The sequence below is a fragment of the Nonomuraea cavernae genome (assembly GCF_040655715.1).
GTDB lineage: Bacteria > Actinomycetota > Actinomycetes > Streptosporangiales > Streptosporangiaceae > Nonomuraea > Nonomuraea cavernae_A.
Genome location: NZ_JBFAKL010000014.1, coordinates 113,539 through 204,659 on the forward strand (window position 1 = coordinate 113,539; position 91,121 = coordinate 204,659).

At 70.3% G+C, this 91,121-nt stretch carries 79 protein-coding genes and 1 pseudogene (1 of these 80 running past the window's edge); 29 read left to right on the forward strand and 51 right to left on the reverse strand.

Going from position 1 to position 91,121, the window contains the following annotated elements; genetic code table 11:
* The 9 genes from AB0I38_RS21585 to AB0I38_RS21625 form a co-directional block, all read right to left on the reverse strand.
* Positions 1 to 72 carry the beginning of a DUF4276 family protein gene (locus AB0I38_RS21585; RefSeq protein WP_358470614.1) on the reverse strand. Its footprint begins 528 nt before the window's first position, so 72 of the gene's 600 nt are visible here — the first part of the coding sequence; it begins with the start codon at positions 70 to 72; the stop codon falls past the left edge of the window.
* Entirely contained in the window at positions 69 to 1,127 is a 1,059-nt protein-coding gene (locus AB0I38_RS21590; protein WP_358470617.1) for an AAA family ATPase, read from the reverse strand. The genes AB0I38_RS21585 and AB0I38_RS21590 overlap by 4 nt, the downstream gene beginning before the upstream one ends.
* Before the next feature lie 19 nt (positions 1,128 to 1,146).
* Positions 1,147 to 2,637: an Asp-tRNA(Asn)/Glu-tRNA(Gln) amidotransferase subunit GatA gene (gatA, locus tag AB0I38_RS21595; protein ID WP_358470620.1), complete on the reverse strand. Its 1,491-nt coding sequence runs from the start codon at positions 2,635 to 2,637 to the stop codon at positions 1,147 to 1,149.
* Positions 2,634 to 2,933: an Asp-tRNA(Asn)/Glu-tRNA(Gln) amidotransferase subunit GatC gene (gene gatC / locus AB0I38_RS21600; protein ID WP_358470623.1), complete on the reverse strand. Its 300-nt coding sequence runs from the start codon at positions 2,931 to 2,933 to the stop codon at positions 2,634 to 2,636. The genes gatA and gatC overlap by 4 nt, the downstream gene beginning before the upstream one ends.
* A 142-nt stretch (positions 2,934 to 3,075) precedes the next feature.
* Positions 3,076 to 4,512, reverse strand: a complete 1,437-nt coding sequence (locus AB0I38_RS21605) for an ATP-binding protein (RefSeq protein WP_358470626.1) — start codon at positions 4,510 to 4,512, stop codon at positions 3,076 to 3,078.
* A gap of 56 nt (positions 4,513 to 4,568) precedes the next feature.
* Positions 4,569 to 6,638 carry a putative bifunctional diguanylate cyclase/phosphodiesterase gene (locus AB0I38_RS21610; protein ID WP_358470629.1) on the reverse strand — a complete coding sequence of 690 codons (2,070 nt, stop codon included), beginning with the start codon at positions 6,636 to 6,638 and terminating at the stop codon, positions 4,569 to 4,571.
* Positions 6,639 to 6,895: 257 nt separating this feature from the next.
* Positions 6,896 to 9,079, reverse strand: a complete 2,184-nt coding sequence (gene ligA / locus AB0I38_RS21615) for an NAD-dependent DNA ligase LigA (protein WP_358470632.1) — start codon at positions 9,077 to 9,079, stop codon at positions 6,896 to 6,898.
* Positions 9,080 to 9,175: 96 nt separating this feature from the next.
* Positions 9,176 to 9,643, reverse strand: a complete 468-nt coding sequence (locus AB0I38_RS21620) for a hypothetical protein (protein ID WP_358470636.1) — start codon at positions 9,641 to 9,643, stop codon at positions 9,176 to 9,178.
* Positions 9,644 to 9,657: 14 nt separating this feature from the next.
* A complete protein-coding gene (locus AB0I38_RS21625) occupies positions 9,658 to 10,665 on the reverse strand; it encodes a methionine synthase (protein WP_358470639.1) in 1,008 nt (335 codons plus the stop codon).
* 23 nt (positions 10,666 to 10,688) lie between these two features.
* Between AB0I38_RS21625 and AB0I38_RS21630 the strand changes: the two genes are divergently transcribed.
* Positions 10,689 to 11,321: an MBL fold metallo-hydrolase gene (locus AB0I38_RS21630; RefSeq protein ID WP_358470642.1), complete on the forward strand. Its 633-nt coding sequence runs from the start codon at positions 10,689 to 10,691 to the stop codon at positions 11,319 to 11,321.
* Positions 11,322 to 11,448: 127 nt separating this feature from the next.
* On the opposite strand, the gene mnmA is transcribed toward AB0I38_RS21630, so the two are convergent.
* Positions 11,449 to 12,507 carry a tRNA 2-thiouridine(34) synthase MnmA gene (gene mnmA, locus AB0I38_RS21635; protein WP_358470645.1) on the reverse strand — a complete coding sequence of 353 codons (1,059 nt, stop codon included), beginning with the start codon at positions 12,505 to 12,507 and terminating at the stop codon, positions 11,449 to 11,451.
* Between the two features lie 92 nt (positions 12,508 to 12,599).
* Here mnmA and AB0I38_RS21640 point away from each other — a divergent pair, with 92 nt between their 5' ends.
* Positions 12,600 to 13,652 carry a DUF695 domain-containing protein gene (locus AB0I38_RS21640; RefSeq protein WP_358470649.1) on the forward strand — a complete coding sequence of 351 codons (1,053 nt, stop codon included), beginning with the start codon at positions 12,600 to 12,602 and terminating at the stop codon, positions 13,650 to 13,652.
* Here AB0I38_RS21640 and AB0I38_RS21645 read toward each other — a convergent pair.
* Positions 13,645 to 14,808: a cysteine desulfurase family protein gene (locus AB0I38_RS21645; protein ID WP_358470651.1), complete on the reverse strand. Its 1,164-nt coding sequence runs from the start codon at positions 14,806 to 14,808 to the stop codon at positions 13,645 to 13,647. The two genes, AB0I38_RS21640 and AB0I38_RS21645, sit on opposite strands and share 8 nt — an antisense overlap.
* Before the next feature lie 54 nt (positions 14,809 to 14,862).
* On the opposite strand from AB0I38_RS21645, the gene AB0I38_RS21650 reads away from it, so the two are divergent.
* Both AB0I38_RS21650 and AB0I38_RS21655 read left to right on the forward strand, forming a co-directional pair.
* Complete coding sequence (locus AB0I38_RS21650; protein WP_358470654.1) at positions 14,863 to 15,381, forward strand: TetR/AcrR family transcriptional regulator; 519 nt, start codon at positions 14,863 to 14,865, stop codon at positions 15,379 to 15,381.
* 346 nt (positions 15,382 to 15,727) lie between these two features.
* Positions 15,728 to 16,921: an MFS transporter gene (locus tag AB0I38_RS21655; RefSeq protein ID WP_358470657.1), complete on the forward strand. Its 1,194-nt coding sequence runs from the start codon at positions 15,728 to 15,730 to the stop codon at positions 16,919 to 16,921.
* Positions 16,922 to 17,045: 124 nt separating this feature from the next.
* Here the strand turns inward: AB0I38_RS21655 and AB0I38_RS21660 are convergent, their stop codons facing one another.
* The 11 genes from AB0I38_RS21660 to AB0I38_RS21710 form a co-directional block, all read right to left on the reverse strand.
* The gene (locus AB0I38_RS21660; RefSeq protein WP_358470660.1) at positions 17,046 to 17,999 is read right to left on the reverse strand and encodes an electron transfer flavoprotein subunit alpha/FixB family protein; all 954 of its coding nucleotides are present in this window, start codon (positions 17,997 to 17,999) and stop codon (positions 17,046 to 17,048) included.
* Positions 18,000 to 18,018: 19 nt separating this feature from the next.
* Positions 18,019 to 18,798, reverse strand: a complete 780-nt coding sequence (locus tag AB0I38_RS21665; RefSeq protein ID WP_358470663.1) for an electron transfer flavoprotein subunit beta/FixA family protein — start codon at positions 18,796 to 18,798, stop codon at positions 18,019 to 18,021.
* Between the two features lie 257 nt (positions 18,799 to 19,055).
* A complete protein-coding gene (locus tag AB0I38_RS21670) occupies positions 19,056 to 20,279 on the reverse strand; it encodes a serine/threonine-protein kinase (RefSeq protein WP_358470666.1) in 1,224 nt (407 codons plus the stop codon).
* 36 nt (positions 20,280 to 20,315) lie between these two features.
* Positions 20,316 to 22,097: a serine/threonine-protein kinase gene (locus tag AB0I38_RS21675; RefSeq protein WP_358470669.1), complete on the reverse strand. Its 1,782-nt coding sequence runs from the start codon at positions 22,095 to 22,097 to the stop codon at positions 20,316 to 20,318.
* 16 nt (positions 22,098 to 22,113) lie between these two features.
* On the reverse strand, positions 22,114 to 24,300 hold the full coding sequence (locus tag AB0I38_RS21680; protein ID WP_358470672.1) for a serine/threonine-protein kinase: 2,187 nt from the start codon (positions 24,298 to 24,300) through the stop codon (positions 22,114 to 22,116).
* 140 nt (positions 24,301 to 24,440) lie between these two features.
* Positions 24,441 to 24,956: a YbaK/EbsC family protein gene (locus AB0I38_RS21685; RefSeq protein ID WP_358470675.1), complete on the reverse strand. Its 516-nt coding sequence runs from the start codon at positions 24,954 to 24,956 to the stop codon at positions 24,441 to 24,443.
* Between the two features lie 61 nt (positions 24,957 to 25,017).
* Positions 25,018 to 26,568: a flavin monoamine oxidase family protein gene (locus tag AB0I38_RS21690; protein WP_358470854.1), complete on the reverse strand. Its 1,551-nt coding sequence runs from the start codon at positions 26,566 to 26,568 to the stop codon at positions 25,018 to 25,020.
* A gap of 21 nt (positions 26,569 to 26,589) precedes the next feature.
* Entirely contained in the window at positions 26,590 to 27,462 is an 873-nt protein-coding gene (locus AB0I38_RS21695; RefSeq protein WP_358470678.1) for a M55 family metallopeptidase, read from the reverse strand.
* 16 nt (positions 27,463 to 27,478) lie between these two features.
* Positions 27,479 to 28,684 (reverse strand): DUF6395 domain-containing protein, encoded by a 1,206-nt coding sequence (locus AB0I38_RS21700; protein ID WP_358470681.1) that lies wholly within the window; start codon positions 28,682 to 28,684, stop codon positions 27,479 to 27,481.
* The gene (locus AB0I38_RS21705) at positions 28,675 to 29,058 is read right to left on the reverse strand and encodes a hypothetical protein (protein WP_358470684.1); all 384 of its coding nucleotides are present in this window, start codon (positions 29,056 to 29,058) and stop codon (positions 28,675 to 28,677) included. The genes AB0I38_RS21700 and AB0I38_RS21705 overlap by 10 nt, the downstream gene beginning before the upstream one ends.
* Positions 29,059 to 29,182: 124 nt before the next feature.
* Positions 29,183 to 29,956: an enoyl-CoA hydratase/isomerase family protein gene (locus tag AB0I38_RS21710; RefSeq protein ID WP_358470687.1), complete on the reverse strand. Its 774-nt coding sequence runs from the start codon at positions 29,954 to 29,956 to the stop codon at positions 29,183 to 29,185.
* 211 nt (positions 29,957 to 30,167) lie between these two features.
* Between AB0I38_RS21710 and AB0I38_RS21715 the strand changes: the two genes are divergently transcribed.
* The gene (locus AB0I38_RS21715; protein WP_358470690.1) at positions 30,168 to 32,093 is read left to right on the forward strand and encodes an N-acetylmuramoyl-L-alanine amidase; all 1,926 of its coding nucleotides are present in this window, start codon (positions 30,168 to 30,170) and stop codon (positions 32,091 to 32,093) included.
* On the opposite strand, the gene AB0I38_RS21720 is transcribed toward AB0I38_RS21715, so the two are convergent.
* On the reverse strand, positions 32,056 to 32,952 hold the full coding sequence (locus tag AB0I38_RS21720) for a MurR/RpiR family transcriptional regulator (RefSeq protein ID WP_358470693.1): 897 nt from the start codon (positions 32,950 to 32,952) through the stop codon (positions 32,056 to 32,058). The genes AB0I38_RS21715 and AB0I38_RS21720 overlap by 38 nt on opposite strands.
* A 61-nt stretch (positions 32,953 to 33,013) precedes the next feature.
* On the reverse strand, positions 33,014 to 35,596 hold the full coding sequence (gene glgP / locus AB0I38_RS21725; RefSeq protein ID WP_358470696.1) for an alpha-glucan family phosphorylase: 2,583 nt from the start codon (positions 35,594 to 35,596) through the stop codon (positions 33,014 to 33,016).
* 238 nt (positions 35,597 to 35,834) lie between these two features.
* Between glgP and AB0I38_RS21730 the strand changes: the two genes are divergently transcribed.
* The 6 genes from AB0I38_RS21730 (at position 35,835) to AB0I38_RS21755 (ending at position 47,661) form a co-directional block, all read left to right on the forward strand.
* Complete coding sequence (locus AB0I38_RS21730; protein WP_358470699.1) at positions 35,835 to 37,958, forward strand: alpha-1,4-glucan--maltose-1-phosphate maltosyltransferase; 2,124 nt, start codon at positions 35,835 to 35,837, stop codon at positions 37,956 to 37,958.
* Between the two features lie 71 nt (positions 37,959 to 38,029).
* Positions 38,030 to 39,730 (forward strand): maltose alpha-D-glucosyltransferase, encoded by a 1,701-nt coding sequence (gene treS / locus AB0I38_RS21735; protein WP_358470702.1) that lies wholly within the window; start codon positions 38,030 to 38,032, stop codon positions 39,728 to 39,730.
* A gap of 3 nt (positions 39,731 to 39,733) precedes the next feature.
* Positions 39,734 to 41,065 (forward strand): maltokinase N-terminal cap-like domain-containing protein, encoded by a 1,332-nt coding sequence (locus AB0I38_RS21740; RefSeq protein WP_358470705.1) that lies wholly within the window; start codon positions 39,734 to 39,736, stop codon positions 41,063 to 41,065.
* Positions 41,066 to 41,227: 162 nt separating this feature from the next.
* On the forward strand, positions 41,228 to 43,399 hold the full coding sequence (gene glgB / locus AB0I38_RS21745) for a 1,4-alpha-glucan branching protein GlgB (RefSeq protein ID WP_358470708.1): 2,172 nt from the start codon (positions 41,228 to 41,230) through the stop codon (positions 43,397 to 43,399).
* 85 nt (positions 43,400 to 43,484) lie between these two features.
* Positions 43,485 to 45,410, forward strand: coding sequence for a S8 family peptidase (locus tag AB0I38_RS21750; protein WP_358470711.1), 1,926 nt, complete (start codon positions 43,485 to 43,487; stop codon positions 45,408 to 45,410).
* Between the two features lie 304 nt (positions 45,411 to 45,714).
* On the forward strand, positions 45,715 to 47,661 hold the full coding sequence (locus AB0I38_RS21755; RefSeq protein ID WP_358470714.1) for a S8 family peptidase: 1,947 nt from the start codon (positions 45,715 to 45,717) through the stop codon (positions 47,659 to 47,661).
* A gap of 61 nt (positions 47,662 to 47,722) precedes the next feature.
* Here AB0I38_RS21755 and AB0I38_RS21760 read toward each other — a convergent pair whose 3' ends face one another.
* A complete protein-coding gene (locus AB0I38_RS21760; protein WP_358470717.1) occupies positions 47,723 to 49,171 on the reverse strand; it encodes an AAA family ATPase in 1,449 nt (482 codons plus the stop codon).
* Positions 49,172 to 49,255: 84 nt separating this feature from the next.
* Here AB0I38_RS21760 and sppA point away from each other — a divergent pair, with 84 nt between their 5' ends.
* A complete protein-coding gene (sppA, locus tag AB0I38_RS21765; RefSeq protein WP_358470720.1) occupies positions 49,256 to 50,953 on the forward strand; it encodes a signal peptide peptidase SppA in 1,698 nt (565 codons plus the stop codon).
* 5 nt (positions 50,954 to 50,958) lie between these two features.
* Here sppA and AB0I38_RS21770 read toward each other — a convergent pair whose 3' ends face one another.
* The 7 genes from AB0I38_RS21770 to AB0I38_RS21800 all read right to left on the reverse strand — a co-directional run bounded on the left by AB0I38_RS21770 (position 50,959) and on the right by AB0I38_RS21800 (position 55,608).
* Positions 50,959 to 51,378, reverse strand: coding sequence for a type II toxin-antitoxin system VapC family toxin (locus AB0I38_RS21770; protein WP_358470723.1), 420 nt, complete (start codon positions 51,376 to 51,378; stop codon positions 50,959 to 50,961).
* Positions 51,375 to 51,674 carry a type II toxin-antitoxin system Phd/YefM family antitoxin gene (locus AB0I38_RS21775; RefSeq protein ID WP_358470726.1) on the reverse strand — a complete coding sequence of 100 codons (300 nt, stop codon included), beginning with the start codon at positions 51,672 to 51,674 and terminating at the stop codon, positions 51,375 to 51,377. Before AB0I38_RS21775 ends, AB0I38_RS21770 begins: the two co-directional genes overlap by 4 nt.
* A gap of 79 nt (positions 51,675 to 51,753) precedes the next feature.
* Positions 51,754 to 52,236: a flavin reductase family protein gene (locus AB0I38_RS21780; protein ID WP_358470729.1), complete on the reverse strand. Its 483-nt coding sequence runs from the start codon at positions 52,234 to 52,236 to the stop codon at positions 51,754 to 51,756.
* A 40-nt stretch (positions 52,237 to 52,276) separates the two neighbouring features.
* Positions 52,277 to 53,203, reverse strand: a complete 927-nt coding sequence (locus tag AB0I38_RS21785; RefSeq protein WP_358470732.1) for an ABC transporter substrate-binding protein — start codon at positions 53,201 to 53,203, stop codon at positions 52,277 to 52,279.
* Positions 53,203 to 53,889: an ABC transporter permease gene (locus AB0I38_RS21790; protein ID WP_358470735.1), complete on the reverse strand. Its 687-nt coding sequence runs from the start codon at positions 53,887 to 53,889 to the stop codon at positions 53,203 to 53,205. The genes AB0I38_RS21785 and AB0I38_RS21790 overlap by 1 nt, the downstream gene beginning before the upstream one ends.
* Positions 53,886 to 54,560, reverse strand: coding sequence for an ABC transporter permease (locus AB0I38_RS21795; RefSeq protein ID WP_358470738.1), 675 nt, complete (start codon positions 54,558 to 54,560; stop codon positions 53,886 to 53,888). Before AB0I38_RS21795 ends, AB0I38_RS21790 begins: the two co-directional genes overlap by 4 nt.
* A complete protein-coding gene (locus AB0I38_RS21800) occupies positions 54,553 to 55,608 on the reverse strand; it encodes an ABC transporter ATP-binding protein (protein ID WP_358470741.1) in 1,056 nt (351 codons plus the stop codon). The genes AB0I38_RS21795 and AB0I38_RS21800 overlap by 8 nt, the downstream gene beginning before the upstream one ends.
* Before the next feature lie 264 nt (positions 55,609 to 55,872).
* Between AB0I38_RS21800 and AB0I38_RS21805 the strand changes: the two genes are divergently transcribed.
* Positions 55,873 to 57,546, forward strand: a complete 1,674-nt coding sequence (locus tag AB0I38_RS21805) for a hypothetical protein (protein ID WP_358470744.1) — start codon at positions 55,873 to 55,875, stop codon at positions 57,544 to 57,546.
* 56 nt (positions 57,547 to 57,602) lie between these two features.
* On the opposite strand, the gene AB0I38_RS21810 is transcribed toward AB0I38_RS21805, so the two are convergent.
* On the reverse strand, positions 57,603 to 58,757 hold the full coding sequence (locus tag AB0I38_RS21810) for an acyl-CoA dehydrogenase family protein (RefSeq protein ID WP_358470747.1): 1,155 nt from the start codon (positions 58,755 to 58,757) through the stop codon (positions 57,603 to 57,605).
* Positions 58,757 to 59,722 (reverse strand): acyl-CoA dehydrogenase family protein, encoded by a 966-nt coding sequence (locus AB0I38_RS21815; RefSeq protein WP_358470750.1) that lies wholly within the window; start codon positions 59,720 to 59,722, stop codon positions 58,757 to 58,759. The genes AB0I38_RS21810 and AB0I38_RS21815 overlap by 1 nt, the downstream gene beginning before the upstream one ends.
* Positions 59,723 to 60,047: 325 nt before the next feature.
* On the opposite strand from AB0I38_RS21815, the gene AB0I38_RS21820 reads away from it, so the two are divergent.
* Positions 60,048 to 60,644, forward strand: a complete 597-nt coding sequence (locus AB0I38_RS21820; RefSeq protein WP_358470857.1) for a TetR family transcriptional regulator — start codon at positions 60,048 to 60,050, stop codon at positions 60,642 to 60,644.
* Positions 60,645 to 60,747: 103 nt separating this feature from the next.
* Here the strand turns inward: AB0I38_RS21820 and AB0I38_RS21825 are convergent, their stop codons facing one another.
* Positions 60,748 to 61,383 carry an SDR family NAD(P)-dependent oxidoreductase gene (locus tag AB0I38_RS21825; RefSeq protein ID WP_358470753.1) on the reverse strand — a complete coding sequence of 212 codons (636 nt, stop codon included), beginning with the start codon at positions 61,381 to 61,383 and terminating at the stop codon, positions 60,748 to 60,750.
* 78 nt (positions 61,384 to 61,461) lie between these two features.
* On the opposite strand from AB0I38_RS21825, the gene AB0I38_RS21830 reads away from it, so the two are divergent.
* The 10 genes from AB0I38_RS21830 (at position 61,462) to AB0I38_RS21875 (ending at position 71,717) form a co-directional block, all read left to right on the forward strand.
* Positions 61,462 to 61,827, forward strand: a complete 366-nt coding sequence (locus AB0I38_RS21830; RefSeq protein WP_358470756.1) for a MerR family transcriptional regulator — start codon at positions 61,462 to 61,464, stop codon at positions 61,825 to 61,827.
* 330 nt (positions 61,828 to 62,157) lie between these two features.
* Positions 62,158 to 63,096 (forward strand): NADP-dependent oxidoreductase, encoded by a 939-nt coding sequence (locus AB0I38_RS21835; RefSeq protein WP_358470860.1) that lies wholly within the window; start codon positions 62,158 to 62,160, stop codon positions 63,094 to 63,096.
* A gap of 119 nt (positions 63,097 to 63,215) precedes the next feature.
* Entirely contained in the window at positions 63,216 to 64,217 is a 1,002-nt protein-coding gene (locus tag AB0I38_RS21840) for a sigma-70 family RNA polymerase sigma factor (RefSeq protein ID WP_358470759.1), read from the forward strand.
* A 43-nt stretch (positions 64,218 to 64,260) separates the two neighbouring features.
* Positions 64,261 to 65,379 carry a steroid 3-ketoacyl-CoA thiolase gene (locus AB0I38_RS21845; RefSeq protein WP_358470762.1) on the forward strand — a complete coding sequence of 373 codons (1,119 nt, stop codon included), beginning with the start codon at positions 64,261 to 64,263 and terminating at the stop codon, positions 65,377 to 65,379.
* Positions 65,380 to 65,455: 76 nt separating this feature from the next.
* On the forward strand, positions 65,456 to 66,484 hold the full coding sequence (locus AB0I38_RS21850) for an MBL fold metallo-hydrolase (protein ID WP_358470765.1): 1,029 nt from the start codon (positions 65,456 to 65,458) through the stop codon (positions 66,482 to 66,484).
* A 25-nt stretch (positions 66,485 to 66,509) separates the two neighbouring features.
* Complete coding sequence (locus tag AB0I38_RS21855; RefSeq protein WP_358470767.1) at positions 66,510 to 67,184, forward strand: FadR/GntR family transcriptional regulator; 675 nt, start codon at positions 66,510 to 66,512, stop codon at positions 67,182 to 67,184.
* A 27-nt stretch (positions 67,185 to 67,211) separates the two neighbouring features.
* Positions 67,212 to 68,183: a DNA polymerase ligase N-terminal domain-containing protein gene (locus tag AB0I38_RS21860; protein WP_358470770.1), complete on the forward strand. Its 972-nt coding sequence runs from the start codon at positions 67,212 to 67,214 to the stop codon at positions 68,181 to 68,183.
* Between the two features lie 165 nt (positions 68,184 to 68,348).
* Positions 68,349 to 68,780: a Fur family transcriptional regulator gene (locus AB0I38_RS21865; protein WP_358470773.1), complete on the forward strand. Its 432-nt coding sequence runs from the start codon at positions 68,349 to 68,351 to the stop codon at positions 68,778 to 68,780.
* A gap of 31 nt (positions 68,781 to 68,811) precedes the next feature.
* Positions 68,812 to 71,043 (forward strand): catalase/peroxidase HPI, encoded by a 2,232-nt coding sequence (gene katG, locus AB0I38_RS21870; RefSeq protein ID WP_358470776.1) that lies wholly within the window; start codon positions 68,812 to 68,814, stop codon positions 71,041 to 71,043.
* A gap of 221 nt (positions 71,044 to 71,264) precedes the next feature.
* The gene (locus tag AB0I38_RS21875; protein WP_358470779.1) at positions 71,265 to 71,717 is read left to right on the forward strand and encodes a GNAT family N-acetyltransferase; all 453 of its coding nucleotides are present in this window, start codon (positions 71,265 to 71,267) and stop codon (positions 71,715 to 71,717) included.
* A gap of 224 nt (positions 71,718 to 71,941) precedes the next feature.
* Here the strand turns inward: AB0I38_RS21875 and AB0I38_RS21880 are convergent, their stop codons facing one another.
* The 8 genes from AB0I38_RS21880 to AB0I38_RS21915 all read right to left on the reverse strand — a co-directional run bounded on the left by AB0I38_RS21880 (position 71,942) and on the right by AB0I38_RS21915 (position 79,595).
* Positions 71,942 to 72,868 carry an aldo/keto reductase gene (locus tag AB0I38_RS21880; protein ID WP_358470782.1) on the reverse strand — a complete coding sequence of 309 codons (927 nt, stop codon included), beginning with the start codon at positions 72,866 to 72,868 and terminating at the stop codon, positions 71,942 to 71,944.
* Positions 72,865 to 73,170 (reverse strand): L-rhamnose mutarotase, encoded by a 306-nt coding sequence (locus AB0I38_RS21885; RefSeq protein WP_358470785.1) that lies wholly within the window; start codon positions 73,168 to 73,170, stop codon positions 72,865 to 72,867. Before AB0I38_RS21885 ends, AB0I38_RS21880 begins: the two co-directional genes overlap by 4 nt.
* Entirely contained in the window at positions 73,170 to 74,159 is a 990-nt protein-coding gene (locus AB0I38_RS21890; protein ID WP_358470788.1) for an ABC transporter permease, read from the reverse strand. The genes AB0I38_RS21885 and AB0I38_RS21890 overlap by 1 nt, the downstream gene beginning before the upstream one ends.
* The gene (locus tag AB0I38_RS21895) at positions 74,156 to 75,583 is read right to left on the reverse strand and encodes a sugar ABC transporter ATP-binding protein (RefSeq protein ID WP_358470791.1); all 1,428 of its coding nucleotides are present in this window, start codon (positions 75,581 to 75,583) and stop codon (positions 74,156 to 74,158) included. The genes AB0I38_RS21890 and AB0I38_RS21895 overlap by 4 nt, the downstream gene beginning before the upstream one ends.
* 50 nt (positions 75,584 to 75,633) lie before the next feature.
* Complete coding sequence (locus tag AB0I38_RS21900) at positions 75,634 to 76,659, reverse strand: sugar ABC transporter substrate-binding protein (protein WP_358470794.1); 1,026 nt, start codon at positions 76,657 to 76,659, stop codon at positions 75,634 to 75,636.
* Between the two features lie 67 nt (positions 76,660 to 76,726).
* Positions 76,727 to 77,461, reverse strand: a complete 735-nt coding sequence (locus tag AB0I38_RS21905) for an SDR family NAD(P)-dependent oxidoreductase (protein ID WP_358470797.1) — start codon at positions 77,459 to 77,461, stop codon at positions 76,727 to 76,729.
* Entirely contained in the window at positions 77,458 to 78,753 is a 1,296-nt protein-coding gene (locus AB0I38_RS21910; RefSeq protein WP_358470800.1) for an L-fuconate dehydratase, read from the reverse strand. The genes AB0I38_RS21905 and AB0I38_RS21910 overlap by 4 nt, the downstream gene beginning before the upstream one ends.
* Entirely contained in the window at positions 78,750 to 79,595 is an 846-nt protein-coding gene (locus tag AB0I38_RS21915) for a fumarylacetoacetate hydrolase family protein (RefSeq protein WP_358470803.1), read from the reverse strand. The genes AB0I38_RS21910 and AB0I38_RS21915 overlap by 4 nt, the downstream gene beginning before the upstream one ends.
* Before the next feature lie 415 nt (positions 79,596 to 80,010).
* Between AB0I38_RS21915 and AB0I38_RS21920 the strand changes: the two genes are divergently transcribed.
* Positions 80,011 to 80,463 carry a hypothetical protein gene (locus tag AB0I38_RS21920; protein WP_358470806.1) on the forward strand — a complete coding sequence of 151 codons (453 nt, stop codon included), beginning with the start codon at positions 80,011 to 80,013 and terminating at the stop codon, positions 80,461 to 80,463.
* 4 nt (positions 80,464 to 80,467) lie between these two features.
* Here the strand turns inward: AB0I38_RS21920 and AB0I38_RS21925 are convergent, their stop codons facing one another.
* A complete protein-coding gene (locus tag AB0I38_RS21925) occupies positions 80,468 to 81,343 on the reverse strand; it encodes a response regulator (RefSeq protein ID WP_358470809.1) in 876 nt (291 codons plus the stop codon).
* Positions 81,340 to 81,527, reverse strand: a pseudogene (locus AB0I38_RS40415) (hypothetical protein); the annotation flags it as partial. The pseudogene AB0I38_RS40415 and the gene AB0I38_RS21925, both read right to left, overlap by 4 nt.
* A gap of 179 nt (positions 81,528 to 81,706) precedes the next feature.
* Between AB0I38_RS40415 and AB0I38_RS21930 the strand changes: the two are divergent.
* The 3 genes from AB0I38_RS21930 (at position 81,707) to AB0I38_RS21940 (ending at position 84,263) form a co-directional block, all read left to right on the forward strand.
* A complete protein-coding gene (locus AB0I38_RS21930; protein ID WP_358470812.1) occupies positions 81,707 to 82,189 on the forward strand; it encodes a hypothetical protein in 483 nt (160 codons plus the stop codon).
* Between the two features lie 165 nt (positions 82,190 to 82,354).
* Positions 82,355 to 83,275 (forward strand): serine protein kinase RIO, encoded by a 921-nt coding sequence (locus AB0I38_RS21935; protein ID WP_358470815.1) that lies wholly within the window; start codon positions 82,355 to 82,357, stop codon positions 83,273 to 83,275.
* A gap of 262 nt (positions 83,276 to 83,537) precedes the next feature.
* Positions 83,538 to 84,263 (forward strand): alpha/beta hydrolase, encoded by a 726-nt coding sequence (locus tag AB0I38_RS21940; protein WP_358470818.1) that lies wholly within the window; start codon positions 83,538 to 83,540, stop codon positions 84,261 to 84,263.
* Positions 84,264 to 84,647: 384 nt separating this feature from the next.
* Here the strand turns inward: AB0I38_RS21940 and AB0I38_RS21945 are convergent, their stop codons facing one another.
* Positions 84,648 to 85,835 (reverse strand): sensor histidine kinase, encoded by a 1,188-nt coding sequence (locus AB0I38_RS21945; protein ID WP_358470821.1) that lies wholly within the window; start codon positions 85,833 to 85,835, stop codon positions 84,648 to 84,650.
* Positions 85,836 to 86,039: 204 nt separating this feature from the next.
* On the opposite strand from AB0I38_RS21945, the gene AB0I38_RS21950 reads away from it, so the two are divergent.
* A complete protein-coding gene (locus AB0I38_RS21950; protein WP_358470824.1) occupies positions 86,040 to 87,224 on the forward strand; it encodes a cytochrome P450 in 1,185 nt (394 codons plus the stop codon).
* A 246-nt stretch (positions 87,225 to 87,470) separates the two neighbouring features.
* Here the strand turns inward: AB0I38_RS21950 and AB0I38_RS21955 are convergent, their stop codons facing one another.
* The 5 genes from AB0I38_RS21955 to AB0I38_RS21975 form a co-directional block, all read right to left on the reverse strand.
* Entirely contained in the window at positions 87,471 to 87,923 is a 453-nt protein-coding gene (locus AB0I38_RS21955) for a hypothetical protein (protein WP_358470827.1), read from the reverse strand.
* Positions 87,924 to 88,294: 371 nt separating this feature from the next.
* The gene (locus AB0I38_RS21960) at positions 88,295 to 89,407 is read right to left on the reverse strand and encodes a winged helix DNA-binding domain-containing protein (RefSeq protein ID WP_358470830.1); all 1,113 of its coding nucleotides are present in this window, start codon (positions 89,405 to 89,407) and stop codon (positions 88,295 to 88,297) included.
* 284 nt (positions 89,408 to 89,691) lie between these two features.
* Positions 89,692 to 90,021: a hypothetical protein gene (locus tag AB0I38_RS21965; RefSeq protein WP_358470833.1), complete on the reverse strand. Its 330-nt coding sequence runs from the start codon at positions 90,019 to 90,021 to the stop codon at positions 89,692 to 89,694.
* Positions 90,018 to 90,254, reverse strand: a complete 237-nt coding sequence (locus AB0I38_RS21970; protein WP_358470836.1) for a hypothetical protein — start codon at positions 90,252 to 90,254, stop codon at positions 90,018 to 90,020. The genes AB0I38_RS21965 and AB0I38_RS21970 overlap by 4 nt, the downstream gene beginning before the upstream one ends.
* Before the next feature lie 347 nt (positions 90,255 to 90,601).
* Positions 90,602 to 91,033, reverse strand: a complete 432-nt coding sequence (locus AB0I38_RS21975; RefSeq protein WP_358470839.1) for a hypothetical protein — start codon at positions 91,031 to 91,033, stop codon at positions 90,602 to 90,604.
* Positions 91,034 to 91,121 lie beyond the last annotated feature (88 nt).

The window sequence follows — 91,121 nt, forward strand, 5'->3', positions numbered from 1 at the left end:
GATGACCCTGCCGAGAAAGACCTCGTCGGTAGCGCCCTCGGCGACGAGCCCCGGAACGAGAGGACGACTCATGGCGTGGACCCGACCGTGTTGAGGTAGGTCCGGACCTGCCTCGGAGACACGAACGTGCCCGGCTCGCCCTCTGACCGCACCGGTTTGGCCACCGTTACACGTGAGCGCGGGCCGTCGCCACCGGTGCGCCATGCCGAGTCCAGGAAGACGAGCGCGTCCTGATTCGTCCGATAGAGAGTGGAGACGGCCACCGGGGAGTGCGTGGTCAGAATGACCTGTCGCCAGGCCGACTCCGTCCTCCCGACCCGTTGGGCGATCCGCTGGAGCAACTCTCCCAGTCTGCTCGGGTGCAGTCCGTTCTCGACCTCCTCCACCATGAGCAATCCAGACGAAGCCCGGTCATAGAGCGCCGCCAGGAGCGCCAGCACCCGCAGTGTTCCATCGGAGGCCAGGCGGCCAGGCACCGGCTCGTGGTCGATCAGGAGATCGAAGGACCACTCCTCCTGATGCTCGTCCAGCACCGGGCGGACGCCTGTGACGTCTGGCACCAGGGCGGACAGATCGACCATGAGATCGTCCAGCTCACCGGTCTCCGCCATACGTCCGAGCACAGCGGCCAGGTTGCCCGCGTTCTCCGCGAGTGGCCTGCGGTCGAACGTCGTGACCGGTCTCCGCATGGCGGCAGGCTCGGGTACGTGGAAGTGCCAGGACGCGGCCTCCCGCGACCACGAGTTGCGCACAGCCGGATGGGGCCCCGTATCCAAGAACCACTCAGCGGGATCTCGAACGGCCCTGATTGTGGCGCTGATCGTCTCGGGAAACGCCGACGGCCCCGTCTCCGCCTTCACACCGATCACGAACTCGGAAACCGGGCGTTGTCCCGAGGGCCGGTGGAACAGCTCTTGCGGTTTGCCCCGGCGCGCTTCGAGAAGCGGGTCCAGGGAAGGAGACAGCCCCAGCCCCTCCCCCAGGATCGCCGCACGAGCGAACGCCAGCGCGTCCAGCAGGTTGGACTTGCCACTTGAGTTGGGGCCGACCAGAGCAAGGAACGGCGGCACGTTCAGCTTGAAGTCCAGGAAGGACTTGAAGCCGTCGATCTCGATATGAGTGAGCACGCCGCCGTTCCTTCCTCGCCTAGAGCGCCGGGGCCTTGGACAGCAGGCCACCGCCCCAGCGGCTCTCCAGGGCCTTCTCGACGGCGGCACCGACCCGGTAGCAGCGGTCGTCGCCCAGGACCGGGGCCATGATCTGCAAGCCGACCGGCAGGCCGTCCTCGTCGGCCAGGCCGCAGGGCACCGAGATGGCGGCGTTGCCCGCCAGGTTGGACGGGATCGTGCAGAGGTCGGCGAGGTACATCGCGATCGGGTCGTCGGCCCGCTCGCCGATCGGGAACGCCGTGGTCGGCGTCGTCGGCGACACCAGCGCGTCGACCTGGTGGAAGGCGGCCTCGAACTCACGCGAGATGACCGTGCGCACCTTCTGGGCCTGGCCGTAGTAGGCGTCGTAGTAGCCGCTGGACAGGGCGTAGGTGCCGAGCATGATGCGCCGCTTGACCTCGGGGCCGAAACCGGCCGCCCTGGTCAGCGCCATGACCTCCTCGGCGCTGCGGGTGCCGTCGTCGCCGACGCGCAGGCCGTAGCGCATGGCGTCGAAGCGCGCCAGGTTGGAGGAGCACTCCGACGGCGCGATCAGGTAGTAGGCGGGCAGCGCGGTCACGAACGACGGGCAGGACACCTCGACGACCTTGGCGCCCAGCGACTCGAGCAGCTGCACGACCTCGTGGAAGCGGGCCAGCACGCCCGGCTGGTAGCCCTCGCCGGCGAACTCCTTGACCACGCCGATCCGCATGCCCGCGACGTCGGCCGTGCGGGCGGCCTCCACCACCGAGGGCACCGGCGCGTCGATCGAGGTGGAGTCGAGCGGGTCGTGCCCCGAGAAGGCCTCCTGCAGCAGCGCCGCGTCGAGCACGTTGCGGGCGAACGGCCCGGGCGTGTCGAGCGAGCTGGCGAAGGCGATCAGGCCGTAGCGGGACGAGCCGCCGTAGGTGGGCTTCATGCCCACGATGCCGGTGACCGCGGCGGGCTGCCGGATCGAGCCGCCCGTGTCGGTGCCGGTGGACAGCGGCGCCTCGTACGCGGCGACGGCGGCGCTCGAACCGCCCGAGGAACCGCCGGGCACCCGGGTCAGGTCCCACGGGTTGCGGGTCACGCCGTAGGCGGAGTTTTCGGTGGACGAGCCCATCGCGAACTCGTCGAGGTTGGTCTTGCCGAGGATGACCAGCCCGGCCTCGCGCAGGCGGCCCGTGACGGTCGCGTCGTAGGGCGGGCGCCAGCCTTCGAGGATCTTGGACGCGGCCGTGGTCGGCATGTCGCGGGTGGCGAAGATGTCCTTGTGCGCGATCGGCACGCCGGCCAGTGGCCCGAGCCGCTCGCCCGCCTTGAGCCGGTCGTCGACGACCCTGGCCTGGGCGAGAGTGGTCTCGCGATCGACGTGCAGGAACGCGTTGATCTTGGGCTCGGCCTCGGCCATGCGGTCGAGATGGGCCTCGGCGACCTCGACGGCCGACACCTCGCGGCCGGCGATCAGCGCGCCAAGCTCGGCGGCGGTCTGGTGAATCAAGCTCATGCCTCCTCCCCCAGGATGCGCGGCACCCGGAAGCGGTCGTCCTCGACGGCCGGAGCGCCGGACAGCGCCTGCTCGGGCGTCAGGGACGCTCGCACCTCGTCGGCGCGGAAGACATTGGTCAGCGGAAGCGCGTGCGACGAAGGCGGCACGTCTTCGGCGGCGACCTCGGCCACCTTCGCGACCGACTCGATGATGGCACCGAGTTGCGTGGCGTAGTGGTCAAGCTCGTCGTCGGTGAGCGCCAGCCTGGACAACCGGGCCAGGTGTGCGACCTCGTCGCGGGTTATGGCGGACATGAGTCGTTGAACCCGTTTTCGTGGATGGAGTTGGGACACTGTCATCCTAGGGGGCTCGCCGGAGCGCCTCCGAACCCTTTAACCACCTGGAAACACACGTCGTGCCCACCGGTGGCGATCGTCCGGCCCGCCCGGGCCGCGGTCACCCGTAGAGTTCGTCGAGCCCGATGCCCCGCACGTCCTTCTCCGCCCGCAACGCGTCGTCGAAGCCCGCCCCGCTGTAACACGCCAGCACCGTGTCACGCACGTCGTACCCCTTGGCGGCGAGCAGGTCTCTGGCCCGCCTGAGCCGCGCGCTGTGACCCTGGCCCATGACCTTGCCCCACTTCGCCTCGCCCAGCGAGACGATGCGCCGGGGCTCGCCGGGCATGGCTGGCGCGAACACCACGACGTCCACCTCGATCTGTTCGCGACGAGCGGGATCGGTGATCACGCCCGCCCCCACGTCGCCGGGAAGTTCGCCGAAGACGTCCTCGGCCTGGGCGAACCGGCGGCACAGCTCCTCGAAATGCGGGCCCAGCACCTGGTCCCTGAACCGGCCGCGGGCGTCCTTCCAGACCGCGGCGGCCCTGCCGCTCTCCAGCAGCCCCCAGCGTGGACGCATCACCACCTGGTGAAAAGTGATCAATGGTTCGCACACGTGGTAAACCGAGCGTGAGGACCGGAAGATGTCGGGCTCCCGGCGCAACAGGCCGCTGTCCTCCAGCACGTTGAGGTGATGACCGATGTCGGCGGCCTTGCGTCCGATGTAGCCGGCTATCCCGCCCCGTGTGCCGTTACCGGTCGCGACGGCGGCCAGCACGGAGTGGTAGAGGGCGGAATCGCGCACCTCCGCCTCTTCTTCCAGCAGATAGCGGGCCTCGCGAAACAGGGGCGTGCCGGGGTCGAGGACCGTCCGCCGCACCCAGTCGTCGAAGTCGTCCGGCCCCTGTGGCGTGTCGTCGCCGACGAAACGGCGATACGCGGGAGTGCCACCCACCACGGCATGCGTCTGCACCGCGAGGCGTGGCTCGGTTATCCGCCAGTAGCCGGCCGCCAGGCGATAGTCGAACGGGCGCACCACGAGCTCCATCGACGCCCGGCCGCGCAGGGGCGCGCTACCCGCCAGGAGTCCGCCCATCACGGACATCGCCGACCCGCACAGCAGGAGGGAGACGGGGGCATCTGTCGCGATCGCCCGGTCGATCTCGCGCTGGATGATCGAAGGAAGGGCCGGCGACACCTTGGTCAAGTAGGGGAACTCGTCGATCACCACCAGCTCGTGCCGCTCGGCGCTGGTGGCGAAGAGCTGCCGCACCGCCTCGTCCCAGCTGCCGAATCGAAAGGGCGCCGGAGCGCCGGCATGCTCGGTGAGCGCGTCGGCGAACAGGCTCAGCGACTCGGTTTCCGTGGCCTCCGTGGCCCCGAAGTAGAACCCTCCGGTCTCCCTCGCGAGGGCTTCGATCAGGAACGTCTTGCCCTGCCTGCGTCGCCCGCTCACGACGCCCAACTGCGGGCGCCGCCCCACCCCGTCGGCGAACCTGGACAGGTGACGCCACTCGAAGTCTCGGGCGAAGACGCGCTCCGGCTTCGCGATCACGTGTGCCGCCAAAGTTGTAGGAGTGTACTTCGACGAAGTGTACTCCTACCTCTTCGCTAGGCCGTCTGGGTGACCTCGGGGCGGTAGCCCAGCTCGATCTCCGGCGTCTCGAAGTGCTCGCGCAGCCACGCGGTGGCCTCGGCGGGCGGCATCGGCCGGCCGAACAGCCAGCCCTGGCCCAGGTCGCAGCCCATTTCGGCGAGCCGGATGGCGGCCTCGTCGGACTCGACGCCCTCGGCGACCGAGCGCAGGCCGAGCGAGCGGACCAGGTCGACGATGGAGCGGACGATCCGGTCGTCGTCCTCGGATTCGGCGATGCGGCGGACGAACGACGAGTCGATCTTCACCTCGGAGACGGCCAGCCGCTGAAGCCTGATCAGCGAGGAGTAGCCGGTGCCGAAGTCGTCGAGGGCGAGAGGCACGCCGAGCACGGCCAGCGCCTTGATCGTCTCGTGGGTGTAGGCCTGGTCACCCATCAGGATGCGCTCGGTGACCTCCAGCTGGATGGCCGCCGGCGGCAGCCTGAACTTGGCCAGGCCCACCTCCAGTTGCTCCGGCAGCTTCGAGTCGAGCAGGTCGCGGGCCGAGATGTTGACCGAGATCTGCACCCGCAGCCCCATGTGCCACCAGCGGGCGGCCTGCTCCAGCGCCATCTCGATCACGTAGGCGGTGATCTGGCGCATCAGGTAGGACTGCTCGGCCAGCGGAATGAACTCCGACGGCGCGATCGGGCCCCGGACCGGGTGGCACCAGCGCAACAGCCCCTCCACCCCGCTGACCGCACCGCCGGCCAGGCCCACCTTGGGCTGGTAGTGCAGCTGGAGGTCGCCGTTGTCGACGGCGCGGCGCAGGTCACCGAGGAGGTTGAGCCGCTCGGGCGAGTTGCGGTCCTTGTCCTGCTGGTAGAGCTCCACCCCGGTGCGGCTCTCCTTGGCGAGGTACATGGCCACGTCGGCGCGTTGCAGCAGCAGCTCGAAGTCGGGGGCATGATCGGGGTAGAGCGCGATGCCGACCGAGCCGTCGAGGTCGAAGGTCATGCCCTCCAGGCGCACCGGCTCGGTCAGCGCCGCGCGCAGCCTCGCCGCCACCTCGCGGGCCGCGTGGGCGTCTCTGATCGAGGGCAGGAGCACGGCGAACTCGTCGCCGCCCAGCCGGGCCACGACGTCGCCCGGCCGTACGGAATGGGTGAGCCGGTGGGCCACCATCTGCAGCAGCCGGTCGCCGACCGGGTGGCCCATCGTGTCGTTGACCTCCTTGAACCGGTCGAGGTCGAGCAGGAACAGCCCGACACGCTCGTCATGGCGGGCCTCGGCCAGCGCCTCCTCGGTGCTCACGATGAGCATCTTGCGGTTGGGCAGGCCGGTCAGCTCGTCGTGCAGCGCCTGATGGTCACGGCGCATGGACAGCGTCGCCGTGAAGTAGACGGCGGCCAGCGGCGCCACGAACAGCGGCACCAGCTCCGGCGAGTCGCTCATCACCACCACGACCAGCGGCGCCAGGCCGAGCAGCGCGGCGTAGACGAGGCTCTGCGGCCCGGCGGTGGACCTGAGCACCCGGGTGATCGAGCGGCGTTCGTGCAGCGCGACGGCCCCGCTCACCAGCGACGCGCGAACGGCGAAGTAGGCGACACCGGCCAGCACGATCGCCGGCAGGTCGGCCCCCGTGGGCACCCAGGGCAGGACGGGGCTGGGCGCGATGCCGAACAGCCCCAGCACGACCGCGGCGGCGGTCAGCGCGAGCGTCGACTGGGCGACGTTGAACATCACCCGGTGCCACGACTTGCGGGTGAGGACGCCGTTCATCACGACGGCCACCGCCTGCATCAGCACCGCCACCGGCAGGCCGAAGTGAAGGAGCACCGCGAAGGTGAACAACGCCGAGGGATAGGTGCCGCCCACCGGCGCCGCGGAGGACACCATGACGGGCCTGAGCTCGCCCAGAGCGACAAGGACGGCGAGCACCCAGAACAGGGGGGCGCGCGCGAGCTCCACCAGGCTGGCCGGATCCAGTCTCAGCATGGCCACGACCAGAGCGGTGAAGCCGATCATCGTGATGCCCGCGAGGAACGCCCACAGGGGCGTGCCGACGCGGGGTCCTGTGTCGCGGGTGTCGGTTGGGTCAGTCATCGGTAACAGAACCCCCATTGGGTCACTAGGGGAGGGTACGACCTTCAGCCCACTTCGCGAAACCAAGCGCGTACGTTCCGTCACTTCTCCTTTCGGACATATGCCCAGAAACAACCCTCTGTAGACAGCATATCGACGCTCTGTACGTGCACGGGTGATTTTCGTCGCATTCGCTGCGAAGCGCCCCAAGACCCCGCACAGCACGGACGACCCGGTCGAACGGGACGACGGCAACGACTGGCGGACCGGGACCGGACTCAGGCTTCGGACGGGGCGGCCGCTTGCGAGGCGGCCTCCGGCCCCTCGTTGAGGAGCACCTCGAACCCGGCCTCGTCGAGAATCGGCACTCCCAGGGTCACGGCCTTGTCGTACTTGGAGCCGGCGTTCTCCCCCGCCACCACGAACGAGGTCTTCTTCGAGACCGAGGAGGCGACCTTGCCACCCCGGCGGGTCAGCGCCTCGGCCGCCTGGTCCCGGGTGTAGCCGGACAGCGTGCCCGTCACCACGAACGTGAGGCCCTCAAGGGTCTGTGGCCCCTTGGCCGGCGCGGGCTCGTCCTCCATCCGCACGCCGGCCGCGCGCCAGCGGGTGATGATCTCGCGGTGCCAGTCGACCGCGAACCACTCACGGATCGTGGCGGCCACCCGGGGCCCGATGCCCTCGACTGCGGCCAGCTCCTCCTCGGAGGCGTTCATGATCGTGTCGATCGAGCGCATGGCGTCGGCCAGGGCTCGGGCCGTCGGCGGGCCGATGTGCCGGATGGACAGGGCGACCAGGACGCGCCAGAGCGGCACCTGCTTGGCCTCCTGTAGCTCCTGCATGAGGCCGAGCGCGTTCTGCGAGGGCTGGCCGTTGAGGTTGGAGAAGAAGGAGACGACCTTCTGCTCGCCCGTCTTCGGGTCGATCTTGGGCAGGCCGGTGTCCATGTCGCGGACCACCGACCTGATCGGGGTGAGCTGGTCGAGGGTCAGGTCGAACAGGTCGGCCTCGGTGCGCACGACGGGCTCCTGCGGCGGGAGCGGCTGGGTGAGCGCGGTGGCCGCGACGTAGCCGAGGCCGGCGATGTCGAGGGCGTAGCGCCCGGCCGCGAAGTAGAGGCGCTCGCGGATCTGCGCCGGGCAGCCGCGGGCGTTGGGGCAGCGCAGGTCGGCGTCGCCCTCCTTCTCGTAGGCCAGCTCCGTGCCGCACTCGGGACAGTGGGTCGGCATGACGAACTCGCGCTCGGAGCCGTCGCGCAGCGGCGTGACAGGCCCGACGATCTCCGGAATGACGTCGCCCGCCTTGCGCAGCACGACCGTGTCGCCGATCAGCACGCCCTTCTTGACCACGACGGCGGCGTTGTGCAGGGTGGCCCGCTCGACCGTCGAGCCGGCGACGGACACGGCCTCCAGCACCGCGTACGGCGTGACCCGGCCGGTGCGGCCGACGCCAACCTGGATGTCGAGCAGCTTGGTGTTGACCTCTTCGGGCGGATATTTGTAGGCGATCGCCCAGCGCGGAGCGCGCGAGGTGGAGCCCAGCTCCCGCTGCGTGCGGAAGTCATCGACCTTGACCACCACGCCGTCGATCTCGTAGGGCGGCTCGTGGCGGTGCACCCGGTAGTGCTCGATGAAGTCCTTGACCTCGGTGAGGTCGCCGACCACCCGGTAGAGGTCGCTGACCGGCAGGCCGAACTCACGCAGCCGCTCGTAGACCTCCGACTGCGCGCGTGGCTCGGTCGCGCCCTCCCAGACGCCGACGCCGTGCACGATCATGCGCAGCGGGCGCTGAGCGGTGACGCGCGGGTCCTTCTGCCGCAAGGTGCCGGCGGCGGAGTTGCGCGGATTGGCGAAGGGGGCCTTGCCCTGCTCGACCAGCTGCTCGTTGAGCTTCCTGAAGCCCTCGACCGGGATGTAGACCTCGCCACGCACCTCGACCAGGCTCGGGATGTCGTCACCGCGCAACCGGTGGGGCACGCCCTCTATGGTGCGGACGTTGGGCGTCACGTCGTCACCCGTGCGGCCGTCACCCCTGGTCGCGGCGCGCTCCAGCCGGCCGTCGCGATAGACGATCGCGATCGCCAGGCCGTCGATCTTGAGCTCGACCAGGTAGGGGCCGGGGTCGCCCTCGGCGAGCCGCTCGGCCCGGGCCTGCCAGCCGGCCATGTCGGCCTCGTTGAACGCGTTGTCGAGGCTCTCCATCCGGGCCAGGTGGTCGACCTTGGCGAACTCGCCCGCGACCGGCGCCCCCACCTTCTGCGTCGGCGAGTCGGGCGTCTGCAGCGACGGATGCGCCTCCTCCAGCGCCAGCAACTCCTGGAACCAGGCGTCGAACTGAGCGTCGCTGACCGTCGGCTGGTCGAGCACGTAGTAGCGCCAGCGAGCGTCCTCGACCAGCTCGCTCAGCTCGGCATGCCGCTTCAGCGCGGTCACCGGGACGCCCTCGACGCTTGGCTCGCTCACCCGGGGTCTCCTTCCTTCACACACCCTGAGAGAACGCTATCGCCGAGCACCGACAAGAACACCCCTGGTGGCGGCGTACGGAAGGAGGAGTTTCGCTCAGCCGCCCTGGGACCAGACGCCCTCCCAGGACGAGCAGGCGCCGGTGATCCTCTCGGAGGTGCCGCGGCACACCATGCCCTCGATCATGAGCACGTATCCCACCCCGACGGAGAAACCGGCCGGCTTGCTCCCGGAGCAGTTGCTGTAGGTCTTGGCCCCCTTGCCCCCGTCCTCCTTGACCCAGCGCAGCTTCAGCCACGAGCAGCCCGTCCGCCCCGGGAGGTCGTACAGCTTGCCGTTGACGACGAACCCCGGCCGGTCCTGGACGACCTTGCCCTTCGCCAGACCGGCCCGGTCGGCCGAGTAGATCGAGCCCCAGCTCCAGATCACCGGGTTGGCCGCGGCCCCAGCCGGAGCGGCGGCGGGGGCCGAGGTGGCGGCCGTGGCGGGAGCGGCGATCGACATGGACGCGACGAGCAAGGCGACGAGCAGGGTGACGACCGCCCCTGAAGTGCGAAGATTCATAGGAGGGAGGTTACTCATCCGGCCTGCGGCTCACGTGCGACTCGCCCTTCGACAGGGTCGTCCCTGAGCACCCGGGCGGCCTTCCGGCAGGCGGCCAGGGCGGCCCTGGCATAGCGGGGTGAGGCTCCGGCCAGCCCGCACGCCGGGGTGAGCACGACCTGCTCGGTGAGGCGTTCGGGCGCGAAGCCGAGCCGCCGCCACAGCTCCAGCGCCGGCTTGGCGACGACGCCCACGTCCGGCAGGCGGGTGTCGGTGCCCGGCACCACGCCCAGGAACAGCAGCAGCCCCGCCTCCAGGGCCTCCCCCACGGCGTCCTCGTCCCTGCGCCGCAGCAGCGAGGCGTCGACCGAGACACCACGCACCCCGGCCGTACGGAGCAGTTCGTAGGGCACCGCCGGCGCGCAGCAGTGCACGATCGGGTCGGGGAACAGGCGCAGTGACTCCGCCACCCGCCATCCTTCGACGGCGGCCAGCCGGCCGAAGCCCGACGCGGTCGGCACTGTACCGGCCAGCACGCCCGGCAGGCCGGGCTCGTCGAGCTGCAGCACGATCTCGGTGACGCCGGGCAGCCGCCTGCGCACCTCCTCGACGTGCTCGCGCACCCCCTGCTCCAGCGAGGCGATCAGATCGCGGACGGCTCCCTGGTCGGAGAGCATCTTGTCGCCGTGGCGCAGCTCGACGCCGGCCGCCAGCGTCCACGGGCCGCACACCTGCAGTTTGAGCGGCCCCGTGTAGGCGTGTCCGGTCTCCTCCAGCCCGTCGAGGTCGCGCCGGAGGTGGTCGGCGGCCCGCTGGTGATCGCGCCCGGGCCGGTCGGCCAGCCGCCAGCCGGACGGCTGCACCTCCGCGTACAGATCCACGAGCAGCGCCGCCGTCCTGCCCACCAGGTCGGCGCCGACGCCCCTCCCGGGCAGCTCCGGAAGGTACGGCAGGCCGGGCAACTCGCCGAACACCAGCCGCGCCGCCTCAAGATGATCCTGTCCCGGGTGCGAACCGACCCCGGTGGCCTCCCACGTCAACATGGGTCAAGCGTAGGCTCTCGTAGATGAAGCTCACGAAGTACGGCCACGCGTGCGTGCGGCTGGAGAAGGATGACAAGGTCCTGGTGCTCGACCCCGGGGCGTTCAGCGAGGGCCCCGTGCTCGACGGCGCCGACGCGGTGCTCATCACCCACGAGCACTTCGACCACGTTGACGTCGACCGCCTGAGGGCGGCCCCGGCCGGCCTGGAGGTGTGGACCTGCGAGGCGGTCGCCGCCCAGCTGGCCGGTCTTCCGGCCAAGATCCAGGTGGTGGAGCACGGCGACGAGTTCGAGGCGGCCGGGTTCGCGGTCAGGGTCTACGGCGAGTGGCACGCCAAGAACCACCCCGACATGTCCATCGTGCAGAACATCGGGTTCATGTTCGACGACGAGGTCTTCTATCCCGGCGACGCGCTCACGGTGCCCGACCGGAGGGTGCCGACGCTCCTCGTGCCCACCAACGCGCCGTGGCTGAAGCTGCTGGAGATGGTCGACTATCTCCGTACGATCCGCCCGGGCAGGGCCTTCTCCACCCATGACGGGCTGCTGAACGACATCGGGCTGTCGCTGGTCGACAGCTGGCTGAAGCTCGAGTCCGACCACCAGCGCGCCGACATGCGCAGGCTGGCCGTCGGCGACTCGATCACCCTGACCTGACGCCGGTCAGGCGGCGCGGGCGACGGCGGCGGAGCGGTCAGACCGCGTCGACGACGGTGGCGAGCGGTCAGACCGCGTGGGCCACGGTGGCGAGCGGTCAGACCGCGTGGGCCACGGTGGCGAGCGGTCAGGCCGCGTGGGCGATCGTGGCGGAGCCGATGACGGTCGAGCCCGAGTAGAGCACCGCCGCCTGACCCGCGGCCACCCCGCTGGCGGGCCGGTCGAGCTCGACGCGCAGCTCCCCGCCCGCCTCCTCCAACCGGCAGCCGTAGACCTCGCCGTGCGCGCGCAGCTGCACGGTGAGGTCGTCGAAGACGGACGGCCCGTTCCACACCGGACGCAGGCAGGTGATGGAGGTGACCTCCAGCGCCGAGCGAGGCCCGACGGTGACCGTGTTGGACACCGGCTCGATCGACAGCACGTAGCGCGGCCGGCCGTCGGCGGCGGGCCGGTCGATGCGCAGGCCCTTGCGCTGGCCGACGGTGAACCCGTGGGCGCCCTGGTGGCTGCCGACGACCTCGCCGGACTCGTCGAGGATCCGTCCCTCGGCCGAGCCGAGCCGTCCGGCCAGGAAGCCGCGCGTGTCGCCGTCGGCGATGAAGCAGATGTCGTGGCTGTCGGGCTTGTCGGCCACGGTCAGGCCACGGCGGGCGGCCTCCTCGCGCACCTCGGCCTTGGTCGAGTCGCCCAGCGGGAAGATCGCGTGGCTGAGCTGCTCGCGGGTGAGCACGCCCAGCACGTAGGACTGGTCCTTGCCTGGGTCGACGCTCCTGGACAGGACGCCGTCGACCAGCCTGGCGTGGTGACCGGTCGCCACGGCGTCGAACCCGAGCGCCAGGGCGCGGTCGAGCACCGCCGCGAACTTGATCTTCTCGTTGCACCGCAGGCACGGGTTGGGCGTGCGGCCGGCGGCGTATTCGGCGACGAAGTCCTCGATCACGTCGCGCTGGAAGCGCTCGGCCATGTCCCAGATGTAGAAGGGGATGCCGATCACGTCGGCGGCGCGCCGCGCGTCTCGCGAGTCTTCGACGGTGCAGCAGCCCCGGGCCCCCGTGCGGTGGGATTGGGGGTTGGCCGACAGGGCCAGATGCACACCGGTGACGTCGTGGCCGGCCTCGGCGATGCGGGCAGCGGCCACGGCTGAGTCGACGCCGCCCGACATGGCGGCAAGCACACGCAGTCCCATGACCATTCCAGAGTACTGTCCCGTTCGGGTGCGCTTCGCGCGGCGGCCCACCGGGGCGCGTGGGGGCTCCGAATCTGGAAGGATTCCTGGTTATGCGACTGTTCGGGCGCAAGGCAGAAAACACACCGGCCGGTGAGCCGGACAACGGCATCGCGGGATTCTGGACCTGGTGGCAGGAGACCAGGCCGCGGCTCGACTCGATGGTGGCCGCCGGCGACACCGACGGGTTGTCGGAGTGGCTCGCCCCGGCGGTGAGCGCGGTCCATCCGGATCTCGTCTGGGAGGTGGCTCCCGGCAGGAACGCGGCGCACGCGCTGGTGGTGACCGCCGCCGGCGACGCCGAGTTGCGCTCGCTGGCCCACCGCTGGGCCAGGGCGGCGCCGCCGGCCGACCTGCTGTGGGAGTTCCATCCGTCGCGTCAGGTCAACCCGAGGGCGCTGGAGCTCACGCTCGACGTGGGGGGCCACTCGTTCGGGCTGGACGGGCTCGTGCTGGGCCTGCGGGTGCCGAGGAGCACACCGCGGGTCGACGTGGCCGCCTACCATCCGATCTTCGGCGAGCTCGGCGCGGACGACCGGATGGAGGCCACGCTGCTCGCGCTCGACTGGCTGCTCGGCGAGGACGACGTGGCCCGCTGGGTCGGGGAGATCACCCCGGCCACGTTCGAGCCGATCGACTCCGTCGCCGCGACGCATCTGCCTGCCGTGGTCGCCGACCTGGCCTCGGGCTACGGCGAGGAGCAGTGGGCGTTGCTGGAGGGTCAGACGGCCGGCGGCGCGCCGCTCATCGCCACCGCCCGCTATCCGCTGCGGCCGGTCGACTACCCGTTGTTCGACCAGCACATCGCGATCACGCTGCCCTACTCCCACCGCGACGAGAACGGCCTGCCCGTCGGCGACTCGCTGACCGCGCTCCGCGACTTCGAGGAACGGCTCGCCACCCGGCTGCTCAAGCTGCGCGACGACGCCGTGCTGGCCGCCCACCTGAGCGCCGAGGGCCATCGGATCATCCACGTGTACGCCGACCCGACCGGAGACGCCGCCGTGCACGCCAAGGAATTGGTCGTGAGCTGGGAGGAGGGCGAGCCGCGGGTGGACGTGGTGGCCGACCCCGCCTGGACCGCGGTGGTGCCGTTCGTCAGCTGAGCCCGGCCCGGCGGGCCCGCTCGACGGCCGCCGGCAGCACCTCGATGAGGCGGTCGACGTCGTCGCGGGTCGAGGTGTGGCCGAGCGTGAACCTGAGCGAGCCCCTGGCCGCGGCCGGCTCGGCGCCCATGGCCAGCAGCACGTGTGACGGCTGCGCCACCCCGGCCGAGCAGGCGGAGCCGGTCGAGCACTCCACGCCCTTGGCGTCGAGCAGCATGAGCAGCGCGTCGCCCTCGCAGCCGGGGAAGGAGAAGTGCGCGTTGCCGGGCAGTCGGCCGACCGGGTCGCCGTTGAGCACCACACCGGGCACGGCCTGGCGTACGCGGTCGATGAGCTCGTCGCGCAGGGCCATCAGGCGGCGGCCCTGCTCCTCCTGCTCCTTGACCGCGACGCGCACCGCGGCGGCGAGCCCGGCGATGGCGGGCGCGTCGAGCGTGCCGGAGCGCACGTCGCGCTCCTGACCGCCGCCGTGCTGCACGGAGACCGGGGTCAGGCCCCTGGCCAGCAGCAGCGCCCCCACCCCCATCGGGCCGCCGATCTTGTGGCCGGTCACGGTGAGCGCGTCGGCGCCCGAATCGGCGAACGACACCGGGAGCTGGCCGATCGCCTGCACCGCGTCGGAGTGGAACGGCACGCCGTACTCGTGGGCGACCGCCGCCAGGGCGTGCACCGGCTGGACGGTGCCGACCTCGTTGTTGGCCCACATGACGCTGACCATGGCGACGTCGTCAGGGCCGGCCGCGATGGCCGCGCGCAGCGTGTCGGGATGCACTCGGCCGAGCTCGTCGACCTCAAGCAGCTCGACGCGGGCGCCCTGGCCGTCGGCCAGCCAGTGGGCGGGGTCGAGCGTGGCGTGATGCTCGACGGAGCTGATCAGCACTCGCGTGCGCGGAGCGCGCGCCCAGTAGAGACCCTTGATAGCGAGGTTGTCGGCCTCGGTGCCGCCCGAGGTGAACACCACCTCGCTGGGCCGGGCGCCGAGCGCGTCGGCGATGGTCTCGCGGGCCTCTTCGACGACTCTGCGCACCTGCCGTCCAGCCGCGTGCAGCGAGGACGCGTTGCCGACCCGGCCGAGTTGCTCCGTCATGGCCTCGATCGCCTCGGGAAGCATGGGCGTGGTCGCCGCGTGATCAAGATAGGCCGACGGTCTGCTCACCTGGTCAGGGTATCTCGTTTGCGACTGTACCGTCCGGACGGTACAGTCGAGCGCATGAGAAGGGACGAGTTGCTGGACGCCGCCGAGGAGATCCTCTGCGACCAGGGCTCGGCCGCGCTCACCCTGGCGGCGGTGGCCGACCGGGCCGGCGTGAGCAAGGGCGGCCTTCTCTACCACTTCAACAGCAAAGAAGCCCTGATCAAGGCCATGGCCGAGCGGCTCATCGACGACTTCGACCAGCTCATGGCCGAGCAGCCCGACGACACCTACACCGAGCGCTATCTCGGCGCCACCCTGGCCGCCGTGCGCTCCGGCCGGCTCCGAAGATGGGCCGTCGTCACCGGCGCGTCGGGCAACATCTACCTGCTCGCCCCGCTGCGCGAGGCGATGGCCCGCTGGCATCGCGAGGGCCTCGACGAGGAGCCCGACCGGCTGGCGTCACAGATCGTCCGGCTGGCCTGTGAGGGGCTCTGGGACGTCTCCAGCCACGACCCCGGCCTCAGCACCGAGGACGATCTCGTGGCCCTGGAGGCACGGCTCAGAAACCTCCTCAAACCCGAGGCCATGCCCTAGCGGCAGCCGTTCAAGTGACCAACATCACTCGGGCACACCGAGGCGTCCCGCCAGGCGAACGCCACCGGCGTCCCATCTGAGTCGCCGACGCGCCCGGGCGGGCGAACACGCGGCCGGGCGGCCGAGGCACTCCCGCGAGCCCGCCCACCGGACCCACCGTGACGCCCGGAAGCCGCGTTCCCGAAAGCGCACCCGCCCCACCTCCCACCGGACGCCACCGGACACCACCGGACACCACCGGACACGCACCGGCCCGCTGCTGCGCGCGGGCTGGGCGGCGAGCCGGCTTGCCGCGCCCCTGGGCGCGTGATCTCTGAAGATTCTCTGACTGTGAAAGGTACGACTGATGGCGCGCGATCTGCGAATTGCCCGTTACGGGGCGATTCTTACCTTCGTGATGGCCGGCCTGATGGTGGGCACGATGACGGTGCGCATCCCGGCGTTGAGCGACAAGCTGGGCCTGTCCGAGTCGTCTCTCGGGATCATCCTGCTGGCGTGGGGCCTCGGCGCGCTGGTGACCATGCAGGCCATGCGGCGGATCATGGCCCGCGCGGGCAGCAAGGCCGTCCTGCGGGTCGGCGGCCCGCTCACGGCGCTGGGCCTGGTGGGCGTGGCGTTCGCGCCGAACCTTCCGCTGCTGCTGGTCGCCGCGGCGTTCTTCGGCATGGCCTTCGGCGTGGTGGACATCGCGATGAACGCCCAGGGCTCCACCGTCGAGCGGGCCTATGGGCGCCCGCTGATGAACGGCATGCACGCGGGCTGGTGCGTCGGCGCCATCGCCGCCGGCGCGCTGGGCAGCGTGTCGATCGCCCTGGGCCTGTCGTTCACCGCGAACGTGGCGCTGGTCGGGCTGGTCTCCCTGCCCGCGATGGTCCTCATCGGCCGCGCGTACCTGCCTGAGGCCCCGGCGCCGCGGGCGGCGACGGCCGCTCGCCGGCGCATGCCGCCGATCGTGTACCTGCTCGGCGCGCTCATGTTCTTCGCCTTCATGGTCGAGGGCACCGTCGCCGACTGGAACGGCCTGTTCATGCGCGACGAACTGGGCGCGCCGGAGGCGCTGGCGGCGCTCGGCTACCCGGTCTTCGAGGCCGGCATGCTCGTCGCCCGGGTCACCGGTGACCGGCTGCGGTCGAGGTTCGGGGTGCGCGGGATGCTGACCGTCTCCGGGCTGGCCACGACCGGGTTCTTCCTGGTCGTGCTGGCCGCCCCCACGCCGCTGGTGGCGGTGTTCGCGATGTTCTTCGTCGGTCTGGGCGTGGCGACGATCTCGCCGATGACGCTGTCGCTGGCGGGCACCGTCACCGACAACCCCGGCCCGGCGATCGCCCAGGCGGGCGCGATGGGCTACGCGGGCCTGCTGCTCGGCCCGGTGGTGATCGGCTTCCTGTCGGACGTCACCTCGCTGCGCACGGCGCTCGGCATCGCGGTCCTCCTGGGCCTGCTGATCACGGTGGCGGCTCGCTTCCTGCCGCGTACGGAGCCCAGGACGATCGTCGTTCTGCCGCCACGGGACCGCGAGCCCGCCAAGATCGCCGCCTGACGGCGGCGGACCCCCGAGGAATGCCCGGGGGACGACTGGGAACGCCTGGGAACGCCTGGAAAACCCCTGGGGAACGCGAACGGCGCCGCACCGAAGAGGGTGCGACGCCGTTCGCGGGATGGGACTACTTGCGCTTGTCGACCTCTTCGGTGAGCTGCGGCACGACCTGGTGCAGGTCGCCCACGACGCCGTAGTCGGCGAGCTCGAAGATCGGCGCCTCGGGGTCCTTGTTGATCGCGACGATGGTCTTCGCGGTCTGCATGCCGGCCCGGTGCTGGATGGCGCCCGAGATGCCCGCGGCGATGTAGAGCTGCGGCGACACCGTCTTGCCCGTCTGGCCCACCTGGAACTGGTGGGGGTACCAGCCGGCGTCGGTGGCGGCCCGGGAGGCGCCCACGGCCGCGCCGAGCGCGTCGGCCAGGCCCTCGATGACCGAGAAGTTCTCGGCCGAGCCGACGCCGCGCCCGCCGGAGACCACGATGGCGGCCTCGGTCAGCTCGGGGCGCGCGCCCTTCTCCTGCTTGACGCGCTCGACGATCTTCGCCGCCTTCGCGCCGTCGCTCAGCGAGACGGACACCTCCTCCTCGGTGCCCGCGCCCGCGGCGGCCTCGGGGGCCGTGGAGTTGGGGCGGACGGCGACGATGGGTGTGCCCTTGCGCACCTTGGACTGGACGTTGACGCCGCCGCCGAAGATCGACTGGTCGGCGACGAAGCCCTCGCCGAGACCCACGGCGTCGGTGATGACACCGGAGTCGGTCTTGACCGCGAGGCGACCGGCGATCTCCTTGCCCTCGGCCGTGGCCGCCACGAGCACCGCGGCGGGCGACTTGGCCGCCACGAGCTGGGCCAGCAGCTCGGCCTTGGGCGCGACCACGTAGCCGACGATCTCCTCGGAGCCGGCCACGTAGATCTTCTCGGCGCCGTATTCGGCCAGCCTGGCCTTGGCGTCACCGGTGATGCCGGGACCGGCCCAGACCGCGGCCGGCGTGCCGAGCGAGCGCGCCAGGGTCAGCAGTTCGAGAGTGACTTTCTTGACCTCGCCGTCGACATGCTCAACGAGAACGAGAATTTCCGACATATCAGCAAAACCCCCGTTCTCAGATGAACTTCTTGGCGGCGAGGAAGTCGGCGGCCTTGGCGCCACCGTCGCCCTCGTCCTTGACGATCGTGCCGGCCGCGCGCGGCGGGGCCGCGGCGAAGTCGACGACCTCGGACCAGGCGGCGCCGAGGCCCACCTGGTCGGCCGCGATCTCGGCGTCGGCGATGGCCAGCGTCTCGACCGGCTTCTTCTTGGCCGCCATGATGCCCTTGAAGGACGGGTAGCGCGGCTCGTTGATCTTCTCCACCACGGAGACGATCGCGGGCAGCGTGGCCTCGACCTTGTCGAACCCGTAGTCGGTCAGCCGCTGGACGCTGATCGAGGAGCCGTCGACGTCGACCTTGTTGACCAGCGTGAGCTGCGGGGTGCCGAGCCGCTCGGCCAGCATCGCCGGCAGCACGCCGGTGCGGGCGTCGGTGGACTCCGAACCGAGGATGACCAGGTCGAACCCGATCTTCTTCAGCACCTGGGCCATCGCGTAGGAGGTGGACAGCGCGTCGGAGCCGTGCAGGGCCTCGTCGCTGAGGTGCACCGCCTTGTCGGCGCCCATGGCCAGGGCCTTGCGGATGGTCTCGGTGGCTCGGCCCGGCCCCATGGACAGGACGGTCACCTCACCGCCGTGGGCCTCCTTGAGCTTCAGGGCCTCCTCGACCGCGTACTCGTCAAGCTCGTTGACCACGCCGTCTACGGCGTCGCGGTCGAGCGTCTTGTCATCGGACCGCAGCTTACGCTCGGTCGCCGTATCGGGGACCTGCTTCACGCAGACGACGATGTTCATGGCCGGTGGCCGACCTCCCGTGTTCGCGTGCGCCACCACGTTCGGTGGACGCCGGATGCATGCTGTCCAGAGTGCCAGGTGCCCCGTGAGGTCAGTGACAGCGGGTGGCGTCAAGGCTCAACGGGCCTCCCACGGACATATTACTCACGAGTAGCTTAGGCGCGAACACGCAGCTGCGGGCCGCGCCAGAGCAGCACCGCTTACACCATACCGAGCTTTATTCCGCAGCCCGTCCACGCCCCCCTCGCTGCGTGTGATCAGGCCGACAACAGGAACACCACGCTCACCACCAGCGCGGTGCCGGCGAACAGTGCCAGCGTGAACGTGCTGAGGACCGCGCTGAGCCCCAGGCAGATCCCGACCGACCCGGCGATGCCCGCGAGGTCGACGACCATCCTGGAGGTGCGGTGCGGGCGGCGGGAGAACAGCGCCACCCCCGCGTCGCCCACCACCACCAGCGCGTAGGCCGCGAGCAGGAAGAGCGCCACCTCGGGCAGCGGCTGCCAGGCGGCCGCGGCCAGCAGGGACACGAACAGCCCCGAGCCGATCACCCAGCGCCTGCGCACCTTCTCGCGGTGACGCGCCCTCGACTCCTCGACCGAGCGGCGATGCTGGTCACCCGGCCGCCACTCGCGGGTCGACAGGTGGTGCACGTCCTCGTGCCGGCGCCGCGAAGGCCTGGCGACCGGAGGTAAGGCGCGGCCGGCGTGCGGCGCTCGCACGACGCCCAGCCGGGCGCAGATCTGCGCGGCCGTCGGCCGCGCGGCCGGATCGGTGGCCAGGCACTCGCGCAACAGCGGCGCCAGCCACTCCGGCGCGCCCTCCAGGTCGGGCTCGTGGTGAACGACCCGGTAGGCGACCGCCGACACCGGCCCCAGCCCGTACGGCTGACGCCCCGTCGCCGCGTAGGCCAGCGTGGCGCCGAACGAGAACACGTCGGCCTCGGCGCCAGCCGCCCTGCCCTCCAGCACCTCGGGCGCCAGGTAGCCGGGGGTGCCGACCACCGCCCCCGAGGCGGTGACGGAGAGCGAGTCGAGCGCGCTGGCGATGCCGAAGTCGATGACCACGGGCTCGCCCTCGGTCATCATCACGTTGGCCGGCTTGAGGTCGCGGTGCACGACGCCCGCCTCGTGCACGGCGAGCAGCGCGTCGGCCAGCCCGGCGGCCAGCAGTCGCAGGTCGGCCACGGGCACCGGGACCGCGCTGAGCGGCCGGCCCTGGATGTAGCGGGTGACCAGGAAGGGGCTGGTCCCGTCGAGTGAGGCGTCGAGCACCTCGGCCACGTGCGGCCCCTCGACCCGGCGCATGGTCTCCACCTCGCGGCCCAGCCGGGCCAGCGCGCCGGCGTCGGCCGCCACATGCGGGTGCAGCACCTTGACCGCGACCGTGCGCCCCTCGGGGTCGAGCGCCAGGTGCACCTCGCCGAAACCGCCCGCGCCCAGCCGGGAGAGCAACTGGTAGGGGCCGAGACGCTCGCTCATACCCCTTAGTTTCCCCTCAGGAGCTCGCTCGGACACTCAGGACCAGGGTGACAGGAAACCCAGCCCCACCCGCTGCAGCAGGTCGTCGATCAGGCCGGTGATCAACCCGATCGTGCTGTCCTGGGCGGTTCGGGCCAGCTCCTTGATCGCGGACTCGGGAGCCCGCCAGGGCACCCACGACGTCTCCTGGCCCATCGCGAACATCACCGCGAGCAGCGCGATGGTGCCCACGCTCAGCAATGCGACCGTGGCGGCGCCGGGACTGCGCAGGACGCCCGTCAGCGTGCGGGTGACCGCCTTACGCGGCGCCCCGCCACCCGGCAGGACGAACAGCCCCGCGGTGAAGGCGCCCGCGGCCCAGGCGGCGGCGTCGTTGACGCTCATGCCCCCGCCCCAGCGCAGCACGCCCCACACGCAGACGCCGAACAGGATCGACAGCGGCACGTGCACCAGCATCACCAGCGACGCCTTGACCAGCGCCCATGGAGTGCCGACCAGCGCGAGGAGCGGGTCGGCGGCGCTGCTGCCGCGCACCTTGCGCCGCTCGACCAGGTCGCCGAAGAGGTATTCGCCCACGCGCAGCACCAGCGCCAGCGCGACGGCCACCGCGCCGACCGCGACCGGCAGCATGACCGTCAGCGCGACCAGCGCGACCAGCAGCAGCGCGCCGATGAGCTGGCTGCCCGCCGGATAGCGCCGGCGCTCGGCCGGCGGTGAGTAGGGACGTGGCTGGGCGTCCGGCTGGTGCCGCCGCTGTGCCGCAGGCGCGGGCGCGGGCGGCGGGCGGTAACCGGGCTGCGGCGCCGGGTAGCCCGCGACCCGCTGGTCGGGGCGTGGCGCGGGGGGCCGGGCCGGCATCGGCGCCGGGACGTAGGGCGGCGGCCGCTCCTCTCGGGGCCTCGGCCGGTCGTACTCGACGGGCGGCAGCAGGTCGGAGAACGTCTCCATGGCGCGGGTCCGGGACGGCAGCTTCTTGGTGCCGTCGGGCGGGGTCTCGTGGAACGAGGTGACCGACGGGTCGAGCGCCCTGGCCATCCGCAGCAGCTCCTGGGCGCTGGGCCGGGCCGCCGGCTCGACGTCGAGCGCGCGGGAGAGCCACCCGCGCAGCCAGGCCGGCGCCTTGTCGAGCTGGGCGCGGCCTTCCATGATGTTGAAGCAGACCGCCTCGAACGTGCCGGTGCCGAACGGCGGCGCGCCCGTCGCGGCGAAGAACACCGTCGAGGCCAGCGCGTGCACGTCGGCCGCCTGGGTGATCTCCGAGTCGCGGATGATCTCGGGCGCCAGATAGCCCGGCGTGCCGACGAACATCCCCGTCTGGGTCAGCCGGGTGGCGTTGACCAGGTGGGCGATGCCGAAGTCGATGACCAGCGGCTCACCGTCGACCAGCATGACGTTGGACGGCTTGAAGTCGCGGTGGATCACCTCAGCGGCGTGGATCGCGACCAGCGCCTGGCACAGCCCCTGGGTCAGTCTGATGACCTCGCGCGCCTGCAGCGTGCCGTCGGTCAGCACGGTCTCCTCGAGCGTGCGGCCGGGGGCGAAGCGGGTCACGACGTAGGGCTGGCCGCCGACGAGCTCGGCGTCGAGCACCTCGGCCACGTGCGGGCTGCGCACCCGGCGCATGGTCTCGACCTCGCGCGTCAGCCGGTCGCGGGCCTTGAGGTCGGCGGCGACGTGTGGGTGCAGCACCTTGACGGCGACCTCGCGGCCCTCGGAGTCGAGGCCGAGGTGGACGACTCCCATGCCGCCCTCGCCGATCTTGCGGACCAGGCGATAGGGGCCGAGCCGCTCTGGCGCCTGGGTGTTGCCGGTGCTCATCGCCACCTTCCCCGCGTCATCCCCCGGTGTCCCCCTTCAGTCCGTTGAGTTGCTGCACCACAGGCCCGACGTCCAGCGGAGTCCATACGGCCCTCCTCGCGTTGTCCCCGAACGTGCCGTAGGCGAAGAGCAGCGAGAGGGCGGCCACCGCCGCCAGAACTCCCGCGAGCACCATCGCACCTGTTCTCGAGGGTACGAGTGATGACAGCGATCTGCGCATCTGCCTGCCCGGCCCCTCGACTCCCGGGCCCGCGCAGACGGTCCACAGCGCCACCGCCGCCCCCCAGGCCAGAGCATTGTACGGGTCGGCGCCGAGGACCACGGTGAGCAGCAGCGTCACCGGCAGGCCGAGGATGAGCGCGTAGAGGACCAGGGCGAGCGTGATGCCGACCGACTTGGCCAGGGCCCGCGGGTAGGCGAACACCCGCACCACGTCGAGGGCCGCGGCGCCGGTCGGGCGGCGCGCGTTGAGGTCGGTCTGGGCCAGGTCGGCCGCGCGCAGCAGCACCACGACGGGGATCGCCAGCACGGCCACCAGGATCGGCGCCATGACGGCGGCCACGATCAGGATGATCAGCAGCATCGCGCCCGCCACCCCGTAGGCCCTGGAACGCTGCAGGGTCTGCCCCGGGCGCACGCCCGGAATGAACGGCTCGCGCTTGGTCCGCGGGTCGGGTGGATACTGCGGCTGCGCCGGGATGTAGGGAGGCGGCGGCTGCTGGACCGGACGCTGCGCGGGCTGCGGCGACACCGGATTGCCCCGGCCGTATTCGGGCAGGTCGGGCCGGACGCGCCGGGTGGGCACGTCGAGCGACTCTGGCGGGTCAGGTCGCACGCGCCAGGTGGGCACGTCGAGCGACTCTGGCGAGTCGGGCCGCACGCGCCGGGTGGGCACATCGGGCGACTCAGACGTGTCAGGGCGCACCCGACGGGTGGGCACGTCGGCCTCCGGCGAGAGCGGCTGCTGCCCGTGGTCGTTGACCTGCGACGGGACCTGCCACGGCTGTGACGGGCCGCTCTCGCGCTGCACCTGGCGCAGCTCCTCGGGCGTGACCCGGCGGGTCGGCCACGGGTCGCCGCCGCTCTGCTCGTGCAGCAGCGAGATGTACGGCTGGTCCGGCGGCCCCTGGCCCTGGCCGGGACCCGGCTGGGCGGGACCAGGCTGGGCGGGACCAGGCTGGGCCGGGCGCTGCTGGTCGGAGACAGGCGGACCCTGGTTGAGCAGGCTCTGCGGCGGAGTCAGGCTGGGCGGCGGCGTGAAGCGGCCGTCGTGGCCGTCGACGAGCCGCCTCGGCGTCATGGGCGGCGTCGAGATGTCGTAGGCCGGCTTGTCCGCGAGCGGCTGCGGCGCCCCCGGCTCGGGCCGGTCGGGGCGCGGCACGGTGGAGATCTCGTCGGGCACATCGCCCCGCTGCAGGGGGAGCATCCGGGCGGTCTGCTCGGCCAGCTCCGCCGCCTTGGGGCGCTTGGCCGGGTTGCGCTGGAAGGCGGCCTTGAGCAGCGGCTGCAGGGCCGCGGGAGCCGCGCTGACGTCGGCCTTGCCCGCGGTGATGTTGTAGAAGATCATCTCCAGCGTGCCCTTGCCGAAGGGCGGCTGGCCGGTGCCGGCGTAGAGCAGGGTGCCCGCCCAGGCGTGGACGTCGACCTCGGGCCCCGCCTCCTGCCCCTCGATGATCTCGGGGGCGAGGTAGCCGGGGGTGCCGATGAACATGCCGGTCTGGGTCAGCCGGGTCGCGTCGACCGCCTGGGCGATGCCGAAGTCGATGAGAACGGGATCGCCGTCGAGGATGAGCACGTTGCCGGGCTTGAGGTCGCGGTGGATGACGCCGACGGAGTGGACGGCGGCCAGCGCCGTCGCCACGCCATACGCGATCTTGACCAGCGCCGGGAGGTCGAGCGGGCCGTCGTCCTTGATGATCTCGTCGAGCGGACGGCCGGGGACGTAACGCGTGACGATGTACGGGCGATGACCCGTCACGTCGGCGTCGAGCACTTCGGCGATGTATTTGCTGCGGACCCGGCGCATGGTCTCGACCTCGCGCGAGAGCCGCCGCCTGGCGACCTCGTCACCGGCGACCTCCGCGCGCAGGACCTTGACCGCCACCTGCCGGCCCGCAGGGTCGACGGCCAGGTGGACGACACCCATGCCGCCTTCGCCGAGCCGCCTGAGCAGCCGGTAAGGGCCGAGTCGGTCATCGTTCATGGCATGAAGCACCATATCGGCTTAATCCCCGCCCACGAGATGAACCATGAGGCCACATTCCCACTCGTACAACGTCCAGATCGGGGCCATCGGTTTCCCCATCCACGGTCTCAAATTGGCCACGACTCGAGCTCTCGCGCTCAGGTCGCCAGGGTCAGCACCTCCGCGCCCTTCAGCCGTGCCAGCGCGGCACCGGAGACGGCGAGCTTGGATCGCCGCAGGCCGCTGCCGATGACCACCCTGGCGTGCTCGGCGACGTTGGTGTCGACGAGGATCGGCCAGTCGCCGGGCAGGCCGATCGGGGTGATGCCGCCGTATTCCATGCCGGTGAGCTCCACGGCCCGCTCCATCGGGGCGAAGCTCGTCTTGCGCGCGTCGAGATGCCGGCGCACCACGCCGTTGACGTCGACCCGCATCGTCGCCAGCACCATGCAGGCGGCGTAGCGCGTCTCGCCGCCCCGCCTGGCGGCGACGACCACGCAGTTGGCCGACTCGTCGAGACCGACGCCGTAGCGCTCGCAGAACGCCGCCGTGTCGGCCAGCTCGGGGGCGATCTCGGCCACCTCCACGGTGTCGTCGAGCAGGCCGATGGCCTGTGCCACCGGCTCGGCCAGCAGGTCGGCCCGCTCGGTCGCGGGCCCCCAGTGCAACGTCATCCCATCTCCTCGCTCGCTCTCCCAGGACCCTATGCCGGTCACGGGAGTGGCGGGCATGACGTCACGAGGAGTGCATCACCCGTTCGTGCAGCTGGGTGACGGCACTGCGAGCCGACTCCATGGATCCCGCCTGCCAGGCGATCAGGTGGGTGAGCCAGTCGCCCGCGAAGTAGACCCTTCCGCTGGGACGTTGCAGAAGAGTGAAGGACGAATCAATGACCGGCCAGCGCACCCAGCCGCCCTGGATGTGCTCCTGGCGATCCCAGGCGATCGAGACGCTCGACAGCAGGCCGGTGCGGTACTTCTCGCCGTGGATCTTCTTGCCCTGGGTGAGGGCGCGGCCCCTGCGGTCCTCCGGGGTGAGCGCGCCGTACAGCTCGGCCTGCTCGGCGATGTTGTAGTAGCCGACCAGCAGGCCGCGCTCGGCGTGGTAGTCGTGGGACGGGTACCAGATGTGCGTGATGTCGAGGTCGGTCTCGGTGATGCCGCCGTAGATCCGGTCTTCGAGCTCCCACCAGCGGGTGCCGTACTCCAGGCCCATCTTGCCGGTGGCGGTCGGCACGGGCGTGTTGAGCGCGGCGGTGATCTGGGGGCCCAGGTTGTGCGGGATCCGGGCGAGCAGGTGGGGCGGGAGGGCGGCGACGCAGTAGTCGGCCTTGATCCGGCCGCCGTCCCAGGTGACCTCGACGCCGTCGTCCAGCGTGGTGATGCCGGTGACGCGGGCGCCGGTCCTGATCCGGTCCTGGCCCACGGCCTCGGCCAGCTTGGTGACGATCGCGTCCATGCCGCCGACCGGCTGGAACATCGGCGTGGCCTGCTCGTGGCCGAAGTCGTTGGTGATCGCGCGGCCGGTGCCTGCGGCGAGGACCTCGCGCAGGGAGCCGGGCAGGGCAATGGGGATGCCGGTGTCGAGTCCCGGATATTTCACGAAACCGCGCCGGGGCGAGCCGTCGTAGTCGAGCTTGGCGCCCAGGTCGCCGAACCTGCGCAGGAAGTCGAGGAGCCGTTCCCGGTCGTCCTTGGTCAGCTTCCGGTCGAGTGCGCCGGTATCTGTCGCTTTAGCGAGCAGTTCGGCGACATATCCGTACATGTCGGCTCGGGCGGTACGGGCCCGCACGGTCCGCCCGTTCGTGTGCACGTACGCCTGCGCGTTGTTGTTGACGAAGGTCTCGATCGGGATGCCCAGTTCCCGGCAGTAGTCCATGGCGAGCATCCACGGCGCGAGCCGGGCCGGACCGGCGTTGAAGTACACGCCCTCCCCGAACGTGACCTCCTGAGCCGGGCCGTTCAGCTCCGTCAGCCGGTCGCCGCCGCGCAGCGTCAGGTTGCGGCCCCCGGCCTTGGGCCTCGCCTCCAGCAGCGTGCAGTCGTAGCCGGCCTTGCCCAGCTCGTAGGCCGCGGTCAGCCCGGCCACCCCGGCGCCGAGGATCACCACCGTGGACGCCGCCCTGCCGCGCAGCGAGAAGTCACCCGCCCTGGGCGGGTCGAACGTCTTGTCCTGCTCGGCCGGCGCCAGGCCGAGGGCGCCCATGGCGGCGTACATCGCGCCCGCGCCGCCGACCGCCCCGATCCCGACGAGCAGCCCTCGCCGGGTCAGCACAGCCCCTTCCATCACCGCACCTCCTGTGGCCTGTCAGCCGTAGGGACCACTGCCACAGGCGACCTGGCCGCCGATCGTGGCGAAGATCCCCAACAGCGCCATGATCTGGGTGAAGTCGTCGGTGGTGAACTCGATGTGCCGGGCTCCGGCCGTCTTCACGCCGGGGACGAGCGCCACGGCGGCCGCGATGGCGGTCGAGTTCCACTCCACCCCCAGCGTGTACGGCGGAGCCAACCGATAGGGCGTGAAGTCGGTCAACCGGTTGAGCGCCCTGACCATGCCCTCACGGATTCGGCCCTGGGCGACGCTCGGCGGCAGCAGCTCGGCCGAGAACTTGTCGATCCCCTTCTTGACCGCCACGGTCTCGACGTCGCCGAGCAGCTCGCGCGCCTCCTCGCCGACGGCCTCGTCCCCGGTCACCAGCACGACCGGCACCCCGTGGAACCCGGCGCAGGCCGCGACCAGCCGGGTCTCACCGCACACCTCGCCGTTCAGGTAGACGTTCTGGATCTCCTTGCCCATCCAGGTGTGGTTGAGCACGCCATGCGGCACGCCCGCGCGGGCGTGGTAGCCCACGAAACCCGCCGCCTGGAACGACCCGTCGACTCCCTGGGCCATCCGCTGGGCCTTGCCCGGGCCGCGGATCAGGGTGGCGCGCGGGTCGAGCAGGTCGATCCGCAGGTTCTTGGTCGAGCCGTGCGCGTCGTTGACCAGCACCGTGCCCGCCCCGGCGGCGAACGCGCCTTCGACGGCGGCGTTGGCGTCGGCGGTCATGAGCTCGCAGCCCCGGTCGTAGCCGCGCTTGCCGGCGTGCATCTCCTCGGGGTCGGTGAGCCCGGTAACGCCCTCCATGTCGACCGACAGGTAGACCTTCATCGTCCCCGCTCCCATCGCCGCCGCTCCCATCGCCCACGCTCCCCGGTCACGAGCCCCACGTCTCCACCCGGCGCCGCTCGTCGTCCGTCATGAACCCGACCTTCGCCGCCATGAACGCCGCCGCCTGGTCGCGCCACGCGGCCGGAATCTCGTCGATCGCGGGCGGGTAGCAGTGGTCGAGCCAGCCGGTGGACTCCTCGCTGACGTCGAAGTACTCGAGCGTCTTGGCGAACAGAGTGTGTTCGATGCCGGGCACCCGCGCCAGGCCGTACTCGATCATCTCCTGGCCGCCGTAGGGCGGCGGCTTGAACCACTTGCGGGCCGGCGCGCGGTCGGCGGTGATGGGCGTGTCGAGCGGGCGCCGCTCGACGGCGGCCTGGATCAGCTCCTTGTACAGGCACTTGCCACACTCGCGGCACGGGCCGTCGGTGCCGCGCAGGCACCACCGGACGTGCTCCTTGAGGTCGGAGCCGAGCGCCAGCCGCATGGTGACGGCCTCGCTCACGCCGCCGACCGGCAGCACGATGTGCATCCCGGCGGACGCGAACAGCCGCCCCCACCTCCCGTGCGGCGCCCACAGGTCGTTGTCGGGCGTGTAGCGGTGCAGGTAGCGGCCGCCGCCGAGCCAGCGCGAGCCCATCTCGTAGCCGAACCCGAGCCCGCCCAGGTCGAGCCGGTCGGCCAGGAGCAGCGCGCCGGCCGCCACGGCGTGGTGCTCGGGGTAGCCGGGCCGGGGCTCGGCCAGGGTGTATTCCAGGTCGGACTCGACGATCGTGAGCTCCCGGCCGGTCCGCCGGGCCAGCTTGGCCAGCACGTCGGAGCGGTAGTGCGGCCACCGGTTGGGCACCCGGCGGTGCGGCACGCGCCGGAAGTGCACGAACGGGGCCTCGGGATAGACGCTCGCGGCGGCCACCGAGTCGGCCCCGCCGCTGTAGGAGATGGCCAGCCTGGCTCCGTCGGGCCGGGGCTCGGCGCCCACGGGCCCGGCCTCGACCCCCCAGCCGTCGTGCAGCGCGGCGGCCACCTCGGCCGAGATGGCCCGGTCGAAGGTGATCCGCCTGCGAGTCCAGGGGGCCACGACGGTCCACGCGGCGACGGCGAACAGGTCGGGGTGCGCGTCGGCCGGCGCGCCGGAGATGACGCACGAGTTGGTCGCCAGCTTGACGGGGTGCCCGTCGGAGGCGTGGCCGGTGATCTCGTCCTCGGCGCCGAGGCGGAATGTCAGCTCGCCGCCCGTCCACGTCACACGCACGGCCGCTCCCGCGACAGGGGGGCGCCCTGCTCGGCCGGGCCGGCGGGCGCGAGGCGGGACCGGAGGTCGTCGATGGCCTGCCAGACGAGGACCTCGTTCTGCAGGACGCCGTCCAGGGCCTTGGCGGTCTCCTGGGCGAGGCGGTGCGTGTCGTCGATCCTGGCCTTGCCGGGTGACGGGCCGGCGGGGCGCGCCTTGGCGTTGCGCAGGCGTTCGACCTCGGCCTGCAGGGTCACCACCTCGCGGCGGAGGGTCTTCACCTCCCAGAGCGCGTCCCTGATGTCCTGACGGTGATCCGCTATGGAGATGTAGCGGGAGTCGAACCACGTGCGCACGGCCTTACGCAGCCGCGCGGGGACCAGGACGCGCATCATGAGACGCCACCATAGTGGCAAACTCCCCCTTGTAATGACGGAGTCCCCGAACGGCAACCAAGCGCTATAAATCCAGTCAGCTCATGCTTTTATGTCCTCATCCAAACCGGGTGTCGACGAGCCGTCAGCGGCCGGTGAACGTGGGCTTGGACTTCTCCGCGAAGGCGGTCATGCCGATCTTGGCGTCGTCGGTGGCGAAGAGGCCGGAGAAGTGGAGGCGCTCGATCTCCAGGCCGGTGTCGAGATCGGCCTCCAGCCCCCGGTCCACCGCCTGCTTGGCCGCGCGCAGGGCCATCGCGGGCCCGCCCGCGAAGGTGGCCGCCCATTCCAGGGCGGCCTTGTGCACCTCGGCGTCGGGCACCACCCGGTCGACCAGGCCGATGGCGAGCGCCTCGGCCGCCGTGACGTGGCGGCCGCTGAAGATGAGGTCCTTGGCCCGGGCCGGGCCGATCAGGCGGGGCAGCCGCTGGGTGCCGCCCGCGCCGGGGATGATGCCGAGCTGGATCTCCGGTTGGCCGAGCTTGGCCGACTCGCCGGCCAGCCGGAAGTCGGCGCACAGGGCGAGCTCGCAGCCGCCGCCCAGCGCGTAGCCGGTGATGGCGGCGATGACCGGCTTGCCGATGCGGGCCACGGCGGTGAAGCAGTCCTGGAGGGTGCGGGAGTGGAGTGACATGTCGGCGTAGGACATGCCGGCCATCTCCTTGATGTCGGCCCCCGCCGAGAAGACGCGCTCGCCGCCGTAGACGACCACCGCGCGCACGCCGGGATCGGCGTCGACCTCGCGGGCCGCCTCTCCGATCTCCCGCTGGACCTGAGCGTTGAGAGCGTTCATCTTCGGACGATCGAGCCTGATGGTGGCGATCTGGTCAACTGTCTCTACGCGTACGAACTCACCCATGGTCGGAACATTACAAGAGCACCTCGACACGACGCGGGCGGCGTACCAGGTCCATCAGACCGGCCCGCGCCGGTCGCCGGTCACGAGCGACGGCAGGTGTCCACCAGGGGGCGTCAACTGCTGAAAAAAACCTTCGTAAAGGTCTCGTCGAGGAAGGAAAATGTTGAGACGCTGACTGCTGTCACGCCCCCCAGCAGTCAAGGAGCGGTACATGCGCAGAGCGTTGACGATCGCGGTTGTCGCCTGCCTCCCCTTAGTCAGCCTCACCGCCGCGACCTCCTCGGCGCGAGCCGCCGAGCCCGGCGACCGGCAGCAGGCGTTCGCGGCCGCGGCCGCGGAGTTCAAGGTGCCGGAGAGCGTGCTGCTCGGCGTCTCCTACCTGGAGTCACGCTGGGACGCGCACGCCGGGCAGCCGAGCAACAACGCCGGCTTCGGCCCCATGCACCTGACCGACGCGGCGGCCTACACCGGGTCCAACCACCACGATCCCGACGAGGAGGATCCGCGCGGCGACGACAGCCGCCCGGCGGCCGGGCCCGCCGCGACTCCCGCCCCGGCGGAGCTCCCCTCCTCGCTGCGGACCATGGAGAAGGCCGCCGAACTCACCGGCGAGACACGCGAGACGCTGCGCTCGGACGCCGCCGCCAACATCAGGGGCGGCGCGGCGCTGCTCGCCGACCACCAGAAGGCGCTCGGCGCGCCGCTGAGCGACGATCCCGGCGAGTGGTACGGCGCCGTCGCCAAGTACTCCGGCGCCGAGGAGGCCGAGGCGGCCAAGGCGTTCGCTGACGAGGTCTACGCCACGATCGAGGCCGGCGAGGAGCGGGTCACCGACGACGGGCAGCGGGTCAGGCTGGCCCCCGTCCCCCGCCTCGGCAGGGTCGAGAAGTGGCTGGAGAAGCTGGGCCTGCGCCACGCCCGCCGGGACGGCGTGGAGTGCCCCCCGACGATCTCCTGTGAGTGGATCCCGGCGGGCTACGCGGAGCTGCCGGGCGGCGGCTACGGCAACCACGACCTGGCCGACCGGCCGAAGTCCCAGAAGATCGACTACATCGTCATCCACGACATGGAGGGCTACTTCGGCCCGTCGATCGGCCTGGTGGAGAACCCCGCCTACCGGGCCAGCTGGCACTACTCGCTGCGCTCCACCGACGGGCACATCGCCCAGCACATCAAGACCAGGCACGTGGGCTGGCAGGCCGGCAACTGGTACGTCAACGCCAAGTCCGTCGGCCTGGAGCACGAGGGATTCCTGGCCGAGGGCCACACCTGGTACACCGAGGCGATGTACCGCACGTCGGCCAAGCTCGTGCGCTACCTGGCGCTGCGCCACGGCGTGCCGCTCGACCGGGCGCACATCATCGGCCACGACAACGTGCCCGGCACCATCCCCAGCACGGTCCGCGGCATGCACGAGGACCCGGGCCCGTTCTGGGACTGGGCGCACTACATGAAGCTGCTCGGCGCGCCCCTTCACCCGTTCGGCGGCCCGAACTCCGGCAGCGTCATGATCAGACCCGACTTCGCGACCAACAAGCCGTACTTCTACGGCTGCGACCGCAAGAACCCGGAGGCCGCCTGCCCGCCGCTCCCCGCGCACACCGTGTGGCTGCGCACCGAGCCGCGCGCGGACGCGCCGCTGGTCAAGGACATCGGCAAGCACCCCACCGGCGAGTCCCTCTACAGCGTGTACGACCACAGCGCGCGGGCCAGCACCGGCCAGCGCTTCGCGGTGGCCGGCCGCCAGGGCGACTGGACGGCGATCTGGTATCTCGGCCAGAAGGCGTGGTTCCACAACCCGGCCGCCGCGCCGACCGCCGTCCCGTCGATGGGGCTCGTGGTGACGCCCAGGCCCGGCCTGGAGACGGTCCCTGTGTACGGCAGGGCCTACCCGGAGCAGGAGGCCTACCCCGAGGGCATCCCCTACCAGGCGATCACCCCGCTGCAGTACACGTTCGCGGCGGGCGAGAAGTACACGCTGTCCGGACCCGCGGCGGCGGAGTACTACCGGGCCGTCACCTTCGACCCGGCCGGCCACACCGTGGTCCGGGGCAAGACGAGGTATCTGCAGATCCAGTTCGGGCACCGGATCATGTTCGTCAAGGCTGACGACGTGCGGGTGATGTTCGCCGGGTGAACTCCTTGACGGCGCGCCTGGTGCTCTGCAGCGCCTCCTGGGAGGAGTCGAACGTGCGCTGGGCGACGCCGACGAACACGCAGTCGACCACGAGGAGCTGGCTGATGCGGCTGGCCAGGGCGCCGGGACGGAACTCCGTCTCGCGCCCGGCCGAGATCAGCACGTGCTCGGCCAGCTCCGCGATGGACGAGCGGGGGTTGTTGGTGATCGCGACCGTGGTCGCGCCGGCCTCCCCCGCCCTCGTCAGCGGCTCGATCACGTCGGGCGTCTCACCCGACGTGCTGATGCCGATCGCCACGTCGCCGGGCTTGAGCAGCACGGCGCTGGTCAGCGCCAGGTGGGCGTCCTGGAAGGCGTGGCTGGACAGCCCGATGCGCAGCAGCTTCTGGGCCACGTCCTCGGCGACCAGGCCGGAGGCGCCCACCCCGTAGGCGTCGATCCGCCTGGCCGCGGTGATGGCGTCGACGACCAGGCCGAGCCGCTCGGAGGTGAGCTGGGCGACCGTGTCGTTGATGGCCTCGGACTCGGCCCTGGCGACCTTCTGGATGACCTCGGACAGCGGGTCGTCGGGGGCCAGGTCGCCGGGCACCAGCCGGTCGGGCTGGGCCGCCGCCGCGGCCAGCGCCAGCCGGAGCTGGGGATAGCCGGCGAAGCCCAGCAGCCTGGCCGTCCGCACGATCGTGGCCTCGCTGGTGCCGGACGCGGCGGACAGCTCGGTGATGGTGCTCCGCGCCACCGTCGCGGGATCTTCGAGGATCAGGCGGGCGACGGTCTGCGCGGCGGGCGTCAATGACGGCAGCACACCTCGGACCGTGGCCACCAGATTGTCGGCCCGCAGGCCGTTGCCGCTGTCGTCCACGCTTTCGATTATGCCGTTGCGTCAAGCTCGGTCACGCAGGGCGAGCTCATCTCCGGCGTGATCACCTCAACGTGCCGTTGGTCATCCCGGCCGGCTCCTCGGGCACGACGACCAGCCCCAGCTCGGCGGGCGAGGCGGCGATCTCGTGGAACGGCACCGCGCGCACCGTGTAGCCGAACGCCCCCGTGCGGTCGAGCGGGACCGTCCCCGAGTAGTGGGCCCGGCCGTCGTCGTCGACGTCGTCGGCCGCCAGCGTGAGGTAGCCAGGACGCAGCAGCTCGTCGTGCGGCCCTACCCTGCCGTAGACCACCTGGACCAGCACGTCACCGGGCTCCAGGTCGCCGAGCGCGATGGTGGCGCGCAGCTCCAGGCCGGCGCCCACCTCGGGGGCGTCGCCGACGCCCGAGGTCTCGACGTGCTCCACCCGCACGCCCGGCCACGCCTTGGTGACGCGCAGCCGCCAGGCGGCGAACGCCTTGGCGGCGGCGTAGGAGTCGGCCGACAGCAGGCGGGCCGCCTTGGCGGCCGGGGTGTAGAGGTCGACGACGTAGTCGCGGAGCATCCGTGTGGCCAGCACCTTGGGCCCGAGGGAGGTCAGCGTGTGCTTGACCATCTCCAGCCACCGGCGCGGCGGCCCGTCGCCGGCCCGGTCGTAGAACCTGTCGGCCACCTCGTGCTCGATCAGATCGTAGAGCCCGGCCGCCTCCAGCTCGTCACGCCGGTCGGGATCGACGACCCCGTCGGCGGTGGGGATGGCCCAGCCGTTGGTGCCGTCGAACCACTCGTCCCACCAGCCGTCGCGGATGGACAGGTTGAGGCCGCCGTTGAGCGCCGACTTCATGCCCGAGGTGCCGGACGCCTCCAGCGGGCGGAGCGGGTTGTTGAGCCAGACGTCGCACCCTTGGACCATGAACTGGGCCAGGGCCATGTCGTAGTCGGGCAGGAAGACGATGCGGTGGCGGACGTCGGCCTGGTCGGTGAACGTGACGATCTGCTGGATCAGCTTCTTGCCGCCCTCGTCGGCGGGGTGCGCCTTGCCCGCGATCACGATCTGGACGGGCTTGTCGGCGTCGAGCAGCAGGCTCCTCAGCCGGTCGGCGTCGCTCAGCATCAGCGTGAGCCGCTTGTAGGACGGCACCCGCCGGGCGAACCCGATGGTCAGCACGCCGGGGTCGAGCGCGTCGTCGATCCAGCCGAGCTCGGCGTCGGAGGCGCCGCGGGCGCGCCAGGAGGCGCGCAGCCGGGCCCTGGCCGCTTCGACCAGCCGGCGGCGGAACGTGCGCCTGATGTCCCAGATGTCGGCGTCGGAGACCTTCTGGATGCCCTCCCAGCCGCGCGCCCGCTCGATCAGCGACGGCAGCTCGCGCCCGGCCAGCTCCATCAGCTCGCGGCCGACCCAGGTGGGCGCGTGGACGCCGTTGGTGATCGAGCCGATCGGCACCTCGTCGAGGTCGAACCCCGGCCAGAGGTCCTTGAACATCTCGCGGCTGACCTCGCCGTGCAGCTCGGACACGCCGTTGACGCGCTGGGCCAGGCGCATGCCCATGATGGCCATGTTGAACCGGCCCGGGTCTGCCTCGGCGCCGAGGGCGAGGATGCGCTCCACCGGCACGGTCGGCCAGGCGTTGCCGCCGCCGAACTGCCGCTCGATCATGTCGACGGGAAACCTGTCGATGCCGGCGGGCACCGGCGTGTGGGTGGTGAACACCGTGCCGGCCCGGACGACTTCGAGCGCCTCGTCGAACGACAGGCGGGCCTCGGTCAGCTCGCGGATGCGTTCGAGGCCGAGGAAGCCGGCGTGTCCCTCGTTGGTGTGGAAGACCTCGGGGTCGGCGTGCCCGGTGACGCGGCAGTAGGCGCGGATCGCCCGCACACCGCCCACGCCGAGCAGGAGCTCCTGCATGAGCCGGTGGTCGGTGCCGCCACCGTAGAGCCGGTCGGTGACATCGCGGGCCGCGGTGTCGTTGTCGGCCACGTCGGAGTCGAGCAGCAGCAGCGGGACCCGGCCCACCTGGGCCACCCAGAGCTGCGCGTGCAGCACGCGGTCGCCGGGCAGGCCGACGCGGATCTTGACCGGGGTGCCGTCGTCCTCCTTGAGCAGGGCGAGGGGCAGCCCGCCCGCGTCGAGCGACGGGTAGTGCTCCAGTTGCCAGCCCTCGGGCGAGAGCGACTGGGTGAAGTAGCCGTGGCGGTAGAGCAGGCCGACGGCGAGGATCGGCACGCCGAGGTCGCTGGCGGCCTTGAGGTGGTCTCCGGCCAGGATCCCGAGACCGCCCGAATACTGCGGGAGCGGGGCGGCGATGCCGTACTCGGGGGAGAAGTAGGCGATGGCCCGTGCCGCGTCGGGCAGCGTTTGGTACCACTTCGGGGAGCCCATGTATTCGCGCAGGTCGTCGGCGGCGTCGGCGAGCCGCCGCAGGAAGCGGCGGTCGGCGGCCAGCTCGGCCAGGCGGCGGGGGTCGACGGCGCCCAGCAGGGCGACCGGGTCGTGCCCGACCTGCTCCCACAGCAGCGGATCGACCTCGGCGAACAGGTCTGTGGTCTCCGGATGCCAGGACCAGCGCAAATTGTGCACCAGCTCGCCGAGTGCGGCCAGTTCTGCTGGCAGGACGGTGCGGACGGTAAACCGGCGGATTGCTCTCACGTTTTTGCACCCTATGGGCTAGGAGGGACCTCTGAGACCCTCACCCTCAGCAAGGACGTTCAAACCCCTTCCCCGGATGAAGCATGAAGAGCGACTATTGGGGCAACTTCCACCATTGTCGGTTCTCCCGGGGACACGGGAGGTCTATCCGCTGCTGCCCATAATTTACATGCAAGGATCGTTCCTGCCACGGAAGCCTCCGGCGGTACCGAGTGTCCCGCCGCAACCTTGAAATGCGATGATCGGAAGAATTCCCATCACGGACGTCCACCCCGTCGTCGATTGCGGGCAATGGCCCGCCAAGGCGGTCGCCGGCGAGACCTTCGAGGTCTCGGCGACCGTGTTCAGAGAGGGTCACGACGCCGTGGCCGCGGGTGTGGTGCTCACCGCGCCCGACGGGCAGCGTGGCAGGCTGAGACGGATGCGCGAACACGCGCCGGGCACCGACCGGTGGTGCGTCGACGTGTGCCTGCCCACCGAGGGCGACTGGCTGTTCCGGGTCGAGGCCTGGAGCGACCCGATCGCCACCTGGCTGCACGACGCCGAGATCAAGATCCCGCGCGGCATGGACGTCGACCTCATGTGCGAGGAGGGCGCCCGGCTGTTCGAGCGCGCCGCCAAGGCGGTCCGGCAGGCCGACTGCCCGGCCTCGATCGGGCACACCACCCCGCGGGCGCGCAACGGGCACACCCCGGTCCGGCCGGGCACCGCCCGGACGTCCGCGCAGGCCAGGACGGGTGACGGCGAGAGCGCGTGCGGGCACCGGGCCGCGCTGCTGACGATCGCGGCCACCCTGCGCGACGAGGATCTCGACCCGCGCGCCCGGCTGTCCATCGCGCAGCTGCCCGAGACCGCGAGCCTGCTGGACGCCCACCCGCTCCGCGACCTGGTCACCAGGTCACGGCCGCGGAAGATCAGGGTCGACCGGCGCCGGGCCCTGTACGGCTCGTGGTACGAGTTCTTCCCCAGGTCGGAGGGGGCGATCGTCAGCGAGTCGGGCGTCTCCAAGTCCGGCACCCTGCAGACGGCGGCCAAGCGGCTGCCGGCCATCGCCAGGATGGGCTTCGACGTCGTCTACCTTCCGCCGATCCACCCGATCGGCGAGACGTTCCGCAAGGGCCGCAACAACACGCTGAGCCCCGAGCCCGACGAGCCCGGCTCGCCGTGGGCGATCGGCGGCGAGGACGGCGGGCACGACGCGATCCATCCCGACCTGGGGACGATCGAGGACTTCGACCTGTTCGTCGGCCGCACCCGTGAGCTGGGCATGGAGGTCGCGCTCGACCTGGCCCTGCAGTGCTCCCCCGACCATCCGTGGGTCAAGGAGCACCCCGAGTGGTTCACCATCCGGGCCGACGGGACCATCGCGTACGCCGAGAATCCGCCGAAGAAATATCAGGACATTTACCCAATCAACTTCGACAAAGATCCCGAAGGGGTCTACGCCGAGGTCAAGCGGGTGGTGCGGCACTGGATGGATCACGGGGTGCGGATCTTCCGGGTGGACAATCCGCACACCAAGCCGGTGGCGTTCTGGGAGCGGCTGCTGGCCGACGTCCATTCGTCCGATCCCGATGTGATCTTCCTGGCCGAGGCGTTCACCCGGCCGCCGATGATGCGCATGCTGGCCAAGATCGGATTTCACCAGTCCTACACGTACTTCACCTGGAAGAACTCCAAGTACGACGTCGAGACCTATCTGTCGGAGCTGGCGCACGAGACGTCGGACTACCTGCGGCCCAACCTGTTCGTCAACACGCCGGACATCCTGCACGAGTACCTCCAGAACGGCGGGCTTCCGGCGTTCAAGATCCGGGCCGTGCTGGCCGCGGTGGCCTCACCGACATGGGGGGTCTATTCAGGGTACGAACTTTCGGAGAACATTCCGGTACGCCCGGGAAGTGAAGAATATCTAGATAGCGAGAAATATCAGTACAGACCTCGCGATTGGGCCACAGCCGAGCACGAAGGCCGCAGTCTGGCGCCTTTCATCACGCACCTCAATTTGTTTCGAAGAGCACACCCGGCACTACAGGAATTGCGTAATCTACGGTTCCACAGGGTCGACCAACCGGACATCGTCTGCATTTCCAAGCGACTCCCGGGCGCCTACGACCCGGCCACACGAAGGCACGGGATGGGCGACGTCGTTCTGGCGGTCATCAATCTCGACCCCCACCACACCCACGAGGCGACGGTCGAGCTCGATCTGCCGGCGCTCGGTCTCGACTGGAACGCGGAGTTCGTCGTCGACGATGAGCTGTCCGGCGAGTCGTATCGTTGGCGGCAGAGCAACTATGTGCGCCTTGACCCCCATATCCAGCCAGCCCATGTCCTCACCGTACGAGCCGCGCCACGGTAGACCAGAATTCAGCGGGGAGTCTTCAACGTGTGTGTCAGCGCCTCCCTCATGAGCCTCGCAAGGAGGGGTTCATGAGCTCCACACCCATTCCCAACGCCTTCGACGAAGAAAAGCCTCGCGATCCCTACTGGTACAAACGCGCGGTCTTCTACGAAGTGCTGATCAGGGGTTTCGCCGACTCCAACGGAGACGGCACCGGCGACATCAAGGGCCTGATCGACAAGCTCGACTACCTTCAGTGGCTCGGCGTCGACTGTCTGTGGCTGCTGCCCCTGTACGAGTCGCCGCTGCGTGACGGCGGCTATGACATCGCCGACTTCATGAAGATCCTGCCGGAGTTCGGCGATCTGGGGGACTTCGTGAAGCTGGTCGACGAGGCCCACAAACGCGGCATGCGGGTCATCGCCGATCTCGTCATGAACCACACCAGCGACGCCCACCCCTGGTTCCAGGCCTCGCGGCACGACCCGGAGGGGCCGTTCGGCGACTTCTACGTCTGGGCCGACAGCGACACGGGCTACTCCGACGCCCGCGTCATCTTCATCGACACCGAGACGTCCAACTGGACCTACGACCCGGTGCGCGGCCAGCACTACTGGCACCGGTTCTTCCACCACCAGCCCGACCTCAACTACGAGAACCCGGACGTCCAGGACGCCATGCTCGAGGTGCTGCGCTTCTGGCTGGACCTCGGCATCGACGGGTTCCGGCTGGACGCGGTGCCCTACCTGTTCGAGGAGGAGGGAACCAACTGCGAGAACCTCCCCCGCACCCACGAGTACCTCAAGCGGGTGCGCAAGGAGGTCGACCGGATCTACCCCGACCGGGTCCTGCTCGCCGAGGCCAACCAGTGGCCGACCGACGTGGTGGAGTACTTCGGCGATCCGGTGGGCGGCGGCGACGAGTGCCACATGGCCTTCCACTTCCCGCTGATGCCGCGCATCTTCATGGCCGTACGCAGGGAGTCGCGCTACCCCATCTCCGAGATCCTGGCCCAGACGCCCAAGATCCCGGAGCACTGCCAGTGGGGCATCTTCCTGCGCAACCACGACGAGCTGACGCTCGAAATGGTGACCGACGAGGAACGCGACTACATGTACACCGAGTACGCCAAGGACCCGCGGATGCGGGCCAACGTCGGCATCCGGCGCCGGCTCGCGCCGCTGCTGGAGAACGACCGCAACCAGATCGAGCTGTTCACCGCGCTGCTCCTGTCGCTGCCCGGCTCGCCGGTGCTCTACTACGGCGACGAGATCGGCATGGGCGACAACATCTGGCTCGGCGACCGCGACGGCGTGCGCACCCCCATGCAGTGGGACCCCGACCGCAACGCCGGGTTCTCCGACTGCGACCCCGGCCGCCTCTACCTGCCGGTGATCATGGACCCGATCTACGGCTACCAGGGGCTCAACGTCGAGGCCCAGCAGCGGAACAACGGCTCGCTGCTGCACTGGACGCGGCGCATGATCGAGATCCGCAAGCGGCACCCGGTGTTCGGGCTGGGTGAGTTCGCCGAGCTCAACTCCTCCAACCCGAGCGTGCTGGCGTTCGTCCGAGAGCTGGGAGACGACCGGATGCTGTGCGTCAACAATCTCTCGCGGTTCCCGCAGCCGGTGGAGCTCGACCTGCGCAGATTCGTCGGTGTCTCGCCTGTCGAGACGATGGGCGGCGTCCCATTTCCGGCAATTGGCGAACTTCCGTATCTTTTGACGCTCCCAGGGCATGGGTTCTACTGGTTCACCCTCCCGCCGGCGATCACCCAGGAGGAGTAAGACGTGCTTGACGAGCTCCTTGTCGCATGGATCGGTCATCAACGCTGGTTCGGCGGCAAGGGGCGCCCGATCGACCGATTGTCGGTCGAATCGGATGTCGAGCTGACCCCCGGGCTCCGGCACCTGATCGTGGCCGTGTGGCAGGAGGGCTCGCGAGACCGCTACCAGATCCTGCTCGGCCAGCGCTACGACCTGCCGGACCGCCTTGAGCACGCGGTGATCGGCCAGTTCCACGACTGGCTCCTGTACGACGCCGTGCACGACTACGAGCTCACCGGCTGGCTGCTCGACGGCATGGCCGGCGACGAGGACCGCGGCGACCTGCGGATGCGCCACACGCCAGGCGTCACCATCGACACCTCCCAGCGCAGCCTCGTGCTCGGCGCCGAACAGTCCAACACCTCGCTCGTGTACGGCGACGCCTACATCTGCAAGCTGTTCCGCCGCCTGATCCCCGGGATCAATCCCGAGCTGGAGGTCGTCGCCGCCCTGGCCGCCCGGAACGCCCCGCACATCGCGCAGCCGTACGGATGGATCGAGTGCGACCTCGACGGGACACCCACCACGCTGGCGTTCATGCAGCGGTTCCTGCCCAACGCCAACGACGGCTGGGACCTCGCGCTCGCCAGCGTCCGCGACCTGTACAACTCGGCGCCCGGCATCGACGCCGCCGAGGCGGGCGGCGATTTCGCCGCCGAGTCCCGCCGGCTCGGCGCGGCCACCGCCCGGGTCCACCACGAACTGGCCGAGGCCTTCCCCACGGACGTCATCGAGACGCACGAGGTCAAGCGGATGGCCGAGGGTTTCCGGCGCAGGCTCGGCCGGGCCGTGGCCGAGGTGCCGGAGCTGCGCGAGTACGTCGGGGCGCTGGAGGCCGCCTACCACCTCGTGGAGGACCACACCGTCGAGGTGCCCGTGCAGCGGGTGCACGGCGACTACCACCTGGGCCAGGTGATGCGCACGCCCACCGACTGGGTGGTGCTCGACTTCGAGGGCGAGCCGGGTCAGCCGCTGGCCGAGCGCCGGGCGCTGTCGTCGCCGCTGCGCGACGTGGCGGGCATGCTGCGTTCCTTCGATTACGCCGCCCGGCACCTGCTGGCCGGCCACGCCGACGCCGCGGCGCTGGAGCCTCGGGCCGACGAGTGGTCGCGGCGCAACCGCGCCGCCTTCCTGGAGGGCTACGCCGAGGCCGGCGGCGTGATCTCGGCGGACGGCGTGGCCCTGCTGCGCGCGTTCGAGCTGTCCAAGGCGGTGTACGAGGTCGTCTACGAGGCCCGCAACCGCCCCTCGTGGATCGGCATCCCGCTGGCCGCCTTCCGCCAGGACGCCTTCTGACGCTCACCCGCCGCGGGGTTCCCTCACCCGGCCGGATCCTGGTCCTGGGGCCGGGTCTGCCCCAGATAAACCCAGGAATCCCCACTTTCGGTGATTGCGGCCGTGAAAGCGGGCAGTGGCTGGGTTGGACGGTCAAGGTAGGGCAGGGTTGGGAGCATGCCGATGAGAACAGAGCTCGACCGCCTCGCGGGCGGAGCGCACCACGATCCGCATTCGATCCTGGGCGCCCATCTCGTCGCGGGCGGCGTGACGTTCCGTGCGTTGCGCCCGATGGCCGAGCGGGTCCGGGTGGTGCTCGACGACGGGACCTCGCACGACCTGAAACACCAGGCTCACGGCGTGTTCGAGGTGACCGTCCCGGGTCTCGACAAGGCGCCCGGCTACTCGCTGACCGTCCAGTACGCCGGCGGCGAGCCGGCCCACGTCCGTGACCCCTACCAGCACTGGCCCACGCTGGGCGAGGTCGACCTGCACCTGATCGGCGAGGGGCGGCACGAGCGGCTGTGGGAGGTGCTCGGCGCGCGGGTGATGCGGCACCAGGACGTGCCGGGCACGGCCTTCGCCGTCTGGGCGCCCAACGCGCGGGGCATCAGGGTCGTCGGCGACTTCAACCACTGGGACGGCACCGCCTATCCGATGCGCTCGCTGGGCCGTTCCGGCGTCTGGGAGCTGTTCATCCCCGATCTGGGGGCCGGAGAGCGCTACAAGTTCCAGATCCTCGGCGCCGACGGCGTATGGCGCGACAAGGCCGACCCGATGGCCCGGCGCACCGAGGTGCCGCCGCAGACCGCCTCGGTGATCGAGCAGTCGTCCTACACCTGGAAAGACGAGAGCTGGCTGGCCGAACGCCGCGAGCAGGCCGCGCAGCGGGCCCCGATGAGCATCTACGAGGTGCACCTCGGGTCGTGGCGGCCCGGGCTGTCCTACCTGGAGCTGGCCGACCAGCTCGTCGAGTACGTGCACGACCTCGGGTTCACGCACGTCGAGCTGCTGCCGGTGGCCGAGCACCCGTTCGGCGGGTCGTGGGGCTACCAGGTCACCTCCTACTACGCGCCCACCGCCAGGTTCGGCACGCCCGACGAGTTCCGCTACCTGGTCGACCGGCTGCACGAGGCCGGCATCGGGGTGCTGCTCGACTGGGTGCCCGCGCACTTCCCGATGGACGACTGGGCGCTGGCCCGCTTCGACGGCACCCCGCTGTACGAGCACGCCGACCCGGCCCGTGGCGAGCACCCCGACTGGGGCACGTACGTCTTCGACTTCGGCCGCAGGGAGGTGCGCAACTTCCTGGTGGCCAACGCCCTCTACTGGCTGAAGGAGTTCCACATCGACGGCCTGCGGGTGGACGCGGTGGCCTCGATGCTCTACCTCGACTACTCGCGGCGTGAGGGCGAGTGGACCCCCAACGTCTACGGCGGCCGGGAGAACCTCGACGCGGTCGAGTTCCTCAAGGAGATGAACTCCGTCGTCTACCGGGAGGCTCCGGGCATCTCGACCGTGGCCGAGGAGTCGACGGCCTGGCCGGGGGTGTCGCGGCCGGTGCACCTGGGCGGGCTCGGGTTCGGCTTCAAGTGGAACATGGGCTGGATGCACGACACCCTCGCCTACCTGCGGCACGAGCCGGTGTTCCGCCAGTATCACCACCACCAGATGACGTTCTCGCTCATCTACGCCTACTCCGAGAACTACGTGCTGCCGCTCTCCCATGACGAGGTGGTGCACGGCAAGGGCTCGCTGCTGGGCAAGATGCCAGGCGACGAGTGGCAGCGCTTCGCCCAGCTCAGGGCGCTGTTCGCGTTCATGTGGGCGCATCCGGGCAAGCAGTTGCTGTTCATGGGCGGGGAGTTCGGCCAGGGCTCCGAATGGTCGGAGGAGCGCGGGCTCGACTGGTGGGTGCTGGAGTTCGACGGCCACCAGGGGGTCCAGCGGCTCGTCCGCGACCTCAACCGGTTCTACCGCGAGACGCCGGCGCTCTGGGAGCAGGACACCGTCCCCGAGGGCTTCCGGTGGATCGACGCCGACGACGCCTCGGGCAACACCTTCTCCTTCGTCCGCTACGCGGCCGACGGGTCCGCGCTGGCGTGCGTGGCCAACTTCAGCGGCGCGCCGCACGAGGACTACCGGCTCGGCCTGCCGTACGGCGGGCACTGGCAGGAGGTGGTCAACACCGACGCCTACGACTACTGGGGCAGCGGGGTCGGCAACCTGGGCGGGGTCGAGGCGGTCGAGCAGGGATGTCACGGTCTGCCCTACTCCACGACGCTGCGGGTGCCACCGCTCGGGGCGGTGTGGCTCTACCAGGACCAACACAAGGATCAGCTGGAAGAGTCATGAAAGTTCGCTGAGAAAGGCGATCCCGCTCTGGGCTTGTCCTGTAAATCGCCATAAACTCCGAGATCACCCCCTGCTCGGAGGACGCGTGCGATTTCGCTCCCTGATCGTCTGCTCGATCCTGCTGGCTCTGGTCCCGGCCGCCCCAGCGTTCGCCGACGATCCGACCCCGGCGCCGGCCGCGGCCTCGTCTCCGTCTCCGTCCCCTTCCGCGTCCCCGTCCCCGTCCCACGGGAAGCTGGAGGAGAGCCTGGCGGTCGGCGAGGGCAGCGTCCGGGCCATCGTCGAGCTGACCGGCCCCGCCGAGCGCGCGCCGGTCGCCGCCCAGGCCGCCGAGGCGAACGTGGACGTCGTGCTCCGGCCGGAAACACAGCCGTTCATGGTCGTCGAGGGCACCGCCGAGGAGCTGGCCGCGCTGGCCGAGGACCCCCGGGTCATCTCGATCCACCGCGACCGCGCCTATCCCCCGACGCTGGCCTCCAGCCTCAAGCTGATCGGCGCCGACCAGGCGCACGCCCAGGGGTTCACCGGCGCCGGCCAGGCGGTCGCCGTCCTCGACACCGGGATCGACCGCGACCACCCGTTCTTCTCCGGCCGGATCGTGGCCGAGGCGTGCTTCTCGGCCGTCGAGACGGGCGTGACGTCGCTCTGCCCCAACGGCCAGACGTCGCAGATCGGGGCCGGCGCGGCCGACGCGGCCACCGCCAGATGCCTGGCGGGCGCGGTCAACCTGTGCGAGCACGGCACCCACGTGGCCGGCATCGCGGCGGGCGACGGCGGTGTGGCTCCGGGCGCGGGCATCGTCGCCGTCCAGGTGTTCAGCCGGGTCGACGACGAGAGCATCTGTGGCGAGCCGTCCTGCCTGCTGGCCTACGAGTCGTCGCTCCGGCTGGCCATGGAGCACGTGGCCGGTCTGTCGCAGCCCATCGCCGCGGTGAACCTGAGCCTCGGCGGCATGCCCGCCGAGACGTCCTGCGACGACAGCGAGGAGGCCCAGGCGTTCAAGCCGGCCATCGACTCGCTGCTGGCCAAGGGCATCGCGACCGTGGTGGCCGCCGGCAACGAGTACTTCGAGGGCGCCTCCTTCCCCGCCTGCATCTCCTCGGCCGTGGCCGTCGGCGCCAACGACGACGGCGACGAGATCGCCGGCTTCTCCAACCGGGGCGCGTTACTCGACCTGTTCGCGCCGGGCGTGGACGTCGAGTCGTCGGTGCCGGACAACCAGATGGCGGTCTACAGCGGCACCTCGATGGCGACCCCGCACGTGGCGGGCGCCCTCGCGCTGCTGAAGGCGCAGTCGCCGCAGACCCCCATGTCCGACCTGATCGAGAGGCTCAAGACGACCGGCAGGCCGTACGCCTACCAGGCGAACGGCGTGGACGTGGTCACGCCGCGCCTCGACGTGCTGGCGGCCCTGACCGGCGCGACGCCGGCGCCGACCGTCAGCCAGACCTCCGCCCCGCGACCCGACCCCGACCCCGACCCCGACCCGCAGCCTGAGCCCTCCGCCGACAGCCCGTCACCGGAGCCGGCCCCCGAACCCGAGCCGACCGCGACCGACCCCGGCGACGACCAGGCACGGTCCACGCCCATCCCGCTGCCGACCGTCACCGTGACGGTGACCGTCACCGCCTCGCCTCCGGCCGCCGTCTGCACCCGGAGCACGACCGGCAAGCGGCTGACGGCCAAGCAGTGGGCCGTCGAGATCCACCGGAGCAGCGGCAGCATCCCCGACGTCACGCTGACCTGCTACCTGAAACTGGTGCAGAAGGCCAGCAAGGTCTTCCCCGAGCTGACCAGGGCCTCGACGCTCGGCACGGCGTACAAGGTGGTCAAGGCCGACAAGACGGCCAGGCAGCGGCTGGACGGCGCGCTGCTGGTGGGCTGGCTCAACTGGGCGCACGGCACGAACAACACCAAGGCCCTGAAGAGCGCGGAGACCGTGCGGCTGACGTCCAAGGCGACCAGCGCCAAGCTGACGAAGGCGGCCAAGAGCCTGCGCAAGTCCGCCTGAGGCACCGTCCCGGGGCGGCCAGCGAACCGCCCCCGCGATCCCTTCCTTGGAACCGTCCAAAGAGGAATCCCGCATATCCGGATAACGGACGTGTTTCTTCACGGGGCTGGTGCCTGGTCTCTCAGTACACTCTGGCCCCGTACGCACCATCAAGTGGGGATTTTTCCGGCCAGTGGCCGAGACGAGCGAGCTTCACGGGGGTTTCGTCATTACGATTCCGCAACTCGCCCTCGACGCGTCCCGCCGTTCGGGTGTCCCCCTCCAGTCCGTCCGAGAGACGGACGGTCGACCCCCCGGAGGAAGAGTGAGACTACGGTCTCTGCTGGTCAGCGCCTTAGCACTGGCCACGGCCTCGGCCGCGCTCGTCGCTGCCCCGGCCCACGCGGCCACAGTTGACGACCCTGCCGTCAGCTCCCAGTTGACGGCCGAGATCAAGAAGGAGGGAACGGTCCGTTCGATCATCGAGCTGAAGCCCGGAGCGAGCGTCAACGCCGTCGCCACCGACACCGGCAAGGCGTCCGCCAAGGCCGACGTGATCGAAGAGAAGAAGGCGGCCGGCTTCTTCGTCGCCGAACTTGACAAGAAGGCCCTGGACGAGCTCAAGAAGGACACCCGCATCCAGGCGATCTACAAGGACGAGCTGAGCGCACCGTCCCTCGACGCCAGCACCAAGGTGATCGGCTCCGACAAGGCCAACGAGGCGGGCTGGACCGGCAAGGGCTTCACGGTCGCCGTCCTCGACACGGGCATCGACCGGGACCACCCGTTCTTCGCCGGCCGGATCGTGGACGAGGCCTGCTTCTCCAGCAACTACAGCGGCCACGGGGCCGCCTCGCTCTGCCCGAACGGGCAGTCGACCCAGCAGGGCGCCGGCGCGGCCAACGCCGAGATCGCCAGGTGCGTCGTCCAAGGCGCCAACCGCTGCTACCACGGCAGCCACGTGGCGGGTATCGCCGCGGGCAAGAAGACCACGGGCGCCCCGTCCAACGGTGTCGCCCCCGAGGCGGGCATCCTGCCGATCCAGGTCTTCAGCCAGATCAACAGCGAGACCCTGTGCGGTGCCGGCAAGAGCCCCTGCCTGCTGAGCTACACCTCCGACCAGATGTTCGCCCTCGCCTACGTCGCGAGCGTGGCCAAGGCACGCAACGTCGTCGCGGCCAACATGAGCCTGGGCGGGCGCGACCCGTACTCCAACCACTGTGACACCGGCTCCATGGCCGCGATGAAGGCGCAGTTCGACGCCCTCATCGCGCTCGGTACCGCGCCGGTCGTCGCCGCGGGCAACGATGGATTCCCCAGCGCCGTCTCCTTCCCCGCCTGCATCTCCAGCGCCGTCGCCGTCGGGGCCACCGACGACAACGACGCGCTCGCGACCTTCACCAACCGGGGCAAACTGCTTGACCTGTTCGCGCCCGGCGTGGAGATCAACTCCTCGGTGCCGAACAACGCCTACGGCGTCATCGGCGGCACGTCGATGGCCGCCCCGCACGTGGCCGGCGCGTTCGCGGTGATGAAGCAGGCCCACCCGAGCCTGAGCGTCCCCCAGATCCTGGCCAAGCTGCAGAACACCGGCAAGTCCATCAGGTACGGCCAGGTGACCACCAAGCGGATCGACCTGGCCAAGGCGACCCCGCCGAAGGCGACCCCGACGCCCACCCCGACGCCCACGGTGACCCCGACCGGCAAGCCCACGACCACTCCGACGGCCACCCCGACGGGCAAGCCGACGGTCAGGCCCACCGTGAAGCCGACACCGACGGTGACCCCCACGCACACGCCGGCGCCGACCAGCGACCCCGACCCCAAGATCATCAGCATGGATCCCGACCCGGAGCCCGTGCCCGACACGTGCACGCGCGGCCGTGGCACCAAGCCGCTGAGCTCGAAGGCGTGGGCGCGCGAGATGCTGAAGTCCCAGGGCAGCCTGTCCGACCGGACCCTGCTGTGCTACCTGTCGATCACGCAGAACGGCAGCTCGGTCTTCCCCGAGGTCACCAACGCCGCGACCCTGGGCAAGGCGTACAAGGTGCTCAACCCCAAGAGCAAGAGCGCCAAGGCCCTGCTCGACCGTGAGCTGCTCGCCGCCTGGCTCAACTACTCCCACGGCGTCTACAACGCCTCGGCGAAGGTCCACGGCAGCACCACGCTGAAGAAGGCGATCGGCGTCGCCGAGACGTACCGCGTCAAGGGAGGTACGGCCACACAGCTCAAGAAGACGGCCGTCTACCTCTACAAGCACGTGAACAAGTAACCCGATCACATGGAGGGGCCGGTCCCGGAAGGGGGCCGGCCCTTCGTGCGTCCAGCCCCGCTCAGCCGTAAAGGTCCGTGAGGCCGACCAGGTGAACGTCCTGTCGCCCGTCGGCGATGTCCGGCTGGAATCCCGCACCGCTGTAGCAGGTCAGCACCGTGTCACGGGTGTCGTATCCCTTCACCGCCAGCAGGTCTCGCGCGCGCCGCAGCCGCGCCACGTGGCCGGCCGTCATGATCGTGTCCCACTTGACCTCGCCCAGTGACAGAATCCGCCGCGGCCGGCCGGGCTCGTCCGGCGCGAGGACGGCCACGTCCACCTGGATCTGCGTCCGGTTGCCCGGGTCGGCGACCGTGCCCGCGGCGACCTCCCCGGGAAGCTCACCGAAGACCTCGGCCCCCACGGACATGGCCCATTCGCGGCAGATGCCTTCGAAGTGCGGGCCCACCACCTGCGACAGAAAAGTGCTCTGGGAGTTGCGCCAGGCCGCGTCTCTGTCGCCACGATCGAGCCGGGTCCACTCGCGTCGCATGACCGCCTCGTAGAAGACGATCAGCGGCTCGCGGATGCGGTAGAGGGTCTTCCCCTTCCTGAAGGCGTCGGCCTCCCGGGCGATCAGCTGGGAGTCCTCCAGGACCGATAGCGGATGTCCGATGTCCGTGGACTTGCGGCCGATGCATCCGGCGATGCCGCCTCGGGTGGCGCTGCCAGAGGCGATGGCGCCGAGCACGGCGTGGTAAAGGGCGGTGTCACGGATGTCGGCCTCCTCCGCCAGCAGGTATCGGGCCTCACGGAAGAGGGGGGTCTGCGGATTCAGCACCGTCCGCCGCACCCAGGAGCCGAAGTCGTCCAGCGAATCGGGCGCGTCCCCGGCCACGAACTCCCGACGGTAGGCGGGGGTGCCGCCAACGACGGAGTGGACGAGAACAGCGAGGCGTGGGTCGTCGATGTTCCAGAACCTGGCCGCGGTCCGGTAGTCGAACGGCTTGATCACCAACTCGAGACTGGCCCGCCCGCGCAACGGCGCACTGCCGGACAGGAGCCGCCCCATGACTGCCATGGCCGAACCACACAGGAGCAGGCGCGCTTCGCCGCGTCGCGCGTGGCCTCTGGGGTCGAGAGCGTGCTGGAGTAGCGAGGGCAGCGAAGGTGACGCCTTGCTCAGGTAAGGGAACTCGTCGATCACGATGAGCCCTCGCGGTATGGCGGTGTACATCCGCTCCAGCGCTTCGTCCCAGCTGTCGAACGCGTAACGACCGCCCCCCGTCTGGGCGGCCAGCGCCTGGCCGAAGCGGGCCAGCGCCTCTGCCTCGGTCGCCTCAGTGGCGGCGAAGAAGAATCCGCTGACCTCGCTCGCCAGCGCGTCGAGGAGAAAGGTCTTGCCTTGGCGACGCCTGCCACTGACGATGCCCAGCCGTACGTCGGGATTGGCCGATGTGGCGAATCCAGCCAAACCCTCCCACTCGCGATCACGCTCGAAGACGTGCTCGGGCTTCACAAGAGACTTCACAGTAGAACTATATCCCTTAGTGGCATACACCTAAGATGTATAGTTCTAAGCATAGGTCCGAGATGTGTCGCTTAGGGTGGCTTCATGGACGCAGGCAGAGCGATCTTCGATACCGTTGACAGGCTGCGCCAGCGGCGCACCAGCCCGCTGGTTCTCGAGCTGGACCTCACCGAGGGGCTCACGGAGGGGCCGCCGGCCGATCCGGTCGCCGCCCTGCTGTCCATGCGCAAGCCCCGCCTGGCCGACGTGCTGTCGGGGCTGAAGCGGGCCCGCGACGACTCGCGAGTCAAGGCGCTGATCGTGAAGATCGGCGGCAACCCCTTGGGCCTGGCCATGGTGCAGGAGCTGCGCCAGGCCGTGACCCGGTTCCGGTCCTCGGGCAAGCTCACGGTCGCCTTCGGCGAGACGTTCGGCGAGTTCGGCGGCGGCACCGTCCCCTACTACCTGGCCAGCGCCTTCGAACGGGTCTACCTTCAGCCGAGCGGCGACGTGGGGCTGACCGGAGTGGCGATGGAGCAGCGCTTCCTCAAGGGCGCCCTGGCCAAGCTGGGCGTCGACTACGAGATGGGGCAGCGCCACGAGTACAAGACCGGGGCCAACACCTTCACCAAGGACCACATGACCGAGCCCCATCGCGAGTCGATGGGCCGCATCGTCGAGTCGGTCGTGGACCAGCTCGTCGCGGGCATCGCCGAGGGGCGCCGGCTCGACCCGGCCAAGGTGCGCGAGCTCGTCGACCGCGGGCCGTTCATCGGGGCCGAGGCACTGGAGGCCGGGCTGGTCGACCGGCTGGCCTACCGGGACGAGGTCTACGACGAGGTCAAGCAGTCCGCCGGAGCCGACGCCCACCTGCTGTTCGTCTCCCGCTACGCCAGGAACGCCGCCGTCCGCAAGCTGCCGCACCCGACGGCCGCCGGCATCGCGCTGGTCCACGGCAACGGCCAGATCCGCTCCGGGCGCTCCGGGCGCAGCCCGCTCGGCGGTGGCGGCGCGATGGGCTCCGACACGGTCAGCGCCGCCCTGCGGGCCGCCCGGCGCGACGAGCACGTGAAGGCCGTGGTGTTCCGGGTCGACAGCCCCGGCGGCTCCTACGTCGCCTCCGACACCGTCTGGCGCGAGGTGGTGCTGACCCGCAGGGTCAAGCCCGTGATCGTGTCAATGGGCGACCTGGCGGCCTCCGGCGGCTACTTCGTCTCGATGGCCGCCGACGTGATCATCGCGCAGCCCGGCACCCTGACCGGCTCGATCGGCGTGTTCGGCGGCAAGCCGGTGCTGACGGAACTGCTGGAGAAGATCGGCGTCAACTCCGAGATGGTCGCCGAGGGGGCCAACGCCGGGATGTTCTCCACCTCGCGCGGCTTCTCGCCGGAGCAGTGGGAACGGGTCAACGCCTGGCTCGACCGGATCTACGACGACTTCGTGGGCAAGGTCGCCGAATGCCGCGACCTCAGCCGGGAGCGGACCCACGAGCTGGCCCGGGGCCGGGTCTGGACCGGTGCCGACGCCCAGGAGCGGGGGCTGGTCGACGAGCTGGGCGGCCTGGAGGACGCGCTGCGGCTGGCCCGCGAGCGCGCCCGCCTGGCCGACGACGCCCCCGTGCGCGTCTATCCCCGGCTCAACCCGCTGGAGCGCCTGCGCGGCCCCGAGTCGAGCGAGGACAAGGCGGCGGCGCTGGCCCGCGTGCGGATCGACGCCTGGGGCCCGCTGGCCCGCCTGTCGGCCGAGCTCGGCCTCCCCACCGCCGGCCCCCTCGCCCTCCCGGGTTGGTACACGATCCGCTGAGCCGCTCAGCGGCAGTCGGGATGCGTCACCGTCTCCACGGCCAGCAGGCTCTCCAGCCCCTTGAAGTCGCTGGGGTTGACGGTGTAGAGCGGCAACCGATTGGCGATGGCCACGGAGGCGATCAACAGGTCCGCGGTGTTGCTTCGGGGATTGCGCCCGGCCTCCCTTACGGCCACGTAGACCTGTCCGAAGGCGCGAGCCGCCGCAACGTCGAAAGGAAGTGGCTCGAACTCCGACTCAACGCGGGCGAGCACGTCCTGCCGGCTCGCGCGTTTGCGGGGGTCACCAGTCGCCAGCGGTCCAACCGCCAGCTCAGCCAGTGTGACGGTGCTGATGGCCGGGGTATCGGGCAACTCCGCCGGGTCGAGCAAGGGCAACAGGATGAGGATGTTGGTGTCGAGGAGCCCGACTTCCCGGTCGGTCACTCGCTCCTCCTTCTGGCCCGCTCCCAGGGATCGTAGTCCTCGTCATCGAAGGCCGAACGCACATCGTCCGCGAACTCCTTGTCGTCAATGACCGGTGCGTTCGCGAACACCGCCATCAACCGCTCTTTGGGGACGAACGTGCGGCGGCGGCTGATCGGGGTGACCGTAGCGATCTTGTGTCCGTGACGCGTCAGGGTGAACGTCTCACCGCGTTCGATGGCGTCCATGATCTCACCAGCGCGGTTCTTCAGGTCGCGCTGATTGATCTCGGGAGGCTCGTGCCAGGCTTCACTCATATCGCCAGGCTACTCCGCTCAGCCCACCCGGTGCCACGGTGTGGCACTTTGTGGAAAAGGTGGCCTTTCTCCTGGATGTTCAGGGGCCCATGGGGCGGTAGCGGGCGCGCAGCCGTACCAGGGGCTGGAGGGTGGGCGTGACGTAGTCGACCGCGAGCACGCGGGCGATGAACAGGGCGTGGTCGCCGGCCGGCACCACCTGGGTGGTCTCGGCCTCCAGGGCGGCGACGCCGCCCTCGACCACCAGCGCGTCGCAGTGCGGGCCGCGGTGGTGCGGCACGCCCGCCACGAGGTGGCGGGCGCTGGGACGGCCGGAGGCGGCGAAGCGGCTGGCGATCGCGGCCTGTCCGGCGGACAGCAGGGACGCCGCCCAGCGGTCCTGGCGCAGCAGCACCTCGGCGAGGTAGCCACGGTTGCCCAGACTCACCAGGACGAGCGGCGGCTCCAGCGAGACCGACATCAGCGCCGACACCGTCGTCCCCAGGTCGTCGCGGCCGTCGCGCACGGTGATCACGGCCACGCCCGCCGCGAGCTGGGCCATCGCCTCGGTGAACTCGCTCACGGCAAGGGCCCCCTGACGAAGGGGACCCTCGCCGGGCGGGTCAGCCGAGGCCGTTCGTGCTCAGCCATTCCTTGGCCACCGTGGCGGGTTCGTCCTTGTTGACGCTGATCTTCTGCATCATCTCAAGCAGCGACTCGGTCGTGAGCTTGGCCGAGACCTCGTTGAGCGTGCCCGTGATGGTGTCGTTGGCCGCGGCCTTGTTGACCAGCGGGGTGACGTTCTGGGCCGGGAAGATGTTCTTCGGGTCCTCCAGCGGGACGAGGTCGTTGGCCGTCATCTTGGGGTCGGTGGAGAAGACGTTGCCGACCTGGATCGAGCCGTCCTTGATGGCGTCGGCCGTGGTCGGGCCGGTCGCCTTCCACTGCTTGAACTCCAGCCCGTACACGTCCTTGAAGCGGGCCTCCCAGCGCTTCTTGAACTCGGGCGGACCGCCGACGATCATGTCCTTCGACACCTTGGCCAGGTCCTCCATCGTGGTGAGCGACTGCTTGGCCTGGGCGTCCTTGGTGATCGACAGGGTGTCCTTGTCCTCGGCGGGCGAGGAGTCGAGCGCCTGGAGCTCGGCCGGCAGCTTCTCCTTCAGCGCGGTGTTGACCTCGTCGGTGGTCGCCGCGGTGTTCTGCAGGTCGATGAAGGCGAGCAGGTTGCCGTTGTACTCGGGGACGATGGTCAGCCCGCCGCTCTTGACCTGGTCGTAGACCACCTCACGACTGCCGATGCGGGGCTTCTCCTCGACCTCGACGCCCTTGGCCTCCAGCGCCTGGGCGTAGATCGAGCCGAGCAGCACGCTCTCGTCGAAGTCGAACGAGCCGATGACGGCCTTGCCGCCGCCGGAGGCGGGGGCCGAACCGCTGGGGGCCGCGCTCGTGGTGTCGAGCGGGTTGCCGCCGCTGCCGCCGCTCCCGCAGGCGGTCAACGTGAGCGCCGCGGACAGGAACAGCGCCGCGGCGCCGAAAGTGCGTCTCATCACAATCTTCCCTTCTTGGGGGTTATAAGGCGTTGGCTCACCCCAGGAGAGACCGTTGCCCGCTGTACGAGCATGAACACGATCTGCACCACGAGCGCGAACAACACAATCAGTACGGAACCACCGACGACGCTGGCGTAGTCCTTGGTCGCGAAACCGTCGATCACGAACCGGCCGAGCCCGCCGAGCCCGGTGTAGGCGGCGACCGTCGTGGTCGCCACCACCTGGATCGCCGAGAGGCGCAGGCCGAGCAGGATCAGCGGCAGCGCCACCGGCACCAGCACCCGGCCGAGCACCTGCCCGCCCGTGAGCCCCATGCCGTAGGCGGCGTCACGCAGGTCCGGGTCGACGCCCCGGATCCCCTCGAACGTGTTGACCAGGATCGGCGGCACCGCCAGCAGCACCAGCGGGATGATCACCGGCAGGATGGAGGCGGTGCCGAGCAGCAGCACGAACAGCACCAGCAGACCCAGCGTGGGCAGCGCCCTGGCCAGGTTGGCCGTGACGACCACGAGCAGCCCGCCCCGGCCGGTGTGGCCGATCAGCAGCCCGAGCGGCACCGCGATCAGCATCGCGAGCACCAGTGCCAGGGCCGAGAACTCCAGGTGTTCCAGCAGCCGGGCCGGGATGCCGTCGGGGCCCGACCAGTTGGCCGGGTCGCCGAAGAAGTCGGTCAGCCAGCTCACGTGGCCCTCCTCGCCCGTACCCACGGGGTGAGCAGCCGCTGCGCGAGGACCAGGAGACCGTCGGCGACCAGCGCAAGCAGCACGATCAGCGCGATGCCGACGATCACCGGGGGCAGGAACGGGTTCTGGTAGGCGCGGGTGAACAGCATGCCGAGGCCGCCCTGGCCGATCAGCGCTCCGACGCTGACCAGGCTGATGCTGGAGACGGCGACCACCCGGAGCCCGGCGAGCACGACGGGCGTGGCGATCGGCAGCTCCACCTGGACCAGGCGGCGCAGCGGCGTGAAGCCCATCGCCACGGCCGACTGGCGCACGTGCTCCGGCACCGCGCCGAGCCCGTCGACCACGGCGGGGATGAGCACGGCCATGGCGTAGAAGGTCAGCGGGATGATCACGGTCAGCTGCGACAGGCCGGTGACCGAGATCAGCAGCATGAATACCGGCAGCGACGGCAACGCGTAGATGACGTTGAACACGCCGGTCGTCGGCTGGTAGAGCCAGCGCCAGCGTACGCTGGCCAGCCCGAGCGGCAGGGCCAGCGCGAGCCCGGCCACGATCGGCACCAGCGACATGACGAGATGGTCGCCGAGCAGGTCCCTGATGCTGCCGACCCGCCCGGTGTCCCAGTTGCGCGCGATCCACTCCCAGAGTGTGGGCGGCCCGTCACCCATCGGCTGCCTCCGCGAGGGCCTCGTCGAGCGCCTCCCGGGTGGCCACGCCGATGACCCTGTCCTCGCCGTCGACGGCCACCGCGCAGCCCGACGGCGACAGCAGCGCCGCGTCGAGGGCCGAGCGCATGGAGTCGTGGCCGGGCCTGAAGGTGCCGTACGGCTCCAGCGTGCCGGGCCGGTCGCGGGAGACCCAGCCGAGCGGCCGGTCGCCGGCGACGACCAGCCGCCACGGTTCGTCCGCGGGATCGTCGGACCCTTCGGTCACGGTCAGGTCGGTGCGCAGCCGGATGCCCTCGGTCGAGACGAACTGCAGCCGCCGGATCCCCCGGTCGCGGCCGAGGAACTCGCGGACGAAGTCGTCTGCGGGCTCCGACAGCAGCGTCTTGGGGTCGGCCAGTTGCGCCAGCCTGCCGCCCACGCGCAGCACGGCCACGCGGTCGCCCAGCTTGATGGCCTCGTCGATGTCGTGGGTGACGAAGACGATGGTCTTGTTCAGCTCGGCCTGCAGCCGGATCAGCTCGTCCTGCAGGCTGGTGCGGACGATCGGGTCGACCGCGCTGAACGGCTCGTCCATCAGCAGCACCGGCGGGTCGGCGGCCAGCGCCCGGGCCACGCCCACGCGCTGCTGCTGCCCGCCGGACAGCTGGAACGGGTAGCGCTCGCCCATCGCCGAGTCGAGCCCGACGCGTTCGAGCAGTTCCATGGCCCTGGAGCGGGCCTTCTTCCGATCCCAGCCGAGCAGGTAGGGGACCGTCGCGACGTTGTCGACGATCTTGCGGTGCGGGAACAGGCCGGCCTGCTGGATGACGTAACCGATGCCTCGGCGCAGCGTCGGCGGATCGATGCCCTGCACGGGCACACCATCGAGGAGGATCCGGCCCTCCGTGGCGTCGATCATCCGATTGATCATCCGCAGGGACGTCGTCTTCCCGCAACCCGAGGGGCCGACGAACACCGTGATCTCGCCTGTCGGCGCCTCGAGACTGAGCGCGTCGACGGCGACGGTGCCGTCCGGGTAGCGTTTGGTGACAGCGTCAAATGTGATCACGCGCGACCTCTCGCATAGTGGCAGGGCCGCGACCCCCCTGCCACGACCGCCCATGATCTATTACCCGACAACCTTATGGGGAAATGAACCACCCTGTCGCGTCGGCCCCTGCTTAAACGCTTCACTCAGCAGGGCTGATTCGTAGCGAAACCGGACCCGATAGGTGCGCCACCCTGGCTTAGTTGGCATGATTACCTCACCAACTCTTGACGCCGCCTCTCCACCCCCGGCAATCCCGCCTTTGAAGCAAGAGGAATCGGCCCCGTGACACAGCCGCTCACCGATCAGCGCCCGCGCGCCGACCTGGTCACAGAGCTTTACGACCGTCACGCCGCCGGGCTGTTCGCCTACTGTGCTGACCAGCTCGGCGACCACGGCTCCGCGGCCGACGCCCTCGCGACCGTCCTCAGCGGCGTCTCCGCGACGGTGCCGCCACGCGCGGCGCTCTACGCGTTCGCCCGCCGCGAGATCCACCGGCGCGACGTCGTCTACGCGCCTCCCGTCGTCGATCCGCTCACCGACCCGGCCTCGGCGCTGGTCGAGCGGACCCTCCGCGACCTGCGCCCGCACCAGCGCGAAGTGCTGGTGCTGAGCGAGGTCTGCCGGCTGGGCCGCACCGAGCTGGCCTGGGTGCTCGACGTGGCGCCCGACACCGCCGAGGAGCTCGCGCTCAGCGCCGCCCACCGCTACCGGCAGCTGCTCGGGATGGCGCTGGCCGCCACCGGGGCGCGGGTGCCGAAGCCGGTGGCCGACGTCTACGGCGCGCTCACGGTCGCGCCGCTCCGCGACGTGCTCGGCCGCCTGCCGTGGCCCTCGCCGCCCGCCTCCCTGCGCGTCCACTTCGCCGGCTCCCGTTCGGCCGGCGCCGCGCCGATGTTCGTCAAGCCGCGCTGGCCCGTGCCGCCCCGGTGGCCGCTGCCGCTGAGCGAGCCCGATCCGGCGACGAGCACCGCCATCTTCCCCACCGAGCTGCTGGCGCCGCCCTCACCGGCGCGGGTCCCGGAGCACGACGCGACCACGGCCCCGATGCCGCGGCTGCGCGACCCGATGGCGCCGACCGACACCTCCGGGCTCGGCCGGGCCTTCTCCCGGCCACGCGAGCGGCCGTTCTTCCTGTCGGCTCCCGTGCGGGACGACGTACGTCCGGCGGCCGAGCCGCACGCGACCGTGCGTCCGGCGGCCGGGCCGCACGCGACCGGCGACGTCCTCATCCAGCGCGGCCCCGTCACCCCGCCGCCGGCCGGCGAGGGCTCGCCCGGCGACCTGTTCGCGCCCAAGCGGCCGGCCGAGGAGCCGGTCTACCGGATGCCGTTGCCCCAGGAGTTCACCCGGCTGCCCGACCCGCCGCCGAGCGCCTGGCAGACCGGCGCCCGCGACACCGGCGCCCCCAAGCGCTCCGACACCCCCGCCATCGACCGCCCGGCCGAGCGTGGAGATCGGAAGAGCGGCGCCGCCCGGCGGCCTTCGGGCACGAGTGCCCGGCCGATGCGCGCCGACCGCAAGGTCGCGGGGCCCGGTGACCGCGAGACCGCCGGGTTCGGTCCGAGTGGTCGCAAGGTCGCGGGGCCCGGTCCGGGTGACCGCGAGACCGCCGGGTTCGGTCCCAGTGGCCGCAAGGTCGCCGGTCCCGGTCCCGGTGACCGCGAGACCGCTGGGGAGGGGCCGGGGGCGCGGCAGAGTGGAGTCGTCTCAGGTGACCGTACGAGCGGGAAACGGCCCGGGGCGGGCACGCAGGCGCGGCGGCCGGTCACCGGTCAGCGCGGGAAGGCGGTGCCCAAGCCCGGCGCCCGTAAGCCCGGCAAGCCGAAGCCGAAGCCGAAGGGGCGCAAGCGCAGGCGCGGTCACCGCGACTGGGCGTGGGAGCTCGTCGGGTTCCTGCTCTGCGTGGCCATCGCGATGATCGTGTTCTTCTCGATGCCGTCGCTCATCGGCCCCTGATCACGCCGGGCCGGCGACCGCCCCGATGGCCGCCGGCTCGCACGACTTCCCGTCGGTCATCGGGGCGGCCTCGGCAGGTTCAGCCCCAGCATGGCGATCAGCTCCCGCTGCACCTCGTTGACCCCGCCGCCGAAGGTCAGCACCATCGCGCCCTTGACGCCGACGTCGATCCGCTCCATCAGCTCGGCCGTCTCCGGGTCGGACGGGTCACCGTAGCGGGCCAGCACGTCACTGACGATCCTGCCGATCTCCATGTACCGCTCCGAGGCGTAGACCTTGGTGGCCGAGGCGTCCGGGGCGCCCAGCCAGCCGAGGTCCATGTTCGCCGCGACCTGCCAGTTGAGCAGCTCGTTCGTACGGAAGTAGGCACGCACCCGGCCGAGCGCCCGCCGCACCTCGGGCACGTCCGCCAACCCGGTGCGGCGCGCCCAGGCGGCGAAGCGGTCGTACGTCTGCCCCAGGTTGCCCGCCGGGCCGAGCGTGACGCGCTCGTGGTTGAGCTGGTTGACGATCAGGTCCCAGCCCTTGTCCACCTCGCCCACGACCATGCCGACCGGGACGCGGACGTCGGAGTAGTAGGTGGAGTTCGTGTGGTGGCGGCCGTCCATGGTGATGATCGGCGTCCACGAGTAGCCCGGGTCGTCCGTCGAGGCGATCATCATGGTGATGCCCTTGTGCTTCTTGGCCGTGGGATTGGTGCGGGCGGCCAGCCAGATGTACTGGGCGTGGTGGGCGCCGCTGGTGAAGATCTTCTGGCCGTTCACGACGTAGTGGTCGCCGTCGAGCACCGCCGTGGTGCGTAGCGCGGCCAGGTCGGTGCCCGCCTCGGGCTCGCTGTAGCCGACCGCGAAGTGGCACTCGCCGGCCAGGATGCGCGGCAGGAAGGTGGCCTTCTGCTCCGGGGTCCCGTACTGCATGAGGGTCGGCCCGACGGTGCCGACGGTGATGAGGGGGTACGGCACGCTCGCGCGGGCGATCTCGTTGGCGAAGATCTGCTGCTCGATCGGCCCGTAGCCGCTGCCGCCGTACTCCTTGGGCCAGCCGGGGCCGAGCTTCCCGTCGCGGCCGAGGCGGCGGCAGTGCTCCATGTACGCCTCGCCGAACGGGTCGGCGTGGATCTTGCGGCGGTCGTCGGCGGTGATGCAGTTCTGGAAGTACTCGCGCAGCTCGTCGCGGAGTCTGCGCTGTTCGGAGGTGAGGTCGATCAGCATCAGGCGAGGGCTCCGATCAGGTCGAGCTGGGCGTCCTGGCCGCCGAGCAGGTGCGACAGGTGCTTGGCCTGGGCGAAGTAGCGGTGCAGCGGGTAGGTCACGTCGAGGCCGAGGCCGCCGTGCAGGTGCTGGCAGGTGTAGAGGGCCCGTAGCGCCTCACCGACGTGGAAGGCGGCGACGGCGAGGTCCTCCTCGGCGGGCAGTCCCTCGCCGAGCCGCCAGGCGGCCGACCAGAGGGCCACGTCGAGCGCCCGCCCGGCGATGTAGACGTCGGCGATCTGCATGGTGACGGCCTGGAACTCGGCGAGCGCGCGGCCGAACTGCTTCCTGGTCCTGATGTAGCCGGTGGTCAGCTCCAGCGCCCCGGCGAGCACGCCGCTCGCCTGCGCCGCGACGGCGACGGTGAAGATCTGCCGGATCTCCGTGACGGCCTCGGGACCGGCCACGCGTTCGGCCGGGGTCCGGTCGAGCACGATCGTGGCTGCCGGCTCGCCGGTGGAGGTGAACTCGGGGCTCGATTCCGGGGAGTCGACCAGGAACACGCCCTCGTCGGCGGTCACCAGGGCCCACGCCTCCAGGTAGGGCACTCCGGTCTTGCGCCCGGTCAGCACCCAGCCCTCCGGGGTACGGTCGGCGGTGGTCACCGGAGGGTCGGCGAGCGCCCGGCCCGGCTCCCGGAGGGCGACGGTGGCCGCGCGTGTCTGCTGGTGGCGGGTGCCGTACCTGCTGAGGGCGAGCGAGCCGGCCAGGGCGGGCAGCGCGGGCAGGGACGCGGCCCGCGCGCCGACCTCGCGCAGCACGACCGCCATCTCGACGGGGCCCAGCCCGGCGCCGCCCGCCTCCTCCGGCACGCACACGCTCAGCAGTCCGGCCTCGCGCAGCCGCTCCTCCGTCGCCTCCTTCGCGAGCAGGTCGGCGGCCAGCTTCCGCAGGTCTTGCTGGGTCTCGTCCAGATTGAAATCCATCAGGCCTCCGTCTCGTGGAGCGGACCGGGCCGTTCGTTCCCGGCCCGCGCCGGTGGCGTCGTGGCCGACGTTTCCGCGGTCATGAAGACCTCCAGCGAGCGCCCGGTCAACCGAAACGCAAACTAGAACAGATTCTAATATCTGTCCAGGGTCCAGGCAGACTGACAAGTCTGGATATATCCCTGTAACGCCGCAGACATGCATCTATACGGGCTCTTTGTGACCCGTGAGTAACAAGCCGCACTGTCCCGAAATCAGATAACGTGTTCTTATGCGTACTCCGCACGCGACCATTACCGCGCCCCCCGGCGACAGCGAGGGGACCATGGAGAGTCATCCCACTCCTGCCGGGCACAGCGTCCGGACGCGGAGCCAGCACCAGCGCCGCAAGCGCATCGTGCAGGCCGCCGCCGCGCTGGCCTCACGCGGCGGCGTCGAGGCGATGCAGATGCGCACCGTCGCCGAGCGCGCGGGCGTCGCGCTCGGCACCCTCTACCGCTACTTCCCGTCCAAGATGGACCTGGTGGTCGCGGTCGTCGGTGAGGAGATCGACCTGCTGGAGAGCAGCATCGAGCGCCGGCCGCCGAGCGCGTCCACCCCGGCGGGCCGCACGGTCGACGTCCTCATGCGCGCCACCCGCGGCCTCATGCGCGAGCCCGAGCTCGCCGACGCGCTCATCCGCTCGCTGATCCTGGCCGAGGTCGAGACGCCGTTCGGCGACCGCATGACCGGCCTGCTGCTCCGCGTCGCCGCAGACGGGCTGTCGCAGGAGCAGGCCAGCGAGGAGCAGCTCACCCTGGCGAGCTCGCTGTCCAGCGTCTGGGTGCACGAGCTGCTGGAGATGCTCCGCGGCCGGCGTGGCTACGAGCAGATCCAGCGCCGCATCGAGATCGCCGCCGAACGACTCATCACCGACATCTGACCCCGCCGCTCCCGGGCGCGGCCTGTCCCCGACCGCCGTCCCCTCTTCCCCTGCCCGACTTCCCCTACCTCCGCCCGCCCCCCTGACGGGCGTTGTCCGGGGCTCAGTCTGTGGGCTCGCCCGCGTGGAGGACTTCGTGCTGCCACCGGTCGCGGGGCTGAGTGTGCAGGCGCCAGTAGTGCTCGGCGATGTCGTCCGGGTCGAAGGGGGTGCCGAGGGCGACCGGGCCCGCCACGGTGACCGAGGCGACGTGCACGCCCGACGGGCCGTACTCCTGGTCGAGCAGCGCCACCAGCGTCCGCACGCCGCTCTTGCCGAGCGACAGGCTCACGTACTGCCGCTTGGGTTCCGGCATGCCGCCGGTGACGATGAACGTCCCGCCGCCGCGCCCGGCCATCGCGGGCGCCAAGTGCGCGGCGGCGACGAGCGCGCCGACCACGTTGACCGCCCAGGCGTCCAGGTGGGCGCGCATCCTGGCCTCACCCGCCGTGTCCGGGCGGATGATCGCCGCGTTGTAGACCACGACGTCCGGAACACCCAGGTCGGCACGGGCCGCGTCCAAGGCGGCCCGCAGCGCGTCCTCGTCCGCGCAGTCGGCGATGTACCCGCGCGCCCCCGCCACGTCCAAGGTCCTCCCGGTACGCGAGACCAGCCCCACGGGCATGCCCTCGGCCGCGAACCGCCGCGCCACCGACCTCCCGATCCCCGGTCCCGCCCCGATGATCACCGCTCCTGGCATCGTCCACTCCTGTCCGCGCGTTACGACTGACAGTCGGGACGGTAAGGCGTCACATCCATGTGAAGGTCAAGGAGCATCATGAGGATCGGCGATCTCGCCCGCGCGACCGGCGTGAGCAAACGGCTGCTCCGCTACTACGAGGAGCAGGGGCTGCTCCGGCCGGTGCGGCTGCCGAACGGCTACCGGGAGTACGCCGAGGCGGACGCCGCCGCGGTCCGGCACATCCGGGCCCTGCTCGCCGCCGGACTGCCCACGGCGGTCATCGCCCGGCTGCTGAGCTGCGTCCACGACGACGAGGGCGGGCGGATGGTGGCCGCGGCCTGCCCCGGCATGCTCGGCCACCTGCGGCGGGAACGGCGACACATCGCCGACACCATCGAACGCCTGCAGACGTCCCAGCAAGCACTCGACACCCTCCTCACCTCAGCCCTCCAGCACCCTTAGACGGGGGACGGGGCCCACCACGTCCGCACACTCCGCCACCCGGGACGGAAGCACCCGGCATCTTGACGGGAGAGGCGGACGGATCAGGCTCGCCTCCCTTCACGGGCCGTGGCCGGGCGGGCGTGGGGTGAGACCAGTGGGCGGGGCGGCGCGGTCTAGGAGGCGATGCGGAGCGGCGGCGGATGAGGGTTTCGACGCCGTCCAGCCGCAGGTTCAGCCCGAAGACGAAGTCGGCGTCCTCCACCCATACGAGGCCCCACACCAGCACTACGAGTGCTCATGCTTCCTTTCCCGCGATGATCATCGACGGCCTAGGCTGGCGGCATGAAGATGCGCGCGATCAGCCAGGACACCTTGGGCGGTCCAGAGGTGCTGAAGCTGACAGAGACCGACCGGCCCGAGCCGGGCCCGACCGAGGTGCTGGTGCGGGTGCACGCGGCCGGAGTCAACCCCACCGACTGGAAGACCCGCGAGAGCGGCGGCCTGCTCCGGACGCCGCCGTTCGTGCTGGGCTGGGAGGTCTCCGGCGTGGTCGAGGCCGTCGGCCTCGGCACGACCGTCCACCAGCCGGGTGACGAGGTCTTCGGGCTGCTGCGCTATCCGCAGGGCAACGGCGCCTACGCCGAGTACGTGGCCGCGCCCGCCCGGCATTTCGCCCGCAAGCCCGCCAACCTCGACCACCTCCACGCGGGCGCGATCCCGCTCGCCGGGCTGACCGCCTGGCAGGCGCTCGTCGACACCGCGGGCGTCCGCGCGGGCAGCCGCGTGCTCGTGCACGCTGCCGCGGGCGGCGTGGGCCACCTCGCCGTCCAGATCGCCAAGGCCAGGGGCGCGTACGTGATCGGCACCGCCAGCGCCGCCAAGCACGACTTCCTGCGCGGGCTCGGCGTCGACGAGCTCGTCGACTACCGCACCGAGGACTTCGCCGAGGTCGTGCGCGACGTCGACGTGGTGCTCGAGACCATCGGTGGCGACTACGGGCCGCGCTCGCTGCGGACCATGCGCGAGGGCGGCACGATCGTCTCGCTCACCATCTCGCTGCTGGACGAGCGCCTGCACGCGATGGCGGCCGAGCGCGGCATCCGCTCGGCGGCCATGCTGGTCGAACCCGACCACGCGGCGATGCGGTCACTCGCCGCCCTGGCCGAGGCCGAGCGGCTGCGGGTCGAGCTGGCCGCCGTGCTGCCCCTCGCGGAGGCGGCCAAGGCCCACGAACTGGGCCAGTCGGGCCGCACCACGGGCAAGATCGTGCTCAGCGTCCCGCAGTGATCGTGCTTGGCGTCCCGCAGTGAGGGCGTATACGGGCGCCTCGGCCTTGAGCCGCCCGGGTGGACCGGCCCGCCTGAGGAACTCATCGGAATGTCGGTGCCGCCGTCTATACAGGAGGGATGACCGACAAGCCATCGAACGAGGACTTCCTCCGGCTGGCTGATCCACTGCGCCGCGAGTTGCTGGCCCACTGCTATCGCATGCTGGGGTCGGTGCACGACGCCGAGGATCTCGTCCAGGAGACCTACCTGCGGGCCTGGCGGGCCTACGACAGGTTCGAGGGGCGTTCCTCCCTGCGCACCTGGCTCTACCGCATCGCCACCACGGCCTGCCTGACCGCGCTCGACAGCCGGGGCCGCCGGCCGCTGCCCACCGGGCTGGGCGCGCCGAGTTCCGAGGCCACCGCGCCTCTGGCCGAGCGGCCGGAGATGCCGTGGCTGGAGCCGGTGCCCGACGGCATGGTGGGCGCGGGCTCCGACGACCCGGCCACGATCGTCACCTCGCGCGAGAGCATCAGGCTGGCGCTCATCGCGGCCCTGCAGCACCTGCCGCCCCGGCAGCGCGCGATCCTGGTCCTGCGTGACGTGCTCAAGTGGCGGGCCACCGAGGTGGCCGAGGTCCTGGAGACCACCACGGCCGCTGTCAACAGCGGCCTGCAGCGGGCCCGCGCCCAGCTCAGCGAGGTGTCGCCGAGCCTCGACGATCCGGTGCGGCCGCTGTCCGCCGAGCAGCAGGCCCGGCTCGACCGCTACATGGCGGCCTTCGAGAGCTACGACGTGGCCGCGATCGTCGAGCTGTTCACCAAGGACGCCGTGTGGGAGATGCCGCCCTACACGGGCTGGTGGCAGGGGCCGGAGAGCATCGGCAGACTCATCGAGACCAACTGCCCGGCCAGCCGGACGGGCGATCTGCGGCTCGTCCCCGTCGCGGCCAACGGCCAGCCGGCGTTCGCGGTCTACTTCCGCGACGGTGCGGACTATCACGCGTTCGCCGTGCAGGTGCTCACCATGACCGGCGAAGGTATCGGCCATGTGGTGATGTTCTTCGACCTCGACCTGTTCGACCCGTTCGGGCTGCCTCGTACGATGCCGGCCGCCGACCGGGCTTTCGCGTCAAAGTAGAACGCGTTACAGTCTGGACCGGAGCATCATTCTGGAGGCGACTGTGCGCACACCTGTGATCGTCGAGGCCGTCCGCACCCCGATCGGCAAGCGGGGTGGCTGGTTGTCCGAGCTCAAACCACAACAGGTGCTGGCCGCGGCGCTGAGCGGGCTGATCGATCGTTCCGGGCTCGATCCCGCGCTGGTCGGCCAGGTGTTCGCCGGGTGCGTGACCCAGGCGGGTGAGCAGGGCGGCCATGTGGGGCGGCACTCCTGGCTCTACGCCGGCCTGCCCTACCAGACGGGCGTCACCACGATCGACGCCCAGTGCGGCTCGTCGCAGCAGGCCGTGCACCTCGCGGCGGCCATGGTGCGCGCCGGGGTGATCGACGTGGGCATCGGCTGCGGGGTCGAGGTGATGAGCCGGGCGCCGCTGGGCAGCAACGTGCTGCCCGCCAATCCCCGGCCCGACGACTGGAGCATCGACCTGCCCGACCAGTTCACCGCCGCCGACCGCATCGCGCGGCGGCGCGGGCTGACCAGGGAGCGGCTCGACTGGTTCGGCGCGCGGTCCCAGCGACTGGCGGCCAAGGCGTGGGCCGACGAGCGGTTCGAGCGGGAGATCGTGCCGGTCGGGTCCGTCACCCGAGACCAGGGCCTGCGTGAGACCACGGTCGAAGGGCTGGCCAAGCTCAGGCCGGTGCCCCATGAGGATTCACTGCACACCGCGGGCACGTCGTCGCAGATCTCCGACGGAGCGGCGGCCGTCCTGGTGATGAGCGAGGAGGCGGCGCTCCGTCACGGCCTGCGGCCCCGTGCCCGCATCCTGGCCCAGGCCCTGGTGGGCTCGGAGCCCTACTATCACCTCGACGGGCCGGTCGACGCGACCGCCAAGGTGCTCGAGTCGGCCGGCATGACGATGAGCGACATCGACAGGTTCGAGGTGAATGAGGCGTTCGCGTCGGTGGTGCTGTCCTGGGCGAGTGTGCACCTGCCCGACCTCGACCGCGTCAACGTCAACGGCGGCGCCATCGCGCTCGGCCATCCGGTGGGCGCGACCGGCGCGCGGCTGCTCACGACGGCGCTGCACGAGCTGGAGCGTTCGGACTCCGCGACCGCCCTGGTCACGATGTGCGCGGGCGGCGCGCTGGCCACGGCCACGATCCTTGAGCGGATAGCGTGACGCATCGGAAATTCCGTATCCGTCCCCCGGCCTTCTCCTTCAGACTCGAACCACACGCACGCTCTACGGGGGACACGTGAAGAGAAAGACCCGACGCCGGCCGTACCTTGAGCAGCGTCCGCAGGACCTCGGCGGCGGGGTGTGGAGCGTGCCGGTGCCGATCCCCGGCAACCCGCTCGGCTACACCCTCGTCTACGCCGTCGAGTCGCCCAAGGGCCCGGTGCTGGTCGACGCCGGCTGGAACCATCCCGACGCGTGGGAGGCGCTCCACGGCGGGCTCGGCTCCCTGGGCATCGACGTCACGACGGTCAGAGGCGTGGTCGTCACCCACTTCCACCCCGACCACGCCGGGCTCGCGGGGCAGGTCAAGGAGACCTCCGGCGCCTGGATCGCGATGCACGAGGCCGACGCGGCGCTGGTCCGGCTCATGCACGGCCTGGCCGACGGCGAGCACCGCAGCTTCCAGGCCGACATGCTGCGCCGGGCCGGCGCCGGCCCGGCGGAGGTGGACATCGCCACGGCCCAGCGCCCGAAACCGCCCGCGCCGCCCGACCGCGAGCTGCGCGACGGCGACCTGGTCGACCTGCCCGGCCGCAAGCTGCGGGCCGTGCACACGCCCGGCCACACGCCCGGTCACATCTGCCTGCATCTGGAGGACGCCGACCGGCTGTTCACCGGTGACCACGTTCTGCCCGACATCACACCTCATGTCGGCATTTATCCGTACGATCGCGACGATGTTGATCCGCTGGGAGAGTTCCTCGACTCCCTGGAGCGGGTCGGCGACATGGGCCCGCTGGACGCCTTGCCGGCCCACGAGTGGATATTTCCCGATGTGGCAGCACGAGCCACCGAGATCCGTCAGCATCACGAGGAGAAGCTGACCGAGCTTCGCGCGCTGCTGGCCGAGCGGCCGGAGCCGCAGACCATCTGGGAGGTCGCCGCCATGATGACCTGGAACAGACCCTGGGACGACCTGTCCCCGATGCTGCGCGGCATGGCGGCCGGCGAGGCGGCCGCCCACCTGCGCGCTCTGGAAGCGCGTGGCGCGATCACGCGGGTCAGCGGAGGCGAACCCGTACGGTTCCAGGCCATAGACTCCTAGACATCCGATGTCTAGGGAGAAAAGCGTGGCGGTCACCGACGCGGCCATCGACAAGATCAAAGAGATGATCCTCTCCGGCGAGCTGACGCCCGGCGACCGGCTGCCGAAGGAGGCCGACCTGGCTGAGCGCCTCGGCCTGTCCCGCAACTCACTGCGCGAGGCCGTCCGCGCGCTGGCCCTGATCAACGTCCTCGACGTGCGCCAGGGCGACGGCACCTACGTCACCAGCCTGGAGCCACGGCTGCTGCTCGACACCATGTCGTTCGTGCTCGACCTGCACCGCGACGACACCGTGCTGCAGTTCTTCGAGGTGCGCCGCATCCTCGAACCCGCTGCCACGGCGATGGCCGCCAGGTCGATGACCGACGCCGAGATCGACGAGCTCCGGGTGATCCTCGAGTCGCTGCCCGCCTCCCCCACGATCGAGGAACTGGTCGCCAACGACCTGGAGTTCCACCAGCGGATCGCGCTGGGGTCGGGCAACAGCGTGCTGTGCTCGTTCATCGAGAGCCTCTCGGGGCCGACGACCCGGGCCCGGATCTGGCGCGGCCTCACCCAGGAGGGCGCGCTGGACAAGACGCGCGAGCAGCACACCGCGATCTACGAGGCCATCGCCGCCCGCCAGCCCGACCTGGCCCACTCGTGGGCCACCGTGCACGTGGCGGGCGTGGAGTCCTGGCTGCGCAAGGCCCTTGCCTGACCGGGCCTCTCGGGGTAGTACGCCGGTGTGGCTGACAAACTCGACCGGTATCGGAGCAAGCGCGACGCCGGCCGCACCCCCGAACCCGTCCCTGCCGAGGCCCCTGAACCACGCGACGGCGACGCGTTCGTGATCCAGGAGCACCACGCGCGGTCGCTGCACTGGGACCTGCGGCTGGAGCGCGACGGCGTGCTCGCCTCATGGGCCGTGCCCAAGGGCCTGCCCGGCGACCCCGGCACCAACCACCTGGCCGTGCGCACCGAGGACCACCCGCTGGAGTACCTCACGTTCCACGGCGAGATCCCCCAGGGCGAGTACGGCGGCGGCACGATGACGCTCTGGGACCAGGGCACCTACGAGACGGAGAAGTGGTCCGACCGCGAGGTCAAGGTGGTGCTGCACGGCGCCCGAGCCTCGGGCCGGTTCGTGCTGTTCCAGACAAATGGCAAGAACTGGATGATCCATCGGATGGATCCCCCGGTCCGCGACCCCTTCCCGCCGTTCGACCCCATGCTCCCCGCCGAGCGTTCCCGGCTGCCGCGCGACGCGGGGAAGTACGCGTTCGAGTTCGCCTGGGGCGGTGAGCGCGTCCTGGTGCCGATCGAGGGCGGCCGGACCGACGCGGCGCGGCGGCATCCGTGGCTGAGACCGCTGGCGGAGTCGTTCGGCAGCCGCACCGCGGTCCTGGACGGCGAGGTGGTCACGCTGGGCGGCGCCGAGGTGCTGGTCTGCTACGACCTGCTCTACGACGACGGACACTCCCTGGTCGCCGAGCCCTACACGGCCCGCCGCGCCGCACTGGAGGCTCTCCACCTGTCGGCGGCCCGCTGGCAGACCGCCCCCTCCTGGCCGGGCCAGGCCGCCCCGGTGCGGCAGGCGGCCCGCGAACAGGGCCTCCCCGGTGTCCTCGCCAAACGCCTCGACTCGCCCTACCAGCCCGGCCCGTCCACGGCCTGGATCTTCGTGCCGAGTCGCGCGGCGAAACCGCCACGCGACTAGCACGTCAGGCGGCGTCCGCTCCTCCCAGGACGCGACACGTCAACGGCGTCCGCATCGCCCAGAGCGTGACACATCAACGGCGTCCGCCACCTCTCAGGACGTGACACAAAACTTGGATTGTTCGTTAACTTGTATCATTCGTGTTTATGGCCTAGGTTTGGCGCCATGAGCGCACCCAGGACTCCGGCCGCCGAGGAGCTACGCGGTGCCGGCCTACGGGTGACGGCCGCCCGCGTCGCACTGCTCGAGACCGTCCGGGACGGTGACCACCTCGACGTCGAGACGATCGCCTCCGGCGTGCGCGAACGGGTGGGCCACGTCTCCCTTCAGGCTGTGTACGAGGCCCTCCACGCGCTCACCGCGGCGGGGCTCGTACGCCGCATCGAGCCGGCCGGCAGCCCTGCCCGGTTCGAGGGACGTGTCGGGGACAACCATCACCACGTCGTGTGCCGGTCGTGTGGTGTCGTCGCCGATGTCGACTGCGCGGCCGGCGAGGCGCCCTGCCTGACAGCGTCCGACGACCACGGCTTCTCGATCGACGAGGCCGAGGTCATCTACTGGGGCCTGTGCCCCGCATGTTCCGCCAGCAGTTCCTGAGCACCGTTATCTCGAATTCCGGAAGGATTCCATGTCCGAGAACCATGATGCAATCGTCACAGACCCGAAGCCGGAGGGCGAAGGCGGCTGCCCGGTCGCGCACGAGCGCGCCCCCCACCCGACTCAGGGCGGCGGAAACCGCCAGTGGTGGTCGGATCGGCTCAACCTGAAGATCCTCGCCAAGAACCCCGCCGTGGCCAACCCCCTCGGTGCGGAGTTCGACTACGCCGAGGCGTTCAAGTCGCTCGACCTCGCGGCCGTGAAGCAGGACATCGCGCAGGTGCTGACGACCTCGCAGGACTGGTGGCCCGCCGACTTCGGCAACTACGGCCCGTTCATGATCCGGATGGCGTGGCACAGCGCGGGCACCTACCGCATCAGCGACGGCCGCGGCGGCGCCGGGGCCGGTCAGCAGCGCTTCGCCCCGCTCAACAGCTGGCCGGACAACGCCAACCTCGACAAGGCCCGCCGCCTGCTGTGGCCGGTCAAGAAGAAGTACGGCAAGAGCCTCTCGTGGGCCGACCTCATGGTCCTCACCGGCAACGTCGCCCTGGAGACGATGGGCTTCAAGACCTTCGGCTTCGCCGGCGGTCGCGCGGACGTCTGGGAGCCCGACGAGGACGTCTACTGGGGCCCCGAGTCCGTCTGGCTCGACGACCAGCGCTACACCGGCGACCGGGAGCTCGAGAACCCGCTCGCCGCGGTCCAGATGGGCCTCATCTACGTCAACCCGGAGGGCCCCAACGGCAACCCGGACCCGCTGGCCGCGGCCCGCGACATCCGTGAGACGTTCCGCCGGATGGCGATGAACGACGAGGAGACGGTCGCCCTGATCGCGGGCGGTCACACCTTCGGCAAGACCCACGGCGCCGGCCCGGCCGACCACGTCGGCCCCGACCCCGAGGCCGCCCCGCTGGAGGAGCAGGGCCTCGGCTGGAAGAGCACCTTCGGCACCGGCAAGGGCGGCGACACGATCACCAGCGGCCTGGAGGTCACCTGGACCTCGACGCCGACGAAGTGGTCCACCAACTTCTTCTGGAACCTGTTCGGCTACGAGTGGGAGCTGACCAAGAGCCCGGCCGGCGCGCACCAGTGGCGGCCGAAGCACGGCGCCGGCGAGGGCTCGGTGCCCGACGCCCACGACTCGTCGAAGCGTCACGCGCCGTCCATGCTGACCACCGACCTCGCGCTCCGGTTCGACCCGATCTACGGCCCGATCTCGCGCCGTTTCTACGAGAACCCCGACGAGTTCGCCGACGCCTTCGCCCGCGCCTGGTTCAAGCTGACCCACCGCGACATGGGCCCGGTCGTGCGCTACCTCGGCCCGGAGGTCCCGGCCGAGACGCTGCTGTGGCAGGACCCGCTGCCCGCGGTGACGCACGAGCTGATCGACGCCGAGGACATCGCCTCCCTCAAGGCGCAGATTCTCGCCTCGGGTCTGTCGGTGTCCGAGCTGGTGTCCACCGCTTGGGCGTCGGCCGCGTCCTTCCGCGGCAGTGACAAGCGCGGCGGCGCCAACGGCGCGCGCATCCGCCTCCAGCCGCAGAGCGGCTGGGAGGTCAACGACCCCGACCGGCTCGCGACGGTGCTGCGCGCCCTGGAGGGAGTCCAGGAGAGCTTCAACTCCGCCCAGAGCGGCGGCAAGCAGGTCTCGCTCGCCGACCTGATCGTGCTCGGCGGCGTCGCGGCCGTCGAGCGGGCGGCCAAGGACGCCGGCTTCGACGTCCAGGTCCCCTTCACGCCGGGCCGCGTGGACGCGTCGCAGGAGCAGACCGACGTGGAGTCGTTCGACGCGATGGAGTTGACCGCCGACGGGTTCCGCAACTACCTCGGCAAGGGCAACCGGCTGCCGGCCGAGTACCTCCTGCTCGACCGGGCCAACCTGCTGACCCTGAGCGCCCCCGAGATGACGGTCCTGATCGGTGGCCTCCGCGTCCTGGGCGCCAACCACCAGCAGTCGCCGCTCGGCGTCCTCACCACGACCCCCGGGTCGCTGACCAACGACTTCTTCGTCAACCTGCTCGACCTGGGCACGACGTGGAAGGCGACGTCCGAGGACGCCAACACGTTCGAGGGTCGCGACGCGGCCACGGGCGAGGTCAAGTGGACCGGCAGCCGGGCCGACCTCGTCTTCGGGTCCAACTCCGAGCTGCGCGCGCTCGCGGAGGTCTACGCGAGTGACGACGCGAAGGAGAAGTTCGTGAACGACTTCGTCGCGGCGTGGGACAAGGTGATGAACCTCGACCGGTTCGACCTCGTCTGATCACGTCTGATCAGACCTGATCACAACGTCCAGGCCGGCCCGCGTGGGCCGGCCTGGACGTCCTCGTTCCGCGCCGGACGACCCGCTGGGCGTCCTCGTTCCGCGCCGGACGACCCGCTGGGCGTGTTCGGCGCGGGCCTTCGCCGGATTCCAGCTCGCGGCCACCTCAAGCCGCGGGAGGGTGCGGCTGGAGCAGCCCGCACCGGTGGGATACTCGCCGGATGCGGATCACCGAGACCTCCCCTGACAGCTCCCTCGGTGAGGAGCTGCTGACGTTGCAGCGCGCCGCGTACGCGGTGGAGGCGGAGATCATCGGCGACGAGCGGATCCCGCCGCTGCACGAGAGCCTGGACGAGCTGCGCTCGAAGCCGCTGCGCTGGCTGGGCGCCGTGAACGACGACGGCCGGCTGGTAGGGGCCGTGGCGTGGGCGGAGACGGCCCGGGAGGTGGACGTCGACCGGCTGGTCGTGCACCCCGGCGCGCACCGGCGCGGTGTCGGCAGGGCCCTGGTCAAGGAGGTCATGAGCAGGGCGGGCGGCCGCGCGATCACGGTGTCCACCGGCCGCGCCAACCTGCCCGCCCGGACGCTCTACGAACGGCTCGGGTTCGCGCTCCGGGGCGAGGACGAGGTGCTCCCCGGGCTGTGGGTGGTCCACTACGCCTTTCCCGGCTGAGCCACCGACAGCGGCCTGTCGCACCCGGCCGATCCCCCACCTCCATGGCGACCGATTCACCACCAGAGGTGCGACCAACGCACCACGAAACCAGCGACCAACGCACCACCAACCGTGCGACCAACGCACCACAGCACTAGCGACCAACGCACCATCGCCTCTGCGACCAACGCACCGCACAGGGCGGTGTTCGGGGGACGGTGGGCGCCCCGCCGGATCGTGAGTTACGCCTTCTGCTGCTGAGCCTGTTCCAGGGCGGGCCAGAGGGCTTCGGGGATCGGTTGCCGCCAGAGGGCCGTGTTGGCCGTGATCTCCTCAGGTGCGCGGGCGCCCACCACGACCGAGGCGACCGCCGGGTGACGCAGCGGAAAGGCCATCGCCGCCTGCGGGAGTGTCACGCCGTACGACTCGCAGATCGTCGCGAGGCGCCGGGCCCGGTCGAGCAGGGCAGCGGGAGCGGGCAGGTAGTCGAAGGTGCCGGACGGGGCCGGCGTGGCCAGCAGGCCGCTGTTGAAGACCCCCGCGGCGAGCACCCGGACCCCGCGCTCGGCGCAGGCGTCGAGCAGCGGGAGGCCCGAGCGGTCGAGCAGGGTGTAACGCCCGGCCGGCATGACCAGGTCGATGTCGGTCTCCTGGACGAACCGCAGCGGCGCCCGCCACTGGTTCATGCCGACGCCGATGGCCTTGACCACGCCCTGGGCACGCAGCTCGGCCAGCGCCGGATAGGCCTCGGTGAGCGCCTGCTCGATGTGCTCGTCCGGGTCGTGGATGAGGACGATGTCGACGGACGGCACGCCGAGCCGGGTCAGGGACTCCTCCAGGGAGCGCAGTACGCCGTCGCGGGAGAAGTCCCATCTGCGCTCCACGTCGGCGGGCACGTCGAAGCCCTCGTCGTCACGGCCGTCCCTGCCGGACGGGACGAGCAGCCGGCCGACCTTGGTGGAGAGCAGGTAGCCGGACCGGCCGGCGAGCGCCGCTCCCAGGCGACGCTCCGCCAGGCCGAGCCCGTAGTGCGGGGCGGTGTCGAACAGCCGGACGCCGCTGTCCCAGGCGGCGTCGACCGTGGCGCGGGCCTGCTCGTCGGTCACCGCCTGGAACAGGCCGGCGATCGGGGCCGTGCCGAGCCCGAAGCGGGGCAGCTCGATGGTCACGTCAGCTCCCACACCAGCGTGAGCCCGCCCGTGCCCTTGTCGAAGTCGCCGTCGAGCAGCTGGTTCATCCGCCGCTGCCAGGCCTGGTCGGCGGGGTGGTCGCGCAGGGCGGCCTGCAGGGCGGCGTAGTCGTCGACCTCGACGAAGTGGAACAGGTCGAGGCCGTCACGGTAGATCCGCCAGGAGTGCAGGCCGTGCTCACGCATGGCCTGCTCCAGCTCGGCGGGGACGCTCGCGTGCTCCCGGTCGTAGATCTCCGCACAGCCGGGCCTCAGCCGGGTGCGGAGCGCGAGCCGTTGCATCAATCCTGCGCCTTTCCACCCGCGACCCGGCTGATCATGAGGGCGACCAGGATGATGAAGCCGTAGACGACCGGCTGCCAGAAGCCCGAGACGCCCTTGAGGGTGAGGATGTTCTGCACCAGGCCGATGACCAGCACACCGGTCAGCGCGCCGAGGATGGTGCCCTTGCCGCCGTCCATGCTGACGCCGCCGATGACGGCCGCGGCGAACACCATGAAGATCCAGCCCACGCCCTGGCCGGAGCCGATGGCGCCGAGGCGTCCCGTCTCCAGCACGCCGGCGAGCGCGGCCAGCATGCCGCCCACGATGAACACGCCCCACAGCACCCGGTCGATCCGGATGCCGGCGGCGCGGGCGGCGTCGGGGTTGCCGCCGATGGCGTAGAGGGAACGGCCGACCCTGAAGTAGCCCAGCCCGACGATGCCCGCCACGAACAGCAGGCCCGCGATCCAGATGGACGCCGGCAGGCCGAGCCAGGTGGCGCTGCCCAGGTAGAGAATCGACTCGGGCAGCTCGAACAGCGTCTTGCCCTCGGTGGGGCCCAGTTGCAGGCCGTGCACGATGATCAGCATGGCCAGCGTGACGATGAACGCCGACAGCTGGAACTTGATGATCAGAAATCCGTTGAAGGCACCGACCGCCGCGCCGACCAGCAGGCAGAGCGGGATCACCAGCATGCCGGGCAGGCCGAGCCCGAACCCTCCGGCGGACGCGGGGATCACCAGCATTACCGCGATGGCCGGGGCCATGCCGACGGTCGACTCCAGCGACAGGTCGAACTTGCCGGAGATCAGAATCAGCGCCTCGGCCAGCACCAGCAGCGAGATCGACGCCTGCTGCTGGAGCACGTTCGTGAGGTTGCCGGTAGTCAGGAAGATCGGGTCCAGGAACGCGCCCACGATCAGCAGGAGCACGATCACGGGCACCAGGGTCAGATCGCGGAACCTGGCCAGCCGCAACCTCGGGGTGAGCGCAGTCAGTGTGGTCACGGTTGAATGCCTTCCATAACGGCCACGAGCTCGTGGTCGGTCCAGCCACGTGGCACGTCTTTCACGACCCTGCCGTGGAACATCACCAGGACGCGGTCGCAGATGCGCAGGTCGTCGAGCTCGTCGGAGACCACCACGGCTCCGGCGCCCCGCTCGACCGCGTCCTCGACGGCGCCGAGCAGGGCCTGCTTGGCCTTGACGTCTACGCCGGCGGTCGGGTTGATCACGACCAGCGCGGTGGGTTCGTCGACCAGCGCCCGCGCGAACACCACCTTCTGCGCGTTGCCGCCGGACAGGTCGCCGACGGGCTGGTCGGGCCCCTCGGTCTTGATGTCCAGGTCCTGGATGAGTTGTACGGCCTTGGCGCGCCGTTTCGCCGGTGACACGGTGCCGAACCGGCCGAGCTTGCGGGCGATCGGGATGGTCGCGTTCTCGCCCACGGACAGCAGCGGGGCGAAGCCCTCGTGGTGCCGGTCTTCGGGTACGAAACCGAGCCCGGCCTTGAGCGCGGCGGGGACGTCGCCCGGCTTGACCCGGGCGCCGTTGACGACGACCGTGCCCGAGTCGGCTTTGCGGAGCCCGACGAGGGTCTCGGCCACGCCGACCTTGCCACTGCTGGCGGAGCCGGCCAGGCCGACCACTTCCCCGGACCTGACGGAGAGATCGACGTCCTGGTAGCGGCCGGCCAGCGTCAGCCCCGCCGAGGACAGCACGACCTTCTCGCCCGGTGTGCGGGAGCGGGACTCGTACGCGACCGTGGCCTCGCCCGTCATCGCCGCGACCAGGTCGTCGTGCGGGAGGCCGTCGACCGGCCTGGTCATGACGTGCCGGGCGTCGCGGAAGACCGTGACGCTCTGGCAGATCTCGTAGACCTCGTCCAGGTGGTGGGAGATGTACATCATCGTCACGCCCTGCTCGCGCAGTGCCCGCATGCGGACGAACAGGCGCTCGATGGCGGGGCCGTCCAGGCGGGCCGTCGGCTCGTCGAGGATGATGAACCGCGCGCCGAACGACAGCGCGCGGGCGATCTCCACCAGCTGGCGCTGCTCGACGTCGAGGTCACCGGCGAGCGCCTCGGCGTCGACGTCCACCTCGTAGGTGGCGAGCAGTTCGCGGGCCTTGGCCCGCAACGCCCGCCACTTGATCATCCCGCTGTCGGTCTGGCGGTTGAGGAACAGGTTCTCCGCGACCGTCAGGGTGGGGATGATGGTGGGCTTCTGGTAGACGCAGGCGACCTGCCGTCGCCACGCGTCCCGGTCCGCGGGGGCGGGTGCCGCCTCTCCCGAGAACAGCACCTCGCCCTCGTCCGGCCGCTGGAGCCCGGTGAGGATCGACACCAGGGTGGACTTGCCCGCGCCGTTCCTGCCGAGCAGCGCGTGGGTCTCGCCTTCGGCGATCGCGATGCTCGCGCCGTTCAACGCCACGGTCGGACCAAAGCGTTTCACGACATTTCGGGCTTCAACATGAGTTTTCATTACTTGACCTGGTTGCCCCAGAAAGCCGGGTCATCCACGTTGTCCTTCGTAACCAGCGGAGCGGGCAGCTGGTCCTCCAGACCGTTGGGCAGCTCGATGATCGTGCTGTCGTGGTCCGTGGGGCCCGGCTTGAAGGTCTTGCCCTCCAGCGCCGCCTTGGCGTAGAACACCGCGTACTTCGCGTAGAGGTCGGCCGGCTGCGACATCGTGGCGTCGATCTCACCCTTGCGGATCGCCTCGAACTCCTGCGGGATGCCGTCGTTGGAGACCACGAAGACGTGCTTGGGGTCCTCCGGCGCGACGAGCAGGTTCTTCTGCTTCAGCACCTGCAGCGTGGGCGCCAGGTGGACGCCGCCGGCGTGCATGTAGACGCCCTTGACGTCGGGGTGCTGCTCCAGGCGGGTCTGCAGCATGGACGCGGCCTTGCTGCCCTCCCACTCGGTCGGCTCGTCGAAGACCGTGATCCCGGGGAACTTGGTCTTCATGCACTCGCCGAACGCCTCGGCCCGGTCGCGGCCGTTGATCGAGCTCAGCGCGCCCATCAGCTGGACGACCTTGCCCTTGCCGCCGAGCTTCTCACCGAGGAACTCACAGGCCTTGGTCCCGTACGCCCGGTTGTCCGCGCGTACGACCATGTAGACCTTGCCCTTGTCGGGCCGGGTGTCGACCGTGACGACCGGGATCTTCTTGTTCTCCAGCGTCTGCAGCGTGGTGGCGATGGCGCCGGTGTCCTGCGGGGCCATGATGATCGCCTTGGCGCCCTGACCGGTCAGCGCCTGGACGTTGTTGACCAGCTTGGTCACGTCGTTCTGGGAGTTGGTCGCCTGCATCAGGTCGGCCTTGAGCTCGCCGGCCATCTGCGGGACGTACTTCATGTAGGAGTTCCAGAAGTCGGAGTCGGCTCGCGGGTGGTCGACGCCGATCTTCCCTCCACCGCCTCCTTCGCTCGCCGTCGGGGTGCTGTCACCGCACGCGGCGATGACGGCCAGGAGGGCCGCGCCTGCGACCACGGGGCCGATCTTCATCGTTGGGGGTTACCTTCCTCGTCGGGCCGGCACCCCGGGCGGGGGCGACCCTGAAAAATGTGATGTCTCAGTTGGTGGGCCGGAGCCTGAGCCCCTGCATGCCACCGTCGACCGCGAGGGCGGTGCCGGTGGTCGCGCCGGCCTCCGGGCCGGCCAGGTAGGCGATCGCCGCGGCGACCTCCTCCGCGCTGACCAGGCGGCCCATCGGCTGCCTGGCGTTCAGCGCCTGTCGTTCGGCCTCGGGGTCGTCGGCCTTGTCGAGCAGCCGGCCGATCCACGGGGTGTCGGCCGTGCCGGGGTTGACGCAGTTGACTCGGATCCCCTCGCGGACGTGGTCGGCCGCCATCGCGAGGGTGAGCGACAGCACCGCTCCCTTGGTCGCGCTGTAGAGCGCCCGCGCCGGCAGGCCGGCGGTCGCCGCGATCGAGCAGGTGTTGACGATCGAGGCGTGCTCCGACCTGCGGAGGTACGGCAGGGCCGCCCGGCTGACCCGGACCATGCCGAGCACGTTGACGTCGAACACCTGCTGCCACTCGCTGTCGGGGTTGTCCTCGATCGTGCCCTGGGCGCCGATGCCCGCGTTGTTCACGAGCACGTCGATGCCGCCGAGCCGCTCGGCCGCCTCGGCCACCGCCGCCCGCACCGCGGCGTCGTCGGTGACGTCGGCCCGGATCCCGACGAACGGCTCGCCGGGCGGGTCGAGGTCGAGGCAGGCCACCTTCATGCCCCGCTCGGCCAGCAGTTTCGCGGTGGCCAGGCCGATGCCTGAGCCGCCGCCGGTGACGATCGCTCTGAGACTCATGCGTCCTTCCAGACCTCGCCACCCGGGAAACTGTGGGCGGCGATCGACTCGGGGTGCATTTCCGCGCTGAAGCCCGGCGCGGTGGGGGTGACGTACCTGCCGTTGTCGATGACGACGGGGGTGACGAAGTGCTCGTGCAGGTGATCGACGTACTCGATCACCCGGCCGTCCGTGGAGCCGCTGACCGCGACATAGTCGAACATCGACAGGTGCTGCACCAGCTCGCACAGCCCGACGCCGCCGGCGTGGGGGCAGACCGGGATGCCGAACCTGGCCGCGAGCAGCAGGATCGCGATGTTCTCGTTGACCCCGCCGACTCGTGCGGAGTCTATCTGCAGGTAGGAGATGGCTCCTGCCTGCAGGAGCTGCTTGAACACGATCCGGTTCTGCACATGCTCGCCGGTGGCGACCGGAACGGGCTTCACGCCCTCGGCGATGGCGGCGTGGCCGAGCACGTCGTCGGGGCTGGTCGGCTCCTCCACCCAGTGGGGGGCGAACTCACTCAGCGCGTCGATCCACTCGATCGCGGAGGCCACGTCCCAGCGCTGGTTGGCGTCGATCGCGATCGGGAAGTCGGGCCCGCAGACCTCACGCGCCACCCTGAAGCGGCGCCGGTCGTCTTCGAGATCGGCCCCGACCTTGAGCTTGATCTGGCCGAACCCCTCGTCGAGAGCCTCCTTGCAGAGCCGCCTCAGCTTGTCGTCGTCGTAGCCGAGCCAGCCCGGGGAGGTGGTGTAGGCGGGGTAGCCCTCGGCGCGCAGGCGGGCGATCCGTTCCTGCTTGCCGTCCTCGGCCCGCCTGAGGATCTCCAGGGCCTGCTCCGGGGTCAGCGCGTCGCTCAGGTAGCGGAAGTCGATCAGGCCGACGACCTGCTCGGGCGTCATCTCCGACAGCAGCAGCCAGACCGGCTTGCCCTCCCGCTTGGCCCGCAGGTCCCACAGGGCGTTGACCACGGCCGAGATCGCCATGTGCATGACGCCCTTCTCGGGCCCCAGCCAGCGCAGCTGCGAGTCGTTGACCATCTCCTTGTACAGCGCGCCGAGGTCCTCGACGTCCCTGCCGATCACGTACGGCTCCAGCGCGCCGATGGCGGCGGTCTGCACGTCGTTGCCACGGCCGATGGTGAACGCGAAGCCGTGCCCCTCGAACCCGTCGTCGGTGGTGAGCACCACGTAGGCGGCCGAGTAGTCGGGGTCGGGGTTCATCGCGTCGGAACCATCGAGATCGCGCGAGGTGGGGAACCGGATGTCATGCGTCTCCATCCGCACGATCCGGTAGCCGGGAGCCGTCATGCCTGGCCCACGGCCTGTCGCTGCCGCCCGAGCCCCTGGATCTCCAGCTCCATCACGTCACCGGCGCGCAGGTACGGCTGCCCCGGCATGCCCATGGCCACCCCCGCCGGGGTGCCGGTGTTGACCACGTCGCCCGGCTCCAGCACCATGAACTGGCTCAGGTAGCGGATGATCTCGGCCACGTCGAAGATCATGTTCTTGGTGTCGCCGTCCTGCCGCCGCTCCCCGTTGACCCACAACCTCATGGCCAGCGCCTGCGGGTCGGCGACCTCGTCGGCGGTGACCAGCCAGGGCCCCAGCGGGTTGAACGTCTCACACGACTTGCCCTTGTCCCACTGGCCGCCGCGCTCCAGCTGGAACTCCCGCTCGGAGACGTCGTTGGACACCGCGTATCCCGCGATGACGCCGAGCGCCTCCTCCCGGCTGCCGAGGTAGCGGGCCCGGCTGCCGATGACGACGGCGAGCTCCACCTCCCAGTCGGTCTTCACACTGCCCCGGGGCACCAGCACCTCGTCGTACGGCCCGATCATGGTGTCGGCGGCCTTCATGAAGACGACCGGCTCGGCGGGCGGCTCGGCGCCGGACTCGGCGGCGTGGTCGCGGTAGTTGAGGCCGATGCACACGATCTTCCCGGGGCGCGCGACGGGGGCACCGACGCGCAGACCCTCGGCGTCGATCACGGGCAGCGCGTCGCGCTCCAGCGCGTCCCGGACGCGCGCCACTCCCCCGGAGGCGAGGAAAGCACCGTCGATCTCGGGCTCCCCGAGGTCGCGCAGGTTTCCGGCGGCGTCCATCACCACCGGCCGCTCCTGGCCGACAGGTCCTACTCGCAGCAGCTTCACACCGCATCCCTACAGTCATACATCGGATGTCTCAGCCCCCCGATGCTCCTGCCCAGCCTTAGCGATGTCAATACCCCAACAACGGAAACATCGGACCAGTGAGACTTTTTACCCAAATCCCTCTCCGCGCAGCACCCGGAGGGTCTCTACCAGCAGAAACGACGTTCCACCCGTTCGCGGCGCCTGTCGCGGCGTCTGACGTCGAGCCGTTCGTGATCGCCAGAGACCCGATGACTCGACCGCTCCCCCGAAGCAGGCGCTGCCTGCGTGGTGACAAGATCTTTGATGACAGGCCATACCGCCAGGGGTGGAGGCCAGTAGACCAGGAGGGGTAGCGCGAAGTTCAAGCGCTGAGCTGATGGCAGTCGTGGTTCATGAGCCTTTACTGGGTGCACCGAACCCCTGCGGAGGTTTCATGAGGATCAAACGCGTTCTGGTCGTCCTGGCGACGGCCATGGCCACCCTGGCCCCCGCGGCCGACGCGCAGGCCGCCGACCTGTCGTGCGGGCGCAACCTGTGGCCCTACAGCTTCCCCGGAACCAACGACTGGGTGGCCAAGAAGTCGGGCCCGAGCGGCTACGGCTGGGTGCACCTGTATCGCAAGATCACCAACCAATACGGCTGGATCTACTGGGTGTGGGGCGATCAGCTCAGCGGCGGCGACACCGTCTCGCTGGACTGGACCTACCAGGGTGTGACGAAGAACTGCCACGCCACCGTCGCCGGCGGGTATGACTCGGTCACGTCACGAGCGGTCAACGAGGGCACCGAGGGTCGCTACTTCCGCGCCTGCGTCAAGACCACTTCCTGGGATTGCACCTCCTGGGGCAACAGCACTGACCCGGGCCCGGACTGGGATCTGGACTAGGCGGTCACTCAGGATCGGGACGCGGGTTGCAGCGAGGTGTGACCAACCCGTACTCGTACGCCAGGGCCACCGCCTGAGCGCGGCTCGACACGCCCAGCTTGGCCATCAAGCGATTGAGGTGGGTCTTGACGGTGGCCTCAGAGATATGAAGGTGATCGGCGATCTGGTGATTGGACATGGTCCGACCGACGAGGTGGAGCACTTCCGCTTCGCGAGAGGTCAGGTTCTGCGGCGCCGACCGCGGTGCTGGGTTGATGAAGGCCTCCACCAGCAGTTTGGTGGCGGCGGGCGAAAGAAGGGTGTCGCCTGTCGCCACCGTGTGGATGGCGGCCAGTACTCGCTCCGGCGGGGTGTCCTTGAGCAGGAACCCGGCGGCCCCCGCCCGCAGCGCGTTGTAAACGTACTCGTCCAGATCGAAGGTCGTCAGGATCAGCACCTTGGGCTGCTGGGCGCTCACGTCGGTGAGGATCTGCTCGGTAGCGGTGATACCGTCCATGCCCGCCATGCGGATGTCCATCAGGATGACGTCGGGCCGGGTCGTCAGGGCCAGCTTGACCGCCTCCTCACCGGAGGCCGCCTCGCCCGCGACCGCCAGCCCCGGCGCGGCCCGGATCAGCGCGGCCAGCCCCGCGCGGATCAGGATCTGGTCATCGACGACGAGCACGGAGATCATGCGCCAAGCCTTCAATGGTCGGCGGCCCTCGCCGCCGCGGGCGGGGATAATGGCGGCCGTGACCGTGAACCAGCTCGCGGGAAGGGGGCCTGCTTCGAAAATGCCTCGGTACAGCTTGACTCGTTCTTTCAAGCCGATCAACCCATGGCCACGAGGACCGCTCACCGGCGTCGTCTGGACACAGTCGTTGACGACGCCGGTGGTCACGTTTCACCCGAGCGAAAGGGACACCACTTGACATCCTCCCGGCTCTGAAGAACCGGGATTCCAACCGTCGCCGGTTGGGCTTCCTGCTTCACCGCCGGTCGCCCGCCCGAGAGGACTCTCGTTGAGGTCTTACACCGGCTCCACAGGCGTTTCGCCTCTCCGCAAGCCCTGCGGCGAGGGTGTTGCCGATCATTCATCCGGCGGCTTGGTCATCGCCACCGTCGAACACACTACCGAACCGTGCGGTGTCGTGCGGCGTTTCGACGGCGATCCGCCTGGCGGCGAATCGCCTACCCCTGCCCTGCTCCGCAGGGGTCCGATTCCTCCCCCGCCTGACGGCGGGGGTCTCCTCGGAGGTTCCCGATGAGTACGCATCCCCCATTACGCCGCACCACCGTCATCGTGCTGGCACTGGCCGGCCTACTCGCGAACGTCACTCCCGCGTCTGCCGCCGCAGCGGACTCGCTGGGGCTCTCCTGCGGTCCGAACAACGGCGCCGGCCTCAACCCCTACGCCTACGTGCCGCAGAATGAGCGCGTCCATGTGGCTCGGCGGGGATACGACGGATCGACCGAGGTGGTCAACCTGTATCGCAGCACGCACATCGAGTACAACGGCGCACGCATCTGGTGGGTGTGGGGCACGGGTCTCTCGGCCGGCGACAAGATCTCGCTGGACTGGTCGGACGACGGCACCAATTCCTGGTGGGCCTGCCACGGCACCGTGACGGCCGGGCACACCACGTGGAGCACGCGTGCCGTCGACAAGGCGGGCAGCCGCAAGTTCCGAGCCTGCGTCAAGCCATACAACCGGTCCTGGGCCTGCACGTGGGGCTGGCACCCCTAAGTCGCAGCTCCGATAAATACGTTGCGGGGTCCGAAAAGGGCGGGGCATGCTGGGTCGATCGAGCGGCGGAGAGCGCTGCCTGAACTAAGGAGGGCTGACGGATGGCCATCACTGCACTGCGGCATGTCCGCATCAGTCCCACCTCTTTGTTCAGGAGCACACCCGTTGTCTTCCGAGTACGAACTCTCTGATACCTACTCCGACCTCGACTCCCGCCGGTCCGAATTCACCGGTGACGAGTCCCAGCCAGATCCGGCCGCAGCCTTCGTCTTCACGTTCCATTCGGTCGACGAGGAGCTGGGCCCGGATCAGCGGTGGTCCACCTGGCTGGAGGTCGAGCGGGGTTCTCGCGGCCCGGAGCCACACCCCTCGTGGGTTGTGACGGAACAGGCTGCGATCGACACCGAGCTCGGCGTCCTCAAAACCGGCAAGGAAGCCGACGTCTTCCTGCTCGAACGGGCCGTCGAAGCCATCGGCGACAACCCGGCGAAGTCTTCGCTGCTGGCCGCGAAACGGTACCGCACCGAGGAGCACCGGTCCTTCCACCGCAGTACGTCGTACGTCGAAGGCCGCCGTACCCGTAACAGCCGTGACAGCCGGGCGATGGCGAAGAAGACCTCGCACGGCCGCAGTGTCGCGGCCGGTCAGTGGGCATACGCCGAATGGGACGCCCTCAACCGGTTGTGGGAGGCCGGCGTCCCGGTGCCGTATCCCGTGCAGGTGGACGGCACCGAGCTGCTGATGGAGTTCATCGACGACGGCGAGGGCGGTGCCGCGCCCCGGCTCGCCCAGGTCCGGCCGTCGAAGGAGCTGCTGGGTGTGTACTTCGAGCAGCTCCGCAACGGCATGCGTGAACTGGCCCGCGCGGGGCTCGCGCACGGCGACCTTTCGCCGTACAACGTCCTCGCGCAGGCCGAGCGGATCGTGATGATCGACCTGCCCCAGGTCGTCGACATCGTCGGCAACCCGAAGGGCATGGACTTCCTGATGCGCGACTGCCACAACATGGCCACGTGGTTCACGAACCGCGGGCTCGAGATCGACGAACAAGAGCTGTTCGCCGACCTGCTCACGATGGTGTTCTGATCGCCTTCTGCACGACAACACACTCGGACACCGACAGGTCTCCGGAACCTACAGCAGTGCGGCGAAGTGAGCGGGGGGAGCCTCCGCAAAAACCCGTTGGCGGACCACGGCGACCACTGCTACTTTTCCGGAGGCCGTGCGAGAGAACGAGGAGGTGGTACCCGTGAACGCAGTATCGACATGGGTGCTCCCCTCCGGGGTCACGGTCGGGCGATAGGTCGTCCGGGAGCGCCGTTCAAGAGCACTCCCGAAAGGCACGACCATGCGATTCACTTCTGAACGGCGCCTCGACGACGGCGTCCTCGAACGCGAATTCACTCTCGGCGAGATCCCCGGCATCCTGTGGACGCCCGCATCCGCACCGGCGCCGCTGATCCTGAGCGGCCACCCTGGCGGACTGCACCAGATGCACCCCCGGCTGGCGGCCCGGGCCCGGCACTACGCGGCGGGATACGGCTTCGCCGCGGCCGCCATCGAGCTCCCCGGGGGCGGTGACCGGCCCCGTTCGGCCACCGCCGAGCAGGCCCGTGCCGACCTGCTCCGGGCGATGGAGGCCGGCGAGCCGGTCGACGAGATCGTCGACCGGCTCGTCCTCCCGCTGGTCGAAAAGGCGGTCCCGGAATGGCAGGCCACCCTGGACGCCCTCCTTTCGCTGCCCGAGATCGGCGGCCCGGTCGGGTACGAGGGGGGAGCGATCGCCATCGGCATCCGGCTGGCGGTGGCCGAGCCGCGCATCTCGGCCGCCAATCTGTTCGCCGGGAGTTTCGTGCCCGCCACCCTGTTCGAGGAGGCCCGCCAGGTCACCATTCCGCTCCAGGTCCTGCTGCAGTGGGACGACGAAGGAAACGACCGGCAGCTGGCCCTGGACCTGTTCGACACCTTCGGCTCCAAGGAGAAGACGCTGCACGCCAATATGGGCGGGCACACCGGCGTCCCGTCATTCGAGATCGACGCTGGAGCCCGGTTCTTCGCCCGGCACCTGAGCTAGCCGCCGGCCGGCCCCGCCGTCAGGCCGGCAGCAGACGGTAGGCGGTGCCGGCCAGGATGCCGCTATCGAGGACAGGTCCCGGCCCTCCTCGATGGCGGTGGCCGGCAGATGCACGAGGGCCAGGTCGAGGATGAGGGAGCGTTCGGTGTGCTCGCCGGCCGCGATGCCCGCCAGCACCTTGACGCCGACGCCCTGCGCGCGAGGTCGTACAGATAGTCGTACCGGTACTGGCGACGGCCGGCGAAGCGGCGGCCGTCGCGGCTACGGCGGCCAGCGCGCCACCGCCGATCAAACCGCCCAGCGCACGGCGCGATAAACCGTCCTGGGCATCGGAGGAGGGCAGGGGGAGCGTTCGGACATGCGTTTCCCTCAGGCCAGAGATGTTTACGGATCGGTCCACCTCAGGGTCGCCTCGACCCGGAACCCGCCGCCGGGCAGCGCACCCGCGTCCACCGTGCCGCCGGACATCTCGGCGCGCTCCCGCATGCCGATCAGGCCGTGCCCGAATCGACCTGCCCCCATCCAGCGATCGGCGCTGCCCACGCCGTCGTCGGTGACCTGGATGTGCAGCCCCTCAGGGACGTACAGGAGTGACACCTCGGCGCTGGCATCCTTCCCAGCGTGCTTGAGCGTGTTCGTCAAGGCCTCTTGCACGATCCGGTACGCGGCCAACCCCGTCTCAGCCGGAACGTGACGGGCCTCGCCTTCGATCTGAAACCGTACTTCGATCGGCAGCCACTCGGCCAGAGCTTGGATCGCGTCGATGCCGGGCCGCGGCGCCGTCGGGCTCTCCCGCAGAAAGCCCAGCAGCAACCGTAACTCAGCCAGAGCGGTCCGGCCCGCGTGCCCGATCGTCTCAACGGCCGCGCTCGCACTGACCTTGTCATCGTCCAGCAGCGCGGCGTTCGCCCCTGCCGACTGGATCACCATGGCGCTCACGTTGTGCGCCACGATGTCATGCAACTCCCGGGCGAGCCGCATCCGCTCCTCGGCCAGCGCGGCCTGCGTCCTACTCGCCTCCTCGCGGACCACCGCACGGGCCACGGCCTCCGCCTCCGATCGCCGCAGTCTCCCCAGCCCCCACGCGGCGAAGCAGGTCACGAACGACACCACGTACAGGTCATCAGGAGGATCGGGCAGCGGTAACGGCAACGGCCCAGCCCACATCCGCACGACCGTCAGCGCCGTAGGCAGCAGCGTCCCGCCCAGGAACAGACCCGTCCATGCGGAGGACGTCCATCGCCCACTGGTGTAGAGCACGAGCATCAACGCGGTCGGCGTGCTCAGCTCCGACCACGCGGCGTTCCATTCCGCCCAGATGTCCCACCGGCCGCCAATCAACCACAACGTCCACACCAGCCCCAGCACCGGCACCGGGAACCGGCGCCGCCAGGCCAAGGCCGCATACGCCAGCAGGTCGCCCCAGAACGTCAGGGGCAGCCGCTCGGGGTGGGCGATGGTCTGGTCGCTGTAGGGCACCTCCACGAGGAGGACCGCGCACGCGATCGCCGCCAGCAGCGCATCGGCCAGCTGGGGGTGATCACTCCACCAATCCAAGGCCCGCCGCACCATGATCGTACGCTACGGCCCTGGCCCTGACCGCGCCACAGGCAGGCGTACCGCAGTGCACGCTCGGGCACTCCAGACTCCCAGAGGAGCGGCCGGCCCGTCCAAGTCGGAGCAGGCGGCGGTTGACGGCGACGGTGTAGCGTAATAGAACACGTTTCAGTACGGTCTCAACCAAGCGTTTGATCAAATCGCCTGAGGTGAACTTCTGTGCGGATCGACCTCGTCGACCAGGACCAGTACGCGGCTTCCGGACCACCCCACGAGCAACTCCGCTGGCTACGCGAAGCCGATCCCGTGCACCGGCACGACGGCGATCCGCCGTTCTGGGCCGTCACCCGCTTCGACGACGTGGTCCACGTGTCGCGGCACTCCGAGCTCTTCTCCTCCCATCGACGGCTGGCGTTGTTCAACGAGATGCCGGAGGAGCAACGGGCGCTGCAACGGATGATGATGCTCAACCAGGACCCCCCGGAGCACACGCGGCGGCGCTCGCTGGTCAACCGAGGGTTCACGCCCCGCACGATCGGCGCCCTCGAACAGCACATCCGCGACATCTGCGATGACCTGCTCGACAAGGCCTCCGGTGAGATCGACTTCGTCACCGAGATCGCGGCCCCGCTGCCGCTGTACGTGATCTGTGAGCTGCTCGGCGCCCCGGTCACCGACCGGGACAAGATCTTCGGCTGGTCCAACCGCATGATCGGCGCCGAGGACCCCGACTACGCCGACTCCCCCGACGAGGGCCAGGCGGCGGCCATGGAGGTCTACGCCTACGCCAACGAGCTGGCGGCCCAGCGCAGGAGCAACCCCAGGGACGACATCGTCACCAAGCTCATCCAGCCCGACGAGAAGGGCGAGACGCTCGATGAGAACGAGTTCGACCTCTTCGTCCTGCTGCTGGTCGTCGCCGGCAACGAGACCACCCGCAACGCGGCCTCGGGCGGCATGCTCGCCCTCTTCGAGCACCCGGAGCAGTGGGACCGCCTGGTCGCGGACCCGGCGCTGGCCGCCCCTGCCTCCGACGAGATCGTCCGCTGGGTCTCCCCCGTCAACCTGTTCCGCCGCACGGCCACCCAGGACGTGACCCTCGGCGGCAAGCAGATCCGCGAGAACGACAAGGTGGTCGTCTTCTACTCCTCGGCCAACCGGGACGCCTCCGTCTTCACCGATCCCGAGGTCTTCGACATCGGCCGTACCCCCAACCCGCACATCGGCTTCGGCGGTGGCGGCGCCCACTTCTGCCTCGGCAACCACCTGGCCAAGCTGGAGATGCGGATCCTCTTCGAGCAGCTGGCCCGGCGCTACCCCCGCCTGCGCCAGACCGGCGAGGTCCGCCGCCTGCGCTCCAACTTCATCAACGGCATCAAGGAACTGCCCGTCAAGCTGAGCTAGGGCCACAGGGACGCGGCTCCTGCGGATGAACGGGCAGGGGCGGCTGTCCTGGCGCTGGCTGCCGTCCTAAAAGCCGCGGCGGTGGTCTGAGTTATCAGGCCGTCCGCGAGCTGTGAGGTCACTCCTCGCCACCTGGCCGGCGCCTGCCCCACCTCTCACCGCGACATGCCCATACAGGCCCGAAGAGATGCCACAGTCTGAGGCCAGGCGATGCCACGTGAGCGCGACACGCAATCGACGACAATCTCACTGATCCCACGAATGCAGGGCACTCCAGGTGCCTCCGGCCGCTGCGAAGACCAAGTCGGAGCCCTCGAAGACTTCCTCACCGTTCTCCGGGCGCAGGCTCCCGAAGCGTTCGGCGCACAAGTCCACCTGCAACAGCCCATCGAAGTGGGTGAATTGCGGGGGACTGTAGAGCACCCAAGCGAACCCCACACTCTCATCGATGCGAAACCGCCGCACGTCGAGCAACTCCAGCAACACCGGTTCCCAACGAAAATCCTCGCTCACGACTCTGGCGTCGATCATGAGCCTGGCGACCCGTCCCCGCGTTGCTTTCGGACCGTATTCCTGATCAAGGATGACGCGGCGGAGGCAGGAGTCACCGAACTCGTAACGGGCCAGCAGAGCTGCGATCCCATCCTCGGTCAACGGGTGCGGTCCGAGCCTCCGCTCCGGCGCCGATCTGAGATCCACTGTGCTCCTTCGTCGATTCCGTCATCGTTGAGTTGGCGTCTGTTCGTTCGGCATGCCCAGGTCCGACTGCGCGGACAGGACGCGTCGCGCGACCTCGGAGAAGTCCGGCAGCGGCACGGAGTTCGTGATCCCGGACTCCGCAGGTCGGATACTCGTCAGCCTCTTGGCCCTGCCCGGCGGCCTCCTCACCACGACGCCGTTCGATGGCCGCCCACAGCTCCTCGTCGCCCCACTTCTCGAACTCGAATGGCAGCGGCGGCATCGAGCGCATGAACGGAGAGTGTGGTCGCAGGCATCATCGCGAGGGTCGAGACGGGTGATCGGAATCATGCGGTGGCCGCAGGGTCAGCACTGCCTGAACACGCGACGGGTCATGGCCAGCGCACCTCCGGGGTGCGTTCCACGAACTGCGCGTACTGCTCGAACGCCCGCTCAACCTCCGCCCGGTCGCTTCTGTGGAGCGGTAAGAGCGGCTGAACGGCGATCTGTACCCGGCTCTTCGCGAGGGTGCGTTTCCAGGTGGCCACGACCCGGCCGGCGCGTACCACGGTGGACTGGAAGACCCCGTTGTTGCCGGGGATGATGGCCGCCTTGTGCTCGTCGGCGACCATGAGCGAGCGATCCTTGTAGCCCAGCAGGTATTCGTCGAACCCCGGCAGCACGAGCACCTCGTCGTCGCCGGCCAGGGGAAGCGCGGTGTCGAGGAGCGCGGCGTCGAGGTATGTCTCCACCCCTTGGACGGTCACCCGGGCCAGCGCGTCGCCGGCCACGGCGATGCCGCGTTTGGCGTCGGCCGCGGTCAGGCCGGTCCAGCCCGCGAAGTCCTGCCGGGTGGTCGGCCCGCGGCCGCGGAAGTAACGCAGGGCGATAGTGCCCAGCGCCTCGTCGCGCTCTGGCCGGTGCGGGTCGGGGACCCATTCGTCGAGCAGCACGAAGCTCTGCTCCTTGCCGATGTTGGGGGCGATGCACAGCAGGCCCCGATGGCTGGCGTGCCACAGCAGGTAGTAGCCGCGCTGGCCACTGGTGTCGATGCCCTTGCCGGCCAGCACGGCCAGGCACTCCGACCGGCTCAGCCGCCCGCCACCGGCCAGGGCCGCGCCCAGCACCTCCATGGCCTGAACGGCGGTCTCCTCCGGGAGACCGAGTTGTTCGCGCCGCCGCGCCGCGCCCTTCAGCACCCGGACGCCCATCAATTCGAGCATCCAGCGGGCGTCGCGAGACGGGACGAAATGGATGGTGCCGCGCATCGGCCACGTGCGCAGCGCCTCACGCCGCTCCAGCGCGGCGGTGACGTCGGCGGCGGTGTATCCAGGCAATCGCGCGCCGAACGACCACAGACCGCTGGCCAGGTCTTGCGCCTGCATCGCCCCAAGCCAGGTCACCACCTCGGCCACGCCCGTCGCCCGCCCGGCGCCGCCGGGCGACGCTCGTAGCAGCAGGCTGGACATCCGCAGGCCGAGCACTTGTTGGGGGGAGAGTTCCACCGATTACCGCCTCCTCGCCCTCACCGTAGCCTTCGCCACCGACAATCCGACGATGTGATCGCCTGCTGGTGAGCCAGGGTGGGCAGGGCGCTTCGACGAAGACGACACTCGTAACCGGTACTCGCCTCGTTATGAGGGCTAGTGGGAGGCGGGTGGCTCAGGTGGCAGGACAGCGGCGGTGGGGGTGCGGGGCGGGCCTTACGGGCGGGCGGCCTGAACCCCTGGGTGTCGTCAGGCCGCCCGCGGCCCCGCCGGCCGAGGCGACAACCGACCGGCTGGGCGGCTCATCGGGCCTGACCGGCGAGCAGGCGGCGCCACCACTCGTACGCCTCCTCGCGGCGCCACCGCTCAGCCGTCCAGGACACGGGCGGCACATCCTGCCGAGGAAGGGTCAGGCGGCGGATCTGGTAGACGCCGCCGCAGGAGACCAGCTCATAGGCGGTCATCCGGCAGGAGCAGGTGTACGCGACGACCCGATCGGGCCCAAGGCCCTGCTCGATCCACCACAGCGCCGTACGCCCGGAGCGAGGCACGGCCGGATGCGGCGAAATCCCCGGGCAGTCCTCGTCGGTGAGGACATCAGGCGGAGCGAGAACGACGGCGGACGCGGTCACCGGACCGTCCATACGGCCGGGCACGCCTGCTCGGCGATGCCCTCCTGCTCCGCGATGACCTGGCACAACCCCACCAGGTCGTCGGCGTCGACCGTACGGTGCGCACCCGCGTCCTCAACGGCCCGGGGGAACGCCTGCTCGCGGGTCGCCCACAACCGTCCGGCGTCGCTGCGCATGATCCGCCACCCGGCGAACACCGGACGAGCGGCGGCTACGGCCCTATCGTGTGTCATGGGTCAGGACCACCATCCTGATCAGGGACCCGTCGGCGATGTAGGGCATCGCTGGCGGGTCCGCTTCATGCAGGCAGTGGTCTTGAGGCTCCTACCTGCGTCACCGGCTTGAACGACCCCAATTCTGATGCGCAGCGTAAGCGTGAAGTGACACAGCGTGTGTCACGCAGAGGCTGTTAGGACAAGCCAAGCCATTCGGCGAAGCCGCACAATTCGTCACTGCTGGCGCGGTGGAGGCGCAGGAGCGTCTCGACGTCCTCGCGCACCCAACGGTGCTCGCGCGTGTGTTGCGGTGCGATCCGGCGTGCGCTTCTCAACGCGTCGAAGGCGGCGTCTCTCATGCCGGCTCACAGTCGGGCACGCGCCAATTCGATGAAGAAGCCACTCCGGCGTTCGGCGGGCATGCTGGATGGTGGTGCCCAGGTGTCCCCGATGTCGAGAGCAGGCCGAAGATGGCTGTCGGCGAGCGAGACCTCGTGAATGCGCACCGAGTCCGGCCCGAAGGCCGTCCCGTAATAAACGCCCTCGGGGACGATGCCGCCGAGCCGCTGAGCCTCGACACGATGGCTCAAGGCGTCTTCGACCTGACCGGCGCGCGCTGCGACAACGGCAGCGCGCATGTGCAGCGACCCCAGCACGCCCATGTACTGGAGGCTCGTGTCCTTACGCGTGCGAAGGAGGTCGATTTCGAATTCGAGGGCTCGTAGTCCCGCCCCATAGGTGTGCGTGGCGAAGAAGACTTCGGTCCGTACGTATGCCACCGACGCCGCCAGGAGCAATGATCGAAACCTGTGGATCTGACGGGAAGGGGTGTACCTTCCCGAATCATCTGATCAAGGTTTCGAGATAAGGCCGACGCGCCAACGT

Coding starts and splice junctions, on each gene's coding strand:
- gatA (WP_358470620.1), bottom strand. CDS start 2,637: ATGAGCTTGATTCACCAGACCGCCGCCGAGCTTGGCGCGCTGATCGCC.
- gatC (WP_358470623.1), bottom strand. CDS start 2,933: ATGTCCGCCATAACCCGCGACGAGGTCGCACACCTGGCCCGGTTGTCC.
- AB0I38_RS21610 (WP_358470629.1), bottom strand. CDS start 6,638: ATGACTGACCCAACCGACACCCGCGACACAGGACCCCGCGTCGGCACG.
- AB0I38_RS21620 (WP_358470636.1), bottom strand. CDS start 9,643: ATGAATCTTCGCACTTCAGGGGCGGTCGTCACCCTGCTCGTCGCCTTG.
- AB0I38_RS21625 (WP_358470639.1), bottom strand. CDS start 10,665: ATGTTGACGTGGGAGGCCACCGGGGTCGGTTCGCACCCGGGACAGGAT.
- AB0I38_RS21630 (WP_358470642.1), top strand. CDS start 10,689: ATGAAGCTCACGAAGTACGGCCACGCGTGCGTGCGGCTGGAGAAGGAT.
- mnmA (WP_358470645.1), bottom strand. CDS start 12,507: ATGGGACTGCGTGTGCTTGCCGCCATGTCGGGCGGCGTCGACTCAGCC.
- AB0I38_RS21640 (WP_358470649.1), top strand. CDS start 12,600: ATGCGACTGTTCGGGCGCAAGGCAGAAAACACACCGGCCGGTGAGCCG.
- AB0I38_RS21650 (WP_358470654.1), top strand. CDS start 14,863: ATGAGAAGGGACGAGTTGCTGGACGCCGCCGAGGAGATCCTCTGCGAC.
- AB0I38_RS21655 (WP_358470657.1), top strand. CDS start 15,728: ATGGCGCGCGATCTGCGAATTGCCCGTTACGGGGCGATTCTTACCTTC.
- AB0I38_RS21660 (WP_358470660.1), bottom strand. CDS start 17,999: ATGTCGGAAATTCTCGTTCTCGTTGAGCATGTCGACGGCGAGGTCAAG.
- AB0I38_RS21665 (WP_358470663.1), bottom strand. CDS start 18,798: ATGAACATCGTCGTCTGCGTGAAGCAGGTCCCCGATACGGCGACCGAG.
- AB0I38_RS21670 (WP_358470666.1), bottom strand. CDS start 20,279: ATGAGCGAGCGTCTCGGCCCCTACCAGTTGCTCTCCCGGCTGGGCGCG.
- AB0I38_RS21675 (WP_358470669.1), bottom strand. CDS start 22,097: ATGAGCACCGGCAACACCCAGGCGCCAGAGCGGCTCGGCCCCTATCGC.
- AB0I38_RS21680 (WP_358470672.1), bottom strand. CDS start 24,300: ATGAACGATGACCGACTCGGCCCTTACCGGCTGCTCAGGCGGCTCGGC.
- AB0I38_RS21685 (WP_358470675.1), bottom strand. CDS start 24,956: ATGACGTTGCACTGGGGGCCCGCGACCGAGCGGGCCGACCTGCTGGCC.
- AB0I38_RS21690 (WP_358470854.1), bottom strand. CDS start 26,568: ATGGAAGGGGCTGTGCTGACCCGGCGAGGGCTGCTCGTCGGGATCGGG.
- AB0I38_RS21695 (WP_358470678.1), bottom strand. CDS start 27,462: ATGGGAGCGGCGGCGATGGGAGCGGGGACGATGAAGGTCTACCTGTCG.
- AB0I38_RS21705 (WP_358470684.1), bottom strand. CDS start 29,058: ATGATGCGCGTCCTGGTCCCCGCGCGGCTGCGTAAGGCCGTGCGCACG.
- AB0I38_RS21710 (WP_358470687.1), bottom strand. CDS start 29,956: ATGGGTGAGTTCGTACGCGTAGAGACAGTTGACCAGATCGCCACCATC.
- AB0I38_RS21715 (WP_358470690.1), top strand. CDS start 30,168: ATGCGCAGAGCGTTGACGATCGCGGTTGTCGCCTGCCTCCCCTTAGTC.
- AB0I38_RS21730 (WP_358470699.1), top strand. CDS start 35,835: ATGATCGGAAGAATTCCCATCACGGACGTCCACCCCGTCGTCGATTGC.
- treS (WP_358470702.1), top strand. CDS start 38,030: ATGAGCTCCACACCCATTCCCAACGCCTTCGACGAAGAAAAGCCTCGC.
- glgB (WP_358470708.1), top strand. CDS start 41,228: ATGAGAACAGAGCTCGACCGCCTCGCGGGCGGAGCGCACCACGATCCG.
- sppA (WP_358470720.1), top strand. CDS start 49,256: ATGGACGCAGGCAGAGCGATCTTCGATACCGTTGACAGGCTGCGCCAG.
- AB0I38_RS21775 (WP_358470726.1), bottom strand. CDS start 51,674: ATGAGTGAAGCCTGGCACGAGCCTCCCGAGATCAATCAGCGCGACCTG.
- AB0I38_RS21785 (WP_358470732.1), bottom strand. CDS start 53,203: ATGAGACGCACTTTCGGCGCCGCGGCGCTGTTCCTGTCCGCGGCGCTC.
- AB0I38_RS21795 (WP_358470738.1), bottom strand. CDS start 54,560: ATGGGTGACGGGCCGCCCACACTCTGGGAGTGGATCGCGCGCAACTGG.
- AB0I38_RS21810 (WP_358470747.1), bottom strand. CDS start 58,757: ATGCTGATCGACCTCACCTCCGAACAGCGCAGACTCCGCGACGAGCTG.
- AB0I38_RS21815 (WP_358470750.1), bottom strand. CDS start 59,722: ATGGATTTCAATCTGGACGAGACCCAGCAAGACCTGCGGAAGCTGGCC.
- AB0I38_RS21820 (WP_358470857.1), top strand. CDS start 60,048: ATGGAGAGTCATCCCACTCCTGCCGGGCACAGCGTCCGGACGCGGAGC.
- AB0I38_RS21825 (WP_358470753.1), bottom strand. CDS start 61,383: ATGCCAGGAGCGGTGATCATCGGGGCGGGACCGGGGATCGGGAGGTCG.
- AB0I38_RS21830 (WP_358470756.1), top strand. CDS start 61,462: ATGAGGATCGGCGATCTCGCCCGCGCGACCGGCGTGAGCAAACGGCTG.
- AB0I38_RS21835 (WP_358470860.1), top strand. CDS start 62,158: ATGCGCGCGATCAGCCAGGACACCTTGGGCGGTCCAGAGGTGCTGAAG.
- AB0I38_RS21840 (WP_358470759.1), top strand. CDS start 63,216: ATGACCGACAAGCCATCGAACGAGGACTTCCTCCGGCTGGCTGATCCA.
- AB0I38_RS21865 (WP_358470773.1), top strand. CDS start 68,349: ATGAGCGCACCCAGGACTCCGGCCGCCGAGGAGCTACGCGGTGCCGGC.
- katG (WP_358470776.1), top strand. CDS start 68,812: ATGTCCGAGAACCATGATGCAATCGTCACAGACCCGAAGCCGGAGGGC.
- AB0I38_RS21875 (WP_358470779.1), top strand. CDS start 71,265: ATGCGGATCACCGAGACCTCCCCTGACAGCTCCCTCGGTGAGGAGCTG.
- AB0I38_RS21885 (WP_358470785.1), bottom strand. CDS start 73,170: ATGCAACGGCTCGCGCTCCGCACCCGGCTGAGGCCCGGCTGTGCGGAG.
- AB0I38_RS21900 (WP_358470794.1), bottom strand. CDS start 76,659: ATGAAGATCGGCCCCGTGGTCGCAGGCGCGGCCCTCCTGGCCGTCATC.
- AB0I38_RS21905 (WP_358470797.1), bottom strand. CDS start 77,461: ATGAGTCTCAGAGCGATCGTCACCGGCGGCGGCTCAGGCATCGGCCTG.
- AB0I38_RS21910 (WP_358470800.1), bottom strand. CDS start 78,753: ATGACGGCTCCCGGCTACCGGATCGTGCGGATGGAGACGCATGACATC.
- AB0I38_RS21920 (WP_358470806.1), top strand. CDS start 80,011: ATGAGGATCAAACGCGTTCTGGTCGTCCTGGCGACGGCCATGGCCACC.
- AB0I38_RS21930 (WP_358470812.1), top strand. CDS start 81,707: ATGAGTACGCATCCCCCATTACGCCGCACCACCGTCATCGTGCTGGCA.
- AB0I38_RS21940 (WP_358470818.1), top strand. CDS start 83,538: ATGCGATTCACTTCTGAACGGCGCCTCGACGACGGCGTCCTCGAACGC.
- AB0I38_RS21945 (WP_358470821.1), bottom strand. CDS start 85,835: ATGGTGCGGCGGGCCTTGGATTGGTGGAGTGATCACCCCCAGCTGGCC.
- AB0I38_RS21970 (WP_358470836.1), bottom strand. CDS start 90,254: ATGACACACGATAGGGCCGTAGCCGCCGCTCGTCCGGTGTTCGCCGGG.